This is a genomic window from Puniceibacterium sp. IMCC21224 (assembly GCF_001038505.1).
In the GTDB taxonomy this organism is placed as follows: domain Bacteria; phylum Pseudomonadota; class Alphaproteobacteria; order Rhodobacterales; family Rhodobacteraceae; genus Puniceibacterium.
The window spans coordinates 1-111,568 of sequence record NZ_LDPY01000005.1; the positions used below are offsets into that span (position 1 = coordinate 1).

The following is a 111,568-nucleotide window of genomic DNA, read 5'->3' on the forward strand; positions in this document are numbered from 1 at the left end:
ATCTCCGTGCGGCGCACCGGCATAGCCCTCGAACATCGCCACGGAGGCATGCTGTACTGGATCTTTCCGGCAATCACGCCGAAAAGGGCGGTTCGCGATGTACCATGCGATGGTGCGCCGGAACTGGCGGGTGCTGAAATGCCAGGGGCGTCCGTCGACATGTGGAATTGCGGGCGGGTTTGCGACCTTTGCATCCAGACCGTCGCGGAACATCTTGATGATCGGCGACGCCTGCGCGGCAAGGTAATCCGCCGTCCAGTCCCAAGGCTTCAACGAGACCCAAAGAGATCTCAGGTCGCGCTCGCCGCGTGCGCGCCGTGACAGGACTTCCAAAGCATCGACCGCTCGGGCGACCGGCGCGATAGTGATCCAATCGGCGGAAACACCCGCCGCTCGCGGTGCTTATAGACGTTGCTGCGTACCCGATAGCGCTCGATCAGGTTGTCAGCACTGCGTTCAACCGAAACGCAGCCCGGCTCCATGTCCTGCAACTCGCTGTCGCGCATCCCCGTCAGATACGCGCAGACGATGTAGCAGGCCGCTGCAGCATCTGCTCTTCATGTGGCAGGCTGTCCGTGTCGAAACGCTCCCGCCAGGGCAGGCCGGTATCGGGATCGAGGGTGATCGGGGTATCCATTCCGCCGACCTCGGTTCCCATCTCACCCGCCATCTGGTCCAGCATCCTCACGGTCGCGGTGGAACTACTGAGGTTCCCCGTTTGAGGACAGCCGATCTGAAGGCACATCAGCCTGAAATTATACGCGTTGCCTTCCCTAACATCGGGGACACCGCGGGTGGTGTTTGGACGGCGCTCCCAGAGTGCACGCCCCGCCCTTCCGCCCGACGGGCCTCGAGCCAGGTGCGAAGACGGTAGCGAAACCGTTCGTGGCGGGTCTGGCGCGCATCCTCGGCAATAATCTGGGCAGCGCGGGCTTTAAGGCGATCCAGCTCTTCGCGCGCCGCGAGGATATCCGGAGCGAAGACATCGACGTATCGCATCGACCAGTGGAGCAGTGCGCCGATGACCGGTTCGGGGATGCGCGGCGTGGTGTTCTCCGAGCTCGTCCGGCTCCGACCGCTGACATTGCTTGCCGTGCGCCCACCCCAGGGCAGGAAGGGAATGCCGCCCCCGGTCACCCATGGCCCAAAATGATGGAGGTCGATGGGGACATCGACATAGAGGCGGATCTGTTGCGATGAACGTGCGCCGTCTGCCCCCAGATGCGCCAGATACGCGTCCAGCACTTGCTGGTCGACGCGCGCCAGTTCGACGGAACCGATACGATCGTGCAGGAACTCTCCGAAATGGCGCAGGAACAGCAATGTGCCCTTGGCGGTCGAGGGGCCGCAAGGGCCCCGGTAGCTGCGCAGAGGCGCCTGAAGGCGGGCAAGCATATACTCCTTGGCGAGCCGTCGAAGCGCGGGGTCTTCGATGGCGCCGAAGTCCACGCGAAACGCTGCCGGACGCGCGTTGGCGCGAAACATCGCTGGACTGAGATCCCAGACATCGTCGCCGAAGCGGGACAGCATCGACCGCTCCGATCCCGGTCTGAGCGGTCTGCCTGCGAGGATGTCGGTGTCGTCGGGATGGATTGCCGATGGCAGCGATGGCCTTGCGGTCGTGCAGTCTGGATTTGCTCTCATGCGAGACCCGCCTCCGGGGGAAGGTAGATCTGTGCCGATTGACTGGCCGTGAGGGCACGCGCGGCGGCTAAATCGGGCTCAGAGAATTGCGGCAATATCTGCGCAGAGATCCTGTGGTGGACCCGCCCGAACTTCGCCTGCCAATCTGCTTCGGACAAAACCTTGCGCTGGTCCACCACGAAATCCAGAAACGCCATCAGCGCGGGAAGCTTGCGAGTGGTGATGACGCCGTTGCGGCATTCGAGGCAGCCCCAGAACGGCACCGGGCAGGCCTCTCCCGACGTGGCGAACGGGCTGCTGTAGAAGCCGGAACAGCTTGCCAGCCATACATCCTGTTCGCCTGCCAGCAATGCCGGAACATCGGTCGCCAAGCCCTCCGGAAAACCGGGCTGAGCCGAAGACGGAGCTGCCAAGACTTCGACCTCGGCCTCCGGGGTCAACACGGTAGGCTGCAACGCATCTTCGACAGCGTCCATCAGCGCCTCGGCGATGGTAGCTTCGTGTATCGGCCGCAAGGCGGGAATGTCCCCATAGTGGTTCGCAGCAACCTCGACGGTATGTCCAACCGCAAACCGGCGCAGCTGACCGCCGGTCTTGCGATACCACGCAGCCTTGTGGGTCTTGCGCAAACGCGAGAGGCAGAGCTTCAACGGCTTCCCGTAATCATCCTGCAACCCGTGATGTTTGACCCAGACCTTTCTAGCGGATTGCATCGGCAGAACGACATCGGTCAGGCGCCCGCGGCAGTAAAACGTGAAAAGCTGCTCGCTCTTGAGATGACCGCGCGCCGTTGCGGTCCACTGAATTGCGAGGCGCAGGAGGCCGCCCGGGGTGCCTGACCCTCCGTCCCGAACCCGCAGCCGCTTCCACTCGGCATGACGGGCGCGGCGCTTGCAATACTCGATCTCGACATATCCGCTGGACGGGTTCTTGAGGCAGTCGGCACGCAGGGTCTTGATCGCTTCGATCTCGAGACCGGTCTCCAGCGACAGCAAAACAAAAAGGGCAATCAGATCGCCAAGAAGCAGATGCCGCGTGCCATGCATCCTGTCGCTCAGCCCCTCATTCGAAATCCCTGCATAGTTCCGTGCCCCGTAGAGTTGACGAAAAAGGTCGTTCTTGACGGTAATGAAACCGACACGGTCGATCTCCGCGAAGGCGTCCATCTCCAGCCGGTCGATGCGTGTCTCGCACTCCTGTTCAAGCGCCGGACGGAATCGCTGCATGATCGCTGCAACATCGGCACGTGCGGCCACCTTCAAGGCCACCCGGACACTGTCGCTGTAGGCATCGCGCGGGCGCGGTGGAACACCCGGGCGCGTACTGACATAGAATAATCGGCGGGAAGCCTCTTCGGAAAGGCGGCCTGGTTCGCCCGCATCCGCCAACCGCAGCAGCATCACTACATCTCCCATCTGGTGGCGGCGATGGTTGGGATGCTGCCCGCGCTCATCCATCCAGGCGTCGAAGCCTTCGATGGTAGCAACATCAATCTCGGCAAGCGCCTGTACGGATGAGTCTGTCGCATCGAGATAGCGCCAGAACCGATGGATGGCTTCGGCCAATGACATGGCGGTGCGGACGGTGCCGGCAGGGCCACCGACCTGACATGCCTGCCAGAGTGCCAGCGTGAAGGCCCGTGCAAGCGAATTGCGACCCGGCAAACGCGTCAGGTCCATCGTCGCAGTCTGTCCGGCCAAGGCAATCTCGAAACGGCGGGCGGTGATGGCAATGGCGGCCGCGGGACCGGGATCGGAAAGATTGTCAGGAAAACTCGCGCGTCGCCCTGGGCGGGGCTGTGAGACGCGGGCTCTGCCGGTCATCGATCCTCCGCCATGAGTTCGTCGGTCCAGCGATCCGCCGCCGCATCGACGAGTTCCTGCGCCTCGGCAAGGCTGTCGAGATAGATGTAGGTGCTAGCGATGTTCGCGTGGCCGAGGAGGTGCTGGAGATGGCGGAGCGGATCGCCAAGCATCTGCCGATAGGCAGCACCGTGCGCATCGGTCGGGTTGAAGATCCTGCCCACCTGTTCGCGGATCAGCATCGACAACATGTTGACCGCAAAGGTGTGCCGCAACATGTGCGGTGTGACGATGATATTGAGGCCGAAGGCCTGGCACCGCTGGCTTGCCCTACGAAACGCTACCTCCCAAGTACCCGACGACACGGGCTGGCCGCGTTCCGTGAGCCAGAGCGATGCGTGTTCAGGCATCCCATCAGGCGATCGCAGCAGCCGTTGGCGGTCTTGCGCAAGGAGCCTGGTCAGCGCGATGCGCCGACCACTGTCATCAATGGCGTTGCGGCCATCGGGTGACAATACAAAGGGGACGGCCGGACGAGGCGGCGCCTTGGCGGCGGCAATCCGGCGCTCGATATCGACGTAATCCCCGATCTGCTTGAGCACCCGGCGCGGCAACCGGATGCGTCGCGGGCGTTCGCCCTTGGTGATCACGGCCGGCAGATCGAAAGGAAGTATCCGTGGGCTGTCGGAGATCAGCCGGGGCAGTTCGTCTATGATCAGGCTACCGGCCTCGCCGAGGCGCATGCCTGTCGTGACGAGCAGTTCCGCGAAAACGGCATTCCGCTCGCCATTGCGGCAGCGCCAGGCTGGGTCCTCGGACCCGTCCGGCAATTTACCCCTCAGGCCGATATCCCGGAATACGAGGTAGCGCCCGAGATCGACGAATTGCATGTCATGCGGGCGCGCGGCACGTTCCCGCGCCCTGTTCCCCTCAACCACCTTCGGCGTTCCTCGCCCATGACCATGGCGAAAGGACAGGTCATATCGAAACGGCGAGGATGCGATCAGTCCCTCTTCAAGCGCCCACCGATACAGTTTGTCGAGCGCCGCGATCGCCCTGTTCCAACTGGATGCCGAAATCCGGAACGGTGCATCCGACAAACGCCGTGCATGGTGAAACGCGATGACATCGTTGTAATCGGCACGCCAAAGCTGCTTTCCACCACGCCGTTCTTCCAGAAACCGCATCCAGACGAAGATGTCATGGGCGTAGGCGCGCAAACTGTGCCGCGAACGCACCCCCATGGTCGGACAGGCGCGAAAGAACCGGTTCACGTCATGCAAGTAGCTTCCGTCCCGATCCAGTAAGAAGGGCATGCCATCCATCAGGTCGATCTTGCCAGCGGCCTCCGTCAGGGACACGGAAAGATCGGCCGGAACGCCTTCGACCGAAACGGGCGCGCGCAGCGCCGATCCGTCGGTGAAATAAAGCTGCGTCATCCATCCTCCAAAGGCGTTCGCGTCCAGAAAACGACGCCCGCGACTCCAGTCGCGCTAAAACCGAAGCGCCGCCAGCCCCGTCCCTACGGCCCTTTTGATGGAGAGCGGGCCGGGGCTGGCTCATCTCTCAATCCTAAGGTTCCGCATAACCCGCACCATGCACAGGAATAAGACGCTTCCATAGAGTCAGGATAAGGCATGGTGGCGCAAAGCACGGTGCCGGAAATCCGCTGTGATCGATTTCGAGGCGTCAAACCAAGCGTGCACGGCCAGGGTATCGTCGACCGTACCGCCCCATTTCATCACCGAAGACAGGGCGTGGTGATAAGGATGTGCCATCGTTGCCCCCCTCAGAAGTCGTGGGTGAAGAGTTCGGACGAGGTGAACCGCTCGTTGAACTTCAGATGGATGCAGCGCGCACCCGCGTCGAAGCAAAATTCGCCATAGGCACCGTCGTTGTTTTCCCACCCACCATGGGTGTAACTGAGTAAATCGTAGGCCAATTGTTCGACGACATCTTCCAGAGAGAGGCTCCGCATTTCAACCTCGGGGGCGTCCCACGTGATCGCGGCATAGGAGATTTCGGTCGCGGGTAAGTCGACGGCCTTATCGCCGGACCAGGCACCGATGCTTTCGATCTGGCCGCTGTCACCGGCACCGTCGAAGGTCACGGTAACATGGGTGATGTCGGCTGCCATAAGGCCGTCGAACAGGCGATCCTTGTTGCCGGGCCGAAGAGCCTCGATCCGGGCGGCTTGCTCGGCATGCCCGGCGAGGATCGCCCCGAAATCGACCGTGGAAGGCCGCATAGGGGCTGTAAGAGTGGGTTCAGTATGGGTCATGGGAATCTCCGTTCAATGTGGACTGGTCAGACCCCTCGGGTGGCGCACTCTTCTGCACCCCCAAAGGCTCAAACCCTCCCTGGCCCTCCTCTGTCTCTCTAGTCTCACGCCGCGATCTGCAGCGCCCGAGCGGCAAACGCGCGCCACAGCGGATCGACAAGGCGTGCGTCCAGAAGATCGGCCCGGTGACGCAGCCGCTGCGCGAGATCGGATTCGTCCCATTCGGCAGCGCGGGCGGCTTGTGTGCGGGACTGGCAAGCTTCGGTTACGACAGCGCGGGCCTCGACTGCGTTCGCAACAGGATTGCACCATGCGACTGCGCCGTCGCTGGCGGCCCCGGCCAGAACAAGACGTTCGTCGCGATCAAGTATCGCAAGAATCTGCGGGGCGGCATCAGGGCCGATATCTTCGGCATGGTCGATCGCCCCTCGCATGGCTTCGGCCAGCGTATCGAAACGATCCAGGATCTTGGGGTGCGCCTGTCCAGACATCATGGCGGCTGGCGTTCGCGTCGCAGTCGTCAACGTAAAGGATAAACAGGGATCGGCAGGCGGGTTCGGGAGCGCCGTCGCGAAGCCCGTAGAGTGTGTTATCGGCTGGATTTGGAAAGGAAGATCGAACATGTGGGTATCTCCGACGGTGCGGGAAGCCTCTCTCCCCACTTCAACCGTCAAAGACCAAACAGCTGCCCTCTCACTCGAAGGAGCGACAACGATCCGTCATTTGGACGCTGGTAAATCGCTCCATCGAACCCGCAGGTAGCGACCTTCGCGTTTTGGCAATTCCTTACGGTCGATCATTCTGGCCGAAACCTGAAAGTCCTCGTTGATCTTCACGACCAATAGCTTGTTGAAATTTCCATTTGTGTCGACCACGACCACGTCTTTCGTTTTGAACGGCGTAATGGTTTTAACTTCCACGTGGTCGTTGCCAAGCCTTCCATCAGCCCCTTGGGCATAGGTTTTATTCAGCTTGATGCCGTATGTGATAGCACCAAAAAGTTCGCCGATATCGCCGTAGACAGAAAGGTGAAGGCCCGTTTCCAGATGATAGCTCTCAGCAAGCGAGATAAGATTTTCAAAATAGGGGATCATGGACCTGATCGCGTTCGGGTATTTTGCGCCCCATTCCTTGTAGCGAAGCTGCTCGTCGATCTCCGACCAGGTAACCCATTCGCCATCATCGTAAAATGCGCGATCCGACCAATCTATTTCTTCCATTTATGTTCGCCCAACTTGAATCACTTCAAGCAAGTAGCAATTCAATTTGGCAATAAAGTGGCCGGAGGCAACAGAGCCTCCGGCACTGTGTCAGCCGACCCGGTCGAGGAGCTTCTTAGCGCGCCCCTCCATGTCGAGGCGGGCATCCTGCTGGGTCTTGTCGCGCGCCAGCCGCGTGATCCCCTGCACGAAATCGAAGATGCTCTCAGGCGGGCGGCCCTCTTCCATCAACACCTTCTCGATGATCTTGCCGCTCTCCGCCTTCGAGAAGCCCCGTTTGCGCAGGAAATCTGCGCGATCCTCGTCGCTGCGCGCCACGATCTGCTGTCGCGCCGCCTTGATGCCATTCATGAAACTTTGCGGCGAGGAATTGGCAAACCGCGTCAGCGCGGGCGCGGCCTCGTGGGCGAAACGCGACGCGGCATATTTCGAGTGACGGATCTTGATCTCCTGAAAATCCTCGACGCCCCAGAGGTTGCGGTTCTGGCACACAGCCCGCAGGTAGAAGCTTGCCATGCCAAGGGTCTTGGCTCCGACCTCCGAGTTCCAGCAATAGAAGCCCCGGAAGTAGAGATCAGGGGAACCGTCGGGCAGCTTGCCCGCCTCAATCGGGTTGCGATCGTCGACCAGGAATAGGAAGATATCGCGGTCCGAGGCATAAAGCGTAGTCGTGTCGCGGCTGATCTCGACATCGGGGTTGTAGACCCCAGTCGACCAGTCGAGCACGCCCGGCACCTTCCAGCGCGTATCGCCCGTGCCATTGCCCGCGATACGCTGCACCGCCTCGACCAGCTCGTGGTCATGGATGCGGCCATAGTCAGGGCCGGTGACCGCGCGCAGTTCCGTGCAGCCGTCTTCGGTCTCGAAGGTTTTCACCTGCTCGGCGCGGTGATTGGTCAGACCGTATTGCAGGTTGATACCCGCCAACGGCGCAGGCAACTGCCGCAGGTAGGACGCCGGCGCGCCGACGATACTGGCAAGCTGGCCAAACGCCCAATGCGTGGGCGCGACAGGTTTATGCGCTTTCGGCAGGACCAAGTGCAGCAGTTCGGCGCTGTCGCGCGCGGCCTCGACGCGGATGTCCACCGTCTGCACCACGCGGCTGCGGCTGCGCTCGGACCGACCCTTCACATTGGCCCAGAGATCATCGAGCGAGAGATACCGCTCGTCATCAGGCCGATTGAACCATTCGGACGACACCCGCCCGTTCCGCTCACCCCGGCTCACGTCCACTTTCCAGCCGCCAGCCCGCGCCGGTTGCACCGGATCCAGAACTTCTACAACACTCATCGGATATCTCCTGCAACGGGCGCCGGGAGCCACTCTCCCAGCCTTCAACCCGTCACCGGGAACCCGGCACTCCTCGGACTCTAAAAATGCGGATACCCACCATCAGTCTGAGAGCAAGACCAATCAGGGGAGCTTTTTGTCGGGTACCAGTGCAGCCCAGCCACGCACAGCATCTTGGTGTGAGATTAACCATTCGCGTAAGGAACGGGTTGCGACAATCCCTGTGCGCACGGACTCAATCTGCTCATCAAAGGGCGTGAAATGATCCAACGCCGGAGTTGGCACCACCAGCATGAGACCGGCGCGCCCTGACTTACGCTTGTTTACCGTTGGGATAGCACGGATGCCCGTTCCGGCCAAATCTGCCGAGATTTGGGCAGCAAGTTCATTAAAATGATCGCCCCACGTGTAGAAGTTGATATTGGCATTTGCCTCGCGAAGCTGATGGACGATCCGCATCTGCGGCAAGAATGTCCATTTCGGTAGGGTTTCTGGAGCGAAGATCATGGTCACACTGTCGGCGGCGCTTTCGCGCAGCATCGAGGGTCCAGGGACGAGCTCAGGTGCGGTTTCGCGCAACAGCGCGACATAACGTTCGGTAAATTGCCGCTTGGCTGGATGGACAACCTGGGTATAGCCGCGCCGCTGTTTTTCGATAGCCTGCCGCATCATGCTAGCGCGATGCGCAAGCCGACCACCCAATTCGCCTGTCTCACGAGCGGCGCGGGTTTCAAAAAACTTGGCGAGACTTTCGTAGCTGATTGCGTGGTCGAAACCCGCGGCGAAGACCGCATTTGCAGCGCGATATTCCTGCGGACAAACAAGGATCGTGCGTACCAGATGATAACCAGCCGCCTGTTCGACAGCTTCAGCACGATAGGATTCGGCCTGACGTGGCTGTTCAGATGTGTCGAGTTTGTTCTCGATCAACAACAGGACATCCCCAGCATTCGTCTGCACCCGAACCGAAATATCGATCTCGCGTCGACTGTGGATGCGGCGCACGGAGTGCATGACCGACGCGTGCTCAACTACCAATTCACTTAGGCTGATAGATCTTAGTATGGCCGAAATGAACAAAGGTGAGGCAGCAAATTCCTCGACTAGCAGAAGATCGATATCACGCTCAGTGGCGTGGGTCAGGACAAGCATTTCGTTCACACACAGCACCTCAGTCAGCAAGTTGTGCAACAACGACATGCGAATGTGGCATTGCTCGGGCGGGACGGTGACCAGTCTACTATTCGGTCCACTTCGTGACTGAAATGAAGGCAGGTCGCTTAAGCCGAACCCGGCGGTTAACCCCGCCGGGCCCTAGGGGGAGACCCCGTTCCTCAGAACGGGATCTCGTCGTCGCGGTCGACCAGCTCGGGGTTTTCGTTCTCAGTCGACTTCGGGCGGCTCAGGAAGTCGACCTTCTCGGCGATGATCTCGCAGCCGTAGCGGTCGTTCCCCATGCTGTCGATCCATTTGGTGTAGTGGATTCGGCCGTGGACGAGGACCTTCATGCCCTTTTCGCAATGCTCCGCGACCGTCTTGCCGAGCCCGTTGAAGCAGGTGATGCGGTGCCATTCGGTGTCCATGACCCGGTAGCCGTTGTCGTCACGCAGCACGCGACCTTCCGAGAGGCGGGGGCGCGAGGTAGCGAGGCTGAAGTTGGTGATGTTGGTGCCGCCCTGAGTGGTGCGAGTTTCGGGTTTCTGACCGATGTTGCCGGCGAGGATGACGATGTTCTGCATGATAAGCTCCTGTGTTTCCTGTCTTCGGGACCGTCCCTTCGACAAGACCCTGAAAAAGCCCGTCGGGTGACGCGTGCACGGTGGACAGCATGGACATCGGAAACCCCCAGAGGCCCGGGGTGGAGCGGGCAGGACGCCACAGGCGGCCAACACGGCCCGGGCTGACGCGGGGTTGTGCGCAGGAGACCGAACGGGGTTAGGGGATTGTCAGTCGAAGGGATGGACCAGAAGCCAGAGAGGCGCGGATGGCTCATGCCAGACCCTGTCATCTTGCCAATCGAGGCTGCTTGACCCCAAGCCCAGCACACCAAAGGCGGCGAAAACAAGGATCATCTGCTCCCGCCACCCCTACCCCTGCCTGCCGGGAGTTGCGGGCCCATGCCACGACGGGCTATCGATACCGGAACATTCAGAAAACGAGGCACCAATGGCTGATTTCGATCTCTAGGCACCGTCGCTCATCGAGCTGAAGAAAATGCAAAATGACGTTACCAACGCGATTTCCACCTTCGAGGATCGGCAGAAACCGGAAGCCCGCGCCAGAGATGAGGCTTTGTCCACAGAGATGGGCAACTCCCTTGTCGAACTGATAGGCATCGACAGGAAAACAGCCCGCGTGCCTGCCGTTGCAAAATACCGGTAACCTGAGAGCCCGGCGATCACCTAGTCTGTCCTTGGGAGCAAGCCTCACCAGTTCATGGACGGGCTGACCGCTGGAAGAACAGCAAAGGGCTCTGCTATCGGTTGGGAACCGGAGAAAGAGTTAGCGGCGCTTACTTGACACTTGTGAAGCGTTGATGCCGCCGTGCAACTTCACGAAAAAGGACATTGGCCTGCAGTCCAATATCTATAAACGTCAAATAACTGCACATTTTCCTTAAAAATGAATGGCCTGTTAGTTGCTTCGATTAGTGTTCTCCATGGCATCTCGCGGATCGGTTATAGGTGCGGTTGTACGGCATCTAGGAAACGACGAACATCCGAGAAACGGCTGATTATTCTGCCCACTTCTAACCACCATCGTTCCCTGATTGCAGGTTGGACATGTAGCACCATCGGATATGGGCTTTTTCAGTCGAACCGTATGAGCTGACGTGGTTTCATTTGAGCTAAAAGACAAAAGTCTTTTGGTGTAACCACATCCTGGGTGCGCGCTACAGGCTTCGAATGGGCCATACCTACCAGTTTTCTGACTCAATGTGCCCGTTTCGCATTTTGGGCAAAACTTCATCGTGGCCCCGTCTATTTTAATCTCGGTATGGCCATCCTTTGCGAGCTCGATAACAAACCGTGAAGGCTTGTCTTGCAGTGTATAGATACGTGTTTGGCGACGGGCGCGCGTCAGCGAAACATAGAATAAGCGACGTTCCTCAGCTAATGGGAAATCATCAGGCTCTGGCATTGCCAACTGCAGCACCGGATCATCAACGATTTGACTGGGAAAACCCATCAGGCCTTCCGTCACATTGAGCAGCATAACGTAGTCAGCTTCCAGGCCTTTCGAGGCATGCGCCGTAGAGAAGCTGAGATCGAGTTGACTACCGAATGCACGCTTCCATGCGTTCAAGCTTGCAGGCTTGTCCTTGTGGTACCGTCCCAGCAGCATGACGGTGACCTTCTTGCCGTTTGCAATATCGAGATCACCAGCCTTTGCTGCACCAAATAGTTGCTCTAAATGCCTCTCCAGGCGATCTATCGCAGAGCTCATCGTCTCGGCTGCGAATACATGTAACGGCGGCGTCTCATAGGTGTTCGTGGTTTCGACGGTCTTCTTGATCTGTTTCGGGTTCTTCTGGATGAATTCGCTTGATGCGTCGCACAAGATCTTCGGGCATCGAAATGTCTTACTCAAAGTCAGCCGGGTCGAATTCGGAAATGTCTTTTCGAAACCCGTCATGACCGAGATGTCTGCCCCCGCAAAGCGGTTGATGCCCTGCCAGTCATCGCCGACAACACACAGGTTTGACGACGGTTCAGCACTTTCCTTCAGAGTCTTGAGAAGTCGCATTTTTGCTTGCGACACATCCTGAAATTCGTCCGCGAGAACCATTTTGTATGGGCTCTTGTATGTGCCGCACTCGATGTGGTGGATGGCGGCCAGCAGCATATCGTCAAAATCGACGCTTTCTTCTGATTGCAGAAGTCGCTGCCATTCATCGGCGACCCTCTCGTAAATCTTCACAAAACGGGTCAGCCGCTCACGGTGACCTCGTTCAAGCTTAGCGATTGCGTTGTGAAGATCCTGATGGCTTAGGCCATTGCTTTTGACGTGCTGTTGAAACGCGCGGATTGTGGAGGCCAGCTGTTTTGCTGGGATGGGTTCTTGTCCGGGCGACGGGCGGCTCTCATCAAATTCAAGGATCTCACCACGCTGTTCAAGCTCTACCCTTAGGCGATCAATGTCGTCGCCATTTCTTAGACCGTGCGATGTGGTTTCAAAGAGCTGCGTCTTCTTTTCTTTGTGCAGCGTTCTCTTCCAGCGGACTCCTGCGACATAGTCGCCGGAAAAATGCGCCGGTGCATTTCCTTTCACGTCGAGCGCAAAATGCTCGTGATAGAGATTGGTGCGAGGGTAGTAAAAATCTGGATGGTACTGCGAATGTTCCTCGGAGACGGTGTCATGCTCATAGGGAGATTCGTATTGATACGGGACGCCATAGTAGAACAGGAAGTCGCAAATCATCCGCTCTTCTTGGCTCTTCACGTACTTTCCGTCTGCAGTTTGAATGCTGCCTTGGCCGGTCGCGTCGGAGCGAGGTTGTTTGATGCTCTCCCATTCCCCAATGTCGCGACCGTAGACTGTCCTGAACATATCCCAGTCCAGTCTGAAACGAGGATCTCGCTGGCACAGATCATCCACAATCTCGGAGATTGCTTGAACATCTCCGCCAAGCTCAACCCAATCCGCCAATCTGGGTTTACGCCCAGTGCTTTTCCCGATCACTTCGAGACCAAAGGCGTTAAATGTCTTTACGCTGATAAGCCCGATATTTTCTATTCCGCTAAGGCGTTCTTTGATACGAGCTTCCAACTCGTCTTTCACAGACCGGTTGAACGCCAGTATCAAGATTTGCTCAGGCAGCGCGAGGCCTTCTCTCAATACATATCCAACACGTGCCACGATCGTAGAGGTTTTCCCGGAACCGGCAGCCGCAACGATTTGCACTGCGTCGTCCATGCAGATGCAACATTCCACCTGCTCATCAGTCAAAGGGTTGCGTTCGACCGAAGAGAAAAAATCAGATAGCTTTTCTCTCTGACTTATAAGAAATCTAGAATTGTGATGTGCGAACTCCAAACCGAGCGCTTCCTCGCACCGGGTCAAGCGAGATCTAGCTATTGAATCTGATATTATTGAAATACCCTGTTTAGCGACCGGCTCCTCCGGCGAGCCCCCATTTTCATAAGGTGGGAATTTCTGGGTGATCTCTGATGCTAAACTTTTCGGGATCCATTTGCTCCAGTTGACGGAGGGCTCCCACTTGTTTCGCCACTCAGAGAAATCTGAATCACTGCCAATAGAAGGAGGCTTTGGTTGCTCTATCTTGTTCTGTGTTTTTTGGTGTCTGGAGCCCATATGCGGGCGCTTTTCGTCATTGCCAAGCAATGAGCCCAGCCCACCCAGAACGGCAGCACCAATTAACCATTCAATCATTCGGTTTCTCTATGGGATAGAGTTGAAGATCACAGTTGAAAACCCGAAGAAACCAAGTAAGCATCTGACTCATAGCATTTGTTAAGGGGGGTGTACTCAAGATTGCGCGGTGAGACATCAGAACGGCGGATCATCGTCGAATGAATGTCTTGGCTGCCCATCGTTAGGCACAGATGTGCTTTCTGGCCCGCCACCTGGCTTTCCATCTGTGAAATAAATTTGGTAACCTTGATCACTACGGCTACGAACATGTGAGCGTGCGTTCGAACTATCCCAGGCAGAAAGTTCCTCGTATGTACTAAATCTAGGTCCAGGTGCATAACCCTTTGCCATCATAGCAGCTGACCAAGCGTCAATGCCACCCTGTTCTTTGGAACTAGCATGTGATGATTCGCCGTTCCAATTTGACTTTTCGCTTCGACTTGAGCGTACATATTCGCGCGAATAGCCGTCGATTATATCCACCGCGTCTGCACCAGCGCCGTATACATCTTCAAAATCGCCCATACTATCACCTCTTTTCAATTGACGAGAGTAGAAGCTTTTTCGCGCAAAAGAATGGCTTTTCTTAGTCGCGACCAACGTCCAATCAACTCATTGCCCAACTCCTGGCAAACGCCACCCCAAAGATACATAGGCTTGGCGTTGTTGCACAGCATTGACTGTGGGCGATTCACTTCGTGAAGCAATGCGTTTAGGTGCGGCGGTGCCATGCCCGAGCTCGTGGAAAGTGAGGCCAGAGGCCTCACCCGAAGGGATCGTATTCCGAAACGATTACGACCTCGTCGCCGTCGATTTCATCGGCGGGGACGGCGCCGAAGGTTCCATCTCCTGCCTGGAAGACGACGATCGAGACCATGAGCGTGGCGGCGAGGGAGGCTGCGAAGGCGTGTGCATCTTTGCGGGACATCTGTTTGGCTCCTGTCTTGGAGGCGAGGGACCATCCCCCGCGCGACAGGACCCCGCAGGCCCGAAGACTGGCTGACATCACCGGGTGCGTTCGGCTCGTCCGAATCCACCCGGCGGCACGGGCTTGCCCGTAGTCCGACCCCTCGCGGGTTGATCTCGAAGACAGAATTTGGGCCAAGGAAGGGAATGGCGAGCGGGGGATGGTTCCCTGACGACTGGAGCGCGTTGTCCCGCTGATGCTTTTGCCGCCAGCCTCCCGGCTAAGCTCTTGGTTGAAGACCTCCTTCCTTGGGGATGGCTCCTTTGGCGCCCCGCGACATCGCGGGACAAGGTTGTGATGGATGAGAGGCCCGCGCTTGGGCGGGCCCCTCGGTTTCAGTTGGGCTCAGGCGGCCAGGTCCGCGCCCCCTGCCCTATCGCTGTTTTCATCGCCGACGATCTCGAGACGTGCATTGCGATAGCCCTCCCGCGCGATCCAGAGCTCGGCCGCGGTGATGGATTCCGCCAGATGCAGCAGTTCCGTGTTGCCACCGAAGTCGAGAAGTACGCGCACTTGGCCGGGCTTCGGCTCCTCGGCCACCTCGAAGACAAGGCGGCTGTCCGCCGAGTGACTGCGCATGATGGTGACGAGAATGACCCCGTCAGAGGCGAAGTTGCCCTCATGCAGCGTGAAGGAGGCCGGTGCCGTCCAGGTCGGATAGGACCGGGGCGGTTCCTTCTTCACGAGACGGCCGACGCCGTTCGAACGCTCCCAGGCCGCCAGCTTCTTGGTGAAGCGTGCGGGCGGCTTGGGGCTGCCGTCGGTGTAGCGAATGAGCGCCCCGAGGGGTGCGGTGTCGATGATGGTTGTTGCAGACATGATTCCTCATTCAGAATGCGAGTAATCGCACTCATCCTATTGATATTGTTCAGTTATCAGGTGGTTTGGGGGCGGAATGCCCGCCCCCTGCTGGATTATGTTACTCGGCGGCCAGCATCGACGCGCCTTCAGCAGGCAGGTCATCCGTCAGGAACGCGGGAAGGTCAGCTTCACTGACGCTGTCAGCCGCTTCGGCATCCACCCCCTGCCTTTTGGCACAGTCCTTACCGTCCAGCGCCACGAGATCGACACGGCGCAGGACCTCGGGCAACCAGCCGCTGTCCTTCAGCAAGCGCTCGGCCTCACTGGCCATCTCGCCTTTCTTCAGGTGATCGAGGAGTTGGGCAGTCCCCTCCCCCTTGGCCTCACGTACGGCCTCAAGAATGCGGGCCTTGGGCACGCGGTTGAGATAGGTATCCACCGTCGGCTCCCAGCCCGCCTCGACCATGTCGAGATCAAGGGCTTGCCCCACGATATCCGCCTGCGCCATGCGCCGGGTGAGACCACCTGCAGAGATGCCTGCCCCGTAAGGGTTCACCTTCTCGTGCAGCGCGTTGACGCCGAAGCTGAGGCAATGCGCCAGCAAAGCCAGCCGACTGCCCTGGTCGAGGACCGTCAGATAGTCCCATAGTGCCGCATCATCGCCAGGCGGCAGATCGGCTTCCCATTCCGCGTGACGCTCGTCGACCAGCTTGGCCACCACGCTGTCCTTCAGATCGCTCGCTTGCGCTGACATATAGACCTGACGCACGGAGGCCTCGAGGCAGCTGCCAGACGCTCCGGAGGTGCGGAAGGTGTCAGTGACGAGCTTCAGGAGCAGAAGCGTCAGCGCGACATCCGGCGAGCGCCCGATCGCTTCACGCAGCGCCAGCGTCCGGTGGGCCGTCAACTCCATGACCAACCGCTCGGGCAGCGGCTTCAGCGATCCTTCATCCTCATCCTCCGGCAAGTCAGCTCCGATCGGCTGGCCACCTGACGTGATGACGGTTCCGACATGACCGGCACTGGCATGGCCATCGGTGAGATCACGATCATCCCCCTGCCCCGCCACCGCAGGATCACTACCATCCTGGACCGCGGTCTCCTCAACGGGCTCATCCTCTGGACGCACATATCCGCGATAGACTGCGAGCGCGCCGTAGCGATCGAGCGTGACGAACGCCCCTGCCCGTCCGATTTCCAACGGATCGAAGATCAACGGCCGGGTCTCGATCTTTTCCATCTCCGCTTCCAACACGCCGAGCCGCGTGTCGATCTCGTCAGGCAATTCATCCTGACCCGAGTATTCCTCTTCCAGCGCCCGATACTCGGCGAGCAGCTTGGCATGAGCCGCACCTTCGTCATCCGTCATCGGCGCCGGATCACCCGACAGGGACCGCAGCCCATGGCTGTAGCCGTAGGGCAGGTCAAGCGCGACCTCGATCCACTTCCAGCCCTCAACCGCAACCGTCTCAGCCTCGGCCTGGAGTTTTTCAGTCACCAGCCGATCGAGCAGGGCAGGGTCCTCGAGCCAACCGCCGTCATCACCCTGAAAGAGGTCATGCAGCATCGTGCCACCAGCCGCTTCATAGGTATCAATACCCACAAAGAACGCGCGCCGGTCGGAAACCCTGACCGAGGTCTCCGTCAGCATGCGCCGGATCTGGAATGGCTCCTTGTTCCAGGATGAATTGATCACATCCCAGACTTGAACCTGACGCGCGTGATCGAGGTTCACGGTGAAGGCCATGAGCTGCTCCAGCGTCATGCCATCCTCGGCGTAGACCTCAAGCAGGGCAGGGGCGACGGCTGCGAGCTTCAGGCGCTGCTTCACGATCTGCGGCGTCACGAAGAAGGCGGCAGCAATCTCTGCATCGCTCTGACCCTTGTCGCGCAGGGACACAAACGCGCGGAACTGGTCGAGCGGGTGCAGGGCAACACGCTGCATGTTTTCCGCAAGGGAATCGTCCTCGGCCAGGATCGTGGACCCCGCATCCCGCACGATGCAGGGAATGGGCGTCGTCTTCGCCAACCGCTTTTGCTTCACCAGCAATGCCAATGCTTGGAACCGACGGCCTCCGGCGGGGATCTCGAACGTGCCGGTCTCGGTGCCATCGTCAGCCAACACGGGCCGCACGCTCAAGCTCTGCAAGAGGCCACGGCGGGCGATGTCTTCGGCCAGTTCTTCGACCGACACGCCAGCTTTGATGCGCCGCACATTGGACTGGCTCAGCACCAGCTTGTCGAAAGGAATATCCCGGGACGAGGATAGGGTGATTTTCTGGACAGCTTTCGTCATCAGTTCTTCTCCATGACGGGCGCCGGAAGCCACTCTTCCGATCTCACTTCCCGTCACCCTCAAACCAACACTCCTTTCCCTCTCACGGTGGTTCTTGACCGCGGTCAAGAAGCTCATGTGGGAGCAAGCTGTGTGCGTAGGATCCTTTCAAAATAGGCATCAGGGTGTTTGATCGTGTCTGCTCTTGCTATCAGGTAGTCGAAGACGAGAAGCAGTTTTCCTGCGCCAGCTTTCTGGATGCCGCGCCGCAGTTCGTCTTGGCTTATTCTAAGCAATCGACCGAGGTCGTATAGAATGCGGGTAAGGGCTTCTCCTGTGCGCGGCGGTTCTGGGAAAAATCCCGCAACATGGGTGAAGTCTTCCCATGCCATGCGTGCTGGGTCTCGGTTCATCGTGGGTTTGGTTTGTGCGGTTTGTTCACCGCGATTAACCGTAGCGGGAGCAATCTTATTAATATCTTTTTTTATAGACTCTATGTGCCGGACATTTTGTCCGTTTGTGGCGGGCAGATCGATGGAATTTGGCCTATGATGCCGGTGTTCGACAGCTTGTAAATTATCTTCGTTATTAGCTCTCGCTGCGGCATGGTGTTCACCGTAGCTTGCGTCTGTATCGGCTCCGAGGGCTCTGAGTTCCGAGATAACGCTCAGGACTGCATCAACGGTTAATGTTGCTCGACGCAGGACATTTCTGATCACGTTGAGGGTAGAGAGCTTTGCTTCATCGAAGCGTGTCTGTTGGAGTAGCGAAGCACGTAGGGCCAACGCCTCAGCCTTCAGTGAGCGCAAGCGCTCGCTTTCTTCGGCGAGCTGTAAGGCTTGTGTCGCAAGCGAGCCGTACCTCTGGATCAAGGGCTTCAGGTCGATACCGAAGGCATCTCTGATAACGCCTCCATACCGCAGCGGAAAGCGTTTGCCATTTGCTGAGTTCTTGCGTTCGATCAGTTCAGCAGCTGAGAGGCGCCCCAGGCTGCGTCGAAGTGTTCTCTCATCGAGTCCATTGGCGCGCTCTGACAGAGAAGCGTTCGATGGGAACACGACAGTGAGCGTAAGTCGCTGGTCGTCCTGAATCTCAAGTTCTTTGCGGGGTAGGAAACTAATGAGCGCGGTCAGAACGGCGAGGTCATTGGTTGTGAGGCCGAGCTCCTTCCTCATTACGCGCACCGGGCCCAGAAGCTCATAGGGGTTAGGGCAGGGCAAAAATGTACGTTCCGCCAGGGCGGTTGTTCTTTTGTTTGCATGTCTCATGTTGTTTCGGAAGAAAAAGCTTCCCCGTTCACCGCGAGCGGTGTTGAAATCGATTCGTTTTAGGGGTATCAATCAGGTGTCGAGACTGATTGAGGCCCTTCGGAAGCACCGCTTTCGGGGGGTCTTTCTTTTTCTGGCCGGTCCTCCTTTCGTTTTCTGCTCGTTTCTCTTGATGTCTTGACCGTGGTCAAGACACGGGGTCGTCACTCTGGCCCATCTTGACCGCGGTCAAGAAGCTCGGTGACCAGCTTCCGGACTGCCTCCTCAACCCGCGGGGCAAGATCAGCGTCCACATCGATTGTGATGCGGTTGCCCTTGCGGCCGATCTTCACGCGCTCACTGGGATGTGTCTCCTGCGTCGACGGTTTGGTGGCCGTTAGCACGGTAACCGCCGCTTCGAGACGGTCGGGGCCCGGTATGTTGCGAGGGATTTCGCTGGCAACATACCGGGCTCTCGCGACGTCTTTCTCGCACAGTCTGAAAAGCTTTTCCCAAACCCTTCGACCAACGCCGTGTGCAGGTCCGATAGCCTGGATCAGTTCCATCGGGATGCCCGTAGCGATACGGTTCATCCGCGAGACGAGCGATTCATCGATCTGAAGTGCCCGATACGCGATCGTTTGAGCGTTCTTGCGCGTCTCGTCGGTTTTCCCAAGTTCTCGAATGATCCCAGCGACAAACAAAGCCCTTTCGATGAACGATGGGTCTTGGCGCGCATTGTTCTCTACGCCTTGGGCAATGAGAGCTTCCTCGTCGGTCATCTCCATGACCGTCGCGCGCACTTTCTGACCAAGTTGGCGACAAGCGAGAAGCCGACGGCGTCCATAGACGATCTCAAGCGCACCGTCTTGGGTTCGGCGAACCAGCACTGGAACCTTTTGACCGTGCTCGCGGATCGACGAGACAAGCTCATCCAGACCATCGCTTGGATCGATGCGGTCCATGATCGCGGACATCCGTATGGCGGTCGGGTCGATCAGCCGCGTGGCGTGTTTATCCTCTTCGAGCACGGATGCTTGTGCGCGAGCTACAGTCGGGCTCGTTCGCTTCACATCCAGATCCTCGTCCGAATGCGGCGTTTTGCCCATCGCGTTCTTGAGTGAGTCCCCGAAGACCTTACGCGCCATGGCTACGCCCCCATGCTTTCAGAATTTCGCGCTCGACTTCGTCGGTCACGCGCGAGACGGACTCGATCGCGCGCTCGTAAGTTCTGCGGTTCACGTCGCGAGGTTCGACCTCGAAGATGCTCTGCTGGGTGTTCGCAGCATCACCCACGGCTGTTGATTTCAGGAACTCGGCAGACAGCACGGCATCCCCGAGGACTGTCCGAAGTAGAGACGAAATCTGAACCTGCGGACCATCCGTATTTTCGTAGCGGGTGATCAGAACTCGCACGAAGTTCAGTCCATGTTCCGGGGCGTGTGCCTCGACGACGCCCATCAGGTTGCTCGCCATGCCCAGAAAGCTCGCCAGCGACATGACATCGAGCATTGACGCGTTGAGCGGGATCAGGACTCCGGTTGATGCAAAGAGGGCAGAGATCACCGAGAAGTTCAGCTGCGGCGGGGTGTCAAATATTACTACATCATATCGATTCAGGACGGGCTCAAGCGCTTCCCGTATGCGGCTATGGAACGTGGTGGCGCCGTGTCTGAAGCTCAGGGCTACCTCGAACTCATACTCCATTATGTCCATGGATGCCGGGATCAGATCTACCGTCGGGAAGTTCGTTTTGCGAATGATCTCTGCTGCAGGTAGTGGATCGTCGGATCGGATAAGATCGTATGAAGTCGGCATATCCGGGTCGAGCTCGGGAGTAACACCGAACAGGTTCGTCAGACTTGCCTGGCTATCAAGGTCGATCAGCAAGACCCGGTAGCCTCGTAGACCCAGTAGCTGCCCTACATGGGCAACAGATGACGTCTTGGCAGAGCCACCCTTCAGGTTGAAGATCGTCAACACCTGACAAGCCTCTCCCGGTCTTCTGTGCGGGTGTTCTTCTGGCTTGATCCTTCCAGTCTCGAGAAGCACGCGTTGTGCCTCGACCATCTCCTCTGCAGAGAAGCTACGGCGGTTGCCGCCCTCCAGGACACCTTCGGGGAAGCCTTCGAGGTTTGACACATGATGGCGGAAGGTGTTCTGATTAATGCGAAGAAGTTCAGCCGCTTCCCGCATGGCGAAGCGGCGGAGGCCCTTCTGAGCGTCCGGCGGAAAGGTTTCCTGCGCATGTTCACGCAACCGACTACCAAGCCGCTTGGACATGACTTCAAATCTCTGGGAGGCCCGTATCCCGTTCATTACTGCCCTCGAGTCTTTATTGTTTTTCATAGCTTAACAGATATTGTGGATAAATCCAGACCAAACCGTTGAGCGGCCTAGGGGCGTTGAAGACACCTATTTCTGTCGACGGTAAACTGTTAAAAATCAGCGTCTTGGGCGACTGCGCTGTCACTCTACTTTAACACCTCGTTGCCAGCTATGAAGTGACCACAATATGTATTGTGAGTGCGTACAGAAATCAGTCGGCAGAATCGGATGGGCGATACTCGGGGATCTCAGTCGAGCAACCCCAGCTTCTCGGCCCGCTCCAACAGCATCTTCACCGACGAAGGCTGCCAGCTTGTCCGCCCGCGGGGCGTGCGCTCGCGCATCGCCCCCAGGCGGGTGCAGATCGCCTGAAGCGTGATGTCGGGATCCGCGCCCTTGATGGCGGCGACGATGGCGGGCAGGCGGTCGTCGGTTTCGCGGCGGCCGGCGCGGCCCAGCAAGGTCTCGGGCAGGAAGCCGTCGCGGATATAGGCCTTAACAGCGCGCAAGAGACGGCTTTGGGTCCAGCGACGCGCCTCGGGCAAGGGACCGTTGATGATGCGCAGCACGTCCTCCCAGGCCAAGTCGGGGCGCAACCGGCGCACATGGGGCACCCAGTCCTGCGCCGTCTCGTTGTCGCGTTTAGTTCCCGATTTCAATTGAAGCAGTAAGCTGAAACTGAAGCGCTGGAATTTCACCTTAGCGCTTCACCAATGGGTCAAGAATCCTGAGCTTCACAGCCCTGCGGCTTTGGTCAGGTTCACCCGGAACCTGTCGCGCCTGCGCTGATAGCGCCGGGTCATCTCGGCCGACGCATGTCCGAGTTGCTTTTGAACATAGCGCTCATCAACCTCTGCCGACGAGGCGAGCCCGGCACGCAAGGAATGCCCCGAGAACATTGCCAACCGTTTGGCTTCCGGCAAATCGGATCTGATGCCACTCTTCATAACGGTTGCCTTGATCAGTCGCGCTATGTGCTTGTCGGAAAGGCGGGACTCGAGGGCACGCTTGCCGTCCCGCGAGGTGCGCACGAAGACCGGCCCAAAGTCGATCTTCGCAAAGTGTAGCCATTGCTCAAGCGCGTGGACGGGACAGGTCTGGCCGCTTGAGCCACGCCCGACCTCAACCTCGCGCCATCCGGTCTTGGCATTGAGGGTGAGCAGGGCGCCGCCGTCGAAGACTTCGACCCAGCCGCCGGAGTCCGGTGTATCGTCCTTATGCACATCGAGGCAGACCACCTCCGACCGGCGCAGGCCACCTGCATAGCCCAAAAGCAAGATCGCCCGGTCTCGGAGCCCGCGGAGATCGTAGGAAAGGGTGGCCACCATGGCCTGGATGTCCTCAGGCAGGATCGCTTCCTTCTGGACCGGCGGGCGCGCATGCTTGCGTTTGATCCCGGCCAGAACGGTGGCGATATGCCGGTCCTTGCGATCAAGAGTGAACCCGCGCTGTCTGTAGTTCCAGGCAAGCCCCGAGAGACGGCGCTCGATCGTGGAGACCGAAAGGGTAGGGGCCTTCCCGGTTGGTGCAGCCAGATCAGCCACATAAAGTCCAATCATCTCGGGCGCGGGGGGCAGAGGTTCCGTGCCTTTCAACCGGCACCAGCGGCTGAAGTGTTTCCAGTCGGCCGCATAGGCCTTGTTCGTGTTCCCGGCTGTCGAGGCCTCGGCGTAGCCACGGGCGGTATCGATCAGCCGGTCGAGTGCGCCGGAGCCGGCCACATTGGCGGGCAGGGCGATTGAGGCTCGGTCCCGAGAGGTTCTCTTGTCGTGTTCGTCACCGTTCAACGAGTCATAGGACGCTGAGCTCGAAATCTCTGCGCCAGACGCGTCGGAATCCTCGATTTTGGTGCTGTTATTCGTAGGACTGCTCATGTTTTCGAGCATATCATTTTTACGCCCGATAATGCAAGATTATCGGACATCATGGCAAAAGATAGAGCGAGGCGTTTTCTGTGCTATTTTCTGGAGCAAAGCGCCGCGATGGTTTAGGCTTCAGTCATGACATTTGCCCGACCGGAACACTCCATCGACACAGACACTCTACCCCGGATGCCCGCATGGGTCACCTCGGCACGTCCTGAAGCCTTTGAAGATGTGGCGTTTTTGTCAGGTGCAGCGCTTACTCACCTGTATCATGTGTTTGCACGAGACGATGTCCCCCAAGCATTGTTGCGGGACCGGCTGGCCCTGCACGCCGCAGAGGCATGCGTGGCGCTTTCCGGTCGGATGGAGAGGGCGGGGGAATTGCGCGACGCGGTGCACCTCCTGCGTCCCGGCGACCTTCCCGGTCCGGCAGGCGAAACCTACCTTGCCTGGCGTCGCGCGGTGGAACGGTCGGTGTCGGTCAAGGCTTTGAGCCGAGCTTTACCGACCATCGAGTCTTGCCAGATCGCCACGTGGCTGGATGCGGGAAATGGGGCACCGCTGACCCGTACCGCGGTGGTGCTGGATGCTGTCCTGACGGAGGCACCCCGTGCCGAAGTCCCGGCGTTGATCCTCGCGGACGCCGCCCTCGCCCAGGCGCTTGGTTGGGATCATGTCGTGCCGCTGCTGGCCGCGGGTTTGAAACGCACAGACCTGCGCAAGCGGGGTGACGATTTGCGCCTAGCCTGTCATCGCGCAGTGACCGCATCCGCGGTCGAGGCCGCGCGTCTGGCTGTCGATCTCGCGCGTCGGGCTTCGCTTTTGAAAGGAGTTGCACCAAAGCTTCGGGCCAAGGGGGCAGGGGCGGCGGTGAAAATATTCCTGACGCAGGACGCCGTGGCGCCCAGTGCCCTGCCTTTGCCGGACCGCGCGGCGCGGCGGCTCTGTGACCGGCTTGTCGATCTCGGCGCGGTCCGCGAGCTAACCGGGCGCGACACATTCCGGCTCTACGGGGTGTAGCCATGAGCATGGACAGCGAAAGTGGGAACCGGTTTCGCGGTTCGGACATGCGACCGGAAAGGAAGTCGAAGGATCGACCAGAAGCTGAGCTTGATCGCGAGTTGCTCGACCTGCCACCGGAGTTGCGCTGGCGGGAATGGATGCGCCGGATCGAGGCGGTGCTGTTTGCCTCTGCCTCGCCTGTACCGCGCGAGGATCTGGCGCGCATAGTGGGGCAGGGGACTTCGGTTGATCTGCTGTTGGAAGACCTTGCCGCTGATCTGGAAGGGCGGGCGTTCGAGATTGCCATGGTCGCAGGGGGGTGGATGTTCCGGACGCGGCCTGTTTACGCGCCTGCGATCCGCGCCGCAGCGGATGTCGGAGACCAGTTGCTGGACCTGAACGAGTTCGACGTCGCGATTTTGGCGGCCATCGCCTACCACCAGCCGATCACCCGCGATGGGCTCAAAGACATCTTTGGCAAAGAGATCAGCCGGGACCTGATCGGAAGGCTGCATGCGCAGGGTCTGATTGGAACTGGGCCGCGCGCGCCGCGTCGTGGTGCCCCCTATACCTTCGTGACCACAGACGCGTTCCTCTCAGCTTTCGGGATGGAGAGCTTGCGCGACCTGCCAGACGCTGAACAGCTGAATGACGCTGGGCTGGCCGCGCGCCCTTGAAACCTGCTTCAGACCATCAGGGCACCTGCCGCTGCTGATGGAGCCGCGCGGCCGCCTGAACGAGATCCGCCAAATGCGGGCCAGCGGTGGTAGAGCAAGGCCCAGCTTTGGGCCGAGGCAGGACGGCATCGCTGAAGGATGTGACCAGTCCGCTCCAAGCTGGCGCAGCCTGAGCGACGCGTTTCCAATAAGAGATCGCGGGACTTCTTCGCGTTCCGAAAGGCGTCGACCGCCCTTCCGTCAATTGCCGAAGCAGATGATAGCGATCTCGATGAGGGAGGCGCGCGATGGACATGCGCTGTTTACCAAATTGAAAGCAGGCTGATCCAAGAAGGTCCGGGAGAGATCGCCCCTCTGCCATTCGATGCCCTGCTGCATGCAAACGAAGCAGATCGTCGATCAGGCGCTCCAGACGCCGAACTCCGTTGGCGGCGGGACGGGTGCGTTTGCAGAGGGCCGCGCCGCACCAGGCGCAGATCTGATGCGGCACAAGACGCTTCTGGCTGAACGGAGCCAATCCTTGTCCGCAAGACGGGCACCTGTCTCGAAGCCGACAACCGTGACGAAAGCAAGAAACGCGTGTCGCCAGGCTCCAGCCTCGGCGAAAATAGGGCGTTTCGTCTTCCGCCAGACAGGCCGGGCAGAATTGCAGCCAGGTCGCCTGCGTCTTTGGTGCGCAACTCTGCTGAGGCGATGCCCGCAGGGGCAAACGCAACCGGGCCAAGGGGTCAGGAGCAATGGTCAGAGCCGCGATGTCTTCCAAGGGTATGTGGGTATGTTCTCCCAGAAACTGCAGAATGCGATCTGGCATCGCTCGATCAAGACGTGCCGACCAGTTCTGACCTGGCGCTCCGAGAAGCGCACCAAAATAGTGCGGAGGTATGCCGTTTGCGTAAGCGAGGCGGTGCAGCCAGCTCGACAGAAGTTCACCTGGTGCGGGCATAATGCTCATGGGCCAACGGTTTCCCGCCGCGCCTTCATACCGCTCTGCAGGCGTCACGGAGATCCCGGTCGGCCCAAACCTCATGTCATCTCGTGACGCAAAGCGGAATTGCGGCGCCTCGAGAGAGGCACATAGCCAAGGTCCGACAGGGTTGCGCCCGTGATCCGGTCCTCACCGCGCGAGATTGCCGCAACTGCCGCCCTGGTGACTATTTCGATAACCTCGCCGATCAGCCCCTCTGACAGATCGTGGATGATCTTTGCCAAGGGTTCGCGCGACAGATCGGAGGCATTGGCTAGCGGCAGACTTACCTCAAGGCTGTCCAGAAGTGTCGCGAAATCCTCGTCATACGCCCAGCGTGGAATGGGGATCGTATCGAAGCGTGAGCCCATTTCGTCCGTGTCATGCACCGCATCGTAGATCGCGATTTCGCCGACAAGGACGGGTGAGATGTCATGCACTCGTGCGATCCGCCGCAAGAACGAGAAGATGGCCTTCACATCCTCGCGCCGCCCGCGCAACGCGCTGTGGAACTCGTCGAAGATCAAAAGGCGCGGCTTCAGGCGCTCCAGAAGATGATCGACCTGATCGCCGGCGCGGGCCAGGCTGCGCCAGCCAGCGGCTTGTGGCGCGCGCAATCCGGACAGGATGCTGGCATAGAAATGCGACAGCCCTGCACCTTCCCGGGTCTGAATCACCCACACCTTTTGCTGCTCGGCAACACGCAGATGTTCGACGGCGAAGCGTTCGGCGATCATGGTCTTGCCGTTATGGTAGGGACCGGCAAGCAGCAAACCGCGTGGGCGCAGGGATGGCGGTCGCTCAAGCAGCAGTCGCATCGCGTCATGCGCCGCGCCGGCCGCCGGATGGCTGATCCAGCGCGGCGCGCGCACATGGGCGATCCGCACTGCGTCATCGGCCTGCAAGAGTGGGACGGTGGCGGACATGAGGTGGTCCGGCACCTTACCAATCCTCGATTGGGAAGACCCGCCGCGGACGATCCGGGTCGAGCTTTGCCTGGGCCGAGGCGGAAGGCGTAGCGAAGTCGGCATAAGGCTTCTTTGCCTCGGTGGCATGCCGGGCGCGGGTCATCTCCTTCAAACGGCTTTTGGGGGTTTTGGCGGCGGCAACAGTTGCGGCGATTTCGCGTCGGATCGCTGATGCCTCCTGCACAGGGCGCCGCTGGATTTCGCGCCGCCGCTGTCGATCCGCCTGGTGCTGCCAGAGCGTGATCGGCTCGGCCAGTCCGTCCCGTCGCCTGACCGGCCGCCAAGCCTGGGTATCCGGATCCTTGACGTAGATATGGCTGATGTCGCGAGGATCATAGCACAGATCGAGCGGGGCCAGCCGGTCACGACGCGCAACCAGCGGGCCAAGCCAGGGCTCGAAATAGTCGATGGCGAAGAGACTGAAGCCCTGAGGTGAAATCTTCCGCGTCTTGCGTGGCAGGAAATTCAGCAGCACATCGACAGGTGCATCGATCGGCCGGTCTTTCGGCTGGAACCGATCTTCCCACTCTTTCGCCGGAACGGTCAGCTTGCGCGCATTCTGGCTCAGGTTGTGGTCGATGATCGCGAGCGCGATGCAGCGTTCGAGATCCGCGAAGCTGAGCCGTGCCCGCGCTTCCGAGGCATAGTCGCCCCGATCCGCGATGGAACGCCCCGTCTTGCCCGGCAAGGCGCGTAGCGCGGTGTTCACTTTCCCCAGCAGGCGTTCGACGACTCCGCCCCGATGCACGGTGCCCTTGTTCCGCATGCGAATGGAAATACCATAGTCCGCGCATCCTCTGCTGAAGGTGCTGCTTTGGAATTCCTTGGCGGAATCGACGACGATCTGCTTTGGGCGACCGTGCATCGGCCAAGCATGATCGATACTGCGTTCTGCCAGCCAGTCAATCTTGCAGCACATCGCGTGCGCCAGACAAAGTGCCACAGACAGTCGCGACGGCCGCTCGAGGGTCAGGCAGAAGCCGATGATCGCGCTCGTGGCCACATCTGCAGCGATGGTCAGATAGGGGCGCCCAACGAAAACACCGTAGTCATCAATAACCTCGACAAACTGGATGTCTGCCGGCGTGTGATCGATCTGGACAACGTCGAGCGCGTGGTTAGCCCGGATGTAGCCCGGTCGCGGCTTTAGCCGGTGCAGGTGTTTACCATCTGACAGGCGGCGGCGGGCAATTTCTTCCGGGGCAAACAGAGTGGGGATCCGCCGGGCGACAGTGACATAGGCGGGCGGCCTGTGCCCTTCCTCTGCGCAACGGGCGCGGATCTCTTCAACGATTGGTGCAAGGTCCGGCTGCTCGGGGCGCAACCACATCTCCCGCAGGGTCATCGCAATGATGCTCTCGACCGCGGGACTGATCCTAGGTTTCCTTGTTCCACTCGTTTGCGGCAGCAGGGACGATACCCTGCGCTCTTCCCGATACCGCGCCAGATAGTTGTAGACTTGGCGTGTCGAGAGCCGCAGCTCGGATGCCGCGCGCACCACGGCCTCACGCACGGGCGCCACTCCGTCAAGAATCCGGTCCAGCTCACGCGCGGTACGCGTTGCCTTGGTCCACGCTTCATCCGAAACATGCCCTCCGCCGGACATCATCGGTATGACGCTTTCGAGACTGGCTGCGCCGTGCGCCAACAGAGCCGCCACTCTTTGAAATACGGAACCAAAATTGAAGCCTTAAGCTGAAAAATGATGTGTGCTTACCCCGTATCATCCAGAAATCACGTAATAATCATGTGCTGAAATGGTGAAGAAAATGCGACACTGGTTTCTGCCGGGACCACTCGAGGAAGAACCGGATGATTTGCCTCCTGGGCCACGTGCGGAACCGCCCGACACTGCTGTCATCGAAGACTGGGCAAAGGCAGAAAGCGTTCACGCTGCGCGACTGGCACGGGTCTCTGGACGTCTGGGTGCTCTGGATGACCGGCTGCTGCGCGGCCCGGAAGGCTGGCGGCATCGCCTCGCTTTGATCGAGGCAGCGAACCTCAGCTGGTTCGCAGGGGATCGGGTGAGTTCTGATCGTCTGGCGCTCTGGATATCGATGCGGCTCTCGGGCGCACAGGATGACCCAAATGCCCTTGCAAGAGTTGGATGGGCTGTTCGGCGCCTGACAGGCGGTCCCGGACCGAAGGCTGACTTGGCCGCCTTCCTGGATCGCCGCGATCCCGAGAACATTGAAGACAGCGCTGAGCGTTTCGAAGATCGTGCGGGCGGATGGCTGGAAGTAATGACAGCCGCAGCCGAGTTCCACCCAATCACCCGAGCTTGCATGGGCTTTCATCTCTGGAGTCTGGCGGGACTCGGACAGCACGGCGACCAGATCGAAGCCGCCGTCACCGCGTCCAGGATCGCGGCCTGCGACGGAAGCGGCGCCGTCTTCGCGCCGCTGGCTATGGGCGGGGCAGGGGGGCTGCGTGTCTCGGGTTTGCCAACCGAACGCTTGGCACGCTGGTTGGATGGGATGAACAGCGCAATTCTAACGGCGATGCGTCATCTAGATGGTACCCAAACATGGAGTGTTCGGGCGGAAGGAGCCATGTCTCAGCTTTCGGGCAGAACTCCGGCCGCTCTTCGGTCTGTGTTGACAGAGTGGCCTTTGGTGTCGGCCCCGATGGCGGAGGCCCTAACAGGCGCAAGTCGCGCGGCTGTTCAAAGGAACCTCGCATGGATGCAAGAGCGAGGCCTGATCCGAGAAGTGACGCAACAAGGACGATTCAGGATGTGGCGGATCAAGGACTAGACCGTTGTGATCAGATCCAGCGACGGGGACATTCTCGGTTCATTGAGGGAGGAGCGCCCACCGCCAATGCTTACGTTCATCGATGTCGCCAAAGGGTGGTTTGCATATCGACCTAGGTGTCTTGGTCAAAATCGCTCTGTGTGATCCGGCAACGAGCTATGGCAGCCTTTCGAAAAGATCCGGTGTTTCCTCGTCGCGCCGCCTGCTCAGACCCTCGCCAAGATGCAGACAAGGGTGCTTAATTCGTGTCAGGCCTTTGCCGCCCTCAAAATGGACCCACCCTCCTCTGGGCATGCCCACGCTTACGATCAGCGCCCCACATATCGGACAAGTCCGTCTGAACGATGCGCCCCTCTTGCTTTCACCATCGCCCCGAACTGCCCAACCGCCGCGGACGGATACCGTGCGCCCTGACGACAGACGGCGGGTGTGTGCCTTCCGGTAATACCAGCGGTCCGTCATCCCATACCCGTTCTTTCCTCGACCCGGCTGCCGCTTGGGGTCGAGCGCACGTAAAAGCCTTGTGGAATAGCCTCCTGCACCAGCCCGACGTGCGAGATCAGGCCGACGGCCCGGCTGCCCTCTGTCAGCGCAGCAAGAACTTGGGGTCTGATGCCGGAGGGGGCAGAATAGTACGCTAAGGGCTGATTTTGGCTCCTGTGCGGTGCAAAGTTCTGTAGATCGTTGGCCTTGAGACCGCAAAGACCTCTGCCAGGTCACTGATGGAATAGTCACCGGTGGCATGCATGCGTGCGAGTTCTTTTTGTTGCTTTTCAGAGAGTTTCGGCTGTTTCCCCCGGAGTTTGCCCTTTGCCCGTGCGATAGCCATGCCCTCCTTGGTCCGCAACCGGATGAGGTCGGCTTCAAACTCAGCAAATGTGGCCAGAATGTTGAAGAACATTTTACCCATTGGGTCCGTTGGGTCGTAGATGGAAATCCCCAACGCGAGCTTGACGCCTTTTTTCTCTAACTGATCTGCGATCGCACGTGCATCGGGGACGGACCGGGCAAGGCGATCCAATTTTGGCACGACCAGCACGTCACCTTCCCGGACGGCAGCTAGTGCTTGGTCGAGACCGGGGCGGGCGCGGTTGGTGCCCGTCAGCCCGTGGTCAGTATAAATGAGATCCTCTGATACGCCCAAGGCGCATAGGGCCTGCCGTTGTGCGGTCAGGTCCTGTTTGTCAGTCGAGCAGCGGGCATAGCCAATTTTGGTCACAGTCATAGCTTTAAAGTACGATTAAGGGGCGGCATATGCGAATCAAATCGTACCACCTATACGAGATATTCTGAGGTGTGGTTTCTCTGACCCTGCCAACCTTTGCAATACATGTCCGGTGAAGGAACCTCTTACGGACAGCCGCTTTGATCTTGGAAGGAACCACATGTCGTTTTTCACAAATAAGTTCAGCAGCCTGTCACAGACGGTTCAGTGAACGGCCGCAGCGTCGAAGCAGCCGTTCGCGCAGATCGCAGCGAACGGCTTGAGGGATGAAGATTTTCCGATGCGGGCCGGAGTGCGAGGTTGATGGCCGGACTGACGGCGGCCCGCGTTGGAAAATCTCTCAGGGAGGAAGCTGCGGGGGTCTGGCAGTGCCCTATGGGGAAAGCGGCACGGCGTTGCTGGCGGTGGTGGCTGAGCGCCGGGTTTCAATCCAGTTTCGGACAGCTTTCCTGTGTTCTATGAGCGGTGTTCGTAGTCGGCGGAGGGTGTGCGGCGACGCTGCGGTGTCACCGTTTCTGGTTTGAAGAACGACCGGCGCACGGCGCCCTTGCCTCCGGAACGAGGGAGTGATCCGGACCGGGGTCGGCGGGAAGGATGGCCCTGTCATCATGCAGCAGCCTTTCGGGGCGGAGCGCGGGTCACGGGGCGTTCGCCACGCCGGAAGGTCTCGACGATCCGCATTGCCCCGCCACACTCAGGGCAGGGCTCCCTGAGAGTGAGCGGTGGGGCCTGATCGGCAGTCGTCGCTTTGGCCGCAGCCGGCGCCTCGGCGCCGAGAAGACGGCGGATCGCCTCGACATTGCGCTTGCAGGCGCCACTGGCGAGCAGGCCGTAGTGGCGGATGCGGTGGAAGCCGGACGGGAGGACATGGATCAGGAAGCGGCGGATGAACTCGCCCGTGGCCAGCCGCATGACCTTCATCCGATCCCCCCGTTTGATCCTGTAATCCTTCCAGCGGAACGCGACGGTCTCGGTATCGGCGCTGACGAGACGGTGGTTCGAAATTGCCACGCGGTGGGTGTAGCGGCCGAGATAGGCGAGCACGGCCTCGGGTCCGCCGAACGGAGGCTTGGCGTAGACCACCCATTCGGTTTTGCGGAGCGGCGCGAGATATCCGGCGAAGACCTGCGTATCTGCCAGGTCCTTCAGTTCGCCGAAATAGGCAAGCTGCCCGGCGTGGTGCAGCGCCATCAGCCCCTCGAGGAACAGGCGCCGGAACAACCGCGACAGAACCCGCACGTGCAAGAAGAACCCCGGGCGGCAGGCGACCCACCTCTTGCCGTCGGGCGACAGGCCGCCGCCGGGCACGATCATGTGGATGTGGGGATGATGGGTCATCGCCGATCCCCATGTGTGGAGCACGCTTGTCATGCCGACACGCGCACCGAGCCGCTTGGGATCGGCGGCGAGGGTCATGACTGTCTTGGCCGAAGCGCGGAACAGCAGGCCGTAGACCGCCCGCTTGTTCCAGAAGGCGATCTGCGCGATCTCGGCCGGCAGGGTGAAGACGACGTGGAAGTACTCCACCGGCAGCAGGTCTTCGGCGCGCGCCGCCATCCAGTCACGCGCCGCGGGCCCCTGACACCTCGGGCAGTGCCGGTTCTTGCATGAGTTATAGGCGATGTGCTGGTGTCCGCACTTTGTGCAAGATGCGACATGCCCGCCGAGCGCTTCCGTCCGGCATGCTTCTATCGCCGACATCGTCTTGAGCTGGTTCAGGCTGACATGCCCGGCATTGGCCTGCCGCCATTCGGGGCCATGGGCACGGAAGATGTCAGCGATCTCCAGCTCTGCGCGGGGCAAGGCCCGCGCCTTACCCCGTTCGGTCCTCGCGGGTCGGCAACTTCAATTGCTTCAAGGCCTCGAACGGGCTGGTGGTGTCCCGGATCATCTTGGTGGCGACCTGCGTGTATCTGGCTGTCGTCGTCAGCTTGGCGTGGCCGAGCAGCACCTGGATCACCCGCACATCCGTTCCCCCTTCCAGCAGATGGGTCGCAAAGCTGTGCCGCAGCGTGTGCAGCGTCGCGGGTCTGTTGATCCCGGCCATGCGCTTGGCCGAGGTGAAAGCTCGGTTCAACTGGCGTGGGGAAATCGGGTTGATCTTCGGCTTGCCGGGGAAGAGCCATCCCTCGGGGCGTGCTTCGCGCCAATACGCGCGCAAAAGATCGAGCAGCCCGGGCGACAGCATCACCTTGCGGTCCTTCCGCCCCTTGCCCTGCACGACGTGGATCAGCATCCGGTCGCTGTCGATATCGCCGACCGTGAGATTACAGACCTCGGAGGCCCGAAGACCCGCGCCATAGGATATGCTGAGGGCGGCGCGATACTTGAGGCCCGGACCAGGTGCGACGGCCAGAAGTTCGGAGACTTCCTCGGCGCTCAGCACCGCGGGCAATTTGCGCGGCTCGGTGCGGAACTGCATGTACCGCTTCATCTCCTCGCGACCGCAGGTCATCCCGAAGAAGAAGCGCAAGGCGGTGATGCGCGTGTTGTAGACCGAGGGCGTGACCTCGGTGTCCGTCATGTGAAGCTGGTAGGCGCGAAGCTCCTCCGGCGTCGCCGTGTCCGGCGAGCGCCCCAGAAACCCGGCGAAATCCTTGATTGCCCGGATGTGGGCTTGCTGGGATTTGTCGCCCATCCCGCGGATGCGCATGTCCTCGATCATCCGCGCACGCAGCGGGCTCATCTTCTCCTGTGTCATGGAAACCTCCGATCTGGCGCTTGAGAAGGTCCCAATCGTCAGGCCGGAGAGCCCATTCGGTGAAGCGCCGCGTTCAGATCAGTGTCAAACGCGCGCACCTGGCGCCCTGCCGCGAGAGCGGCTTAGTCCTTGAGCCCTTTTTGACGAATGCTGCCGAGCGACTGGACGGCCGCTTCGGCGGACCCGCAGCTTAGCGAGGTGTTCTCCGTTCGGGTCTAGACATACTCCGTAATGCGTTTCAACAAGGCGACACCGGCACCTGATAGAACGCCGCAAGAAGACGTAAGCTCTTGACGACGCCCGGTGTCGAGCGGGTGGGGTCCTGTTATGTGACCGTAAACTGCCCCATCATGCCCGCATCCTCGTGTTCGAGGATGTGGCAGTGATACATGAATGGTGTCTCTTCCGAAGCCAGCTTGTCGAACCTCAGCAGGATTCCGGTCGGACCCTGCACACGGACAACATCTTTCCAACCGATCTGCGCCGAGTCGACCGGCCGTCCGTTCTGACTCACGCCTCACGATAATTGTCACACGCCTCAACGCCCTCTGCGACCACGTCGAGAAGTGCGTCCACATCGCTCAGAAGAACCGTGATGCGCGGGCTGCTGATACGGTAGCGGATGAAACGCCCATGGCGATCGCTGGCGACAAGCCCGCACTCCAGCAGGCACCTCAGATGGTTGGAGACGTTGGGTTGCGATAGTTTCGTCCGCTCGACGAGCTCGTGAACGGCCAATGGCTCGTTACAAAGTGCACCGAGGATGGCCAGGCGGCTCGGGTCCGCGAAGCCGCGAAACAGCTTCGCCCGTCGCTCGATGGTTGCGCTCTTGCGGTCATCGACGAATTGCGCCATATCACTCCTCGCTGATATGTTGTTCTTTGATTCATCCTAGCAGGAATAGCGCGACCATGGCCAACACCGAAAGTGCCGGATTGACGGCAGATGCCCCGCCCGTCCGTTACCGGGTTTCCGGTATGGACTGCGCCAAGGATGCCGCACAGATCGAGCGGGCGGCACAGTCGGCCGGAGTCGCGCCCGGCGATGTGAAGGTGTCGGCCGCAACTCACATCATGACACTGAATGCCCCCGAAGCGCGCCTGCCGGACATCGAAAAGGCAGTCGCGGTGACAGGCTATGGCTTCGACCGGATCGATGGCGATGAAGACATTCCGCCGAATCCTGCCCATCAGGACCCGGCCTACCGCCGCGCCCTCTGGATCGTCGTGATCCTGAACGTGGGATACGGGGTCCTCGAAATGATCGGCGGTTTCATTTCCGGATCGCAGGCCGTGAAGGCCGATGCGCTCGATTTCATCGGCGATGGCGCGATCACCTTCCTTGGCCTGCTGGCCATCGGCTGGAGCCTCGCTTGGCGGGCACGGTCGGCTCTGATCCAAGGCATCTTCCTCGGGCTCCTCGGTCTTGGCGTCCTCGGCACGACCATCGTCCGGGTCTTCGAACAGACGACGCCGGATGCAGGTCTCATGGGCCTGCTTGGCATGATCGCCCTTGTCGTCAACGCCATCTCCGTTCTGCCACTGCTGCGGTTCCGCAAGGGCGACGCGAACATGCGGGCCGTCTGGCTCTTCTCGCGCAACGACGCCATCGGTAATGCGGCGGTCGTCGTTGCCGCCGGTCTTGTGGCGTGGCTGGGCAGCGCATGGCCAGACCTCATCGTCGCTTTCGGTATCGCCGGGCTGTTCCTGCACTCGTCATGGGCGATCATCCGCGACGCGCGGGCCGATCTGAAGGCAGCGGCATGAACAGCCGCGTTCTGGGCGGGCTCTGCGCGATCGCGGCGTTCGGCCTCGATCAGGGTACCAAGGCGCTTGCGCTGAACACACCGGCGCTTGAGCGCGGCGTCGAGGTTCTACCCTTTCTCAATCTCGTGCGGGTTCTGAACGATGGAGTCAGCTTCGGTATGCTGGGCGGGATCGTGCCTTGGTGGGGTCTCATCGCGCTTGCTGGCGTGATCGTGGCATGGCTGCTGATCTGGTTGTGGCGCGCGCCGGACAGGCTGACGGCTGCCGCTCTCGGTCTGATCATCGGCGGCGCGCTCGGCAATGTCCTCGACCGGCTGCGTTATCAGGCCGTCCCGGATTTTCTGGATTTCCATTACGGAACATACCACTGGCCGTCCTTCAATCTTGCGGATGTGGCGATTTTCTGCGGTGCGGCCCTGCTGTTCTGGGACAGCTTCCGCTCGGCGCAGAACAAGCCCGAACGTAACCACCGAGAAGAAAACGTTACGGGGAAATAATCGATGTCCAGCATTCCATCCGCAAAGGGCATCGACAGCACGCTTGCCCTGCTGCGCAACCCATATGAGTTCATTCCGGACACATGCCGCGATCTTGAGGGCGACCTGTTCGAGACCCGCATCCTCTTTCAAAAGACGATCTGCATGACTGGTGCCGCAGCTGCGGAGGTCTTCTATTCCGAGGATGGGCTCGTGCGCGCAGGCTCGATGCCGAAGCGTATCCAGAGAACCCTGCTCGGCGAAAAGGGCATCCAGGGGCTCGATGGCGAGGCCCACCGTCATCGGAAGCGGATGTTTATGTCACTCATGGCGTCGGAGCGGATCGAAGCTCTCGAAAACACGACGCGGGACCTGTTGGACCGCTACGCACGGGACTGGCAAGCGGCGGAGAAGGTCGTTCTCTACGACGAAGTGCGCGAAATCCTCACCAGAGCTGCCTGCGCCTGGTCGGGCGTGCCGCTTCCCGAAGCGGAGGTCGAGACGCGGACGGCGCAGATGACGGCGCTCTTCCAAGACGCCGGGGCGGTCGGCTGGAAGCACTGGGGTGCGCGTCTGGCGCGGCATCGCGCAGAGCGTTGGACAGCCGGGATTATTGAACGGCTGCGCGACGGAAGCCTTCAGACAGGACAGGAAAGCGCCGCCCATGTCGTCGCGACGTGGCGCGATCTGAATGGGGAGCTGCTGACCTCCAAGGTTGCCGCCGTGGAGCTTCTGAACGTAGTACGCCCGATCGTCGCCGTCTCTGCGTTCATCGCCCAGGCGGCGCATGCCCTGCATCGGCATCCCGAGTGGCGGCAAAAGCTGAAGGACGACGAGGGACAGCTCGAACCTTTCGTGCAAGAGGTCCGCCGTCTGTATCCGTTCTTTCCCGCGGTCGCGGCACGGGTGAAGAGTGATTTCGAGTGGCGCGGATATCGCTTTTCCAAAGGGTACAGGGTTCTGCTCGACCTCTACGGCACAAATACCGACGCTCGCTCGTGGGACGCGCCGCAAGAGTTCCGGCCCGAGCGGTTTCACGATCGGGAGGTCACCCCCTACGACTTCATTCCGCAGGGCGGTGGTGATCACCACAGGAACCACCGTTGTCCGGGCGAGTGGATCGCGATCAGCCAGATGAAGGCGTTTTGCAGTTTCTTCGTGAACGCCATCGACTACGAAGTGCCAGATCAGGATCTGGATCTGGAAACCGAAGAACTGCCGCCCATGCCTAAATCCCGGTTCATCATGCGCAACGTCAGGCGTCGGCAGTAGCGTCGGCCTCCTCCGGCTCGACCGACCGCGCATCCTTGGTGGCCTCAAACGCTTCCCACGCAACGTAGGGCACGATCAGAAGCGCCGCGACCGGGTCGGCCCACCACCAGCCCATCCATTGCGTCAGACCGATCCCGGCCAACACCACGATTGTCTGATACTGGCAGATCATGGTGTCCTTGGCATCGTACTTCAGGGCGGGCGCATCGAGCCGTTTGCCATAGCGATACTTGCCCCAGGCGAGGAACGGGTTGACCACGAGCGAAGCACCCAGAATCGCGATACCCCACCAGTTGAAGCCCGGCGCCTTCTGCGAAATGAAGGCGGAGACCGCCTCGTAGAGGATCGCCGCGACGACGATCCAGAAGGCACAGGCAACCACGTAGAGCGCGACCTTCTTGCGGTGCAGGACCGTGCGCTTGCCGGCACCGTCCTTCTCCCCCTTCAAGCGCCAGATCAGCGTCGCGGCTGAGGTGGCTTCGACCGTGCTGTCGAGACCCCAGCTTACCAGTGCCGCGCTGCCGGTCAGAAGTCCCACGGTGACGGATACGACGACCTCGATGATGTTGTAGACGAGGCTGGCGATCTCGACGCGGATGCCGCGCGTCAGATTGGCCTGCCGGTTATCTTTCTGACTACTCATAATACCTCATAATGCGGAGCCTGCAGCAAAAGTTCGAGGCGGGAATTGATTGCCTTGCCATTAGTGTTGCGCCACGAATCGAAAGCCGATGTTGTTCTTTTTCCAAGCTTCCTTAGTAGAGGCGAGCTTGCCCCTCATACATGAATACGAATGGCCTCGGAAGCCGGTGTCGAGCCGCTCGATCCGAAACCCGCTCTTCTCGACAAGGGCGTTCGTCGGGCGGTCAAGGTGACAGTTCCCGGCGCAACGCTTCCAGGCAGGCGTGAGCCAGCGCTGCCAGCGCCGGACACGGGCTTCCGGCGCCAAACCATGCTCGACGAAGCGGAAGATGCCGTCCGGCTTGAGAACGCGCCGGATCTCGGCGAGCGCCTTCTCCGGCTCCGACACGCTGCAGAGCGCCCAGGTGGCGACGACGCAGTCGACGCTGCGATCCTCCAGCGGCAATGCTTCGGCCACGCCCTCGATCATCTCGGCCGCGGGCATCAGGCCATGGGAGGTTTGCGCGGCCCGAGAGAGGAGTTCGGGCGACGGGTCAACACCGATGATCTGACGCACGGCCTCGGGGTAGAGCGCAAGGTTCAGGCCCGAGCCGATCCCGATCTCCAGCACACGTCCATGCAGCCCGGAGGCGGCGCGGCGCCGGTAGGGAAGAAGTTGATCCTGGCCCATCGCCAGATGCGTCAGCCGAGGGAGGATATGTTTCTCGTACAGTCGCATCTGTTCACCCGATCCGCGCAAGGACAGGGAAGGTGTCCAGCAGCCAGTAGGCCAGTGCGCTCAACCGCCCGGTCATCATCGCCAAACCCATCAGGATCATGACGCCGCCCGCAGCCTGATGCAGGCGGCGACCCCAACGACCGATGCCGCGCAGCCTCCCGGCAATACTGTCGGTGAACCCCGCGACGACCAGAAACGGGATCCCAAGGCCGGCCGAGTAGAAGGCAAGCAATGCGACGCCCTCGCCAATCGTCGCGCTTGTCGCGCTGGCGGTTAGGATGGCGCCGAGGATCGGCCCGATGCACGGTGTCCAGCCGAAACCGAAGGCGAGTCCGAGCACGTAGGAGGCGACCGGTTGCCCGCCCGGCAGGTCGAGATGAAAACGCAGGTCGCGCTCCATGGCCGACAGGCGCGCTGCCCCGATCATGAACAGACCGAACAGGATCACGATCGCGCCGCCGACGAGGTTGAGTTCGTAGCGCCACTGCAGCAGCGCCTGACCGAGCGCGGTGGCAGAGGCCCCAAGCGCGATAAATATCGTGGAGAAGCCAAGGACGAAACAGAAGCTGAGCCAGACGGCCCGCCCCTTCGAAGGCGCTGCACTGCCGGTGACCGTACGTCCGGCAACGTAGGATACGTAGCCGGGCACGAGCGGCAGCACGCAGGGCGACAGAAAGGAAACGGCACCGGCCAGCAATGCCGCCATTAGTCCAAGAGCGGAAAGTTCAATCAAATCCACATCTCCAAACTGATCGGTAGACCGCCACCACGTGTGCGCACGGAGCGGAACGGCTGGCGCGGTCGTCGTGCTTTTCCATGTCCTATTGCTTACGTTCGTCAATAAGAGCGCTTATCTGCGCAACGGCTTCGGGGCTGTTCCATTCGGCCGGGCCTGCGAGGCGCCCGCGCTCGCGCCCAATGCGGTCGATCAGAATCGTTGTCGGCAGGCCCACCACGGCCAAGGCCAGCATCGCGCGCGTATCCTCCGCGATATAGAGATCGAGGTTGCGAATGCCGGTCTCTCGGTAGAAGCGGCGCACAGGTTCGAGACCGGCCCGATCGATCGACAGCGGCAGAACATGAAAATCCGATCCGCCGAGGCGCGCTTGCAGCGCGTCGAGCGTCGGCATCTCCTCGCGACAAGGCGGGCACCAGGTCGCCCAAATGTTCAGAAGCACGACACGTCCCTCGAAGTCCGCCAGCGTCAGATTCCGTCCATCTCCATCCACGAAAGGCGGCGACAGGAGATCACGCGGAGTCCCGTGATTAGGGATCGGTGGTCGGGCGGAGGCAGGGCTTGCCGCAAGCGCCAAGACTCCGGCAAGGACGTCACGTCGCCTCACGGGTCGCTCTCAGCCTGCAACCGGCGCACGACCGGCAGAATGTCCTCCTCAAGCGAGGCCTGATCAAAGGGGCCGACATGCTTGTATGCAATGCGCCCCTCGGCGTCGATTATGTATGTTTCCGGCACTCCATAGACGCCCCAGTCTATCGCAACGCGGCCTGATCGGTCCGCGCCGATGCGGGTGAAGGGATCGCCGAGCTCTTCGAGGAAACCCAGCGCCTCCTCGGCATCGTCCTTGTAGTTGATACCGTAGATCGGAACGGTGCCCGCTTCGGCAAGATCGACGAGAAGCGGGTTCTCCGTGCGGCAGGGGACGCACCACGACGCCCAGACGTTGACGAGAGAAACCTGGTCTAGCAGGTTCGCCGAGGCTAGGCCGTCCTGCCGCCCTTCGATGGGCGGGAGCGCGAATTCCGGGATTGGTCTTCCGATCAGCGTCGAGGGCAACCGGTCGTCGTTGTTCCAGAGGCCCCAGTAGAAGACTACGCCCAGCAACCCAAACAGAAGAATAGGCAAAATCATGAGCGGCCGTCCGCTCCGGCGCCGCTGTTCTTGGTTATCCTTCGAACTCATAGCCTGCCATCAATGCTTGGAAGGAATAAGGTATCAGCAACCGCTGATATGAAGCAAACCGTCGCCGATCACAATGCCGAACGATGGGGGAGGCTTGGCCGCGGCTTCGCAGACCCGAGCCATACTTACTGTCTAGATTCTTAAGAAATCAGCGAAAGGTCGGTATCTGAAGAGGCCGTTGAATTCAGACCTCTGAACGGCCCCTTCGTCTAAGGTTTGTGGCTGCTGGATGCTTGCCATCCAGCGGCGATAAATCTGACAAGGAGGAAAGCGCGGGCAGATTTCGGTGCTATGGGGATTGTGGCTCAGGTCCGGGCCGTGGATGCCCTGAACTGCGGCCCCATTGACGTTGAGGAGCGCGGGCCTGTCGATTTTCACGCTTCGAGGTCGGGGATTGATGTCTGGCTTTGCGGTCATCGGCCTGTCGTGATGCAGATTTTCGGCGATTGGGCATGCTGACGAGGCCGACGTCTCTGGATTGCAGGGCCGGTTGTGACGGTTGGATCATGCGGCATCCTCCCACGGCGGCGCGCGGGACTTCGGGGGCTGGCCGCGGGCGAAGGTTTCGATGATGCGCATCACGCCACCGCATCTGGGGCATGCCCGGCACAGGTCGTGCTCATCCGGGTCGGTACGGCCGTCCTCCCCGGTCGTCTGATCTGGCTCTCGACCCGTATCGATCAGACGCCTGATCTTCTCGATCCTGTCGCGGCGTATGCCGTTGGCGAGGAAGCCTGAGTGGCGGATACGGTGGAAGCCGGATGGCAGGACATGGTTGAGGAACCGGCGAATGAACTCTGCCACGGGCAGGCGCATGAGCTTCATTCTGTCACCGCGCTTGATGCGGTAGTCTTTCCACCGGAAGGCCACGGTGCCGGCGTCCGCGCTGACAAGGCGATGATTTGAGATCGCGACGCGGTGGGTGTATCGGCTCAGATAAGCCAGTACCGCCGCCGGGCCGCCGAAGGGGGGCTTTGCGTAGACGACCCAGTTGGCCTTGCGCAGCGGCACGAGATGAGCCGCGAATGTGTCGGGGTCGGCCAGTTCCGACAGATTGCCAAAGAACGCCAGCTTGCCAGCTTGGTGCAGCACCAATAGCCCTTCGAGGAACAGGCGTCGGAACAGCCTCGACAGGACCTTCACCGGCAGGAAGAACCCGGGACGACAGGCGGCCCACCGGGTGCCGTCTGGCGACAGCCCGCCACCCGCGACGATGACGTGGACATGGGGATGATGGGTCATCGCCGAGCCCCATGTGTGCAGCACGCTGGTCATACCGATCCGCGCTCCCAGATGCCTGGGATCGGCGGCGATGGTCAGCAGGGTCTGAGCCGACGCCTTGAACAGAAGGCCATAGACCGCTGACTTGTTCTGATAGGCGATGTCCGCGATCGGAGCTGGCAGGGTGAAGACCACGTGGAAATACTCGACGGGCAGTAGGTCTTCCATCCGGGCGGCCATCCAATCCCGCGCCGCGACGCCCTGGCATTTCGGGCAATGCCGATTGCGGCACGAGTTGTACGCAACGTGCTCGTGGCCGCATTTGGTACACGCCGCGACATGCCCGCCAAGGGCGGCGGTCCGGCAGTTCTCGATCGCCGACATCACCTTCAACTGCGGCAGGTTCAGGTGGCCAGCATTGTCACGACGGTAAGCAGCACCATGAGCGCGGAAGATATCCGCGACCTCCAGTCTGGGGCGGGCCATCGGGGTCGGGGTTTATCCGGCTCCGGCCTCCCGTCGCACCAGCAGATCAAGCGGACTGGTCACATCCCGGATCGTCTTGGTCGCCACCTTGGTGTAGATCGTCGTGGTCTCCAGCTTGGCGTGGCCGAGCAGCACCTGGATCACCCGAATGTCGGTCCCACTCTCCAGCAGATGCGTCGCGAAGCTGTGCCGCAGGGTATGGGGCGAGACCTTCTTCTTGATCTCCGCGAAATCGCAGGCCACCCCGAACGCCCGATTGAACTGCCGTGTCGAGATCGGATCGATCCGATTGCGGCCGGGGAATAGCCAGCCCGCGGGCCGCGCTTCGCGGTAATAAGCACGCAAAAGCTCAAGCAGGCTGGGCGAAAGCATCACATGGCGATCCTTGCGGCCTTTGCCCTGGTCGACACGGATCAGCATCCGGCCGCTATCGATATCGCCGACCTTCAGATGAGTGACTTCGTTCGCCCGCAGGCCACCACCATAGGCCACACTGAAGGCGGCTCGATATCTGAGCCCGGGCCCCGGGGCGGCTTCGAGAATGCGCGTAACCTCCCCGGCGCTGAGCACCACGGGGATCTTCTTCGCCGCCCGCTGATAGCGCATGTGCCTCTTCATCTCCGCACGCGGACAGGTCGTCGCGAAGAAGAAGCTCAGCACCGTCAGCCGGTTGTTGAAGGTCGGCGCACCGATGCCGCGCTCTTTCATGTCCAGCTGGAAAGCCCGTAGCTCCTCCGGCGTCGCCGTATCGGGCGAATGCCCCAGGAACCGGGTGAACTCGCGCATCGCCCGCAGGTACATCGTCTGCGTCTTGGGCATCAGCCCTTTGATCCGCATATCCTCAAGAAAGCGCCGCCGCAGGGCGGGAACATGCTGGTCCGTCATTGGAACCTCCTGTCATCAGATTGAGAAGGTCCCAATTGTCCGACAGGCGCAGCCATCCACCAAATCACGGCGCCCCAATCAGCTCGCTACACTCGCCGCAGGCGCCCCTACCGCGAGAGCGGTTTCGTCCTCGTCCGCATAGCAGCCAGCGGACCTAATCCGGGTCTGCGTCCGCTTTGGCACTTCCTGTATCCAGCGCTCTATATACGGTCATGCGCGAAACCCCCAGGTCTCGGGCAATCTGGGCTTTGGATGTGCCCGCTGCAGCCAGTCTCTGAATTTCAGCGTCATCGACCTTCTTCTGCCGCCCCTTGTAGATCCCCTTGCCCTTTGCGGCGTTGATCCCTGCGCGTTGGCGGTCGCGAATGAACTTCAGCTCCATGTCAGCGACCATGCCGAGGACAGTGATCACCATGCGCCCCATGTCGCCGGCCGTCGTCACCTCGGGTTCAAGGATACGCAACGACGCGCCCTTCGCATCCAACTCATGCACCAGATTCAGAACGTCTCGGGTTGACCGCCCAAGGCGGTCGAGGCGATGCACGACCAGCTCGTCACCTGCACGCAAAAACTCCAGGACGGTTGCCAGTTCGGTGCGACCGTCACGGGATGCTCCAGAGCCGGTTTCGGCGCGGACAATTTCACAGCCTGCCGCCTTCAGTTTGGCTTTCTGGATTTCGAGATCCTGACTTGTTGAGCTGACGCGGGCGTAACCGATCTTGGGCATGTAGAAATGTCACTTTAGGGTGGCTATATTCCTGATACTGTCACAATGCCTGTTGCGCCACTCATTTGTGACATTTTCTGCTGTCACATTCATGCGTCCCTCACGGGTATACCCATTATGACGCCTCTAGCCCTCCATAACCCAACGTGATGTCCGCCGTGGGTGATGTCACGTTAACTGCCCTATTGTTGTTCGCGTCGCGATTTCTTCTTATCTGACTGCAATGCAGACATCGGCTATCAGCTACAAGCGCCATCGCTTTCCATCCCAGATTATCGCTCACGCGGTCTGGCTCTACATGCGCTTCAACCTAAGCCTGCGTGAGGTTGAGGAGATGTTGCTCGAGCGCGGAATTGATGTGTCCTACGAAACCATCAGGCGCTGGACGGTCAAATTCGGGCCTCAGATCGCCCAGAATCTGCGACGGAGGCAAGCCCGTCCGGGTGATGTTTGGCATCTGGACGAAGTCGTCGTGAAGATTGCCGACAGGCCATTCTGGCTCTGGCGCGCGGTCGATCAACATGGGGTTGTGCTGGATGAAATCCTCCAGTCCAGTCGGAATAAGCCGGCTGCGAAACGTCTGATGCTCAGACTTCTCAAGCGTCATGGCTTCGTGCCAAAACGGATTATAACGGACAAGCTGCGATCCTATGGCGCTGCCAAGCGCGACGTAGCGCCCGGTTTGGATCATTGGTCGCACAAGGGCCTGAATAATCGCGCAGAGAACAGCCACCTGCCGTTTCGAAAGCGGGAACGGGTGATGCAAGGACACCGATCACCCGGCGGCTTGCAGCGCTTCGTGTCTGTTCACTCAGCAACCCGAAACTGCTTCTTTGTCCCATCCTGCCGCCGCACAGCCTTAACCATCCGCTTCCATCGGTTGCAGGCACTTGATGTCTGGAAAACGGCTGCGAACATCGCCTGATCCCACTAACGCGATGCCTTCGCCGATTGCCGACAGGTTAACGTGACAACACCGTTCATAGCGTTTCTCGATCCGCTTCATCAGCGGCATTACCAGATCGCGATCCGCTTCGGGGATGATCTGATCCATCAGTTCAACAATGGTGATTTTCGATCCAAGAGCATCATAGACCTGCGCCATTTCGAGCCCGATGATCCCGCCGCCCACCACCAGCATCCGTTCAGGGATATCGGCAAGCGCCAGCGCGCCGGTGCTGTCGATCACGCGCGAATCGTCGGGCAGGAACGGCAGGCGCACGGGTTCCGACCCGCAGGCGATGACCGCATGATCAAAGCTGACGGTCTGCGTGCCCTCGGCAGTCTCTACACGAATGACATTGGGGCCCGCGAACCGCCCGGTGCCCCTGACGACGGTGACCTTACGCTTGCGCGCCAGACCATTCAGTCCGCCGGTGAGCTTGCCGACCACCCCATCCTTGAAGCTGCGAACGCCGTCCAGGTCGACCGTCGGGGCGGCGAAACTGACCCCGTGGGCGGATAACGCCTGCGCTTCGTCCATGGCCTTGGCCACATGCAGCAGTGCCTTGGACGGGATACACCCCACGTTCAGGCAGACGCCCCCCAGCCTGTCCCAGCGTTCGATCAGCGTGACCTTGAGTCCGAGATCGGCGGCGCGGAAGGCGGCTGTATAGCCACCCGGTCCAGCGCCAAGCACCAGGAATTCCGCGTGGCTGTCTGCGCCGCTGGCAGAGGCGGCGGTCTGCAGGGCCGGCACGGGCTGCCGTGCGGGCGCAGCCTCGGGGGGCGCTTCTGCGGTCGCTTCGCCTTCGGCCTCAAGCGTCATCACCAGACTGCCCTTGCTGACCGTGTCGCCTTCGGACACATGGATAGCGGTGACCTTGCCTGCCGCAGGCGCGGGAATATCCAGCGTCGCCTTGTCGCTTTCCAGCATCAGGATCGGATCATCCTCGGCGACGATATCGCCCAATGCCACGGTGACTTCGATCACTGGCACATTGGAAAAATCGCCGATATCGGGGATTTGCACATCAATCTTCATCGCGTTTCCCCTTACAGGCTGATGCGCCGGAAATCCGACAGGATTGTTTTCATCGTCACCAGGAAATGCGCCGCCGCCACACCGTCGACCACGCGGTGATCCCAGCTTAGGCTCATCGGCTGAACCAGACGGGGCTGGAACGCCGCGCCATCCCAGACCGGCCGAATCGCGGACCGGGTCATGCCAAAGATCGCAACCTCCGGCGCGTTGATGATCGGCGTGAAGTTGGTGCCGCCGATCCCGCCGAGCGACGAGATGGTAAAGGTCGCCCCCTGCATGTCACCGACCTTGAGTTTGCCCGCACGCGCAGCGCCCGCAAGTTTGGTCATTTCGGCTGCGATGTCGTAGATGCCCTTCTTGTCGGCATCCTTGATCACCGGCACGACAAGCCCTTCGGGCGTGTCCGCCGCGACACCGATGTTATAGTATTTCTTCAGGATCAGGCCATCGCCATCGAGCGATGCGTTGAACTTAGGGAACTGCTTGAGGGCAGCGACAGCCGCCTTCACCACGAAAGGAAGAATCGAGAGTTTCGTGCCATCCTTCGCCTCGCTGTTCACCATCTTGCGGAATGCTTCGAGATCGGTGACATCGGCGTCTTCGAAATTGGTGACATGGGGAATGATCGTGGCGTTGCGCGCCAGGCTTGGCCCCGAGATTCTGGCGATCCGCGACAGAGGCACGCGCTCGATCTCGCCGAATTTGGCGAAATCGACCTTGGGCCAGGGCAGCAGGTCAAGCCCCCTGTCGGCGCCGCTCGCCGCAGGGGCAGAGGGCGCGGCCAGCGCCGTCTTGACGAAATCCTGCACGTCCTCGCGGGTGATGCGGCCTTTGGGGCCGGTGCCGGAAACAGCGTTGATATCAACGCCAAGCTCGCGGGCGAATTTGCGGATGGCGGGCGAGGCATGCGCCAGCCTGGCCGGCTGAGCCGGTGCGCTGGGTGTCGGGGTCGGCCTGGCCACGGTCGCCGCAGCCGCAGCCGCCGGAACAGCTGTCGGCGTGGGCGCCGGGGCCGCGCTTTCGGGTGCGACCACCGCCAGCAGGCTACCGCGACTCACCTTGTCGCCTTCGGCGACGAGCAACTCGACAACCCGGCCCGCGACGGCCGAGGGCACATCGAGCGTGGCCTTGTCCGATTCAAGAATCACCACCGTGTCGTCAACGTCAATAATGTCGCCTACCGCGATCACGATCTCGATCACCGGCACATCGGTGAAATCACCGATATCGGGCACGAGAAGCTCGATTTTTCCAGTAAGGCCCGCACCTTCGGCGGGTGCGGCGGCAGAGGCGCTCAGCTCTGGAACCGCATCGGCGGCCTCGCGCACATCAGGCCGGGTGGTGTCAGCTTCGGGGACTTCGCCCGCGGCCTCCAGTGTCATCACGAGGCTGCCCTCGCTGAGCTTGTCACCCTCGACCACATGGATGGCGGCGATCTTACCGCCGGTCGGTGCGGGAATATCCAGGGTTGCCTTGTCGCTTTCCAGCATCAAGATCGGGTCGTCCTTTGCGACGATATCGCCTACAGAGACGTTGATCTCGATCACGAGCACATTGGAAAAATCGCCAATATCAGGCACTTTCACGTCAATGGTGTTGGTCATGTCGCCTCCCCCTCTCATACGGTCCAGGGCGCCGGTGCCGAAGCATCCAGGCTGAATGCGTCCAGAGCCTTCGCCAGCGTGGCCGGTTCTTCGTCGCCTGCGCGCACCAGAGCCTCGATTACCGCCAGCGCGATGTTCTTGCGGTCCACCTCGAAGAAGGCGCGCAGGTCGGCCCGGTTGGCCGAACGGCCGAAGCCATCGGTGCCGAGCGCGATGAACCTTGCATCGACGTAGGGCGCAATCATCTGCGGTACGGCGCGGACATAATCCGTGGCCGCCACGATGGGGGCAGAACCGGCCAGTGTCTGGGACACATAGGCTTCAGTCGGGGTCGTGGTGCCGCCCAGACGGTTTTCCCGCTCCACCGCGCGCGCGTCGCGCGCCAGTTCGGAAAAACTGGTGGCGCTGAAAAGATCGGTGGCGATCCCATAATCCGTCGCCAGCATATCGGCGGCGGCGATCACCTCGGTCAGAATCGTGCCCGAGCCGATCAGGCGCGCTTTGGCGCCGCCCTCGCCGCGCGATCCAATCTGATAGAGCCCCTTCAGGATGCCTTGTTCGGCACCGTCAGGCATGCTGGGCTGGGCATAGTTTTCATTCATCACCGTCAGGTAATAGAACTCGTCGGCCTGATCTTCCATCATCCGCTTCATGCCGTCGTCCATGATCACCGCCAGTTCATAGGCATAGGCCGGATCATAGGCGCGGCAGTTCGGAACGGTCGCGGCGATGACGTGGCTGGTGCCATCCTGATGCTGAAGCCCTTCGCCCGACAGGGTGGTGCGCCCTGCGGTGGCGCCAAGCAGAAAGCCCCGCGCCCGCTGATCGGCCGCGGCCCAGATCAGGTCGCCCACCCGCTGAAACCCGAACATCGAATAGTAGATGTAGAACGGCAACGTCGGTGTATCGTGAACGGAATAAGAGGTCGCAGCGGCCGACCATGACGAAATCGCCCCGGCCTCGGTTATACCCTCTTCCAGCAACTGGCCGTTCTTGGCTTCTTTGTAGAACATCATCGACCCCGCATCCTCGGGTTCGTAAAGCTGCCCCTGCGGCGCATAGATGCCGATCTGGCGGAACAGGTTGTCCATGCCGAATGTGCGGGCCTCGTCGGCCACGATGGGCACGATGCGTGGGCCGAATGTCTTGTCTTTCAGCAGCCCGCCCAACATCCGCACCGCGGCCATTGTGGTGGACATCACCTTGCCGTCTGCCTCGGTCGCGAATCTGGCGTATTTGCTGCGGTCGGGCACGATCAGACGCTTGGGTTCCGGGGTTTTGGCGCGCCGTCTTGGCATGTAGCCGCCAAGGGTTTCGCGCTGCGCGTGCAGATATTTCATCTCGGGGCTGTCGGCGGCGGGCTTGTAGAACTTGAGTTCTTCCAGATCCTTCTCCGTCAGCGGCAGGCCGAACCGGTCCCGGAAGGCGACCAACGCCTCCATGTCCAGTTTTTTCGACTGGTGAGCTGTCATCCGGCTTTCGCCCGCGTCCCCCATGCCAAATCCTTTCTTGGTCTTGGCAAGGATCACAGTCGGGCGGCCTTTGTGTGCCTTGGCGGCTGCGAAGGCAGCATACAGCTTGCGAAAATCGTGGCCGCCGCGTTTCAGCGCGTTGATTTCACCATCGGTCATATGCATGACGAGATCGCGGGTGGCGGGGTCGCGATCAAAAAACTTGGCACGGTTGTAGTCGCCGTCCTTGGAGCCCAGATCCTGATATTCGCCATCCACGGTTTCGGCAAAACGGCGCAGCAACACGAGGTCTTTGTCGCGGGCAAAGAGATTGTCCCATTCCGAGCCCCAAAGCACCTTGATAACGTTCCAGCCGGCGCCGATGAACAGGCTCTCAAGCTCCTGAATAATCTGGCCGTTGCCGCGTACCGGCCCGTCCAGGCGCTGCAGGTTGCAGTTCACGATGAAGGTGAGGTTATCGAGGTTCTCGCGCGCCGCCAGCGTCAGCGCGCCAATGGATTCCGGCTCGTCCATCTCGCCGTCGCCGAACACGCCCCAGACGTGCCGCCCGGCGGTGTTGGCCAATCCGCGCCCTTCGAGGTAACGCATATAGCGCGCCTGATAGATCGCGCTCATCGGGCCGATGCCCATGGAACCTGTCGGGAACTGCCAGAAATCCGGCATCAGCCACGGATGCGGATAGGAACACAGCCCGTTTCCACCCACTTCCTGGCGGTAATTCGCCAGCCTTTCCTCGCTCAGGCGGCCTTCCAGAAAGGCGCGGGCGTATACGCCTGGCGCCGAGTGGGGCTGAAAATAGACCAGATCACCCCCGAAATCGTCTGATTGAGCGCGGAAGAAGTGGTTGAACCCGGTCTCGAAAATCTCGGCCGCCGAGGCATAACTGGCGATATGGCCACCCAGTTCGCCATAGGCCTTGTTGGCGCGCACCACCATCGCAAGCGCATTCCAGCGAATGATCGAGGTGAGCCGCTCTTCGACGTCAAGGTCGCCCGGATAATGCCCTTGCTGGGCCACCGGAATGGTGTTGCGATAGGACGAGAACGGCTGCCCCCCGGTGAAGACGCCGTTGCGGCGCGCCACGTCTTCAAGTCGGCGCAGCAGGTATTGCGCGCGCTCACTGCCGTTGGCCGCGGTGACAGCCGTAAGCGCATCGATCCATTCCTGTGTCTCGACTGCGTCAATATCTTGGGTCGGTACTTGGATGCTCATCGGGGCTGTCCTCGGCTTCACGTTACTGGTTGCTCTGCATAGCGCAACTTGACCGGCAGGTGGCGCTAAAATGATGGCGTAGCTCCCCAGTCTGCGGCATGAACTGCCTCAACATGCATGAATTGGAGAGAATTATGCCGGTGAGTGATCTTGACGCGACAGACCGAAGAATCCTGAAGCAGCTGCAGAATGAAGGCAAACTAACCAACATCGAGCTTTCAAACCGGATCGGGCTGTCTCCGTCCCCCTGTCTTTCAAGAGTGCGCGCGCTGGAGCAGTCTGGCGTGATTTCCGGCTATGTTGCGTTGGTAAACCCCGAAGCCATCGGATTGGGCGTCAACGTCTTTATCCAGATCACCCTGGAGCGTCAGATCGAGCAGGCGTTGGAAACGTTCGAAAACCGGATGGAGGCTTACCCGGAAGTTATGGAGTGCTTTCTGATGACCGGAGACAGCGATTATCTGATCCGCCTGGTTGTCCGCGATATCGCTGAACTCCAGCGCTTCATCCTGCAGAAATTGTCAAATATTCCGGGTGTGGCCAACATTCGTTCAAGCTTTGCGCTCAAACAGGTGAAATATAGAACCGCCCTGCCGGTGGACGATCTCTAGCCCGAAGTCTCCTCCCGCGCGACCGTATCTGATCTGCCACGGGATTGTTCCTCCCCCGTTGATTAAAGTTCGACCTGACTTGAGGACGGACAATGAAGCCATAGGAGACTTACATTCCTGCCAATTTGGCGGCCGCGCAACGGTGCGGGTGGCGTTCGCTGTTCAGGCCACGCGAACGATGTCGGCTGTGCCGAACCGCCCTCATGAACCGCGTCAGTGCCGGTGAAATTCCCGAAAGCGTCCGCGTGGGATGGCGTCGGTGGGCAAAGGCGAAGTCACGCCTTTGGCGCCAGTTTTGCAACATATGTAACCGCCCCAAGCGCAAGAGGTATCTTCAGATCTGATTTTGGCGCGTTGTCGGATGCTGACATAAGACCGGTCTCATGATGCGGCCATCAACATGCCGCGGGCCCGTATGGTGTGCGAAGGTCGGGTCCAGATCAACACCGCGTGCTCACAGGCACTCTGTTGCAGGCTGGTTCTCCCGATGCCGCCGCGCTGTCGCTGAGACCTGCCGATGTCCCCCACGGCTTTCTCGACCACCCTGATCTTGTCGGCATCGCTCCAGTGCCGACGACGCGGCGCATCCTCGGTGGACAGGATCTCGATCCGGGGTGTGAACGTAAGGTCGACCATAACGTCGGACTTATCATCGCCTCCAACGCCCCGTCAGACGGCCCCCGCCGGAGGGATACGCTTAAACGAGCACTTGGGGCGGCACGAAACTGCGACAGGTCCATGTAGCCTCGCAGCTGCCTGTGCTTTCGCTTCACACTGACGTGGTTCTTCTCGCCGTAGTGGCGCTTGCCGTGCTTCTTCTTCCGGCGATCGTCAGGGTCCGTCCGCCCGGCCCTCGGGTTCCCTGCCGTTCTCGTCTCGCATGTTGAGGTTGTACGACGGCCGCGCCGAGGATCTGTCCTGCCCGCGTGCGAAAGCGTATAGCGGTAAATTATTACCGCTATATCATTCGGCACCGGCCCACGAGATCGAGGCCAAAGAAGCGTATGAACAACAGCCGCTCGCGCAGTTGATACTTGATCTGGTTGCCGGACAGGGTGTAGACCGTGTTCAGCACGAGCGTCTTGAACATCAGCAACCGCATCCATCGACGCGCGACTCGCTTTCCGCACCCGGTTTGCGGTGGCCCTGCTCAAGCGCCAGGCGAAACTCCTCTGACCGCACGAGCGCGTCGATCAGCGGATCTGTCGTGGCATCGAGAGTCGCGCAGCGTTTTCAAAGATCGAAGAACCCCATCTGCGCCATCGCTTCATGCGCTGTACCGGTTTACCGCTTTATTGATGTCGCAGCGTCAAGAACAAGGTAATTTTTCGAGGTGACCTGTAGTAACACCCAGATCGTTGCGCTATTCTTCCCATCAAGTCACGTTTTCTGAAGTCGCCGAACATGTGTATTGCAGAATTGACCGCGACTTCAGGACGCTTGTGATTCAATAACGTCACCTTGGAATCTTATATGGCACCGTTAGCATGAACGAAGCAACACACAGCGAAATTGATATACACACTTTGCGAAGCCACCCCGGGCACTTGATCCGTCGTAGCTATCAGATATTCCTTTCAATGTTTGAGGCAGTCGGAAAGGACGTCGACCTTTCTCCGGTGCGCTGGATTCTCATCGCGACAATTCGCTTGCGTCCCGGCCTCTCGATGGCCGAGGTCTCCTTTATGACGGGCGTGGACAAAGCTTCAACGGGTCGCACTATACGCAATCTTGAAGGCTCTGGCCTGATCCGCGTTGTGCGCAGTGCGCACGACAAACGCGAGCGGCGGGTGTATACCACCACCAAAGGCGATAAACTGGTTCATGCGTTCTATCCGCGCATAAAGATTCTGCATGATGATATTATGGCAGCATTCGAACCGGAAGAGGCCAAGGAATTTGTTCGATTGCTCGGAAAATTCATCGAAGTTAACGATCACAGAAGCCGTGCCGCCCTTTCTGACAACCTGAGCGTTGGCCCTCTGTGAACGGCAGTGGCTCTGTTGCACAAATCCTGTGAGGGATTCATGTCGTGAATCCAGCGTGGTAGCTGTAGGACATGAGCATACCCACACCCCCGACCTACAAGACCAGGAACTGGCCGGCCTATAACGAAGCGCTCAAGCGCCGTGGCTCGCTGACGATCTGGTTCGATCCCGAGATGATCTGGGGTGCTGCGCCGACCGGCAAACGCGGCCGACAGCAGACCTACAGCGACACTGCCATCCAGACATGCCTGACGATGAAGGTGCTGTTCGGCATGGCGCTACGGCAGACGACCGGGTTCGTCGAGAGCCTGTTGCGTCTGATCGGTTTGAACTGGGCGGTGCCGGACTTCAGCACGCTATCGCGTCGCCAGAAGACGCTGGCCGTGAACATCCCTTATCGCGGCTCCAAGGGTCCGTTGCACCTGCTGATCGACAGCACCGGCATCAAGGTCGAGGGTGAAGGCGAGTGGAACGCGCGCAAGCATGGTGGGCCCAAGCGGCGGGTCTGGCGCAAGATCCATCTTGGGATTGACGAGAAAACCCTCGAGGTCCGCGCCGTCGAGATCACCGGGAGCCACATTGGTGATGCGCCGGTGCTGCCCGATCTGCTCAACCAGATCCCGGCGAACGAGGCGATCGGCAGCGTCACCGCAGACGGTGCCTATGATACCCGCAAATGCCACGACGTCATCGCTGACCGCGGTGCCCATGCCGTCATCCCGCCCCGCAAGAACGCGAAGCCGTGGCAGGCCATCACCGCGGGTGCGGTGGCGCGAAACGAGGCCCTGCGAGCTTCGAAATACCTCGGCCGCGCAATCTGGCGAAACTGGAGCGGATACCACCGCCGAAGCCGCGTCGAGACAAAGATGCACTGTGTCAAACTGCTGGGTCAGCGGCTCATGGCAAGGGACTTCGACCGACAGGTCGCGGAAGTACAGGTGCGCATCGCCGTCATGAATGGCTACACCGCCCTTGGCATCCCTGTCACAGAGGCCGTGGGATAAATCCGTCCGGGGAAAGGGGAAGTCCGCTCAGCGACGGCTTTGTGCAACAGAGTCCGTCGTTCAGCGGAATTTATTTCACGTCTTGCGGCCAAGGGGGCGATGTCCTTTCCTCGGGCCGCAGGGCGTTGGCTGACAAACGGTGGCGATAACCAATGACAAAGAGCAGCATGTTTTTCGCAGAGCCGGAACCTCCCCGTGCGCAATGCGTGCAGGTGGCCGAGGGCATCCAGAGGATTGTCGCGAACAATCCTGGAAAGATGACCTACCATGGGACGAACACCTACCTCGTCGACACATCCGAGGGTCGGTATGTTATCGACCCCGGTCCGGTGGAAGACAGCGGTCACCTCGACGCGATTATCCGGAATCTGGGAACCAGCCCAACCGGGATTCTCGTCACGCATCACCATTCCGATCACTTTGGCGCGGCCCCGGTCTTGCGCGAAAAGACAGGTCTGCCGGTGTATGTCTCGCGGGTTTTTCCGGACGACGCGTTTCAACCTGACGGAGTCCTGGAGGACGCAGAGATGATCGCTGATCTCACTGTCCTGCACACACCGGGCCATGCGAGCGATCACCTCTGCTTCGCGCGCCGGGACGGGGTTCTGTTCAGCGGCGACCATATAATGAGTTGGAACAGTTCGATCGTGAGCCCGCCCGACGGCAACATGCACGACTACTGTGCCCAGCTTCAGCGATTGATCGCGCGTGACGACAAGATTTACCTGCCGGGTCACGGTCCGGTTCTGCGGAATCCGCAACCCTATGCCAAACGGCTGCTCGCCAATCGGGAGCGTCGGGAAGCGGAGATTCTCGCGCACCTTGCGAACACCTCGGATACGGTGAAAAACATTGCCGCTTCTGTCTACAGGAAATCCGATCCGCATATTGCAATGGCCGCAGAACGAAATGTTGCAGCGCATCTTGAGAAGCTTCTCTCGGAATCGCAGGTGGTGCAGGATGGAACGTACTGGAGACGAAATTAACATAAAACGGATTATCCGTGTATTCTCTGTAAGCGCAAAGTTAAAATGCCCCGCATCTGCAAAGTAGAAGTGTCACTCTTCCCTTTCGGCGAGGAAGGATTGGAGCGTGACCGTGGGATGGGTTTTGATGAGCGAGCGCGAGCTGGATCGGGTTGAGGTTCTTAGTCAGGTGTCCCAGGGCCGCATGACGGCAGTGACGGCAGTGACGGCGGCCAATGTGCTCGGGCTGAGCCGCCGCCAGGTGCACAGGCTGCTGAAACGGTTCGAGTCTGAGGGCGCCGCTTCGATCCGGCACAAGGCACGCGGCCGACCGTCGACCCGCCGGATCGATCCCGGGCTGCGGGAATATGGCGTTTCTCTGGTTCGGGAGCAGTTTGCGGATTTTGGCCCGACGCTGGCAGCCGAGATGCTGGAGGACATCACGGGCTGAAGGTATCGCGCGAGACGCTGCGCAAATGGATGGCCGAGGACGGTCTGTGGCTGTCGCGCAAACAGCGCCGGGCATGCCATCAGCCGCGCCTTCGCCGGGAATGCTATGGCGAGCTGGTTCAGATCGACGGATCGGATCACCGTGTGCTTGTCGGAATAAAAAGCAACCGGGCGACCGTGTGCGACCAGGTCGCCTTCCAGAGCCTCGAAATAGCTGAAGGTGCTTTCCGATGTCACGAAGCGCAGCTGCATCAACGTGCTGGTGGCATCGTCGATGAAGACGAGCAGGGTGCAGGGTCGCGCAACAAGGCGCGAAGTCGGGCCATGGCATGACCCAGTTCGGTCGGGCGATGAACGATCTCAACATCGAGATCCTTTGTGCCAACAGCTCGCAGGCCAAGGGCCGCGTCGAACGCGCCAACCGCAGGCTGCAGGACCGTCTGGTGAAGGAACTGCGGCTTGCCGGTATCTCGACATGGAGGCAGGCAATGCCTTCCTGCCCGGCTTTGTCGAGCGCTACAACGCGAAGTTCGCCAAGGCGCCGCGCCGCCCGGACACCCTGCACCGTGCGCTCAATAACGAGCCGGATCGCCTGCGGGGCATCCTGTGTTTGCGCGGCGAACGCTATGTCAGCCAGCAGCTGGCGTTCTCCTGCGAACGACGGCGCATCCTCCTTGAGGAGAACGACATCACACGCGGCCTGCCCGGCAAATACGTGGACAGTTACGAGTTTCCCGATGGCCGGCTGGAGTTTCGATGGAAGGGTGTCTCTCTCCCCTATCCCTATCCCTATCCCTATTCCGCCTTCGACAAGGATCAGCGCGTGACCCACGCCGCGATCACCGAGAACAAGCATCTGAGCGCGGTGCTCGAGTTCCTCAAGGAGGAGCAGGACAAGGCGCCGCCCAGGAAACCGCGTGCGGGAAAGCAGCGGACGCGCTACGAACCGACCGGCCACAAACCGCCGGGAAGACCATCAAAACTCGACGCCTATTACGCCCGAAAACGCGCCGAGCGAGAGGCCCGCGCAGCCAGCCAGGGCTGCGACATGTGAGGCCTCCGCCCTGCCAGGCTGCGCTCCCGTCAGCGCCCCAGCGGGACATTTCTACTTTGCGCAACCAGTGACATTTCTACTTGGTTGCAACATTCTCACCAAACCGGCCCATTGCAGGTGGTCAGTCCACGCATATCGTGGATCGGGTGTAGGATGAATCTTTCCGGCGCTGAGGGACCTTGTTGCGCACAGAAGGTGAAGGTCGGTGTTCCCCTTTCCCCGGACGCACTTATCCAACGGGCTCGGTGACAGGGATGCCGAGCGCGGTGTCGCCGTTCAGCACGGCGACGTGGACCCGGAGTTCGGCGACTTGGCGATCAAAGTCGCGTGCCATTCGCCATTCTCCTTCGCCCGCGGCCTTGATGCCGGTGCTGTCGACCAGAAGGTTCAACGGGCCTTTTGAGCCGCGACAGGGGGTGGTCACTGCCAAAGACCTTTGGCGCTGGCTCAGCGTGCTGAAGTCCGGCACGGCCCCGGTCGAGGCCGATCGGCCGCAGCAGGCTCTCGACGAACCCGGTCGTCTGCCGGAGGGCCATGCCGTACAGGGCTTTCAACGTCAGGCACGTCTGGATCGCGGCATCGCTATATTGAGGCGGTCGGCTTCGCTTGCCGGTTGGCGGCGGCACCCACACCATGTCCGGATCGAACCAGATCGTAAGGGAGCCACGGTGCTTCAGCGCGTTGTTGTAGGCTGGCCAGTTTCTGGTCTTGCAGGTCGGCGGGATGGGCCTGCTCATGCAGACCAGCTGCCATGCCGGATTCACGAGATAAAACCCCCCTCGGCTCTGCACAACAAAGCCCTATAGTATGCGCAAGATCAGCAGCCCCGCGCGATCCTGTCTCGCGCAAGGCGGATGTTCTCTGGTCAGCCCATCCAGATGTTCAACGCCTGGTTGCGGGGGGTCGGCGCGGCGCCAAGCGCGACCTCTTTGCGGCGCGAGGGCCTGCCGATCTCAATATCCAGAAGCGGCTTGACAGGTACCATTTGCAGTTAGTAAGCATGCGTAGGTCATCCAGGGGGAGGGATGTTCGCCTAGTTTCGCGACGCATCGTATGCGCGCTTTACATTCTTTATGCTCTCCGAAAATTTACTGAGCTGCGTGAAGATGTCGCGCACAATCAAACGAGGTGGCGAAATGTCCGCGAAGAGAACTCTGCTTACTGTAGACGATGTAACTGGCTGTTGGGCAATTATGCCGACCCCGGCCAAGGACGACGCAAGCGACTGGCGCACCGAGTTTTCCGTGGATCTGGACGAAACGGCGCGTGTCGCAAATGCTCTGGTGGAATCCGGGGTGGACGGTATTCTTGCCTTGGGTACATTTGGCGAAGGCGCCACGCTGACCTGGGAAGAAAAAGAAGCGTATGTGCGCACGGTGGTGGATGCAGTGGCCGGGCGGGTTCCCTTTTTCGCCGGCACTACCAGCCTGAACACCCGTGAGACCATTCGCCAGATGCGCATCGTGCGTGACATCGGCGTTGATGGCGTGATGCTGGGCATTCCGATGTGGGTGGAAGCCGACACCGCAACCGCGGTTCAGTTTTACCGCGATGTAACCGAAGCATGTCCCGATGTGGCAATCTGTGCCTACGCCAATCCCGAGGCGTTCAAGTACGAGTTCGGTCGTGCCTTCTGGGCCCAGGTTTCCGATCTGCCGCAGATCGTCTCGGCGAAATATCTCAACATGGGTGGGCTGTACCCAGATCTTAACCTGTCGAAGCGTCGCATTCGCCTGATGCCCCTCGATGTGGATTACTATGCCGCAGCGCGTATCGACCCCGATCACTGCACCGCCTTCTGGACAAGCGGCGCAGTGTGCGGCCCTGAGCCTGCGATCCTGCTGCGCGATCTTATGGAGAAGGCGCGCAAGTCCGGAGACTGGGCCGAGGCGAAAGCACTGACCGACCGGATCGGCATGACCTACAAGACGCTGTTCCCGAACGGGTCGTTCAAGGAATTCTCGCGTTACAATATCTCGATTGAGAAGATCCGGATGGACGCTGCGGGTTGGATGAAGGCGGGTCCTTGCCGTCCCCCCTATCATGTCACGCCGGAGCCGATCCTTGAGGGTGGGCGCATTGCGGGTCAGAAGTGGGCTGAACTCGCTGAAAGCCTGCGGGCGGGCAATTGATGCGAAAGCTGGACTTCTACTTCGATTTCATGAGTCCATTCGCTTATCTGGCCTTTCAGAAGTTGCCTGAGATCGTGCAGGATCATGGGATTTCCATCGTCCTGCACCCGGTCGATCTGCCTCGTCTGAAAGTCCTCGCCGGCAACACCGGCCCGGCGAATGTCAGCATACCGATCAAGATCGCCTATCTGCGCGAAGATCTCGACCGCTGGGCGCTTCGCTATGGTGTGCCTTTGGCATTTCCGGCCTCGCTCAAGTCCGCGCAGGCGAATGCCGCGGCAGTGCGCGTGATCGAGACGGTCTCGGCAGAGCAGTCTCAGCGCTTTGTGAAACTCGTCTGGGATGAAATCTGGGGGCGTGGGGGCGATCCGGAGGATCCGGGGATCATTGAACGCGCCAGCGCTGAAATCGGAGCGGACCCCGCTCCGCTACTGAACTTCGCCCGCTCCGGCGACGCTGCGACAAGGTTGGAGAGCTTGACGCAGCAGGCCAGCGAGGCTGGCGTATTCGGTGCGCCAACCATGGTTCTTGGTGACAAGATGTGGTGGGGGAATGATCGCCTCGATTTTTTAGCGGAAGCTCTGAAATCGGGCGTATAAGACAAACAAGGGAGATATCGATTTGGCTTTACAGAAACTTTCGCACGCGACTCTGCGGGTCCCGGATCTTGAAAAATCGGTTGAGTACCACAAGTCGGTGCTGTGCCTCGAAGAGGTCACGCGCGCCGATGGCACGGTCTATCTTACTTGCGGCATCGACGGGATGTTCGATGTTGCGCTGACCGCGGGCGGCACGGGCTGTGAGAGCCTGGCAATCGCGGCGGACGATGAGGAAGATCTGACCCGGATCCGCAAGGCGGTCGAGGCCGCGGGTGTCGCAGTCCGCGACATGAGCGATTGCGAACCCGGTGTCGCTCGCGCCATCGAGTTCGATCTTCCGCCCCAGGGGCAGAAGATGCAGATCGTCTTGATCGACGAGTCCCATCGTCAACATTACTACTCTCCGGGCGCGCGTCAGAAGAACCTGCGCGGCGGACTGGCACCGCAAGATCTGGACCACATTACCCTGCGCGCCGGATCGGACGTCACGACGACGATGAACTTCCTGTGCGACGTCATCGGCTTCCGCGCTTCGGATGTCGTCGAATTCCCCGGTGGACAAGGTCGTATGGCCGCTTGGCTCCATGTGGGCGACTATCATCACGACGTGGCTATGTTTGCCGGTGCGCCGCATGAAACGCTGGATCACCTGGCCTGGACGTTCCCGAATATCGAGCACATGAAGATGATGCTTGACCAGATGGCGAACTCGGACGTTGAGACCGAAGCCGGGCCTGGGCGTCATGGTGTCGGCAACAACCTTTACTCCTATTTCATCACGCCGGATGGAAATCGCTACGAACTTTCCGGAGAGATGCCGCGCTGCGTTGATCGCAAAGCTGGCCCGAAGCTCTGGCGGGCCGACGAGCCCGGCATTTTCAGTGCATGGGGCGCCCCGTTCCCCGAAAGCTTCAAAACCGGCTCCTGATCCCTGGTATCAGGAAAGCGGCGGCCCAGCTGCGCCTAGGTTCAAAATTGCCGAGAGGTACTGCTACCTCTCGGCTCTAGACGGAAAAACGGAAAAGACATGAGTACGGACTCCGCCATCAATCACATCGTCATTCTCGGCGCAGGACAGTCAGCCGCATCCGCAGCGAAGACGCTGCGAAATGGGGGATATACAGGTGATCTGACGCTAATAGGTGAAGAAAATCATTTACCTTACGAGCGGCCGCCGCTGTCCAAGGCGCTTTTGACGGGGACAGCAACAGAAGAAAGTGTCTGCCTGCTTACGCAAAGTTTTGTCGAGCAGCATGATATCGACTTCCGAAGAAATGTCAGTGCCAGAAGTATTGATAGGGAAGCGCAGCACGTCATTCTCTCGGATGGCGCTCAAGTGCCTTATGATCGGCTTCTGATTGCAACGGGAAGTCATCCGCGTCATTTGGGCAATGACCTGGACTCCAAATCGAACGTTTTTTATCTGCGAACGATTGAGGATGCCAGGGCGATCCGTTCCGCGCTTGTGCCTGGCGGCACGCTTCTGGCACTCGGTGCCGGTTGGATCGGCCTGGAAGTGGCGGCTACCGCCCGCCGACTTGGCATGGATGTCGTCGTCGTCGAAATGGCGGATCGGGCCTGCGGTCGAAGCTTGCCGAACGAGGTCGGTGAAGCCTTGATCAAGTTGCACGAGGGGCACGGGACGCGTGTACTTCTGGCGACGCAGGTCTCGACGATCGAAGGGACCGACAAAGTCGAACGCGTCACGCTGAACAACGGAGAAGTTCTCGATATCTCGGCAGTGATCGTGGGCATCGGTGCAGTGGCAAATGATGATCTTGCACGCGCGGCCGAGCTTGAGGTGGTGGACACCGGCGGTATCGTCGTGGATCGGTTCACCCGCACATCCGATCCGCACATCTACGCAAGCGGCGATGTCGCTGTCGTCAAGGTAGGTGCGAATCTTGTCCGTTTTGAATCTTGGGCGAATGCACAGGATCAAGGCGTTGCAGCAGCCAAAAACATGCTGGGTCAGGACATTTCCTATGAACCGAATACATGGTTCTGGTCGGATCAATACGACATCAACATTCAGATGATCGGCCGTATTACCGACCCCGGAGCGACCGTTCACACGCGTCCCGGTGAGAATGGCAGGTTCACGAACTTTTACGTCACGAATGGTCGGATCGACGGAGTCATCACATTCGGGCAGCCGCGCGACATGTCCTTTGCGCGCAAGTTGATCCAAAAAGGCTATGAAGTCACGGGCGACGAGTTGGTGACAACAGAGAACTTGAGGAAACTCATCTGAAGTATTCAGGTTGCCGGAATTGGGAGATTCGGCAACCTGTCTCGCGCGCTTTCTAGACTGAAATCTCATTGATGCTGACCGGGAGGATAAAGCATGGGCAATAACGTATATACAAAGTCGGCCTTAGCGGCCGTACTTATCGCAACTCAGGGTGGATGGGCGGCCGCAGAGGAACAAGCCTTTGAAGGGTGGTATCTTCGGACAGGCCCCGCAGGGGTGTTTTTCAGGCCAAGTGCCGACCTTTCCATCGGCGGGGCATCTGTGCCCGGAGCGGATGTCAAGGTAGACGAAAACTATGCCATTTCGGTGGATATCGGCTATCGCTTTAGTAAACAGTGGTCGGCTACCTTGACGATTGGAACCCCGCCGGAAGCGGAGTTGCGCGGGGCTGGCAGCCTGCCCCCGGTCGAGCTCGGCAAATTGCGCTATGGTCCTTCGGTCCTGGCCGGTCAGTACCATTTCAAGTCAAACAATCCGCGCTTTCAGCCATATATCGGGGCCGGCCTGAACTATGTGGTCAATCTTGGCGAAAGCGATGGGGCGGCATCGGACCTGGAAGTCAAAACCAAGGTTGGTCCGATGGTGCAGATCGGCTTTGAATCGATGGTCACTGAAGACGTCGGTCTTTACTTTGATGTGAAGAAACTCTGGGCCGAAGCCGATGTCTCCGGATCTATCGGTGGCGCACCATTCGATGCGGAGGTCACGCTCGATCCGCTCATCGTTGGTACTGGAATAATCTGGCGGTTTTAGGATTGCGCACGAAGTGCATTCCGACCGCAATTAGACCCTAAAGGAGCCGCGTATGAAACTCTACTATATCCCTGGTGCTTGCTCGATGGCGGCGCATATTGTCGCACTCGAGACAGGCATTCCGCTCTCGTTCCACAAAGTTGACATGTCCGAGAAAGGCAAGTTCGTTGATGGGGAGGACTATGCCAACATCAGCCCGACATCGCTGGTGCCGACCCTTATTCTCGATGACGGCAACAAGCTGACCGAAGCGGCCGTCATCATGCAATATCTGGCAGCGCAGGTTCCCGAAAAGAACCTTGCGCCGGATGAAGGGATGTTGCACTGGCGACTTCTGGAAGTTCTCAATTTCCTGTCGACGGAAGTTCACAAAAATTTCACGCCGTTGTTCAATCCTTCTCTTCAGGCCGACGCCCGGCAGCTGTTTGAAGATCTGTTGAAAAAGCGTCTGAGCTATCTTGCGGAAAACATGATCGGTCAATCGGGGTATCTCGTCGGCGACGATTATACGATCGCGGATGCTTACCTCTTCACGCTTCTGGGCTGGGCGCAATTCCAGAAAATTGACCTGGGTTTTGCTCCGGCGCTGGGAGAATATGCCGGTCGTATCGGTTCTCGTCCCGCAGTGATCCAGGCATTGAAAGACGAAGGCTTAGCGTAAAACAACCAAAGAGCGCGGCCCTCGCCACGCCGGACTTTGACCATGGTTCGCAGGGAGAAACCAAATGAAACGCATACGACATACCCTATTTGCAGCGCTCGTCGCGCTATCGTCGCCGGTGGCAGCACAAACTGTCTCGTTCGCGACGTCACCGCAAGGTTCTGTGTGGAATACCATGGCAGGGGCCATCTCGAACGCCGCGCGCGGCGAGGGCCAAAACATCATCGTGCAGCCTTTCGGCGGGAATGCCATCACCATGGAGGCGCTCGACAGCGGTATTGCCGAATTCACGCTCAATGACGCCAACGATGTCTATACAGCGGTCACCGGCACTGGCGACTATACCAGGGAAATGCCGAAACTTCGGATCGTCGCGCAGATCAATACCTTCCCGGTTGGGCTTTTTGTGCGCGACGACTCCCACATCAAATCGCTTGAGGATCTGCGGGGCAAGCGCTTTCCGGTTGGCTGGAATGCCTTCCCCCTCAGCATTCCGTTGACGCAAGCGATCATCGCGACCGCCGGGCTATCGCTCGACGATGTCACGCCTGTTCTGGTTCCCGAATTGATCAGGGGCGCCGATGAGTTCATTGCCGGAAGGGTAGATACCGCGTTCTTCGCGGTCGGCGCACCAAAGGTTGCCGAAGCCAACGCCGCATTGGGGGGCATCCGATATCTGGGTATTGATGCCAACGAAGAAACCCTTGCTGTGGTGCGCAAATACCGCCCCTACTACTACTTCACCGAAGTTTCACCCAGTCCGGTGCGGGTTGGTATCACCGAGCCGATCCAGATGATTGCCTGGGACAATGTGCTCGTCGCAGGGGAACATGTCTCCGATGAAAGCGTGACGGCGATGCTGACCACAATCTTTGATCGCAAGGAAGATATCGTCGCAAGCTATCCCCCGCTCGCGTCCATATCGCTTGAAACCGCCTACCGTGAGTATTCCGGACTCGAATACCATCCCGCGGCGGTTGCCTTCTTCGAAAGCCGCGGCGTCGAGCAGGTGCCTCAGAAATAGGTCCGGCCATTTAGGCTCGCTTTTATAGGACACCGACAAGATGTCTTCCATGGACCAGACTATCATGACTCCCGCAGAACGGGTTCGGCGCCTTGTCGTGCCCGTTCTCGCCGCGCTTCTGACATTGGCGGCGTTAGTGCAAGTTGCGAATGTACCGTCAATGTTGGGATACCTGTTCTATACCGAACAGTTCCTTGCTGTGGTCCTTGCCCTTGGACTGCCCGTGGTATTTCTTGGCAAGAGCCGCGATGGCAATCGGACGATACCGCGCATACTGCTCATAGCCTCTGACTGGATCTTTGCGGCGCTGAGTTTCGGCGCGGCGCTTTACCTCGCGCTGCGCTATCCCGAACTCGGCAGCGCTTGGCTCGCGAAACCGGTTGATGCGATGGTGGTGGCCGCGCTTCTGTTGCCGCTGGTCCTGGAAGCGTTACGTCGCACTACGGGCTGGACGCTTGTAATCCTCGTGATGCTGATGCTCGCGATCGGGCTGTTTGGGCATAATCTGCAAGGCACCCTGCAAACCCGTCAAGTCGATGCGGATCGGCTGTTTCTCTATCTCATCTTTGACGCAAACGGCCTCCTTGGCCTTACGTTGAATGTCGCGGCGACAATCGTGATCGCTTTTGTGTTCTTTGGCGCGCTGCTGATGCGTTCGGGTGGGGGAGAGTTTTTCAACGATCTTGCCAGTTCTTCCATGGGCAGCCGTCGGGGCGGTGCGGCAAAAGTGTCTATCATCGGTTCCATGTTGTTTGGAACAATTTCGGGCGTGGTGGTTTCAAACATCGTCGCCACCGGGGTCGTAACGATCAAATTGATGATCAATTCCGGGTTTTCGCGCGCCCGTGCCGCAGCGATTGAGGCCGTCGCTTCGACGGGCGGGCAGATAGTTCCTCCCGTGATGGGCGCGGTTGCATTCCTTATGGCTGACATCCTTCAGCGGCCTTATTCCGAGATCGTCATTGCCGCCATTGTTCCCGCCTTTCTCTATTATCTCGCATTGTTCATTCAGGTGGACATTTCGGCGGCGCGCGACGGAATCAAACCTCTTGACCGCAGTCAATTGAAATCCCTGGGCGAGGTTATGCGCAAGGGCTGGCCCTTTACCCTTCCATTTGCCGCCATCATACTTGCGATATTCCAGTTTAATCAGCGAGCGGAATTTGCGGCATTGATCGGTTCGGGACTGGCCTTGCTGGTCGGTATTTATCCCGGCTATGGAGGGCATCGGATCAGGTTGCGCCAATTTGCCAGTGCGCTAAGTGAAACCGGACGCTCATTGACTGACATTCTGATGATTTCCGCCGCAGCGGGTCTGATAATCGGCATGCTCAACGTCAGTGGGTTTGGATTTGCGATGACGGCATCTCTGGTCACCCTGGGCGGCGAAAGTTTGTTTGCGCTGTTGCTTATAGCTGCCGTCGCCAGTCTAATTCTCGGAATGGGTATGCCGACGATCGGTGTTTATCTGCTGCTTGCTGTGCTGATCGCTCCGGCATTGGTGGGAACGGGTATTGATCCTATCGCCGCGCATCTCTTCATATTCTATCTCGGTATGATGTCGATGGTAACACCGCCAATCGGTATCGGCGCGTTCTTTGCCGCCGTCATCGCCAAGGCGCCGCCAATGAAAACCTCACTGGAAGCGGTACGGCTGGGATGGACAGCGTACATTGTACCCTTCATTTTCGTTTTCTCACCGGCACTGCTGCTCAATGGTGATCCGGTCGAGGTCGTCATTGCGGTCGTAACGGCCAGTCTGGGCGTCTATGCAGTGTCTGCCGCCTTTGTAGGCTGGATGGCGGGGCGGCTGAGCATCGGCATCCGCCTGCTTCTCGGATGTGCGGGGGCGGCGCTACTCATCCCCGCTGCGCCGGGTGACAACATGACGGTCGCACTCAACGCAAGCGGCTTCCTGCTGCTTAGTGGGCTGTTCCTGACATTTCGGGCGCGATCGCGTCATTCAGTGAACATCCCTGCCAATGTAACTTCGCATGAGGAATAATATGGCTTTCGTCTTTGATCCAATCCCCCAACCTTCAGTTGCCGTGGCGGGGAGCGATGATCGGCTGCCAGTGCGCCGCGTCTTCTGCGTCGGCCGCAACTACGCCGCGCATGCAAGAGAAATGGGCAAGGATCCTGACCGTGATCCGCCGTTCTTTTTCACCAAACCCGCTGACGCTGTCGTGGATTCCGGTGTCGCGGTGGCTTATCCTGCCGAGACCTCGAATTTTCACTACGAGGCCGAGCTGGTGGTTGCCATCGGGAAAGCTGGCCGGGACATTCCGACCCAGCACGCCCTGGACCATGTCTGGGGCTACGCTGTCGGAAATGATTTGACGCGCCGCGACCTTCAGCTTGCCGCACGCGAGCAGGGTCGGCCGTGGGATTGGGGCAAGGCCTTCGACTTTTCGGCAGTGATTGGTCCCGTTCATCCTGTCGCACAGGTTGGCCATCTCGGGCGTGGGCGTATCTCGCTGTCCGTCAACGATGTGCTGAAACAGGACTCGGATCTGGCAAATCTGATCTGGTCCGTTCCAGAGATCATCTCGATCCTGTCGCAGTCGATGGAGATGAAGCCAGGCGATATCATCATGACCGGAACACCGGAGGGGGTTGGGCCGCTGGTTCCCGGCGATCATTGCGTGATCGAGATCGAGGGACTTGGCAAGATCGAAACGCCCATCACCGAACGCGTGAAAGGACAGGCATGACACTTCGTCTGCACAATTTCTTTCGTTCGTCCACGTCGACCCGTCTCAGGGCAGCTCTGAACCTGAAGGGACTGGCATACGATTACGTTCCCTATGCGTTGCGGAAGGGAGAGACTCGCACGCCCGAGTTCTTGCGCCGTAATCCGCAGGGTCTGGTACCCGTCCTCGAACTCGAGGACGGTCAACACCTGACCCAGTCCCTCGCCATCATCGAATGGCTTGATGAAACCCATCCGCAGCCGGCGCTACTGCCCCGTGATCCAGAGGCCCGCGCCCGCGTTCGCGCGCTGAGCTACATGATTGCCATGGAAATCCATCCCCTGAACAACTTGCGGGTGCTGATGCGCGTTGGTGAGCAGTTCGGGGCTGACGAAAACGCGCAGAAGGCATGGTTCACCCATTGGGTGAATCTGGGCTTTGACGCACTGGAGGCCGAGCTTTCACAAAACCTTGAAACCGGCCGTTTCTGCTGTGGTGATGAACCGGGAATGGCGGATATCTGTCTGTATGCGCAGGTCTGGAACAACCGGCGTTTCGACATTCCACTGGACGCCTGGCCGACCATCGCACGTATCTATGCTGCGTGCGACGCCCTGCCCGCCTTCAGCGACGCCGCGCCATCAAGGCAACCCGACGCCCAGTGACTGGACCAGACATGACCTCCGGATAACTCCGGAGGTCATGCACAGCCGGCGAGAGCTTTGCGAACGCGACCGCCGGCAGACGCGCCGGGGATGCACGCGCCGTCTTTTGCAATCTCGATCAACGCGGACAAATCCACATTCGTCTGGATTCCACGCCGCTCGAACATCCAAACAACATCTTCGGTTGCAACATTGCCGCTTGCGCCAGGGGCAAAGGGACAGCCGCCAAGTCCGGCAAAGGCCGCATCCACGACGCGCACGCCAGCCTCCCAAGCAGCGTGGACATTGGCCAGGCCAAGTCCGTAAGTGTCATGGGTGTGCACAGCCCAAGAGCCCACTTCCGGAAATCGAGAGATCACGGCGTCGAATACCTCCCCGACTTGATCGGGAACCGCTTTGCCGGTCGTATCACACAGCGCGATCTCCGCCGTCGGAGCGAGCGGAATCAGTTGATCGAGCAACGTCAACACCTGTTCTGTTCCGATCCTCCCCTCAAACGGGCAGTCGAACGCTGTCGCTATATTAAGGCGCAGTGAAATGCCCGGAGGCAGGTCAGCGATCATCGCTGCATAATCGGACACCGACTCTTCCGGCGTACGACGCACATTGTTCCGATTATGGCTTTCAGATACCGACAGCACATAGGCAAGCGATCGAGCTCCAAAGGCCAGTGCCTGCCGCGCCCGAGACGCCGTGGGAATGAGAACCTGCCCGTGCACACCCGGCACGCCTTGGCTTGCGGCAATAACATCTTTGGCATCGGCCAGTTGTGGCACTGCCTTGTCGCTGACGCAGGACGTGATTTCGAACCGTTCCAGTCCGGTCGCAGCAAGCCGCTCTATGAACTGGATCTTGCGCTCTGTCGGGATAAAAGGAACAATTCCCTGAAACCCATCTCGGGGGCCAACTTCGACGATGGTGACCGGTCGCGCCGTCATGTGATGACCTTTTCCGACCGTAGCCGACCGATTTCCTGCGCCGTCATGTGGGCAAACTCGCGGAGGACATCATCAGTGTCTTGCCCAAGGTTTTGGCCGGCAAAACGAATGGCTCCGGGGCAATCCGGTAGGTGCGGCACGATTCCGGGGTGGAGGACCGTGCCCTGTTCGGCATCCGTGACCTTGCGGATCATACCGCGCGCCTGGAATTGCGGGTCCGCGACAATTTCGGCGGCGGTGTAAATCAGGGTCGAAGGAATGTCCGCTTCGGCGACTATGCGCGCCGCGTCGTTTGCGTCGTGCTGTCGGGTCCATTCCGCTATGGCTGCGTCCAGCCGGTCAGCCTGCGCCACGCGGCCGGAATTGGTGGACAGTTCTGGATCGGAGGCGAAGTCATCGCGACCGATCAAAGCCATCAGGCGACCAAAGAGAAGGTCGGAATTGGCAGCGATCAAGAGCCAGCGACCATCCCGCGTCGGATAGGCGCTGGTGGGTGCGGCGGTCGAAATGCGCGCGCCCGTCGGTTTCTTGATCTGGCCAAGCGCACCGTAAGCAGGCAGCATATCCTCCATCAGGCTCAGCACACTCTCGGTGAGAGCCACATCGACCACATGACAGGACGCGGATTTGTTCTCTGCGCGGCCCAGCAACTGGGCCAGCACGCCGATTGCAGCATAAAGCCCGGCAACCGAATCCCCCAACGAGACCCCCACCCTGACCGGCGGCAAATCGCTTGTCCCCTGAGGATGGTCTGTCAGGTAGCGAAGACCGCCGATTGCCTCGCCAATAACGCCAAATGCGGCGCGATCCCGTTCGGGACCGTTTTGCCCGTAACCCGAGATATGGGCGACCACAAGACCCGGGCGCAGCGTTTCGAGAACCTCGTAAGAAAGGCCAAGTCGTGCAAGCGCTCCGGGGCGGAGGTTTTCGACCAATGCATCGCAAGACGCGATGACTTTTTGGACGGCCTCCAGCCCCTCAGGGGACTTGATGTCGATCGCGACGGAACGCTTGTTGCGAGCGTGTACGCTCCACCATAGCGAGCGATCGTTCTGTTTCGCTCCCCAGTCTCGCGCGGGGTCTCCAGCGGGCGGCTCGATTTTTATGATCTCCGCGCCAAGGTCGCCTAGGATGCGCGTGCAAAATGGCGCCGCGATGTAATGCCCGATTTCCAGAATTCGAATACCGGAAAGCGGGCCGAAAGAATTGGGTTTCGGAGTCAACTTACGTCCTCGGGAAACTGTATCAGGAAACTTGTATCGACATTGAGCCGATGCCCTCGATCCACGCGTCGATGGAGTTGCCAGGAGTGACTGGCCCAACGCCTTCGGGTGTGCCCGTATAGATCACGTCGCCCGGATGAAGGGTGTAGAAACTCGAAGCCATTTCGATTAGTTCGGGAATACTCAGAACGAGATCACGCGTATTGGCCTTTTGCCGTACCACGCCATCTACAGACAATTCCATGTCGAGATTTCCCGAATCGTTGATCTCATCCGCAGTCACAAGCCACGGGCCGAGCACCGAGTATGTATCAATCGACTTGCGCATACTGCGTTCTTCGGACCCGCGAACCGTCATGTCGAGACCGATCGCGTAGGCGGCGACATGATCAAGCGCCTGTTCTGCTTTGACGCGGTCCGCGGTGCGCCCGATGATCACGGCAAGTTCAAGCTCGTGGTCCGTGCGTCTTTCGGGGAAGCGCACAGCAACCGCGTCCGAAGCGCCAATCAGGCTGCTGGTCGCCTTCAGAAAAAGCCCGACCTCCTGAATGACACGCACCTGCGCTGCATTGTTTTGATGGATTTCTTCCTGCTCGCGCGCTTCTTGCAGATGTTTGGTGTAGTTTACCGGCGCAGCTACCAGCTTGCCGGGATTGGCGACCGGCGGGTGCAAACGAACATCGGAAAGCGGCTTGCGCGCGCCGGACTGGCTTGCTGTTTCAATCGGCGTTTTCAGTTCGGACAAATGCGAAATGAGCCGGTCCTGCCGTGGCAGCGGATACCGCAGCGGGGCAAGTTCGTCGAGTGCCGACGTGACATCGATGACAGTTTCACCGTCGATAAGGCCGATCCGGTCCTCATCAAAAATGCAGAGTTTCATGTAGTTATCTTTCAGCCAGCGGCTTTCGATGGCGCTTCGGTGTTCGCGTCACGCGAGGCGCAGCGGCAGGTCGGCGAGACCACGGAACCGCGTGTTGTGATTGAAATGCGCAGGTCCCGTCCGCTCTATGGTCTTGAACCGCCGCAGAACTGCCGGCACAGCAACAGATGCCTCAAGCCGCGCGAGGGGACGGCCAATGCAAACATGAATGCCTGCACCGAAACCCATATGATTGTTGGGCTTGCGCGCAAGGTTGAGCTTTTCAGGATTGTCGAACACCCGGTCATCCCGATTTGCAGAGGCCTGGCAAATTATCACCTCGGTGCCTTTCGGGATTGTGCCGTTTCCACTGTCGAGTTCGATGTCGCGCGTCACGCGGCGGCCTTGAAGCTGGAGAGGCGTGATAAACCGGACCAGTTCTTCAATCGCAACGTTGACGGGGACGTCGCCGTTGCGCATTTGCGCCATGGCTTCGGGGTCATCCAGAAGATAGTGGATCGATTGCGAAATCAGGTTGGTGGTGGTTTCGTGACCGCCGTTCAGTGTGACGATGCACATATGCAGAATTTCATCGTCGCTAACCGTGACGCCATTCCGCTGAGCAGCGACCATCGCGCTTAGCACATCGCTCATCGGGTCGATGTCACTGCTGCGCTGGCGTTTTTCGAGGAAGGGACGCAGGTACGACTTGAATTCCGCAGTGGCATCGTGCCCTTCCGCGATCACCTCGGCCGGGACAGCGGGGTTCAGCGGGAAAAGAACCTTGCGTCCGACGCCCTGGATATAGTCCGCATCTTCGACAGGGACGCCAATCAACTTGCAGATAACAGCAACCGGCAGCCGAAAGGCGAAGTCCGACACGAAGTCGATATCGCGTTTTTCGGCGACGACATCGAGATATTTCTCAACCGTTTCTTCGATAAAGCCCCTCACGGATTGAATGGACGCCTGCGAAAAAAACGGGTTGACGATGTTGCGCAGCCGGTCGTGATCCGGTGGATCGCGGAAAAGCATCGTGGATGTGTGATGCTCAAGAAGCGGACCTTCGCCAAACCGCTGGCCGAATTGTTCCCCTTTGAACACCTCTCCGCTGATGTCGCGCCAGACCTGCCGAACATCTGCATACCGGGTCAGCAGCACGCTGCCGTCGGAATTCCAGTGAGCGGGATCGGCGTCGCGTAACAGCCGAAAATAGGGATATGGATTTTCGAAATACTCGTCCGGTACGTTGAGCAAGTCGAAGGATTTTGCAGCGTCTGTGTCCGCTGTTTCTGTTTTCAGGGTCATATCTCAACTTTCTTGCCGTTACCCCGGCAATCTAAGGAGGCGTGGAGCGCCCGAAAAGGCGCTCCAGATCAGTGTCAGCTGAACGGATACTGTTGTTTGGGCGATTCAATTGTCAGCCACTTCAGTTCCGTGAATTCTTCGATCATCGCGCGGCCATCGAAACGGCCCCAGCCGCTATTGCGCGTTCCGCCGTAAGGTGCCTGCGGTTCGTTTGCGACGGTCGCGCCGTTGACGTGCACCGAACCGGTTTGGATCCGCATAGCAACGTCGAGGGTTGCGGTGATATCGGTCCCGTGGACCGCCGCCGAAAGACCGTAGTTGGGATCGTTGGCCACCTTCACGGCTTCATCATTGTCTTTCACGCGAATGACCTGAAGGACCGGGCCAAAGGATTCCTCGCTGTAGATCTCCATGTCCGGTGTGACATGGTCCAGGATTGTCGCGGGAATGAGTGTGGTCGCAGCCCGGTCACCGGCTTTGATCTTGGCACCCTTTGCGATGGCATCGTCAAGCAGGGCGTTGATGCGATCCGAGGCGCCCTGACTAATCACGGGGCCGAGTGCGCAGGAAGATTGCGCGCGCTGGTCGCCAGTCTCAAGTTGCGACGCGCGGGCGGCAAGCTTGGCGACAAAATCATCCGCGATCGCCTCGTGCACGATGGCGCGTTCGGTGCTCATGCAGATCTGTCCCTGATACAGGAAGCCACCGAAAACCGCTGCGGTTACCGCTGCGTCGACATCGGCATCGGCCAGAACGATCAGTGGAGACTTGTCGCCGAGTTCCAGAATGCTGCGCTTGAGATGCTTGCCGCAACTGGCGGCGATGATCCTTCCGACGCGTGTCGATCCGGTGAAATTCACCCGACGCACGCGCGGGTCGGCGATCATCGCCTCGACCAGTTCAGGCGCTTCCTCGGGCCGGTTGACGATCATGTTGACCGAGCCTGCCGGGAAACCGGCGGCATGCACCGCTTCGGCAATCAGCGAATGGACCCGCGGCGATGTCTCCGAGGCGCGGAAAACCACTGTGTTGCCGCAGACGAGCGGATATGCGATCGCGCGGGCCGCCAGAACGATCGGTCCGTTCCAAGGCACAATCGACAGGATCACGCCAACCGGCTGCCGGACGGTCATGGACATCGTGCCGGGTTTGTCGGACGGAATGGTCTCCCCCTGAAGCTGTGTTGCCATCGAAGCGGCTTCGCGGAAGACGTTGGCGGCGGACATGACATTGAAACGTGCCCAGAGTTCGCCGGAACCGACTTCGTCCTTCATTGCTGCCACAAAGTCGTCGCCGCGTTTCTCAATCTCGTCGGCCGCCCGCAACAGGAGCCCGCGGCGCTCGCTGGGCCCGGATTTTGACCACGTTTGGAACGTACGATCCGCCGAGGCGATTGCGGCGTCCACATCCTCAAGCGTCGCGGCAGCGTACCGTGTTACCATTACCCCGTCTGCGGGAGACGCCCGCTCAAACGTGCGGTCTCCGCTAGCCGGTGTTTCTTTGCCGTCGATCTGCAGCAACACATCTTTCATAGTAACCTCCCTTTTGTTTTGTTTTTGCGCGAACACCTAATCCCCGTCCCAGGTGTCCGGCATTTATCAGCGGGCAGCGCCCCGGAGCTCAGATTGCTCCAAATTTTTCCACCAGTTCCGCGCCCATATTGGGCGACATGAAGCCCCGCATCCCAATCCCGCCGTCGAAGTTCAGGACCGCGCCTGTGGCTGGGCCATTGTCGTTGCGGTCCGCAAAGAAGACATAGGCGCCGGCGTATTCATCTGCATAAAACGCTTTTTCCAGGGGCAGGATCTGTTTCATCAAATCATCGAGAGGCAAGTCGGAAAAGCTGTTGTTCTCCTGGGACAGGCTGGCAAGTCCTGCCAGATTCGATCCGCCAATGCCGCCGGGTGCGACACCGTTTACCCGAATATGTGGGGCCCATTCATGTGCCATTTGCTTGATCATGCCGATGACGCCGTGCTTGGCAGCGGTGTAGATAACCCCGCCCCCGCCAGGATATAATCCGGCGTTCGAAACGGTGAAAATCGCGTTGCCTTTGCTCTTGTAGAGTTCGGGCAATGCAGCTTTGGCGGCGAGAATATAACCATTGAGGTTAATTCCGATCAGCTCATTGATCGCGTCCGAAATCCGGTCGTCGTCGGCGCTTGCAAGCGTCGCGTTATAATCCCAGACGCCAGCGTTGCCGATAAGCGTATCGAGTTTTCCAAACGCTTTCACACATTCGGCAACAGCATTCTTGTTGTCGTCCATGCTGCGAACATCGCCTGCGACGCCGACCACGGCTCCTTGATGGGCCGAAACCACCTCTTCGATACGCTCGGGCGAGCGATCAAGTATCGCGACACGCGCTCCCTCTTTCACGAACCGTTCGACGATCGCCTTGCCAAGTCCCGAACCCCCGCCGGTCACAAGTGCGACCTGATCCTTCATACGCATGGTTTATCCCCTCCCCATCATTTCTTCTTCTTGATATTCTACATAGACGTGGCCATCTTCTACTTTGACGGGAAAAACCTTCAGCGCCTCGCAAGCGGGGAGTGCCGTGACCTCACCGTTGCGAACGTCGAATTTCGCCATGTGCAAAGAGCACTCGACGATATGACCGTCGAGATAGCCGTCGCATAAAGACCAGGTGTCGTGCGTACAGGTGTCTTGAACGGCGTACACCGTCCCGGACACCTGACATACCAAGATCGGCTCCGAGCAGCCGGTGTATTGGACCATTTCTCCCTCTGGCACTTCTGCCAGAGGGAACGTTTTGTGCCATGCCATTTATTTACCTTTCAGCTCAGAAAAAGAAGCTGATGTTATTCGACAGCACGGTGCTTTGATCCAGCAGAATCTTGCGCTTCACAACTTCGAACCCGCGCTCGTCGTCCACCCGGCGGATCTTGTCCTGACGCTCTGCCGAGAAAATATCAGCCTGGCGCTCCTGACGGTTGCGGTAGGTGATTACCGACGTGCTCACGTCGTATTCGCCTTCTTCCGCACCTTTCCAGATCAGGACGTTGCTGACGATATGCCGCAACCGGGACGCGGGGTTCTCAGACCAACCCACATCCGACATGATTTTGCGGATACGTCCCTCAAGCATGTTCCAGTCGTCGAAGAAATGGGCGTAACCGTGTTCGTCGGTGTATTCCTTTTCCGCTTCACGCATGATTCTGGTCGTGCGAAGCGGCGCCCAATATTCGATCTCCTTCGACATCAGGGTGAACCAGGTTTCCCAACGCCGGTCTCCCATCAGCTTTGCTTCCCAGAAGTAAAACTGTTCGATTTCTTGTTGAAGTTCGACCGGCACCGGCGCGGGCTTCACCGAGAAGTTGCTCTTGGTAACGATATCAAGCATGGTTTCCTCCCTATAGCTTGCCGACAGGCCCATCTTTGGGCCTGCCGTTCGCTTTTAATGTCACTCAGCTGCTTTCAAAGTGGCCACAGAATCGAGAGCCGACCAATCCGAGGTCGTCAACATCCGCGCCCAATGAGCGTAGATATTCCGCGCGGCTTCCTCGCCATATGTGTTGGCGAAGCTCTTTCCGGGGTAGCCGGGTTCCGCATCGCGTACCGTATGATCCGACATCTGGATGTTGAACTTTTGCTGTTTGGCGACATGACCGCGCAGGACGTGCTGGATGTCATTCCAGTTCTCGCCGTCATCCTGTTCGAACACACCGCCGGCCGAGAAGGTCCGAACGTTGTGACGGGCCCATTCCTGCTTGATGGCGTCGGGCGCCTTTTTGTCAACAATCGTAAAGGACCAGATCTCCATCTCGTGGGGGCCCCTCGGCTGCCACATGCGCACCGTGTTGATCCCGGTCAGGAACGACAGGTTCGGGAAGACATTCATGTGACACAGATTGATGTCGGCTCGCTCTTTGCCAACACGCTCCACGGCTTCCGGGTAGCTCGTCTGTGTGAGATACTCGGTGACGGCGGGTCCGACGATGACCTGATAGAACATCGGGTTGCGCAGGAAAAGCCCGCACGCATGGCCATTGCCGATATACACATTCAAGCCGTCAGTCGGCGGCTGCATCTTGGTCAAGTCGGTGCCGGCCGGCGCCCCTGCCATGATGCCCGAAATGTGCGCCGTGGTGCCGGCGTGATAGGCATCGCTGCCGAACTGCTCTGCCGCGAATTTCCAGTTGGCAGGGATGACCCACTTCTGGATACCCTCGATCACCTCCGTTCCGCCTTCAACACGATCCAGCATGGTGTCCATGTAGAACTTGGCGTCGCCGAGATAGGTATCGAGATCGGGTGCGCTCTCATCCCAGTTGGCAAAGATAAGGCCCTTGTAGGTCTCGACCCGTGCCTGTTTCGGACCCCATTCATCCTTTTTCAGGGCGTCGTTGAAGGCCGCTGTCTCCATCGGCACACTGACGAGATTTCCCGCCGAGTCATACGCCCACCCGTGATAAGGGCAAGTGAACGCACGCGCGTTACCGGCGTCGACACGGCAGATGCGCATGCCACGATGCCGGCACTGGTTGAGGAAAACGCGGATCGAATTGTCTTTTTGCCTCACGACAACGACAGGGTCTTCACCAATGTATGCCGATTGAAAATCGCCGTAATTCGGAAGCTGCGACTCGTGTCCGACGCAAATCCAGGTACGAGCAAAAATCTTCTCAAGCTCAAGCTGATACAGCTCTTCGCTGGTGTAGATCTCGGGGCTGTATTTTCCGGTTTTGGTGTCGACGAGGTTTTTGATGTCCTCGTCGGTATACGTCTTGCTCGAAGCCGTATGGGGCGCGTTTGTCATGTCTTTCCTCCCTTGGTGATAACTTTGTGATCCGCCCCTCCAACAAGACGGATATGTGACCTACGATCTAGTATACATGTGGATGCGTCCCGCATCTCGATGAAGCGATCATTTCTGATTTCCGCGATCCTCTCTCCACAGACCAAGCTTTTCTTGTGCCACACGATCGGAGTAGGTGAAGAACACCGCTTCTCCGTCGGGCATGTGTTTGATCCATTTCCAGCTCGGCGCGACAAAGACGTCCTTGGGACCCCATTCCAGCACTTCGTCGCCGATCTGCGACTTGCCCTGACCTTCCATCACGACAAACACGGTTGCGTCCGTCGAGCGGTAGGGCGCGGTTTCGAACCCCTTCGGCAGAAGCTGGAGACCGGGGGCGATTGTCGGCATGGCCCATCCGCCGTCCAGCGGGTTCACATAGCGCATGCGAAATCCGTGGCAGCGGTCGGCATCTTCGGCCGACTTCAGCTTTTCTAGGGCCTCGCGCGAGCGATCATAGGGGTAGTTGAAGATCGGGGATGCCAAGCCCTTACGCTCATAGTCATAAGGCAGCATGTTCGCGGCGAAACGCGCGGTGCTGTCGCCGAGTGGGCGCGTGATGGGCTGCTCGTCTTCGCCATGCTCTTCGGCGAACGACGCGTCGAACAGTGACACCACCGCTATATCGAGACCATCAAGCCAGATCATCGGCTCATCGGAACTGTTGCCATGGTCATGCCAGCCCCAAGGCGGCGTGATGACGAAGTCACCGAAAGACATCATGGTGCGCTCGCCGTTCACGGCGGTGTGCGCCCCCTCACCGTCAAGCACCAGGCGAAGTGCCGACTGGCTGTGCCGGTGGGCCGGGGCGACTTCTCCGGGCATGACGATCTGAAGGCCGGCGTAGAGTGACGTGGTGATCCGTGATTGACCACGCAGGCCGGGGTTTTCCAGGACAAGCACGCGCCTCTCAGCTTCTTTCGCCGTGATCAGCCCGCCCGCTTCCAGCAGATAGTCCTTTGCAACCTGGAACCGCCAGACATGGGGAACGCAGTCGCTCTTCGGCTCGGGTGTAATGATGCTATTCAACACAGCCCAGAGCGGGGTGTAGGAATTGCTGTCGATCTTCTCGTAGAACGCTTTGCGTTCCGCCGTTTCTTCGGGTGCCTCTGTCAGCGACATTGGAGCCTCCTTCTTAGCTTAAAAGCGCAAGCCGCCTCAGAACTGAAATTCCGGTGTCGTCAACTCAATCCCCGAGATTTTGGGGCTCAGCTTTATCTGACATGACAGACGACTGTTCTCCTGCCTGTTGGCGGCGAATTCGAGCATCGAAAGCTCGTTATCCGACGGCGGATCAAGCTCGTTGATCCACTCTTCGCCCACATAAACGTGACAGGTTGCACAGGCGCATGCCCCGCCGCACTCGGCATCGATTCCGGGCACGCCGTTGTTCGAGGCGACCTCCATTGCCGAAGAGCCTTCCTGGCCATCAATCTCCCGACGTGTCCCGTCGTATTCGATGAATGCTACAGATACAGTCATATCCACCTCCCTTTCCTCTCAGCCATGAGTGATGCCCAAGCTTGGGCAGAACCCTCACGGCACCAATTCACTGCATATTTCCTTCAGGTATCGGAGTACCTGAAGCCCCCTGGTTCGAATTAGTATGCATAGTCACTAAAGTCCGTTGAAACTCTTGTCAAGGCACTTGAACCGGCCCTGTTTTCGCCCGGGCACGCGGCCCGAACCATGACGGCGCGGGGCTCTCCTCAGACGGGAGATTTCAGCAGAACGGTGGTCGATCTTTCCCAAAAAGTGATGGTGACTGGCAGCTCCAGCCACGTCGGAATGGATCGTATGAACATCCACGAAATGCCGGAATGACGCTGCTCGGCTGCCACCCGGTCTTGCGGGCCTTACAGATCGGTAATGGTCCCCTCAGACACCTCTGCGGCCAGCCCCAGGGTTTCCGAAAGGGTCGGATGCGGATGGATCGTCAGCGCCAGATCTTCGGCATCGGCACCCATTTCGATCGCAAGCACAGCCTCGGCCAGAAGGTCTCCGGCATTTGGCCCGGTGATCCCGGCGCCGATGATTCGTTTGGTATCGGGGTCGAACAACAGCTTGGTGACCCCCTCATCGCGGCCCAGCGACAAAGACCGTCCCGAGGCCGCCCAAGGGAATGCGCCTTTCCGGACCTTCACACCCTTTGACTTCGCTTCGGCCTCGGTCATGCCGACCCAGGCAATTTCCGGATCGGTATAGGCCACGGACGGGATAACCCGCGCATCGAACACAGATTTTTCGCCGCAGGCCACTTCGGCCGCAACCTTGGCTTCATGCACGGCCTTATGCGCAAGCATCGGCTGGCCAACCACATCGCCGATGGCAAAGATATGCGGCTGATTGGTGCGCATCTGCGTGTCCACCGGGATAAACCCGCGCTCATCCACGGTTACGCCTGCCGCGTCGGCAGCCACCAGCGCTCCGTTGGGCTTGCGGCCAACGGCGACAAGAACTTTGTCAAATTCAGCTTCAAAGATGCCGTTCGGTCCGTCGAATGTGGCCACAAGGCCTGCATCAGTGGCCTCGACCTTGGTGACCTTGGTCTTCAGAAGGACGCGTTCATAGGGTGATGTCACGTTAACTGCCCTATTGTTGTTCGCGTCGCGATTTCTTCTTATCTGACTGCAATGCAGACATCGGCTATCAGCTACAAGCGCCATCGCTTTCCATCCCAGATTATCGCTCACGCGGTCTGGCTCTACATGCGCTTCAACCTAAGCCTGCGTGAGGTTGAGGAGATGTTGCTCGAGCGCGGAATTGATGTGTCCTACGAAACCATCAGGCGCTGGACGGTCAAATTCGGGCCTCAGATCGCCCAGAATCTGCGACGGAGGCAAGCCCGTCCGGGTGATGTTTGGCATCTGGACGAAGTCGTCGTGAAGATTGCCGACAGGCCATTCTGGCTCTGGCGCGCGGTCGATCAACATGGGGTTGTGCTGGATGAAATCCTCCAGTCCAGTCGGAATAAGCCGGCTGCGAAACGTCTGATGCTCAGACTTCTCAAGCGTCATGGCTTCGTGCCAAAACGGATTATAACGGACAAGCTGCGATCCTATGGCGCTGCCAAGCGCGACGTAGCGCCCGGTTTGGATCATTGGTCGCACAAGGGCCTGAATAATCGCGCAGAGAACAGCCACCTGCCGTTTCGAAAGCGGGAACGGGTGATGCAAGGACACCGATCACCCGGCGGCTTGCAGCGCTTCGTGTCTGTTCACTCAGCAACCCGAAACTGCTTCTTTGTCCCATCCTGCCGCCGCACAGCCTTAACCATCCGCTTCCATCGGTTGCAGGCACTTGATGTCTGGAAAACGGCTGCGAACATCGCCTGATCCCACTAACGCGATGCCTTCGCCGATTGCCGACAGGTTAACGTGACAACACCCCCGATGCAGATCGCCAAGCAGCGCTTCAAGTTGCGGGGCTGGATCACCTCCAGGCTTTGGGCACAGGTGATGGCCGGGATGATCCTGGGGTTTGGGCTCGGTCTGCTCCTGAGCGAGGCAACGGGACTGGTACAGCCGGACACCGCGGAAGTGATCGGGATCTGGCTGGCGCTGCCCGGCAAGATATTTCTGGCGTTGATCGCCATGGTGCTGATCCCGCTGATCTTCTCGTCTATCGTGGGGGGACTCTCGGGTGCCGGATCGGGCGAGGAGTTGCGCTCGGTCGGGTTGCGGCTGGCGGCCTTCATCCTTTCGACGACGACTGTCGCGGCGACCATCGGCGTGATGCTGGCTCAGTGGCTCAAGCCCGGCGAGGGGCTTGCCGGTTTTTCGGCGGGGCCTGCCGATCCGGCCCTAGTGGATCTGAACGGCGCGATACCGGACGTGCCGGATCAGGAGGCGCCAGCCGCCCTGCCGGACATGATCGTCAATATCCTGCCGACCAACCCCACCGCGTCGATCGTGCAGGGGGACATGCTGGCCGTCGTCGTGCTTGCGCTGCTGGTCGGCATTTCGGTAACCCAGGTTCAGGACAAGCGCGCCGCGCCGTTCCTGGCCTTGATGGATGCGGTGCTATCGATCTCGATGAACATCGTCAAATGGGCGATGTTTCTGGCGCCTTTCGCGGTCTTCGGGCTGATGGCACAGCTGGTGATGCGCATGGGGTTCGAGACGATGCTCGGCATTTCTGGATATGTTGGCAGCGTTCTGCTGGGGCTGGCCGCCCTGCTGAGCCTCTATTTCCTGATCGCGCTGCTCTTTGCGCAGGTCACGCCGGTGCGCTTAGTGAAGGCGGCGGGCAGCAACCTGTTGTTGGCCTTCTCGACCTCCAGTTCCTCAGCGGTGATGCCGGTGACAATCCAGACGGCGCGCAAGCTTGGCGTGCCGGAAAACATCGCCAACCTGGTCGTGCCGCTCGGGGCGACGATGAACATGGCCGGCACCGCGCTCTATCAGGCCGTCGCCATCCTGTTCCTCGCACAGCTTGCCGGGGTGGACCTGACCGCCGTCCAGATTTCCGTCGTCGTCGGGACGCTGGTGGCGTCCAGCATCGGCGCGCCCGGCACGCCGGGCGTCAGCATCGCGATCCTGGTCAACGTAGCGACGAACATTGGCATCCCGGTCGAGGGTATGGTGATCATTCTCGGCGTCGACCGACTGCTCGACATGTGCCGTACAGCAGTCAATGTCACCGGTGATTTGGTAGCTGCGGTGCTGCTGCGCGCCGTCGGGAGAAATCCCGTCGAAACCGCATAAGGCTAGCAATACAGTTTTAGGCAGCGGGCTCATAAAATTCGATCCACAGCCTGACCGACGCCAGTTTGATCATCGACAAGAAATTGCGTGACGTCTTCATGCCCTCGTTTTGGAGGGAAAGACTGTCGGGCGCCTGTCCGAGGCAGCAGAGCTGAAGGTGCAGGATCTGTCGCTTGCCGCCCGAAGGGGTGGCCATGATCTTGCGACCCTTCATGGAAAGGGCGGCAAGATCCGCCAGTGCCCGTTATGGCCAGAAACCGAGCGGGCTCTTGCGCACGAAATCCGGGATCGCGAAGGGGATACACCTGTCTTTGTCAGCAGGCTTGGGGCAGGGTTCACGCGGTTCGGCGTCTATCGCCTGATCGAGCGCTGCGCTGCGCATGTTCCTGCGCTCGCCGGCCGCACGATCACGCCACATGTGATCCGACATACGACCGTCTGCCATCTTGTCCTTGCCAGGGTGGACATCAACACCATCCGCGCATGGCTTGGGTATGTGTCGATCAGCACGACCAACATTTATGCCGAGATCGACCTGACGATGAAGGCCAACGCCGTTGCACTCTGCGAAGTCGGCCAACAGAGATCAGGGCGCTCGTGGAAGGTGGACAAAGACCTGATGGCGTTACTGAAATCCTTGTGAGACGAAATCCCCGATGTGGGTTGCCACATCGGTGAGGGCAATGCACTGATACATATCCAAGGCACCTACATTGATACTTGAAATATCAAATATAATAGTTTAGATCGGCATTATCCCATTCACAGGATACCTCATGATCACTGGCCCCCAGATGCGCGCTGCACGTGCTTTACTCGGTATCGACCAGAAGACCCTGGCCGAGCTGGCAGGGCTTTCTGTGCCGACGATCCAGCGCATGGAGGCAAGCACCGGCAATGTGCGCGGCGTGGTCGACAGCCTGACCAAGGTCATCGCAGCGCTTGAGCTTGCCGGGGCAGAACTCATTGGAGAAGGCTCCGTCAGCACGGCGGGCGGACGCGGTGTGCGCCTCAAGGTGCCTCCACCCAGACATTGAAAAACTCAACACGCGACGGCGACCGCCGACAAAAAGCCGACGATCCCGCCGCTACCCTAAAAGGTGCGGCCGAAGATGAAAGACCAGACCACCAGACAGAGAACGGCACCCAGCTTCGTCGAACTCTTCACTCCGAAACTCGTCACCGTCCTGCGTGAGGGCTATGGACTGCCCCAGTTGCGGGCGGATGCCATTGCCGGTCTGACCGTTGCCATCGTCGCACTGCCCCTCTCGATGGCGATCGCTATTGCCTCGGGGGCGACCCCGGCACAGGGGCTCTACACCGCGATCGTTGGCGGCTTCCTTGTCTCGCTTCTGGGCGGTTCGCGCTTCCAGATCGGTGGCCCAGCTGGTGCCTTCATCGTGCTGGTGGCCAGTACCGTCGCACTGCACGGAATGGACGGGCTGATCCTCGCGACCTTCCTGTCGGGCTTGATGCTGACTGCAGTCGGGTTCCTGCGGCTTGGCACCTTCATCAAGTTCATCCCCTTCCCTGTGACCGTCGGGTTCACAGCCGGGATTGCGGTGATCATCTTCGCCAGCCAGATCAAGGAGCTCTTCGGCCTGACGCTCGATCATGAGCCCGGTGAGCTCCTTGAAAAACTGCCCGTACTGTGGGCGGCCCGGGACAGTATCACGCCCGCGGCCGTTCTGCTGTCTGCCACGACGGTCGGTATCATCCTCGGCCTGCGCCGGTGGCGTCCCCATTGGCCGGGCATGCTGATCGCGGTCGCGGTCGCGGCGGCAGTCGTCGCGCTTCTGGGGCTGCCGGTTCAGACCATCGGCACCAAGTTCGGTGGGATCCCATCCTCACTTCCTGCCCCGCGCCTGCCGGAACTCTCGCTGGAGAAGATCTTGGCGGTGCTTCCGGCGGCGATCTCCTTCACCCTGCTCGGCGCCATCGAGTCGCTTTTGTCGGCGGTCGTGGCCGACGGCATGACAGGGCGGCGCCACCGCTCGAACTGCGAGCTTGTCGCGCAGGGGGCGGCGAATATCGGGTCTTCCCTCTTCGGCGGCTTCTGCGTCACGGGCACGATTGCGCGGACGGCAACCAACGTGCGGGCGGGCGCGCATGGGCCGGTCGCAGGGATGCTGCATGCGGTGTTCATCCTGCTCTTCATGCTCGTTGCCGCGCCCCTTGCCGCCTATATCCCGCTGGCGGCATTGGCGGGTGTTCTGGCCGTCGTTGCCTGGAACATGATCGAGAAACCCGCCATCGCAATCCTGGTGCGCTCGGGCCGGGGCGAGGCGACAGTGCTTGGCGCGACCTTCTTCCTGACCATCTTCCGCGATCTGACCGAGGCCATTGTCATCGGTTTCGCACTCGGCTCGGTCCTGTTCATCCACCGCATGAGCCAGACAACCGGGGTTGCTGCAAACACCGCCTTCGTCGGGCGTGACGAGGCGGACAGCACTCACCCGCGCGAGGCCTATGACGAGGAGGCCGCAGCCAACCCTGAGGTCGTGGTCTACCGTATCACCGGCGCGCTCTTCTTCGGTGCAACGGCCTCGATCGGATCGGTGCTCGACCGCATTCAGGACAGCCATAAGGCGCTGGTCGTCGACTTCTCGGCTGTGCCGTTCCTCGACTCGACCGGGGCCAACATGATCGAAGGCCTTGCACACAAGGCACACAAGCGTGGCGTGGCCCTTTGGCTGACGGGCGCGAGCCTTGACATCCAGCGTGTGTTCGTGATGCACGGCCTGAAACGGCCACTCGTCCACTATGCCGCTTCCGTCGAGGACGCCCTCAAGAGCGTTGAGGACGATATCGACGCCCATCAGGACGCCGCGTGATGCAGAGAGCCGCGTTGGAGCGCCGGCGGCGCCGAGAGTCCTTCGATCCACAGGAGCGACGCCGCTACGTTCTTTCCGCGCTTGAGCGTCCACGCACGCAGGCAGAACTTCGTGACGCCCTTGGCATGAGCAACAGCGGAATCCTGCACCTCCTGCGGCGCCTCGAGCGGGACGGGCTGGTCCGCCCAGCCGAACGTGTGGTCTGGACGCGTGTCTGGGAAAAGACGCGAAACGGTGACTGACGTCATGCACGGAGACAGCTCGAACGCCACGCCGAATGGGAATGCGCCGTCCGCCACGTGGACCGCTTTGCTTGAGTGCGCCGAGGCGGCAGAGAACGGAGATCTCGATCTCGACGGAGGCGCTCCACAGGTCGTGGCTCTGGCTGAGCACCTTGTCGATCTTGGGCTCTTGCGCGTGCCGTGCGCGGGTCATTATGCTCTGACGTCGGCCGGAAGGGAGCTTCTCGGGCAGTCCAGGACGGGCGCTGCTTCGATCAAGCCTCGGCGGCGCGGCTCATTCCTCTTGCCATTGTCACTTGCAGCATTTGCAGTGGCCGTTCTCTGGTTTTGGCTGTGTTCATAATGACTTGGCGGTATCCAACGGGCAAGGTCACGGAATGGCGGTCGAAGGCGCTGCCCCGATACCAGCGCTTGACCAAGAAGGCTGAGGCCCTGATCGCCGCGGTCTACCTCGCCTGCACCAACACCCGGTGCGTCAAGCGGGCGCTATTCGGGCTTTTCGAGAGCGCCGTTAGCAAGGACGTGGTCAGCCGTGCCTGGCGCAAGGTGAAGGTTGACTGGGACGCTTGGTGCTTCCGCAGTCGCGCCGATGAGGACATCGTCCGGCTCATTCTCGACGGCACCGTGATCAAGACCCGCATCGATAAGAAGGCCACGAACATCTCGGTTCTGGCTGCCATCGGCGTGCGCCGCGACGGCCCGAAGGTTCTGCTTTCCATCAGAAATATGGGCGGGGAGAGCACCGCCGCGTGGCGCCAGTTCCTCGATGATCTTGATGCCCGCGGGCTGAAACGCCCCGAATTTGTGGTCGTCGATGGTGCACCGGGGCTGGAGGCCGCGCTCTTGGGGTTGTGGGGCGGGGATCTGCCGATCCAACGCGTGGGGCACAGACACCGGTTACTGCGATATTCATAGCGCCCAAACTCTTCTGTCAGTTATGAGTGCTGGACGTAATCTCCCCAAAACGCTGGATGAATTTTCCCCAGTTTGGCGCCGGTGCCGATGGTCAGGGGGGCATGACCCCCTGACCATCGGTGGCGCAGAATTTCCCCTGCTGATGCCAATGGAAGGGCGCGCAGGTGGTTGGATTGAGGGAGATTGTCATGATCCTGGAATTGAAGCGGCAGGGCCTCGGCGTCAGCGCGATCGCGCGGCAGACCGGGCTCGACCGCAAGGCGGTAAAGAAATATCTGGAGCGGGGCCTCGAGGCTCCGGTTTACGGGCCGAGGGAGCCGGGGGAACGGCTGGCGGATGGGTTCCGGTCCTATCTGGCTGAACGGCTTGAGGCGTTCCCCGGCTTGTCTGCGCGCAGGCTGCATCGTGAGGTTCGGGCGATGGGTGTCGCGTTGCCCTTTAATCGGCTCTGCCTCAATCTGTGTGGCGGAACGGTAGCATTCTCGCCCGCAACAATTCTGGACCGGCTCGGCCGTACATGGCGCGCTTGAGGGTCTTCAGGCGGTTGATCTGACCTTCCGCCTGGCCGTTGCTCCATGGCATCTCGATGGCGTTTTTGACCGCATCGAAGTCCCGATTCAATGTGCGGGCAAAGCGCACGAGTGGCGCCAGGTCAGTTTCGATTGCCTCGTCGATCCATGCCGGGAGCGGGTCTGCTTCGCGGCCGCGCAGGATACCGTTGAACCGCATGGCGAGGCTGCTTGATTCGTGTCAGGCCTTTGCCGCCCTCAAAATGGACCCACCCTCCTCTGGGCATGCCCACGCTTACGATCAGCGCCCCACATATTGGACAACTCCGCCTGAACGATGCGCCCCTCTTGCTTTCACGATCACCCCGAACTGCCCAATCGCCGCGGACGGATACCGTGCGCCCTGACGACAGACGGCGGGTGTGTGCCTTCCGGCAATACCAGCGGTCCGTCATCCCATACCCCTTCTTGCCTCGACCCGGCTGCCGCTTGGGGTCGAGCGCACGTAAAAGCCTTGTGGAATAGCCTCCTGCACCAGCCTGACGTGCGAGATCAGGCCGACGGCCCGGCTGCCCTCTGTCAGCGCAGCAAGAACTTGGATCACTTGATCCAGCGTGCCCGCCCCATTCTCGGTGTCGAGGCTTCCGAAACCTTCATCGATAAAAAAGTGTCCATCCGGATCTTGCCCGAAAGGCTCTCGACCACATCAGCTAGCCCAAGCGCGAGGGCCAATGCCGCGATAAAGGTTTCGCCGCCTGACAGCGTTGCTGTCGGGCGCGCCTTGCCGGTGTTGATGTCGAAGACCTCGATTTCGAGCCCACGCTTGCCGCGACCGCCAGATGCTTCGAGCCCACGCGTTAGCCGGTAGCGACCACGTGTCATAGGGTCGAGCCTCATATTCGCCGCCTCGAGAACCTGGTCGAACATTGCTCCGATCGCGAAGGTTTCGAGTGTCGTCTTGAAATCGTCCGCGCCCTATACGATAGCGTGCGCCTGGCAAGGATGGGTGGGCCGGACCCGCTCGATCCGGCCCGGCGCGCCGTTGCGCATCTTTCGCGTCGAACATGACGGCTGGACATTCCCGTAAGTGGCGCGAGACCTATGGAGAGGATTATGAACACCAAACTTCTTTCGGTCCTTGTGACCGGTCTGATGATGGTTTCCCAGACGGCGACAGCCCAGATCGAGACGGTCCCGGTCGGCACGGTAACCGCCACCATCGGCGAGGCGGCCTACGATGGTGAAACCCTCGACGTTCCTTCCGAAGGAACCTCAACCGCGGAATGGCGCACCTTCGGTCCGGTGTCCTCCCTGAGCATCCAGGCACATGACCCGGATGCTGAGAGCATCATGCAGGGCATCCTGACGATCGAGATATCCCTTATGGGCACAGACGCCTCGGGCGCGATGATGGATGCCTCTGTGTCGTGGTGGCCAGAGGGGATGAATGCCCCATTCTACATGAACGAGGAGATCGGGGAGGACCTGAATATCTCAATCTACACCCTCTCCCTCGAAGAAGAGGGTTCGACGATCAAAGGCAGCTTTTCTGCGCATTTGTGCCGCAAGGACAGCTTCTTTGCCGAAGCGGACACTGACGACTGCCTTCCGGTCGAGGGGCATTTTGACACGGCCCTGATGAGGGCGGAATAAGTACGTCTCCGGCCGGCCGGCTCACGCCATTCGGCGTGGTTTAAACATTGGGGGTATCCACAAATCGTGTTGGTAGGCTTTGCGAACAAAGCGCTAATTCGCTGCAGTTACTCGAACGACCGCTTCACGGTGAATCTAAATTCGTTCGGCAAAGCGCCTGATGCGTTGCACCAGGCGCCTCTTGTTCCTGTCACATCGCGTTACTTGATGGCGAGGATGTCGAAGTTGTGGACGTTAGCGACCACACCGTCGTCCCACCCGCCAGCGACCAACTCCGCTGCCCGTTCGTTCAGCAGCCCGGCGACTTGACCGGCAAAGTGTGCTTCACGGCCAGCATTGTTGGTGAAGATGTCGAAGATTGCGAAGGATGTTTCGTCAATCTGCAGCGCCGCCCAGAACAATGTGCCAGGTTCGGTTTCTCCGACGATGGGACCAGCTGCGGTCAGCAAGGCTGCCAGTTCCGGCCCTTTGCCGGGTGCTGCTTCGAGCGTGATATACGTGGCTGTCGTCGCCGAGTAGAGATCAACCGGTTCCCTCACCGACAGGACATCGGAATTGTTGATATTCGCGACAACACCATCGTCCCAGCCCCCGGCGACCAGCGCGTCGGCATTTTGGTTCAAAGCCGCGGCCACAGCGCCGGAGAAATGCGCATTGCGCGCTTCTTCATCCACGAAGATATCAAAGATCGCGAGCGTATCGTCGTCTTGCAAGGCAAACCAAAGCACGGTGCCTGGTTCGGTGTCCGCGACAATCGGGGCGGCTCCGGCCAGAAATTCGGCGAATGCTTCGGTCTGGCCTTCAGCGGCGGGCATGGCGATGTAGCTGGCAGTGTGATTTTCCATTGGGGTTTCCTGTGCGGCTGCAGATGTCGTGATCAAGGCCAAAGCGGCGAGTGTCTTGAGAATTTGGGCTTTCATGGTCGCCTCCTGATTGAGAATTTGTTTTGTTTGGATTCGATGCACCCTTTTCTCATGCCGAATGCCTCAGGCACCAATCCCGAACTTCTATTCTTTGATAGACATGTGCTATGGTGAACCTCATGGCGGAAAGTGACGGAGACTGTGGCAGTGGAGATGAACCAGATCAGGTATTTTTTGGCTGTCTGCCAGCATCGCAACTTCACCCATTCCGCTAGCGCCTCAAATGTTTCCCAACCGTCCTTGACGACCGCGATCAAGAAACTTGAACACGAGCTCGGGGGTGATCTGTTTGTCAGGGACCGCGCGGGATGCAGGTTGACGGCACTCGGAAAACTCATGCAGCCAAGGCTACAGAAAGCGCATGACGAAACGCAGGCAGCTAAGGCAGAAGCCGTCCGCCACACGCGACTAGAGCGGGTTCCTATTTCTGTAGGTGTTGGCGAAACGATTGGTCACAACCGGATTTCAGCCGCCGTGGAACGCTTCCGTACACGATTGCCGCAAGCCGAAATAGAGTTGATCGTGGCGTCTGCCTCCAAGCTTCTGTCCGGATTGCGAGAGGGTGAATTTGACGTCGTTGTCACAGCGGCGACGGTCAGTGAAGACCTCTATCGAATAGACCAGCTCTATGACGAGTCCTACAAAGTTGTGGTGTCCAAGTCGCACCCGTTGTCTGGACGAAACGCTATTTCTCTTTCGACACTCGCTGAAACTGACATGCTCGATCGACCCAATTGCGAAATGCGCGATGCGTTGCATCGGGCATGTGCAGACCAAGGTCACGAACTCTACGCGGCCTATCGGTCAAATCGCGTGGATTGGTTAGTCGAACTCGCGCGGCAGGGATTAGGCGCGGTGATTTTGCCAACCACGGCAATTCCAGCAGATAGGGGCCTCGTTTCGATACTCATCGACGGCCTTGAAATTTCGCGAACTGTTTCTGCTCTTCGTTATCGGCACCAAACGACGAGACCAGAGACAAATGATCTGATCCGTGAGATTGCGCGTGTGTAGGCGTAGTCTCATTGATGGCCGACATTCGCGCATAGTGCAGTAACTGGTACTTTGGGCTCGATGCGGACATCTGCCGGCCGTGCTGACCCGTTACGAGGCTCGTAACACGTCCGTTGGGCCGATCCATGCCCACCGCGCTTCCAGCCACCTGATGTAAAGGTTCAGGTTCTTGGTGGCCGGTCCGCAGAGGGGCTTGATGAATTTGTCGTAGCGGGCGTGAAGCGAGTTCACGTTCTGGATGTGATAGCTGCCCGCCGTGACGCGCGTGCCGGGCTTGGTGCCGACCAAGACGTGTTCGATGCCGCAGTGGCGTAACCCTTAGCGCCGTCCGAGCACAGCACGGCATCCTTCGGCATGAGGGGCACTATCGCACGCTCCAGCGTTGCGCTCTAGCGGTTCAGAAGTCGCTGACGTAGCCGCGCACCGCCCCGATCAGCGACGGTGAGAATGGGTAGCTGCCACTTCGAGAGGCCCCGCAACATCCCAACACGATTTGCAGACACCCCCCTAAACATTTGAAAAACCAGCCTCCCATACCTGCTGGGACCTGACCACCCGTATAGCAGAGCGAGATAGGCACTAATCCATTGCGGGAGCGAGTACGCTGGCTCTTACTCCCTACAGGTGCTGCCGCCAGCGGATCATCTGGATATTTCCCCTGCCAACACCGCTCTTCCGTGCACCGCCAAAGTTGCTGAAAACCTCTGGCACCCAAACCTGCGGATCACATCGAGTACCCGCGCTTCGTAGGCAGCGTGTCCGATCAAGCGACACAAGTCGGACGCGTGGAACTGGCGGTTCGCAGTAGGTGCGGCTTGCATCTGTCTCAGCAATTCGCGCTCTTTGGGGTCCGTTATTGGTCTCGCGGGCGGCTTGACCGCGGGACGAGATTGAGTTCCCGACGAATTTCGCCACCGGCGCATGAAGCCAAGCAGGAAGCCGGCCGGCACCCTGCCGTTGCCTCGGGATCGGTTGAAGGCGAGGAAGCGATCCCAGATGACCTGGGTGTCGATGTTCCAGCAGGGCAACGTGGCCTTCGCCGCTTTGATGAGCTCTGCCCAACTGGTCTGGAAAACGTTCGAACTCGCGGTGATATCGATCAGCCCTGAGAAGATAGTTTTGTTATTAATATTTCTAGATAGTGATGTGTCGCCTTCACCTGACACGAGATCATGGGTTTCACTCTCTTCGTCGAAGGCGGAAAACCGAAAGATCCAGGGCGCGAACTTGCCATTCGGCTTCGCCCGCTCGAGCTGCAACTCCGACGTCTCAAGTTCGCTCAAAAGAACCGAAAGATATTGTCTTGAGACACCCATCTTCTCCGCTAGGGCAGAGAGGGTGAAGGCTGCCGTTCCGCGCGACAAACCGTTGTAGCCATCCTTCCAGGCGATGGCATCGAGGATGAGGGTGGCAAGCTTGTGCGCAGCAACAGAGAGATTTGTCTGCGTGATCCGTCTCAGGATCAGGCCGGTCGTAGGTTCCATGGTCGAGGTCTCCTTGGAGATCCGACGCCATGTCGTGAGACAACAACATTCTTGCCAGCAAAACAACTTTGCTGGTTGCAGGTGTTTTGGCGGTGCGCTAGGAAACTCTTGTTCACGGAGTTTTCTAGCACGGCGTCAGGCTTCACGGTCTGGCGTCGTCTCCTTTTTGGGGGCTTTGCACAGCCTTTCGTGCGGGGTTGTGATGACGCGCGCGGCAAGACCGCGTGCAGATTTTGTCAGTAGCGAACTTCTTCAGAACCATAGTTCCCGGCGTGATCACGCCAGTCGACGAAGACGGAGCGGTAGAAGTAGCTGCCGCATCCATTCGGGATGCTCAGGCCAGATGCAGCCGGCACTTGGCCCACGTTGGATCTTGTCCATCGGTAGTCGCCCTGCACTCCGTAGGACCCCAATCGCGTGGAATCGGTGCGATTGCAGTCGCCATCTCGGTTTTCATGCTGGCGGTACTGAATGTGATAGACGCGAATGCTGCGCACGAAATCAAAGGCGTCGCCTGAGATGTCGATGTCGGCTTGTTCATCCGCCTGGACGCGAACAAGGGGTGTCGGAGTCGATACCTGCGGTTCGGGCGGATCGCGAAACGTGATGTCATAAAGGCGTTCCATAGGCGACAACGGACTTGGTTCGTTGAACGACACACCCATCGGACACCGCCAGATTTGTAGGGGCGGCTCGATCGGCCATGGCGTGATCCGCCGAATGAAGACCGCTCTGGCATGGGCGCAGGGCGCGGAGGCAGGCCAGCCGCCCGCAAGGCAGAGGAGGATCGCACAGTCCACTTGATAGGCCTGAGCCGGACCTGACGAGGCCATTAGTCCGGATATGCTTATTGCCGTGGCTGTTGCCACGCCGTGGATCACGTGCTTCATGATGCCGACTCCATCTATAATGGTGCAGCGATACGAAACAACATTACCGATAGCAAGGCGATTTGATTGATGGCGACTTGCGATTGTTCGCTTGTGTCGCGTGACGGCTTCCAAGATCTGATGACGGTTTGAGCTCTTGAGGCGTCCTGGAAGCGGCCAAAATTGCGGCCTCCTTTCACGTCCATTGCCAAACAAACAACTGTTACAAAAAGAAAATATGGCGTTCCAATACGGCCACGAAACCGGTCACGGAAGAACAGACCGCATGAGCCCGTCAAACGGCGTGTCGCAGCGCCCATGGTCCCGGGAAGGGCAGTGTCGGAAAACTGTCGAGCCCGGTTCTCCGGCTGGAATCCGGGAACGGAAGGGCGGGTGGAGCAACGATCCTGTGTTGTGGCCTATGTTGGGATCGAACATGCGCTTGAAGATTTATGGCAGTATCTGATACGATTGAGCATGGATAGGAGAGTCTGATGCCAAACGTCCACCTGACCGAACCGATGCAGAAATATGTGCAGGCGCAGATCGAGTCCGGCGCCTACGCCAATCTGAGCGAAGTCGTGCGCGCCGGCGTAAGGATGCTGATGGAGAAGGATGGCGCGCGGCAGTTCTATGCCCTCAAGGCCGATCTCGAGATGGCAGCCACCCTGGCCGAGAATGGGGATTTCGCCGAGTTCGATGCCCAAGCCTTCGAACCGGATGCGTTTGATCGCTGACCCGAATGACGATTCGGCTTTCCGGACAGGCCAAGTCCGACCTTGAAGAGATACGCACCTACACCGTCGAAACATGGGGCAGGGACCAATGGCTCGTCTATTACCGCCAGTTGGTCACCGCCTTCGAGCGGATCACTGGGGATCCCGACGCGGGCCGGGACAGGAGTCTCTTTGTCCCGGGGATGCGGTCCGTCAATTGCCAGCGACACGTGATCTTCTACAAGCGGCTCGATGCGGCGGATGGCGCGGCAGTCATCCTGCGCATCGTGCATCAGCGCCGCAACATGCCCGCACTCGTCTACTACGAGGATCTCGACGGCGGTTAAGCCCATGCGGTTGCTCAGTCCAATAGCTCGATCAGTCTTCCATAGTCTTCACTGACCTCGCGCGCCTCCTGAAACGCCCGTTGGCGCTCGGCATCAAGACAGCGGAAGTATTCCTGAATGTCGGCAATGTAGCCCTCGAAATCAGAACGCAGCAGATCGGCATAGGCACGAATGTCTTCTCGCGACTGAGGCAAGAACGGTCGTTCGGGAGGTACGCAATCTGCTGCCGCGGCTATCGGCATGCTTCCAAGCAGGAACGCGAACAGCAACGGTGCGTTGCGCGCAATAAACAACCGCAGGGCAAAACTCCTTTGCCGCCTTTAAGATTATCATTCTGTCGGCTATCACCGTTATCGGAGCAAGGCGAACTTCGTCAACACGTTATTATTGTCTTGCTATCATTAATGTTGTTTTGTATCGCTCACGGTGTTGCGACCCCGTGGGCCTGATACTGCACCCAGGCAGAACAAGGACCCAAGGGAAGGCCATGATAGAAGAAGCCCCGAATGTGGTTACAGAAGACGGACTGCGCGGCTTGCTCGCCGAGGGCTACCTCATTGAGGTGGTCTGCAAGGATGGAGCTGAGAAGCGCCATAACAGTTGGTACGGCACATGGGTCATCCGTGCCGTTGCTGAAGACGGGCGTGACGACAAGATGCTCGTCACGAGCCGTAGCTATCTCAAGGTTCGCGAGTTCAAGACGATTGTCGGACTTGTCAGCTTCCTTGCCGACATGGGCTGCACGACTGCCAGCATCCCGCTCATCGAAGGCGCCCGCGAGCGCCATGCAGCACCCGGGCGCACGCCCGAACCACGAACCGGCCCGGTTCTGGTCAAGGACAACTGACCGCGCATTTGCGCTCGTTGTTGCATTGGGTACAGGTGTTTGTTCAGCACCCCCGGCCCTTGCCGACGGTTTCATCTTCCAGGTCAGCCCCGATGGCCGACTGATCGACACAACTGATACCACGAGCACCTTGCGCTCGTTCACCGGCGACGACGATGCCCGGAATGGGCCCCTCCCAGATCGCCTCTTTCTTTTTGCAGCACCGCAGTCCCGCGGGGATGATGATCCCCTGAGCGATGTGACGGCTGCAGCAGCGGTCGCCCCACGCGCGGTCCGCGCCTCCCCCGAAATCCTCCACGCCATCGAGACCACCGCGCTGCGCTACGGCAGCCATGACGCTCTGCGTCAGGCGGGCCTGTCGGTCATCGATTGGGCGCTGTTCTACCGCGCCAATATCGAGGTCGAGAGCGCCTATAACCCGCATGCGCTGAGCCCGGTTGGAGCCATCGGGCTCGGCCAGCTGATGCCCGACACCGCGCGCGATCTTGGCGTCGATCCCCATGACGTCGCCCAGAACCTCGACGGCTCGGCCCGTTACCTGCTGATGATGCTCGAGCAGTTCGGCGATCCCGCGCTGGCGCTTGCGGCCTACAATGCCGGTCCCCATGCGGTCACCCGCCATGGCGGCATTCCCCCATTTCAAGAAACCCAAGGCCATGTGGCCCGTGTGACAGCCGTGTTCCAGCGGCTGAGAGGAGACCTGTCGTGACGTCCAAATCTTCCCTTGTCGCGCTCGGCGCGATGGCCCTGATCGTGCTGGCCAGCCCCGCACTGGCACAAAGCATCGACCTATCGCCCGTACAGACGCTTCTGCAGGGCATCGTCGATGCGATCACCGGCCCGTTGGGCATCGTGATCGGCACGCTCGCGCTGATCGGCGTGTTCCTCTCCTGGCTCTTCGGCATCCTCGATTTCCGTCAGGCACTTTGGGTCGTGGTCGCGATCGCGGGCATCGCCGCGGCACCCACCATCGTCGCCGCCATCTGGACGACCTGAGAATCACCCATGTCCGACCAGTCCCGCGTGTTCATCGGCCTTCTCAGGCCGCCCAAGCTGATGGGCTTGCCGATCATGTACGCCATGGTCTGGCTCTTCGGCTCGACGCTCCTGTTCCTCTGGGTCCAGAGCTGGGTGGTGGCCGTCTTCGCGGGGCTGGCCTGGCCGGCGCTTTGGAAAGCCGCGGACTGGGATCCGAACTTCCTCGACGTCCTGGTCATCACCTTGCAGGAAACCCCGCCCACGGCGAACCGCAAGCTTCACGGGGGCGACAGCTATGCCCCGTGATGGAGTTGCCGATGACGTCGCAGACGCCCTCGATCCGCTGACCGCGCTGCCCGCTTGGTTCAAGGGCGAGAAGCGGCTCTCGTCGATGCTGCCTTACGTCAGCCTCGTGACCGACCGGACGATTCGGACCCGCGGGAACGAGCTGATGCAATGCATCCGGCTCGAAGGAGTGAACAGCACCACGAGCGAGGATGCGCATCTCGACCGGATCGGCGGGCTTCTCGCCGGGATCGTCGCGCAGGTCGGGACCGAGTTCTCCTTCTACCTGCACAAAGTCTCGAAAGCGGTCGACGTGTCACTGCCGCCCATTCCGGGCGAAGGGTTCGCTGCCGCCGTCGATCAACGCTGGCGCGCGCATCTGGCTCAATCTGGCCTCCGCGACAAGACGCTGACCCTGACGGTCCTGAAGCGCCCCGAGACAGGCAGCCGTCTGCCCTTCGGTCTGGGGGCGTCCCGTGCCTGGAATGCTGCCGACACGACACGGCGTCTGCGCAAGCTCGACGAGGTCGTGGGGTTTCTGCTGTCGTCCTTCGATGAACTGAAACCCCGGCTGCTTGCCGCCAGCAGCGGCGAGCTTCTGGGCTTTCTCGGATCTCTGAACACCGGCGAGGAGCATCCGCTCTTCCCGCGATCGCGCCTCGGGGTGATCGCCGAGGATGTCGCCAATACCCGCGTCACCTTCCGCGGCACGACCATCGCGCTCTCCGACGGCGCTGTGGGCGACAAGCTCGGCGCGATCTTCGCGGTGAAGAACTATCCCGCCAAGACGGACAGCCTGATGCTCGACGAGCTGAACCTGCCCGTCGATATGGTGGTCACGCATTCTTTCGTGCCGATCAACGCAAACATCATGGCAGGCCGGATCAAGCGGCAGTTGCGCCTGATGCAGGCGGCCAATGACGGGGCCGTCAGCCTCGCGCAGGAGCTGGAACTCGCGCAGGACGATCTGGAATCCAAACGCCTGATCTTCGGCGAGCACCACATGACGGTGGCTGTCTATGCGCGATCCCAGACGGCACTCGACGACATCGCGGCCGAAATCCGCAACATCTCTGCCACCTCCGGCATCAACCTGATCTCGGAAGCCTTCGGGGCACGGGCGCATTTCATGGCGCAGCATCCGGGGAACACTGGCGCGCGCAGCCGCAAGGCTGCGATCACCAACCACAACTTCGCCGATCTCGCCACCTTTCACCGCACGCCGCTCGGCAAGACGGCCGCGCAAGTGCCCTGGGGCGTGCCGATCACGCTTTTTCCGACGCCAGAGCGCAGCGGGTTCCGCTTCAATTTCCACGAACAGGGCGCGCCGGACCGCGAGCCCACGGGTGGCCACACGCTGATCCTCGGCCGCCCCGGCTCGGGCAAATCCGTGCTGGCGGCTTTCTTGATGACCATGGCCCGGCGCGCAGGCGCGCGGCTCTTCGTCTTCGATTATCGCGCCGGCATGGAAATGGCCGTCCGCGCGCTTGGCGGCAGCTATTCGACCGTGCGGGCCGGGCGACCCACGGGCCTCAATCCCCTGCAGACCGAAATTGACGCCCGCGGGCAGGCTTGGCTGGCCGACTGGCTGGCAAGCCTTCTCGAGCGCCGCGACCAACCCCTGACCCCGGTGCAAACCAACCGCCTGCAGGAGGTCGTGCGCCAGAACGCCAGCGCCGGGAACGCAGGGCTGCGAAACTGGTCGGACTTTGCCTCGCTCCTCGTCTCGACCGATGACGAGGGCGATCTTTTCGAGCGGATGCAGGAATGGACGGCGGACGGCCGCTATGGCTGGATCTTCGGGGCCAATGCCGAGGACAGTTTCAGCATCGACGGTGACGTCGCAGGCTTTGACCTTACCGGCATCCTCGATTCCGAGAGTGAGCGGGAACGTATGGCGGTCCTCTCCTACCTCTTCCGCCGGGTCGAGCGCGTGATCGAAGATCGCAAGCCCACGATCATCGTGATTGATGAGGCCTGGAAGGCGCTGGACAACGCGTATTTCGCGGAGCGGCTCTCGAACTGGCTGGTCACCGCGCGCAAGCAGAACGCCGTCGTCGTGATGATGACGCAGTATGCGAGCCAGCTCGAGCGGACCCGGACCGGCAAGACCATTGTGGAAGCCGTGCCGACGCAAGTTCTCTTGCCCAACATCCGCGCCTCAGCCGCCGACTACGCGATGCTCGGCCTCAGCGAGAAGGAACTCGACGTGCTTCTGGGTGTCGGCTCCGCCTCGCGGCTGGCCCTCGTGCGCGATGACCGGGGTTCGGTGGTGATCGACGCCGATCTGAGCGCCCTTGGCCCCCTCGTGACCATCCTTGGCGGCATGGAAAAGGGCGAGGCCCTCGTCGGCCCCGACTACCGTGACCGCCCTGATTTCTGGAGAGTGACATGACCCGTACCATCACCCGCAGCGTCGTGCTGCTTGGCCTCGGCCTGACCCTGACAGCCTGTGCGCAGCACAATCCCGCGCAGGCCAACTGCTTCAACTTCCGCGATGCGCCCACGCAGGCGGCAACCGCGACGACCACGATCTCGACCATGGGGGCGGAAGTCACGCGGCGCGACACGGCCTGCGATTTCGTGATGCTGGGGGCGGGCGGCTAAGCCGATGCGGACCTGGCTCCCCCTCTCGATGATCGGCCTTGCGCTGGCTGGTCCCAGCGTCGGGCCAGCGGTTGCCCAGGGCGTGCCGACTTTTGATCTACGCCTTTTCGCAGAGCGGCAGGCAATCCTCGAGCAGACCGATCGCGACCTGGCGCTGCAGCAGGACCGGCTGACACGCGAGGAGGAGCTGGCCGAGATCGAACGCCAGCAACTCGCCTCGCTAGAGGGGCTGATGGATGCGATGTCGCTCGGCTCGGGCGATGTGGCTGGCACCGTGGCTGGGCTGGAATCGGGGCAGGGGGTAGTGCAGGGATCTGTGGGCGACGTCGAAAGCGCGGCGGCCAGCCTCTATGCACCCGAGGACAACAACCCGGCCGCAGCCCGGATGTTCGGCGATGCCCGGGAAGGGATCGAGGAGCTGATCATCCGCGCCGCGCGTCATACCCACGGCCTGCCCGGAGTGAGCCGCGCAGGACTGTCGCTGGTCCAGTGGCGCTGCCTTCTGCAGGCGCTGATCTGGCAGGAGAGCCGCTTCCAGATCGGGGCACGCTCTCCCGTTGGGGCATTTGGCCTCACGCAGATCATGCCCGGCACGGCGGGCGATCTCGGGATCTACCCGGCCTATTATGACGACCCCTGGCTGCAGGTCACCGGCGGCGCGCGGTACCTCGCGCAGATGCTGAACATGTTCGATGGCAACATCATCCACGCACTTGCGGCTTATAACGCGGGCCCAGGCAACGTGCAGGACTACGGCGGCGTCCCACCTTTCGCAGAAACCCAGCACTACGTCGTGGTGATCCCGCAGCAATACAACAGCTACCTTGCCGCCGTGGGCGGAATCGACGCGCTCGGCACCATCGACCCAGTGCTCCTCGCCAACGCGAGCTTCAGCCTCTCGGCCCATGGCGCAGGCGTCTATGGCGACTACTCATTGGTCTCGGTCCGCGCAGCTGCCTTGCGGGTGCAGGACATCATCACCCGCATCGGTGAGACCGAAGACCTGCACGAGGCCATCGCACTCAACACTTACGCCCGGGCCGAGCTTGCCCGGCTGGTCGCGATCCGGACCCGGATCAAGGCCGCCCACACCCAGCCCCTCAGCGAGGAACAACTCGCCATGGCCGCCGCCCAAGCCGCCGAGCGGCAGTTCATGGATTTCACCTTGGAGAGTTTGCGATGATCCGGCGCTTGCGCATTTCCCTCACCACCACCGCCGCGACCGTCGTGCTAGCCACCGCTCTTGCGGGTCCTGGCGCAGCACAGGGCGTGCCCACGGTCGACACCCAGAACATCGCCCAGGAAATCCGCCAGCTTCAGCAGATGCTGCAGGATTTCGGGATCCAGACCGATCTTCTGGACAATGCGCTGGCACAGCTCGACCTCCTGCAGCAGCAGTTCGATCAGCTCGAGGAGATGTATGCCTCGCTGACCGGGCCGCGCAGCATCCTCGGTCTCGCCATGGGCGGTGACCTCGACAATCTCCTGCAGGCCAATTTCGAAGACATCCCCGATCTGATCCGAGGCATCCAGGCGGGCGACTGGTCGAGCCTGATCGGCCCCAACGCGGGGCCCCTGCGCACGCAGATGGAACAGGCGCTTGCCAGTGCTGGCTTCGACGAGGACTCGCTGCGCGAAATCGCCACCAGCGGCAATCCCGGCGCGGAAGGTGTCGCGACGCGGGCCACGACCGGTGCCGTGATGTCGGCGGCGGCCCAGAACAGCCACGCCGAGGCAGCGCAATCCCTCGAACGTGTCGAACAGCTTGTCGCGATGATCCCCGACATGGAGGACCTGAAGGCATCGATGGACCACAACACCCGCGTCACGGCGGAACTGGCCATCGCCATGACGCGGATGTGGGAACTTGAAGCCATCCAGACCCTCGGCGCAGGCAATGCGGGCGTGGTGGATGCCGCCACCGTCGCCGAAGAGCGCCGTTACATGGACTTCACCCTGCCGAGCCTCGCGCCATGAGCAAGGCCCCAGACATGACAGCAGGTATGAGCACGCGAGAACTCGTCGAGGAGGAACTGATCCATGGCGCACTGCGCCGGGAACAGCTCTGGCGGATGATCGGCCTCGGCGGTGCAGGTTTCGGCGTTTTTGGCTGCCTGGCGGCCGCGGCCGTCGCTCTGATGGTCGAGACGCCCCCGCCCGTCGTCGTGCCCTATGACCCCGCGACCGGTCTCGCTCTGCCGAACGCCACGGTGGAAACGGTCTCGCTGGCGGAGCGTCCCGCCATTATCGAGGCGCAGATCTACCGCTACATCCTTGATCGCGAGGCCTACAACCAACTCGATAACGACCTGCGCGTGCGCCGCGTGCTGGCGCAATCCACAGGGGCTGCCGAGGCCACCATGCGCGCCATGTGGACCTCCGGGCAGGACAGCTATCCGCCGACGCGATATGGCCCCGCGGCAGAGATGGCTGTCGAGATCGCCTCGATCACGCTCATCGGGGACAACCGCGCGCAGGTGCGCCTCAGAAAGCGCCTGACCAGCCCGCAAGGTGCGCAGGACGGTTCCTTCACCGCCACGCTCATGTTTGCCTTCCAACCCGAACGGACCCGCACGATCGACGACGTCTGGCAAAACCCCTTCGGCTTCACCGTCACCCAGTATGCCATCCGATCGGACCGTTCCGAATGACCTCTGTTCCCGTTCTTGCCCCTGTTCACGCCCTGCTGGTCGTCTGTGCCCTGGCGCTCACTTCACTCTCAGCTTCGGCTGAGACCACGCCGCGCCCCGGCGCCCATGACAACCGCGTCCGGATCGCGACCTGGACCGAGGGGCAGGTCTACCGGATCGTCACCACCCTGACCCGGGTCACCACCGTCGAATTCGGCGAGGGCGAGACCATCCGTTCGATCATCGCGGGCGACACCGTGGGCTTCCAATTCGATGGCGTTCCGGGCGGGCGCGCCTTTGCGATCAAGCCTGCGGCCTCGGGCGTCGCCACCAACATCACGGTCTACACGAACCGACGCTCCTACTATTTCCACGTCGTCGAGGCGCGGGAGACCCCACATTATGTCGTGCAGTTCCGCTATCCCGAAAGCCGCATACAGCCAACCCGGGCGGTTGCCGCTGATGCGCCGAATGCGAACTACGCGGTTAGCGCAAGCGAGGAGTTCACACCGACGGCCGTCTGGGATGATGGCACCTTCACCTACTTCCGCTTTGCTCGGAACGCTCCTGTCCCCGCGATCTTCCGCTATGCGAACGGCGGCGAGCGGGCGGTGAACAGCACGGCGCTCGAGGACGGTGTCATCCGTGTCTCGGGCGTGGACCGCCAATGGGTCCTGCGCCTCGGCGAAGACGAGGTCTGTGTTCAGGATATGGGTGGGCCCACATCATGAGCCAGGACACCGAAGACCTGGCCGCGCGCCTGGCGGCGCTTGAAGCAACGGGCGACAAGAAGCGCGGTGCAGCACGTCCCTCCCCGATAGCCGCCATTCTCGGCGTGGCCGGGATCGTGGCTGTTGGCGGTTTGGCTTGGGCCGTCTTGCAACCGTCGCCGGAAGCCCCACTGCCGACCGCTGCCCCGGAAGAATTCCAGACCACGGGATCAGGCTTCGGCGATCTCGCCCCCATGCCGATGGCCGATCCTGCACCGCCGCCGACGGCCGAGACCAGCCCCACCGCGTCGGAACTTGCGTTGATGGAAAGCCTCGCGACGCTACGCGCGGAACTCGAAGACCTGCGCGCGCGGCCCGTCGAGGCATCGGATAGCGGGGCAGAACAGGCCATCGCTGATCTGACAGCGCAAATCGCGGCACTGCAGACCGCCTCGACCGAGGCGCAGCGCGCGCTCGAACGGCAGTTGACCGAACGCGATCGCGAGCTCGACCAGCTGCGCATGGACCTCGAGGTCGCGCGGCTGACCCCGCCTGAGCCGACTGACCTCGGCCCGAACGAGGAGGAGTTGCGGCTCGCGGAACTCGAACGCCGCCGCATCGCCGAAGCGGAGGCCCGGGCCGAACGAATCGCGTCGCCCATGATCGCGTTTTCCGGGATGGGGGCAGGGACCGACCGGGAGAACAGCCTCGAGGCCGCGCGCTTGAATGAAGACGAAGCCTTCGTGCGCGCGGGTGCCAGACCCGCCCCGGTGACGCGGGCCGAGGTGATCGTGAACCCCGGCAACACCGTCGTGCAAGGCACGATGATTCAGGCCGTGACCGAGACGGCGCTCGACAGCACGCTGCCTGGAGCGATCCGCGCCATCGTCTCAGAGGACGTCCATTCTTTCGATGGCACGCGTGTCCTGATCCCGCGCGGCGCGCGTCTCGTAGGGCGCTATCGCTCCGATGTGGCGCTCGCGCAGTCGCGGGTCATGGTGGCCTGGGACCGCATCATCCTACCCGACAACCAGACAGTCGAGATCAGCGCCTTTGGTGGCGACGAGCTCGGCCGCACCGGCACCACCGGCTTTGTCGACACCCGCTTTGCGCAGCGCTTCGGTTCGGCCGCGCTGATCTCGCTGATCGGGGCCTTGCCCGCAGCCGCCGCTGGACAGATCGATGATGAGGCTGCGGCCGACATCCCGAGCGACGTCGGCACGGACCTGCGCGACAGCACCCAAAGCGTCATGCAGGACTATCTGGCGATCCGCCCCGTGATCCATGTCGATCAGGGCACGCGGATCACGGTCATGGTCGACCGCGATCTGGAGATCTTCTGACATGGCCGCAAGCTATCTCGAAGCCTCGCTCGACCGGCTGGGCGCGCACGTGCAACGCGACGACACGATCGAGATCTGCATCAACCCCGACGGGAAGGTCTGGGGCGAATTCGAGGGCGATCATTTCATGCGAGGTCTCGGCAACCCGCTTACCCAGACCGAGATCAAGGACCTCGGCAACCAGATCGCCTCGGCCGCCTCAACCACGCTCAGCACCAAGAAGCCCATCGTCTCGGTCTCGATCCTCTATCGGGATCGTCCGATCCGGGCGCAGGTGATCCAGCCCCCGGCCGTCGAGGGTGGGTTTTCCATATCGCTGCGGTTCTTCTCTTCCCTGCCTCTGGAGGCCATCAAGCTCGGGTTCCTCTATGGCAAGGAGCGTAGCCTTGAAGGCCTGCGCCGCGAACGGAACGCCGCCTTGCGCGATGTGGTGGCCTCCGGCGACATCGACGCCGCCTTGCGGTTCTGCGTCGAGAACAAGCTCAACATGATCGTCTCGGGGGGCACGTCGACCGGCAAGACCGTCGCGGCGCGCAAGATCCTCTCGCTGATCCCGCCCGAAGAGCGGATCATCACCATCGAGGAGGCGGCGGAGCTGCGCCCCGAACAGCCAAACGCCGTAACCCTGATTGCCGACCGCGACACCGAGGCCCGCAGCGCCGACGTGCTTCTGGCCTCGACCCTGCGGATGCGGCCTGATCGGATCGTGCTGGGCGAGGTCCGTGGTCGCGAGGCCATGACCTTCCTTGAGGCGATCAACACCGGCCATGGCGGCTCGCTCACCACGCTGCATGCCGAGACCCCACAGCTGGCCGTCCGCCGACTCGCCATCGCAGCCCTCAAGACTGACGTGCCCATGACCTATGCCGACATGGTCGACTACATCGAGGGCTCCATCGACGTGGTCATCCAGGCCGGTCGCCATGACGGCGCCCGCGGCATCACCGAGTTCTTCCTGCCGGGGCAGGCAAGACATCCAGACCAGAACACCGGTCCAGCCGGGGGTGCCGAGCGCCCCACGGTCGCGGCCGAATGAACCGAAAGGAAACCCCCATGCGCAAGACCACCCTCGCCGCCGCTGTCACCCTGCTGGCCGCGCCCCTCGCGGCCCAGACCGCGCCTCAGGTGACGAACGATCTCACCGTGACCATGTCGCCCCAGCAATACCGGATCTGCAACGACCGGCTTGCTCGCCCGACCTGGATGGACGAGATTCACCCGCGTGAGGCCTACAAGGCACTGACGTTGATGCGGCTCTACGAGCTGCGGTCATGGGAGGCGATCAAGGAAACTGGCGACTGCGGCTGTGATGTCCGCTTCCCGTCATGGGATGCAGCCTCGGCCGAATACGAGGAACGGTTCGCGACAAGCACGCAGGCAGAGCACACTCAGACCCAATTGGCCCTCCGCAACGAACAGAACCAGATCGCCCGCGACGTCCAGGATTTCTGCGAAGCTCAGGGCAACTGGTAATGAGCATCGTCAGCTGGATGGTCGGAACCGCCGACGGCTTCCTTGCCGATGCCGCCGAGTCCCAGTTCGGGGCTGTGGCGAGCAATACCGGCACGATCGTCCTGCTGATGGTCACGCTTTCGCTGATCGGCGTTTGCATCAACATGGCCTTCCAGTTCCGAAGCATGGATGGGGCCAGCTTCTTCTGGTACTTGATAAAGCTGATGTTGATAGGGCTCTTTGCCTTCAACTGGGCCAACTTCAACGCGGTCGCCAATGCTGTTATCGGTGGGCTCGACTACGTTGCCGGGGCTCTGATCTCCTCGGTTGGCGGCGGCGGGGCAGGGGCCACCTACTTCGCGGGCGAATTCGACCGGCTGATCACCGAGTTCAGCCAATACCTGAACGCGATCGGCAACAACCTGAACTGGATGACCGGCGCGATCCTGGGCGGGATCGGCCTTGTCATGTTGAGCCTGCTCGGCTTCATGACGGGCATCGTCCTCATCTTCGCCAAGATGATGCTGACCCTGATGCTCGGCCTCGCTCCGATCATGATCGCTTTGTCGCTGTTCGATGCGACCAAGGATTTCTTTCACAGGTGGGTCTCGACGACGATCAGCTACGCCTTCTACCCCATCGTCATCGCCGCCATGTTCTCGACCGTCGTCGGCATGGCGAATTCGCTGCTGGCCCAGCTCGGTGATCCGAACTCCGCGACCAACATCGGTTCGCTCGTGCCATTCTTCGTGATGGTATTCCTGGCGAAGGGTTTTGTCGCGGCGACTCCCCTGATCGTGCGGGGGATTTCGGGGAACCTTATGGTGGCCGCGGCACCCGCTATCGTCAGCGGCTCCGCAGGGGTCCTGCGGGGCTTGGTGAACACCTCAGGTGTGCAAGGAAGAGCTAGGATCGGTGCGCTCACGACGGGCGAAGCGATCGGCCGAGGGGCGGTGCAAGCTCCCGCCGCCGTGCGAAGCGCTGCGGCCACCGCAAGCGCGCAGGTGGTCAGGATGGCGGAGAGGGCGAAGCGGTTGGGTGGGTGAAGCCGGAAGCGATCGGCGGCGCGCCGAAGACGCGCCGCCGATCGTGGAAGAGTTCAGTTTGCGTTGCGAAACTCGGCGTATTCGCCACGGAGCTGAACGGTCACGGTGGCGGCCTCGCTGTCGCGGTTGCGCCAGAACCAGCCGTGCTCGCCGTCGAATGCGGCTACGATCTCGCCTTCGTCCCCCGTCGAGCCACGGCCTCGTTCGTAGGTAACCGATTGGCCACCACCATGGCCGTGCAAGTCGAAGTTGATCCGTCCGCCTTCGACCAGCACGCGGTATTGCGCGGTCTGTCCCTCGGTCATTACGAGTTTCCATTCCGCAGTGTCGCCGGGCGCCAGCGTGAAGCTTGTCTCGTCGCGCCACACCTCCGCATCCTGAGCGTGGGCCGCCCCCACGAACAGGCCGAAGATATCGTCGAGCAGGCTCGAGGACTGGTCGCCTCCGGCAGCCTCGAGGTCCAGCAACCGGTCCGCCTCCGCTTCTTCCGCAAGCTGGGTTTTGATCTCGCCCATTTCGGTCAAGCCCAGAATGCTGCCCACGCCTGTCGGGTCCGTGCCATATTCAGCGGGCAGATACACCATCAGGCCAATGACCACCGCCCCGATGCCAGCGATGATCGTCGAGCGGCGCAGTTGAGCCGGTGTTGGCAGGTCTTCGATGTTGGGTTTCGGTGCGTTGTGCATTGTTCTTTCCTTTATGTGCTGGCGATGAATCCGGCGATCTGCTGATAGGTCAGCAAGACGCCAAGAAGAACCATGATGATGTTTGCATAGGTTGCCTGGGTCATGAACTTCGGGCTCCTGCGCCAGTAGCCCATGACAATCAGGATCACGAACAGCGCGAGAAGTTGCCCGACTTCGACGCCCACGTTGAAAGCCAGAAGGTTGGCCAAGAGCCCGTCTTCCGCGATCTCGTATTCGAGGATCTTGGTTGCGAGCCCGGTGCCGTGAAACAGCCCGAAAATCAGCGTCGCGGCCTTGGTGTTGGGCTGGAACCCGAACCAGCGCTGGTAAACCCCGAGGTTATCGAGCGCCTTGTAGACTACCGACAGGCCGATGATGGCGTCGATGATGTAGGCATTGATGCCCCAGCCGAACCAGACGCCCGCCAGCATCGTGACCGAGTGGCCAATGGCGAAAATGCTGACGTAGATGGCCACGTCCTTCATCCGGTAGAGGAAGAAGACGACGCCAAGCAGGAACAGGATGTGGTCGTATCCCGTCACCATGTGCTTGGCGCCGAGATATATGAAGGGGATGATGTGCACCCCCCAGATTTCCTGGATGTAGCCCGCGTCACCTTCGGTGACGTTGTGGGCGAGCACCTGCGCCACGCTGGATGCGTAGAGCGCGAGCACTGCAATGGTCAGGGCGACCGCGCGGCGCGATGCCAGCGCGCGCAAGCCCCAATAGCCTGAAGTCATGAATAGATCTCCGTTGTGCTGTTAAAGGATCGGTATGCCGCGCGATGCGCGATGCCGATCAGGCACGTGGAGGGCGTTCGATCCGGAAGGTGCGGTGGGGGCCGTCCGGCGAGGTCCGGAGCCGCCACGCATCCCTTTGCGCAAAGACCAGTTGGCCCCCGTGACCCAGCGACAGGAATGCCTGGCTGTGATCGTGGTCGGCGGCCTCGTGGCTGTGACCGTGCATGGCCCAGTAGAGATCTTCCTCGAACCCATGCGAATGGCCGTGGTCGGCGATCATCTCCAGATGATCCTGGATCGTCTCGAAGACAGTCGGCGCATGGGTTGCGGCCGGCATGACGGACCAGACCACCAGCGACAGGCACAGAAGCGTCGCAAACGCATTTCGTCCGTATGTCCGCAGAAGTGCCATCGATCTTGCCTGTCCGCCCGCTCGTCGTCGCGGCCCATTCATGGAGCCATCTTGTTCTATCCCCCTGGGGAGGATAGCGTCTTTCTATGACAAAGCCCCATGTGCACGCAACCCATCCCGCCCTCGTCGCCCGGCTGAAGCGCGCCGATGGGCATCTTCGTGCCGTGATCGACATGATCGAGGCGGGCAAACCCTGCCTCGAGATCGCGCAGCAACTTCAGGCGGTCGAGAAGGCGGTGGTCAACGCCAAGCGTGCGCTGATCCACGATCACCTGGACCATTGCCTCGATGCTGATCACTCGCCCGCGGACCGCGATGAACTGAAAACCATCTCCCGTTACCTCTGAGGTCACTGCAGTGCTCGAAGTCCTTGCCGACCGTACCTATCGCCATCTCTTCGCTGCACAGGTCGTGGCGCTTCTGGGTACGGGGCTTGCCACCGTGGCACTGGGGCTTCTGGCCTACGATCTTGCGGGCGACAACGCAGGCCTGGTGTTGGGCACGGTCTTCACCATCAAGATGGTGGCCTATGTCGGCATTGCCCCCATCGCCGGGGCTTTTGCGAACCGGGTGAACCGCCGGGCGTTTCTGGTAGCACTTGATCTGGTGCGGGCGGGCGCGGCGCTCTGCCTGCCTTTCGTCACCGAGGTCTGGCAGGTCTATCTCCTGATCTTGCTGCTGCAATCGGCGTCCGCCGCCTTCACGCCGACCTTCCAGGCGACCATCCCGGACGTGCTGCCGGACGAGGCGCGCTACACGCGGGCGCTGTCGCTGTCGCGGCTGGCCTATGACCTTGAGAACATCGCCAGCCCGATGCTGGCCGGGCTCCTACTTGTGGTGGTGAGCTACAACTCGCTTTTCCTTGGAACGGTGGTGGGGTTCGCGGCCTCCGCGGCGCTGGTCGTCTCGGTCCTGCTGCCCAGCCCGAAACCGTCCGAGCCGCGTGGCATCTACGACCGCACGACGCGCGGCATCCGCATCTACCTTGCGACACCGCGCCTGCGCGGCCTGCTGGCGCTGAACCTCGCCGCAGCCGCTGCGGGCGCGATGGTGCTGGTCAACTCGGTGGTGCTGGTGCGCAGCACGCTGGGGCTGGACGCATCCGCGCTGGCCTGGACGCTGTTCGCCTTCGGCGCGGGCTCGATGCTGGCCGCACTTGCGCTGCCGAAGCTGCTCGACCGCCTGCCGGACCGACCGGTGATGGTCGCCGGCGCTGCGCTCATGGTGCTGACGCTCCTCGGTCTGGCCGGAGAGGTCGCCGCCCTTGGGCTCACCTGGCCCGTCCTCCTTGGTGCATGGCTGCTGGTGGGACTGGGGTATTCGGCGGTGCTCACCCCCTCCGGCCGCCTGCTGCGGCGCTCCGCCCATGCGGAGGATCGCCCCGCGCTCTTCGCCGCCCAGTTCGCGCTCAGCCATGCGTGCTGGCTCGTCACTTATCCGCTGTCCGGCTGGCTGATGACGCAGTTCGGGCCGGTCGCGGCCCTCGGGACGCTGGCGGCGCTGGCGGGCGTCGGCGCGTTGTCGGCCCTTCGCCTCTGGCCGCAGGAGGATCCAGAGATCCTCGAGCACAGCCATGACAATCTGCCGCTCGACCACCCCCATCTGAAGGGCGCCCGGCGCCACGCGCATCCGTTTGTCGTGGACGACCAGCACCCCCGCTGGGCGTCACAGCTTTGAGCGAGCCTCAACGTATGCCCCTGAATGTCATGCGAATCTCAGGCTGCCTGATAGCTTGAGAATGTCTCTGTCGTGCCGTCACGACGGATCAGGTAGACGACATAAGCCTCTCGCTGCGACTCCGGGCCCATGCCGGGCGATCCGTAGGGCATGCCGGGAACTGCAAGGCCGACCGCGTCGGGGCGTTCCACCAGAAGACGGCGAATGTCCGCAGCGGGCACGTGGCCCTCGATCGTGTAGCCGTCCACACGGCCCGTATGGCAGGAGACCATCTCCTGCGGGATGCCGTTGTCCAGCTTGTAGCGCATCAGAAGCGTTCCGGCGCTCGCCTCGGTCGTGACGACAAAGCCGCCGTTTTCGAGGATATCGATCCAGGCCGAGCAGCAGCCGCAGTTCGGGTCCTTCATCACGTGGATCGCCGGTCCGGTGCCTTGTGCCAGAGTCCTCAAGGACGACGCAGCCACCAGCGCAACTGCGCCGAGCAGAAGCGTGCGGCGGGAAAAAGTGTCTTGGTTCATCTGATCTTCCTTTCGAGTTTGCATGTGTAGACGGACAGGTCAGAGATCGACCCGCCTAAGTCGCAGGGCGTTGGTGATCACCGAGACCGACGACAGGCTCATGGCCGCCGCCGCGATCATCGGCGAGAGGAGAAGGCCGGTGACAGGGTAAAGCAGTCCTGCCGCGATAGGGACGCCAAGCGCGTTGTAGGCGAAGGCGAAGAACAGGTTTTGCTTGATATTGCGCAGGGTGGCGCGCGCGAGTTTTCGCGCGCGTACGATGCCCATCAGGTCGCCGCCCAACAGGGTGATGCCGGCGCTTTCCATCGCCACATCCGCGCCAGTTCCCATGGCGATGCCGACGTCCGCAGCGGCCAGCGCGGGGGCGTCATTCACACCGTCGCCCGCCATCGCGATCTTGTGGCCATCGCGGCGCAACTGCTCGATCAGGTCCTTTTTCGCCTCGGGCAGGATGCCCGCGCGCACTTCGTCGATGCCAAGCTGGCCGGCCACTGCCTGCGCCGTGCGCTCGTTGTCGCCGGTGGCCATGATGACGCGCAGTCCCTGCGCATGCAGTTCGCGGATGGCCTGCGCGGTGCTGTCCTTGATCGGGTCGGCGACCGCCACGATACCGGCGAGCACGCCATCGACGGCGACGAACATCGCCGTCTTGCCCTCGGCGCGCAGGGTATCTGCCTTCGCCTCGGCTGCGCCCGTGTCCAGACCCATATCCCGCATCATGGCGGCGTTGCCGAGCGCTACCGCGCGCCCGCTGACCTTGCCGTTCACGCCCTTGCCGGTGATGGCGTCGAAGTCCGTTGCCTCCTGACGCGGTGCCCCCCGGGCCTCGGCGCCCTCGACGATGGCTTCGGCCAGAGGGTGTTCGGAACCGCGCTCCAGGGCTGCGGCGAGCGACAACAAATCCATTTCCGCCAGATCATCGAGTGCGACCGTATCCGTCAGTTTCGGCTTGCCCATGGTCAGTGTGCCGGTCTTGTCGACGATCAGCGTATCGACGCCCGCCATGCGCTCCAGCGCCTCGGCGTCTTTGATGAGCACGCCCGCCTGCGCGCCGCGGCCCGCCGCCGTGGTGATCGAGATCGGCGTGGCGAGACCAAGCGCACAGGGGCAGGCGATGATCAGCACCGACACGGCAGAGGCGATGGCGAAGACCAGCGCAGGTTCGGGGCCGAAGATCAGCCAGACTACGAAGGCGATGATCGCTATTGCGACGACGGTCGGCACGAACACCGCCGACACGCGGTCGGCCAGCCCCTGGATCGGCGCGCGGGACCGGCGCGCGTTCGACACCATGGCGACGATCTGCGCCAGCACGGTGTCGGCGCCGACCTTGCCCGCCTCGATCACGAGGCTGCCGTTCTTGTTGATCGTGGCGCCGGTCACGTCATCGCCCGGACCCTTTTCCACCGGCATGGACTCGCCGGTCAGCATGCTTTCATCGAGAGACGAGCGGCCCTCGATCACCGTTCCGTCGACCGGGACCGCGTCGCCCGGGCGCACGCGCAGCCTGTCACCCTCCATGATGTTCCCGAGCGGCGCGTCGTATTCGGTGCCGTCAGGCAGGATCCGCCGCGCTGTCTTGGGCGCGAGGTCGAGGAGTGCGCGGATCGCGTCGCCTGTGCGTTCGCGCGCGCGCAGTTCGAGAACCTGCCCCACAAAGACCAACGTGACGATCACCACGGCTGCCTCGAAATAGGTGCCGACGCCGTGGCCCATCCGGTATTGTTCGGGGAAAACGCCCGGGAGGAACGTGGCGAACAGCGAATAGAGATAGGCCGCCGCCACGCCGAGGCTGATCAGCGTCCACATGTTGGGGCTGCGGTTCACGATCGAATCCCAGCCGCGCCGGAAGAACGGCAGCGCCGCCCAGAGGATGATCGGTGTGGCCAGCACGAACTCGAGATAGCTTGTTGTCTGATGCCCGATCCAGTCGCGCACCGGCAGGGCGACCAATTCGCCCATGGTCAGGATGACAAGCGGTACCGCCGCCGCGGCGGAAATCCACATCCGGCGGGTGAAGTCGGTCAATTCCTCGCTGGGCTCGTCCGACGGTACGATCGGTTCCAGCGCCATGCCGCAGATCGGGCAGGACCCCGGCGCATCCCGGACGATCTCGGGATGCATCGGACAGGTGTACTGGACGTTGGCGGGAGCTGCCTTCTTCTGCCCGGACGCGCGGCCGGAGGCATAGAACCACGGATCCGCCTGGAACTTCGTCTGGCACTTATCCGAGCAGAAATGGAAGGTCTCGCCCTGGAACGCGGCGTGACGCCCGTCCGCCTTGACCGCGACCGTCATCCCGCAGACCGGGTCCTTTGCCGTCTCGGTCCCAGCCGGGATGTCGGGCGTTGCGTGATGGTGATCGTGCTCCATGGTCTGCCAGCCTTTCGATGTTTCTTGCTTGCCGCCTCCAAGGACTGGAAGCTCAAGCCCTTTAGTGATGGTCGTGAGCGCCTTCCCCGACAGGATTGCGCGCTAAGAACAGCCGGACGAACAGGAACACCAGCGCCATGCCAAGAATGCCGACCACGACGATGAGCGGGTCGGACTGCCACTTCATCGCAGCGAAGGCGGCCAGCACCACGGCGTCGAGGGCGATGGCCGTCAGCAACACCCAGCCTTGCGCACCAATTTCCTCGCGCAGATGCCGGAACACGCCGAAGTGGATGATCATGTCCATCACCAGATAGAAGAAGGCCCCGAGCGAGGCGATGCGGCTGAGATCGAAGAAGACCGTCAGGAAGCCCGCTATCACGACGGTGTAGACGAGCGTGTGGTCCTTGATCGTGCCTTGCATCCCGAAATGGCTGTGCGGGATCATTTTCATGTCGGTCAGCATCGCCAGCATCCGCGAGACCGCGAACACGCTGGCGATCAGACCCGACGCGGTGGCCACCAGCGCCAGCGCCACCGTCAGGTAGAAGCCTGTTTGCCCGAGCGCGGGCTCGGCGGCCTCGGCCAGCGCGTAGTCCTTCGCCGCCACGATGCGGTCGAGCGGCAGGCTGGAGCCGACCGCGAAGGCCACCAACAGATAGACGACGACGCAGAGCGCGATGGACCAGATGATGGCCCGGCCCACGTTGCGGTGCGGGTCGGTGACCTCTGCGCCGCTGTTGGTGATGGTCGTGAAGCCCTTGAAGGCCAGGATCGACAGCGCAACCGACGCCACGAACCCTGTGGCTGCAAAATCATCACCCGTCGCCTCGAACGAGATGCCGCTTGCCCAAAGACCCGCTGCGCCGAACAGCGCGATGCCGCCCACCTTGAGCACGGCCATGATGATGGAGAACAGCCCGACCGACCGGGTGCCCGATGCGTTCACGAGATAGGCGAAGACGATCAGCCCGACACCGAGAATAGGCACGAGGATGCTGTCCGGATCGCCGCCGAACGCCCGCAGCGTGTAGGTGCCGAAGGTGCGCGCGACGAGGCTTTCGTTGATCACCATCGACAGCGCCATCAGGAGGGCCGCGCCCGCCGCGACCGTCGTCGGGCCGTAGGCCTTCTTCAGGATCATCCCGATGCCGCCCGCTGACGGATACGCGTTCGACATCTTGATGTAGGTGTAGGCGCTGAACGCGGTCACGATGGCGCCCACGATGAACGAGAGCGGGAAGAGAGGCCCGGCGAGTTCGGCGATCTGCCCGGTC

Annotated in this window: 115 protein-coding genes and 8 pseudogenes (1 of these 123 cut by a window edge); 52 read left to right on the forward strand and 71 right to left on the reverse strand. The window is 60.6% G+C overall.

Features of this window, described 5'->3' with window-relative positions:
- The 13 genes and pseudogenes from IMCC21224_RS26795 to IMCC21224_RS24190 all read right to left on the reverse strand — a co-directional run.
- Positions 1-273 (reverse strand): annotated as a pseudogene (locus tag IMCC21224_RS26795) (hypothetical protein); the annotation flags it as partial.
- Positions 274-290: 17 nt separating this feature from the next.
- Positions 291-506 (reverse strand): hypothetical protein, encoded by a 216-nt coding sequence (locus IMCC21224_RS26800; protein WP_053079197.1) that lies wholly within the window; start codon positions 504-506, stop codon positions 291-293.
- Between the two features lie 5 nt (positions 507-511).
- Complete coding sequence (locus tag IMCC21224_RS28065) at positions 512-682, reverse strand: hypothetical protein (protein WP_156178423.1); 171 nt, start codon at positions 680-682, stop codon at positions 512-514.
- 62 nt (positions 683-744) lie between these two features.
- Complete coding sequence (locus tag IMCC21224_RS26805; protein ID WP_156178424.1) at positions 745-1,644, reverse strand: hypothetical protein; 900 nt, start codon at positions 1,642-1,644, stop codon at positions 745-747.
- Positions 1,641-3,467: a hypothetical protein gene (locus IMCC21224_RS24155; RefSeq protein ID WP_047998106.1), complete on the reverse strand. Its 1,827-nt coding sequence runs from the start codon at positions 3,465-3,467 to the stop codon at positions 1,641-1,643. Before IMCC21224_RS24155 ends, IMCC21224_RS26805 begins: the two co-directional genes overlap by 4 nt.
- On the reverse strand, positions 3,464-4,885 hold the full coding sequence (locus IMCC21224_RS24160) for a tyrosine-type recombinase/integrase (protein WP_047998105.1): 1,422 nt from the start codon (positions 4,883-4,885) through the stop codon (positions 3,464-3,466). Before IMCC21224_RS24160 ends, IMCC21224_RS24155 begins: the two co-directional genes overlap by 4 nt.
- Before the next feature lie 186 nt (positions 4,886-5,071).
- Entirely contained in the window at positions 5,072-5,224 is a 153-nt protein-coding gene (locus tag IMCC21224_RS28070) for a hypothetical protein (protein WP_156178425.1), read from the reverse strand.
- Positions 5,225-5,235: 11 nt separating this feature from the next.
- Positions 5,236-5,727 carry a DUF6878 family protein gene (locus IMCC21224_RS24165; RefSeq protein ID WP_047998151.1) on the reverse strand — a complete coding sequence of 164 codons (492 nt, stop codon included), beginning with the start codon at positions 5,725-5,727 and terminating at the stop codon, positions 5,236-5,238.
- Positions 5,728-5,831: 104 nt separating this feature from the next.
- Complete coding sequence (locus IMCC21224_RS24170) at positions 5,832-6,221, reverse strand: DNA repair protein RadC (protein WP_369796064.1); 390 nt, start codon at positions 6,219-6,221, stop codon at positions 5,832-5,834.
- A gap of 225 nt (positions 6,222-6,446) precedes the next feature.
- Positions 6,447-6,947 carry a hypothetical protein gene (locus tag IMCC21224_RS24175; RefSeq protein ID WP_047998153.1) on the reverse strand — a complete coding sequence of 167 codons (501 nt, stop codon included), beginning with the start codon at positions 6,945-6,947 and terminating at the stop codon, positions 6,447-6,449.
- A 90-nt stretch (positions 6,948-7,037) separates the two neighbouring features.
- The gene (locus tag IMCC21224_RS24180; RefSeq protein ID WP_047998154.1) at positions 7,038-8,237 is read right to left on the reverse strand and encodes a hypothetical protein; all 1,200 of its coding nucleotides are present in this window, start codon (positions 8,235-8,237) and stop codon (positions 7,038-7,040) included.
- A 123-nt stretch (positions 8,238-8,360) separates the two neighbouring features.
- Positions 8,361-9,389: a PD-(D/E)XK nuclease family protein gene (locus IMCC21224_RS24185; protein WP_369796073.1), complete on the reverse strand. Its 1,029-nt coding sequence runs from the start codon at positions 9,387-9,389 to the stop codon at positions 8,361-8,363.
- Positions 9,390-9,571: 182 nt separating this feature from the next.
- Complete coding sequence (locus tag IMCC21224_RS24190; protein WP_047998156.1) at positions 9,572-9,976, reverse strand: single-stranded DNA-binding protein; 405 nt, start codon at positions 9,974-9,976, stop codon at positions 9,572-9,574.
- 475 nt (positions 9,977-10,451) lie between these two features.
- On the opposite strand from IMCC21224_RS24190, the gene IMCC21224_RS28695 reads away from it, so the two are divergent.
- Positions 10,452-10,619: a hypothetical protein gene (locus tag IMCC21224_RS28695; protein ID WP_231582221.1), complete on the forward strand. Its 168-nt coding sequence runs from the start codon at positions 10,452-10,454 to the stop codon at positions 10,617-10,619.
- Positions 10,620-10,871: 252 nt separating this feature from the next.
- Here IMCC21224_RS28695 and IMCC21224_RS24200 read toward each other — a convergent pair whose 3' ends face one another.
- The 10 genes and pseudogenes from IMCC21224_RS24200 to IMCC21224_RS24240 all read right to left on the reverse strand — a co-directional run bounded on the left by IMCC21224_RS24200 (position 10,872) and on the right by IMCC21224_RS24240 (position 23,105).
- Positions 10,872-13,631 (reverse strand): UvrD-helicase domain-containing protein, encoded by a 2,760-nt coding sequence (locus IMCC21224_RS24200; RefSeq protein ID WP_047998157.1) that lies wholly within the window; start codon positions 13,629-13,631, stop codon positions 10,872-10,874.
- 117 nt (positions 13,632-13,748) lie between these two features.
- Positions 13,749-14,138, reverse strand: a complete 390-nt coding sequence (locus tag IMCC21224_RS28075; RefSeq protein ID WP_156178426.1) for a hypothetical protein — start codon at positions 14,136-14,138, stop codon at positions 13,749-13,751.
- Positions 14,139-14,376: 238 nt separating this feature from the next.
- The gene (locus IMCC21224_RS28330) at positions 14,377-14,541 is read right to left on the reverse strand and encodes a hypothetical protein (protein WP_007803240.1); all 165 of its coding nucleotides are present in this window, start codon (positions 14,539-14,541) and stop codon (positions 14,377-14,379) included.
- A 384-nt stretch (positions 14,542-14,925) separates the two neighbouring features.
- The gene (locus IMCC21224_RS24210; RefSeq protein ID WP_047998159.1) at positions 14,926-15,399 is read right to left on the reverse strand and encodes a hypothetical protein; all 474 of its coding nucleotides are present in this window, start codon (positions 15,397-15,399) and stop codon (positions 14,926-14,928) included.
- 100 nt (positions 15,400-15,499) lie between these two features.
- Entirely contained in the window at positions 15,500-17,677 is a 2,178-nt protein-coding gene (locus IMCC21224_RS24215) for a ParB/RepB/Spo0J family partition protein (RefSeq protein ID WP_047998160.1), read from the reverse strand.
- A gap of 113 nt (positions 17,678-17,790) precedes the next feature.
- Entirely contained in the window at positions 17,791-18,924 is a 1,134-nt protein-coding gene (locus IMCC21224_RS24220) for a helix-turn-helix domain-containing protein (RefSeq protein ID WP_047998161.1), read from the reverse strand.
- 203 nt (positions 18,925-19,127) lie between these two features.
- On the reverse strand, positions 19,128-20,051 hold the full coding sequence (locus IMCC21224_RS24225) for a ParB/RepB/Spo0J family partition protein (protein ID WP_053079200.1): 924 nt from the start codon (positions 20,049-20,051) through the stop codon (positions 19,128-19,130).
- A complete protein-coding gene (gene repA, locus IMCC21224_RS24230) occupies positions 20,041-21,186 on the reverse strand; it encodes a plasmid partitioning protein RepA (protein ID WP_161489483.1) in 1,146 nt (381 codons plus the stop codon). The genes IMCC21224_RS24225 and repA overlap by 11 nt, the downstream gene beginning before the upstream one ends.
- A gap of 293 nt (positions 21,187-21,479) precedes the next feature.
- A pseudogene (locus IMCC21224_RS24235) lies at positions 21,480-21,875 on the reverse strand (recombinase family protein); the annotation flags it as partial.
- Between the two features lie 90 nt (positions 21,876-21,965).
- Complete coding sequence (locus tag IMCC21224_RS24240; RefSeq protein WP_231582182.1) at positions 21,966-23,105, reverse strand: tyrosine-type recombinase/integrase; 1,140 nt, start codon at positions 23,103-23,105, stop codon at positions 21,966-21,968.
- Positions 23,106-23,231: 126 nt separating this feature from the next.
- Between IMCC21224_RS24240 and IMCC21224_RS24245 the strand changes: the two genes are divergently transcribed.
- Both IMCC21224_RS24245 and IMCC21224_RS24250 read left to right on the forward strand, forming a co-directional pair.
- A complete protein-coding gene (locus IMCC21224_RS24245) occupies positions 23,232-24,116 on the forward strand; it encodes a DUF1403 family protein (RefSeq protein ID WP_047997797.1) in 885 nt (294 codons plus the stop codon).
- A gap of 47 nt (positions 24,117-24,163) precedes the next feature.
- Positions 24,164-24,775 carry an SMC-Scp complex subunit ScpB gene (locus IMCC21224_RS24250; protein WP_047997926.1) on the forward strand — a complete coding sequence of 204 codons (612 nt, stop codon included), beginning with the start codon at positions 24,164-24,166 and terminating at the stop codon, positions 24,773-24,775.
- A gap of 16 nt (positions 24,776-24,791) precedes the next feature.
- Here IMCC21224_RS24250 and IMCC21224_RS29065 read toward each other — a convergent pair whose 3' ends face one another.
- From IMCC21224_RS29065 to IMCC21224_RS24260, 3 genes are read right to left on the reverse strand one after another with little or no spacing between them, the layout of a single operon-like run.
- Entirely contained in the window at positions 24,792-25,802 is a 1,011-nt protein-coding gene (locus IMCC21224_RS29065; RefSeq protein WP_082135417.1) for a TniQ family protein, read from the reverse strand.
- The gene (locus tag IMCC21224_RS24255; RefSeq protein WP_009573528.1) at positions 25,799-26,665 is read right to left on the reverse strand and encodes a TniB family NTP-binding protein; all 867 of its coding nucleotides are present in this window, start codon (positions 26,663-26,665) and stop codon (positions 25,799-25,801) included. The genes IMCC21224_RS29065 and IMCC21224_RS24255 overlap by 4 nt, the downstream gene beginning before the upstream one ends.
- 16 nt (positions 26,666-26,681) lie before the next feature.
- Entirely contained in the window at positions 26,682-28,355 is a 1,674-nt protein-coding gene (locus IMCC21224_RS24260) for a Mu transposase C-terminal domain-containing protein (protein WP_231582183.1), read from the reverse strand.
- A gap of 121 nt (positions 28,356-28,476) precedes the next feature.
- Between IMCC21224_RS24260 and IMCC21224_RS24265 the strand changes: the two genes are divergently transcribed.
- Entirely contained in the window at positions 28,477-29,463 is a 987-nt protein-coding gene (locus tag IMCC21224_RS24265; RefSeq protein WP_231582222.1) for a hypothetical protein, read from the forward strand.
- Between the two features lie 637 nt (positions 29,464-30,100).
- Here the strand turns inward: IMCC21224_RS24265 and IMCC21224_RS24270 are convergent.
- The 5 genes from IMCC21224_RS24270 to IMCC21224_RS24290 all read right to left on the reverse strand — a co-directional run bounded on the left by IMCC21224_RS24270 (position 30,101) and on the right by IMCC21224_RS24290 (position 34,244).
- Positions 30,101-30,688: a recombinase family protein gene (locus tag IMCC21224_RS24270; protein ID WP_038070177.1), complete on the reverse strand. Its 588-nt coding sequence runs from the start codon at positions 30,686-30,688 to the stop codon at positions 30,101-30,103.
- Positions 30,689-31,294: 606 nt separating this feature from the next.
- The gene (locus tag IMCC21224_RS24275; protein WP_047998164.1) at positions 31,295-32,491 is read right to left on the reverse strand and encodes an IS91 family transposase; all 1,197 of its coding nucleotides are present in this window, start codon (positions 32,489-32,491) and stop codon (positions 31,295-31,297) included.
- 10 nt (positions 32,492-32,501) lie between these two features.
- Entirely contained in the window at positions 32,502-33,389 is an 888-nt protein-coding gene (locus IMCC21224_RS24280; protein WP_047998165.1) for a site-specific integrase, read from the reverse strand.
- A gap of 325 nt (positions 33,390-33,714) precedes the next feature.
- A complete protein-coding gene (locus IMCC21224_RS24285; protein WP_035746442.1) occupies positions 33,715-33,903 on the reverse strand; it encodes a multicopper oxidase domain-containing protein in 189 nt (62 codons plus the stop codon).
- Positions 33,900-34,244, reverse strand: a complete 345-nt coding sequence (locus IMCC21224_RS24290) for a helix-turn-helix transcriptional regulator (protein ID WP_009807501.1) — start codon at positions 34,242-34,244, stop codon at positions 33,900-33,902. Before IMCC21224_RS24290 ends, IMCC21224_RS24285 begins: the two co-directional genes overlap by 4 nt.
- Before the next feature lie 56 nt (positions 34,245-34,300).
- On the opposite strand from IMCC21224_RS24290, the gene IMCC21224_RS24295 reads away from it, so the two are divergent.
- From IMCC21224_RS24295 to IMCC21224_RS24305, 3 genes are read left to right on the forward strand one after another with little or no spacing between them, the layout of a single operon-like run.
- Positions 34,301-35,155 carry a cation transporter gene (locus tag IMCC21224_RS24295; RefSeq protein WP_009807500.1) on the forward strand — a complete coding sequence of 285 codons (855 nt, stop codon included), beginning with the start codon at positions 34,301-34,303 and terminating at the stop codon, positions 35,153-35,155.
- Positions 35,152-35,652: a signal peptidase II gene (lspA, locus tag IMCC21224_RS24300; protein ID WP_009807499.1), complete on the forward strand. Its 501-nt coding sequence runs from the start codon at positions 35,152-35,154 to the stop codon at positions 35,650-35,652. Before IMCC21224_RS24295 ends, lspA begins: the two co-directional genes overlap by 4 nt.
- 3 nt (positions 35,653-35,655) lie before the next feature.
- Positions 35,656-36,903 carry a cytochrome P450 gene (locus tag IMCC21224_RS24305; protein WP_047998166.1) on the forward strand — a complete coding sequence of 416 codons (1,248 nt, stop codon included), beginning with the start codon at positions 35,656-35,658 and terminating at the stop codon, positions 36,901-36,903.
- On the opposite strand, the gene IMCC21224_RS24310 is transcribed toward IMCC21224_RS24305, so the two are convergent.
- From IMCC21224_RS24310 to IMCC21224_RS24345, 8 genes are all read right to left on the reverse strand, one after another.
- On the reverse strand, positions 36,887-37,546 hold the full coding sequence (locus tag IMCC21224_RS24310) for a cation diffusion facilitator family transporter (protein WP_082379096.1): 660 nt from the start codon (positions 37,544-37,546) through the stop codon (positions 36,887-36,889). The genes IMCC21224_RS24305 and IMCC21224_RS24310 overlap by 17 nt on opposite strands.
- 60 nt (positions 37,547-37,606) lie before the next feature.
- Positions 37,607-38,263 carry a class I SAM-dependent methyltransferase gene (locus tag IMCC21224_RS24315; protein WP_231582223.1) on the reverse strand — a complete coding sequence of 219 codons (657 nt, stop codon included), beginning with the start codon at positions 38,261-38,263 and terminating at the stop codon, positions 37,607-37,609.
- A gap of 4 nt (positions 38,264-38,267) precedes the next feature.
- On the reverse strand, positions 38,268-38,969 hold the full coding sequence (locus IMCC21224_RS24320; protein WP_369796074.1) for a cytochrome c biogenesis CcdA family protein: 702 nt from the start codon (positions 38,967-38,969) through the stop codon (positions 38,268-38,270).
- Between the two features lie 115 nt (positions 38,970-39,084).
- Positions 39,085-39,606 carry a TlpA disulfide reductase family protein gene (locus IMCC21224_RS24325; RefSeq protein ID WP_035746432.1) on the reverse strand — a complete coding sequence of 174 codons (522 nt, stop codon included), beginning with the start codon at positions 39,604-39,606 and terminating at the stop codon, positions 39,085-39,087.
- Entirely contained in the window at positions 39,603-40,130 is a 528-nt protein-coding gene (locus IMCC21224_RS24330; RefSeq protein WP_035746431.1) for a DsbE family thiol:disulfide interchange protein, read from the reverse strand. The genes IMCC21224_RS24325 and IMCC21224_RS24330 overlap by 4 nt, the downstream gene beginning before the upstream one ends.
- A gap of 555 nt (positions 40,131-40,685) precedes the next feature.
- Positions 40,686-41,888, reverse strand: coding sequence for an IS91 family transposase (locus tag IMCC21224_RS24335; RefSeq protein ID WP_047998167.1), 1,203 nt, complete (start codon positions 41,886-41,888; stop codon positions 40,686-40,688).
- A 12-nt stretch (positions 41,889-41,900) separates the two neighbouring features.
- Positions 41,901-42,773, reverse strand: coding sequence for a tyrosine-type recombinase/integrase (locus IMCC21224_RS24340; RefSeq protein WP_047998168.1), 873 nt, complete (start codon positions 42,771-42,773; stop codon positions 41,901-41,903).
- 154 nt (positions 42,774-42,927) lie between these two features.
- Positions 42,928-43,500, reverse strand: coding sequence for a recombinase family protein (locus IMCC21224_RS24345; RefSeq protein ID WP_047998169.1), 573 nt, complete (start codon positions 43,498-43,500; stop codon positions 42,928-42,930).
- A 223-nt stretch (positions 43,501-43,723) separates the two neighbouring features.
- Here IMCC21224_RS24345 and IMCC21224_RS27520 point away from each other — a divergent pair, with 223 nt between their 5' ends.
- A complete protein-coding gene (locus tag IMCC21224_RS27520) occupies positions 43,724-44,425 on the forward strand; it encodes an IS6 family transposase (protein ID WP_047998185.1) in 702 nt (233 codons plus the stop codon).
- Positions 44,426-44,479: 54 nt separating this feature from the next.
- On the opposite strand, the pseudogene IMCC21224_RS24355 reads toward IMCC21224_RS27520, so the two are convergent.
- The 3 genes and pseudogenes from IMCC21224_RS24355 to mdeB form a co-directional block, all read right to left on the reverse strand.
- A pseudogene (locus tag IMCC21224_RS24355) lies at positions 44,480-45,484 on the reverse strand (FAD-dependent oxidoreductase); the annotation flags it as partial.
- Positions 45,485-45,495: 11 nt separating this feature from the next.
- Positions 45,496-47,088 (reverse strand): dihydrolipoyllysine-residue acetyltransferase, encoded by a 1,593-nt coding sequence (locus IMCC21224_RS24360; RefSeq protein WP_047998171.1) that lies wholly within the window; start codon positions 47,086-47,088, stop codon positions 45,496-45,498.
- Between the two features lie 14 nt (positions 47,089-47,102).
- Positions 47,103-49,772 carry an alpha-ketoglutarate dehydrogenase gene (gene mdeB / locus IMCC21224_RS24365; RefSeq protein WP_047998172.1) on the reverse strand — a complete coding sequence of 890 codons (2,670 nt, stop codon included), beginning with the start codon at positions 49,770-49,772 and terminating at the stop codon, positions 47,103-47,105.
- A gap of 140 nt (positions 49,773-49,912) precedes the next feature.
- On the opposite strand from mdeB, the gene IMCC21224_RS24370 reads away from it, so the two are divergent.
- Entirely contained in the window at positions 49,913-50,383 is a 471-nt protein-coding gene (locus IMCC21224_RS24370; protein WP_190323915.1) for an Lrp/AsnC family transcriptional regulator, read from the forward strand.
- Between the two features lie 381 nt (positions 50,384-50,764).
- On the opposite strand, the gene IMCC21224_RS28335 is transcribed toward IMCC21224_RS24370, so the two are convergent.
- The gene (locus tag IMCC21224_RS28335) at positions 50,765-51,019 is read right to left on the reverse strand and encodes a hypothetical protein (protein WP_053079201.1); all 255 of its coding nucleotides are present in this window, start codon (positions 51,017-51,019) and stop codon (positions 50,765-50,767) included.
- A gap of 322 nt (positions 51,020-51,341) precedes the next feature.
- Positions 51,342-51,473 (reverse strand): transposase, encoded by a 132-nt coding sequence (locus IMCC21224_RS28080; RefSeq protein ID WP_165617170.1) that lies wholly within the window; start codon positions 51,471-51,473, stop codon positions 51,342-51,344.
- A 397-nt stretch (positions 51,474-51,870) separates the two neighbouring features.
- Here IMCC21224_RS28080 and IMCC21224_RS24380 point away from each other — a divergent pair, with 397 nt between their 5' ends.
- The 4 genes from IMCC21224_RS24380 to IMCC21224_RS28340 all read left to right on the forward strand — a co-directional run bounded on the left by IMCC21224_RS24380 (position 51,871) and on the right by IMCC21224_RS28340 (position 54,791).
- A complete protein-coding gene (locus IMCC21224_RS24380) occupies positions 51,871-52,371 on the forward strand; it encodes a MarR family winged helix-turn-helix transcriptional regulator (protein ID WP_082135451.1) in 501 nt (166 codons plus the stop codon).
- A gap of 71 nt (positions 52,372-52,442) precedes the next feature.
- Complete coding sequence (locus IMCC21224_RS24385) at positions 52,443-53,375, forward strand: IS5 family transposase (RefSeq protein ID WP_047998173.1); 933 nt, start codon at positions 52,443-52,445, stop codon at positions 53,373-53,375.
- 152 nt (positions 53,376-53,527) lie between these two features.
- Positions 53,528-54,361, forward strand: a complete 834-nt coding sequence (locus IMCC21224_RS24390; protein WP_223866017.1) for an MBL fold metallo-hydrolase — start codon at positions 53,528-53,530, stop codon at positions 54,359-54,361.
- Positions 54,362-54,488: 127 nt separating this feature from the next.
- On the forward strand, positions 54,489-54,791 hold the full coding sequence (locus tag IMCC21224_RS28340; protein ID WP_369796068.1) for a helix-turn-helix domain-containing protein: 303 nt from the start codon (positions 54,489-54,491) through the stop codon (positions 54,789-54,791).
- Positions 54,792-54,922: 131 nt separating this feature from the next.
- On the opposite strand, the pseudogene IMCC21224_RS28345 reads toward IMCC21224_RS28340, so the two are convergent.
- Positions 54,923-55,084 (reverse strand): annotated as a pseudogene (locus tag IMCC21224_RS28345) (ISNCY family transposase); the annotation flags it as partial.
- 181 nt (positions 55,085-55,265) lie between these two features.
- Here IMCC21224_RS28345 and IMCC21224_RS28350 point away from each other — a divergent pair.
- Positions 55,266-55,844: a hypothetical protein gene (locus IMCC21224_RS28350; protein WP_369796069.1), complete on the forward strand. Its 579-nt coding sequence runs from the start codon at positions 55,266-55,268 to the stop codon at positions 55,842-55,844.
- Positions 55,845-56,181: 337 nt separating this feature from the next.
- On the opposite strand, the pseudogene IMCC21224_RS27530 reads toward IMCC21224_RS28350, so the two are convergent.
- Positions 56,182-56,581 (reverse strand): annotated as a pseudogene (locus IMCC21224_RS27530) (transposase); the annotation flags it as partial.
- A gap of 399 nt (positions 56,582-56,980) precedes the next feature.
- Here IMCC21224_RS27530 and IMCC21224_RS24410 point away from each other — a divergent pair.
- From IMCC21224_RS24410 to maiA, 10 genes are all read left to right on the forward strand, one after another.
- Positions 56,981-57,976 carry a dihydrodipicolinate synthase family protein gene (locus tag IMCC21224_RS24410; RefSeq protein ID WP_034453093.1) on the forward strand — a complete coding sequence of 332 codons (996 nt, stop codon included), beginning with the start codon at positions 56,981-56,983 and terminating at the stop codon, positions 57,974-57,976.
- Positions 57,976-58,575 carry a 2-hydroxychromene-2-carboxylate isomerase gene (locus IMCC21224_RS24415; protein WP_047998174.1) on the forward strand — a complete coding sequence of 200 codons (600 nt, stop codon included), beginning with the start codon at positions 57,976-57,978 and terminating at the stop codon, positions 58,573-58,575. Before IMCC21224_RS24410 ends, IMCC21224_RS24415 begins: the two co-directional genes overlap by 1 nt.
- Positions 58,576-58,597: 22 nt before the next feature.
- Positions 58,598-59,503, forward strand: coding sequence for a VOC family protein (locus IMCC21224_RS24420; RefSeq protein ID WP_009505771.1), 906 nt, complete (start codon positions 58,598-58,600; stop codon positions 59,501-59,503).
- Positions 59,504-59,602: 99 nt separating this feature from the next.
- On the forward strand, positions 59,603-60,829 hold the full coding sequence (locus IMCC21224_RS24425; RefSeq protein WP_047998175.1) for an NAD(P)/FAD-dependent oxidoreductase: 1,227 nt from the start codon (positions 59,603-59,605) through the stop codon (positions 60,827-60,829).
- Between the two features lie 93 nt (positions 60,830-60,922).
- The gene (locus tag IMCC21224_RS24430; RefSeq protein WP_047998176.1) at positions 60,923-61,582 is read left to right on the forward strand and encodes an OmpW family protein; all 660 of its coding nucleotides are present in this window, start codon (positions 60,923-60,925) and stop codon (positions 61,580-61,582) included.
- Positions 61,583-61,634: 52 nt separating this feature from the next.
- Complete coding sequence (locus tag IMCC21224_RS24435) at positions 61,635-62,243, forward strand: glutathione S-transferase N-terminal domain-containing protein (protein ID WP_047998177.1); 609 nt, start codon at positions 61,635-61,637, stop codon at positions 62,241-62,243.
- Between the two features lie 64 nt (positions 62,244-62,307).
- Positions 62,308-63,267 carry a TAXI family TRAP transporter solute-binding subunit gene (locus IMCC21224_RS24440; protein WP_047998178.1) on the forward strand — a complete coding sequence of 320 codons (960 nt, stop codon included), beginning with the start codon at positions 62,308-62,310 and terminating at the stop codon, positions 63,265-63,267.
- Between the two features lie 64 nt (positions 63,268-63,331).
- Positions 63,332-65,272, forward strand: coding sequence for a TRAP transporter fused permease subunit (locus IMCC21224_RS24445; protein WP_255348007.1), 1,941 nt, complete (start codon positions 63,332-63,334; stop codon positions 65,270-65,272).
- 1 nt (position 65,273) lies between these two features.
- Positions 65,274-65,981: a fumarylacetoacetate hydrolase family protein gene (locus tag IMCC21224_RS24450; RefSeq protein WP_047998180.1), complete on the forward strand. Its 708-nt coding sequence runs from the start codon at positions 65,274-65,276 to the stop codon at positions 65,979-65,981.
- Positions 65,978-66,625: a maleylacetoacetate isomerase gene (maiA, locus tag IMCC21224_RS24455; protein ID WP_047998181.1), complete on the forward strand. Its 648-nt coding sequence runs from the start codon at positions 65,978-65,980 to the stop codon at positions 66,623-66,625. The genes IMCC21224_RS24450 and maiA overlap by 4 nt, the downstream gene beginning before the upstream one ends.
- A 35-nt stretch (positions 66,626-66,660) precedes the next feature.
- Here maiA and IMCC21224_RS24460 read toward each other — a convergent pair whose 3' ends face one another.
- The 12 genes and pseudogenes from IMCC21224_RS24460 to IMCC21224_RS24515 all read right to left on the reverse strand — a co-directional run.
- Entirely contained in the window at positions 66,661-67,563 is a 903-nt protein-coding gene (locus tag IMCC21224_RS24460; RefSeq protein WP_009505780.1) for a hydroxymethylglutaryl-CoA lyase, read from the reverse strand.
- Complete coding sequence (locus IMCC21224_RS24465; protein ID WP_047998182.1) at positions 67,560-68,786, reverse strand: CaiB/BaiF CoA-transferase family protein; 1,227 nt, start codon at positions 68,784-68,786, stop codon at positions 67,560-67,562. The genes IMCC21224_RS24460 and IMCC21224_RS24465 overlap by 4 nt, the downstream gene beginning before the upstream one ends.
- A gap of 22 nt (positions 68,787-68,808) precedes the next feature.
- Entirely contained in the window at positions 68,809-69,666 is an 858-nt protein-coding gene (locus IMCC21224_RS24470) for a fumarylacetoacetate hydrolase family protein (protein ID WP_009505782.1), read from the reverse strand.
- Between the two features lie 48 nt (positions 69,667-69,714).
- Positions 69,715-70,953, reverse strand: coding sequence for a cytochrome P450 (locus IMCC21224_RS24475; RefSeq protein ID WP_009505783.1), 1,239 nt, complete (start codon positions 70,951-70,953; stop codon positions 69,715-69,717).
- A 74-nt stretch (positions 70,954-71,027) separates the two neighbouring features.
- Positions 71,028-72,485, reverse strand: a complete 1,458-nt coding sequence (locus tag IMCC21224_RS24480) for an aldehyde dehydrogenase (protein WP_009505784.1) — start codon at positions 72,483-72,485, stop codon at positions 71,028-71,030.
- A gap of 88 nt (positions 72,486-72,573) precedes the next feature.
- Positions 72,574-73,401, reverse strand: coding sequence for a 3-(cis-5,6-dihydroxycyclohexa-1,3-dien-1-yl)propanoate dehydrogenase (gene hcaB, locus IMCC21224_RS24485; RefSeq protein ID WP_197089325.1), 828 nt, complete (start codon positions 73,399-73,401; stop codon positions 72,574-72,576).
- Positions 73,402-73,410: 9 nt separating this feature from the next.
- Positions 73,411-73,743, reverse strand: a complete 333-nt coding sequence (locus IMCC21224_RS24490; protein ID WP_009505786.1) for a non-heme iron oxygenase ferredoxin subunit — start codon at positions 73,741-73,743, stop codon at positions 73,411-73,413.
- 16 nt (positions 73,744-73,759) lie between these two features.
- Entirely contained in the window at positions 73,760-74,320 is a 561-nt protein-coding gene (locus tag IMCC21224_RS24495; protein ID WP_034453106.1) for an aromatic-ring-hydroxylating dioxygenase subunit beta, read from the reverse strand.
- A 60-nt stretch (positions 74,321-74,380) separates the two neighbouring features.
- Positions 74,381-75,736, reverse strand: a complete 1,356-nt coding sequence (locus IMCC21224_RS24500) for an aromatic ring-hydroxylating dioxygenase subunit alpha (protein ID WP_047998183.1) — start codon at positions 75,734-75,736, stop codon at positions 74,381-74,383.
- 108 nt (positions 75,737-75,844) lie between these two features.
- On the reverse strand, positions 75,845-76,897 hold the full coding sequence (gene gtdA, locus IMCC21224_RS24505; protein ID WP_009505789.1) for a gentisate 1,2-dioxygenase: 1,053 nt from the start codon (positions 76,895-76,897) through the stop codon (positions 75,845-75,847).
- 36 nt (positions 76,898-76,933) lie between these two features.
- Positions 76,934-77,257, reverse strand: a complete 324-nt coding sequence (locus IMCC21224_RS24510) for a 2Fe-2S iron-sulfur cluster-binding protein (RefSeq protein WP_009505790.1) — start codon at positions 77,255-77,257, stop codon at positions 76,934-76,936.
- Between the two features lie 374 nt (positions 77,258-77,631).
- Positions 77,632-78,345: pseudogene (locus tag IMCC21224_RS24515) on the reverse strand (NAD(P)/FAD-dependent oxidoreductase); the annotation flags it as partial.
- 63 nt (positions 78,346-78,408) lie between these two features.
- On the opposite strand from IMCC21224_RS24515, the gene IMCC21224_RS24520 reads away from it, so the two are divergent.
- The 8 genes and pseudogenes from IMCC21224_RS24520 (at position 78,409) to IMCC21224_RS28355 (ending at position 85,002) form a co-directional block, all read left to right on the forward strand.
- Complete coding sequence (locus IMCC21224_RS24520; protein WP_047998185.1) at positions 78,409-79,110, forward strand: IS6 family transposase; 702 nt, start codon at positions 78,409-78,411, stop codon at positions 79,108-79,110.
- 57 nt (positions 79,111-79,167) lie between these two features.
- A complete protein-coding gene (locus IMCC21224_RS24525) occupies positions 79,168-80,481 on the forward strand; it encodes a dicarboxylate/amino acid:cation symporter (protein ID WP_047998186.1) in 1,314 nt (437 codons plus the stop codon).
- A gap of 109 nt (positions 80,482-80,590) precedes the next feature.
- Positions 80,591-81,124 (forward strand): tyrosine-type recombinase/integrase, encoded by a 534-nt coding sequence (locus tag IMCC21224_RS24530; protein WP_047998187.1) that lies wholly within the window; start codon positions 80,591-80,593, stop codon positions 81,122-81,124.
- A gap of 133 nt (positions 81,125-81,257) precedes the next feature.
- Positions 81,258-81,518 carry a helix-turn-helix domain-containing protein gene (locus IMCC21224_RS24535; protein WP_047998188.1) on the forward strand — a complete coding sequence of 87 codons (261 nt, stop codon included), beginning with the start codon at positions 81,258-81,260 and terminating at the stop codon, positions 81,516-81,518.
- Positions 81,519-81,593: 75 nt separating this feature from the next.
- A complete protein-coding gene (locus IMCC21224_RS24540) occupies positions 81,594-83,315 on the forward strand; it encodes a SulP family inorganic anion transporter (protein ID WP_047998189.1) in 1,722 nt (573 codons plus the stop codon).
- Positions 83,315-83,557 carry a winged helix-turn-helix transcriptional regulator gene (locus tag IMCC21224_RS29070; protein ID WP_047998190.1) on the forward strand — a complete coding sequence of 81 codons (243 nt, stop codon included), beginning with the start codon at positions 83,315-83,317 and terminating at the stop codon, positions 83,555-83,557. Before IMCC21224_RS24540 ends, IMCC21224_RS29070 begins: the two co-directional genes overlap by 1 nt.
- Positions 83,558-83,920: 363 nt before the next feature.
- Positions 83,921-84,460, forward strand: a pseudogene (locus tag IMCC21224_RS24555) (transposase); the annotation flags it as partial.
- Positions 84,461-84,660: 200 nt separating this feature from the next.
- On the forward strand, positions 84,661-85,002 hold the full coding sequence (locus IMCC21224_RS28355; RefSeq protein ID WP_197089333.1) for a hypothetical protein: 342 nt from the start codon (positions 84,661-84,663) through the stop codon (positions 85,000-85,002).
- Here the strand turns inward: IMCC21224_RS28355 and IMCC21224_RS29075 are convergent.
- A pseudogene (locus tag IMCC21224_RS29075) lies at positions 84,926-85,219 on the reverse strand (transposase); the annotation flags it as partial. The gene IMCC21224_RS28355 and the pseudogene IMCC21224_RS29075 sit on opposite strands and share 77 nt — an antisense overlap.
- 362 nt (positions 85,220-85,581) lie before the next feature.
- Positions 85,582-85,878 carry a hypothetical protein gene (locus tag IMCC21224_RS24570; protein WP_156178427.1) on the reverse strand — a complete coding sequence of 99 codons (297 nt, stop codon included), beginning with the start codon at positions 85,876-85,878 and terminating at the stop codon, positions 85,582-85,584.
- A 216-nt stretch (positions 85,879-86,094) separates the two neighbouring features.
- Between IMCC21224_RS24570 and IMCC21224_RS24575 the strand changes: the two genes are divergently transcribed.
- Positions 86,095-86,634: a hypothetical protein gene (locus tag IMCC21224_RS24575; RefSeq protein WP_047998195.1), complete on the forward strand. Its 540-nt coding sequence runs from the start codon at positions 86,095-86,097 to the stop codon at positions 86,632-86,634.
- A 200-nt stretch (positions 86,635-86,834) separates the two neighbouring features.
- Here IMCC21224_RS24575 and IMCC21224_RS24580 read toward each other — a convergent pair whose 3' ends face one another.
- Complete coding sequence (locus IMCC21224_RS24580) at positions 86,835-87,554, reverse strand: putative quinol monooxygenase (RefSeq protein WP_047998196.1); 720 nt, start codon at positions 87,552-87,554, stop codon at positions 86,835-86,837.
- A 156-nt stretch (positions 87,555-87,710) separates the two neighbouring features.
- On the opposite strand from IMCC21224_RS24580, the gene IMCC21224_RS24585 reads away from it, so the two are divergent.
- Entirely contained in the window at positions 87,711-88,571 is an 861-nt protein-coding gene (locus IMCC21224_RS24585; RefSeq protein WP_197089330.1) for a LysR family transcriptional regulator, read from the forward strand.
- A gap of 90 nt (positions 88,572-88,661) precedes the next feature.
- Here the strand turns inward: IMCC21224_RS24585 and IMCC21224_RS24590 are convergent, their stop codons facing one another.
- The 3 genes from IMCC21224_RS24590 to IMCC21224_RS24600 form a co-directional block, all read right to left on the reverse strand.
- Positions 88,662-88,859 (reverse strand): hypothetical protein, encoded by a 198-nt coding sequence (locus tag IMCC21224_RS24590; protein ID WP_047998198.1) that lies wholly within the window; start codon positions 88,857-88,859, stop codon positions 88,662-88,664.
- A 353-nt stretch (positions 88,860-89,212) separates the two neighbouring features.
- Positions 89,213-90,055 carry a hypothetical protein gene (locus IMCC21224_RS24595; protein ID WP_047998199.1) on the reverse strand — a complete coding sequence of 281 codons (843 nt, stop codon included), beginning with the start codon at positions 90,053-90,055 and terminating at the stop codon, positions 89,213-89,215.
- Between the two features lie 236 nt (positions 90,056-90,291).
- Positions 90,292-90,945, reverse strand: coding sequence for a hypothetical protein (locus tag IMCC21224_RS24600; RefSeq protein WP_047998200.1), 654 nt, complete (start codon positions 90,943-90,945; stop codon positions 90,292-90,294).
- A 473-nt stretch (positions 90,946-91,418) separates the two neighbouring features.
- Here IMCC21224_RS24600 and IMCC21224_RS24605 point away from each other — a divergent pair, with 473 nt between their 5' ends.
- Both IMCC21224_RS24605 and IMCC21224_RS24610 read left to right on the forward strand, forming a co-directional pair.
- A complete protein-coding gene (locus tag IMCC21224_RS24605; RefSeq protein ID WP_008336111.1) occupies positions 91,419-91,661 on the forward strand; it encodes a type II toxin-antitoxin system ParD family antitoxin in 243 nt (80 codons plus the stop codon).
- 5 nt (positions 91,662-91,666) lie between these two features.
- Positions 91,667-91,987 (forward strand): type II toxin-antitoxin system RelE/ParE family toxin, encoded by a 321-nt coding sequence (locus IMCC21224_RS24610; protein ID WP_017468227.1) that lies wholly within the window; start codon positions 91,667-91,669, stop codon positions 91,985-91,987.
- A 14-nt stretch (positions 91,988-92,001) separates the two neighbouring features.
- Here IMCC21224_RS24610 and IMCC21224_RS24615 read toward each other — a convergent pair whose 3' ends face one another.
- Complete coding sequence (locus IMCC21224_RS24615) at positions 92,002-92,229, reverse strand: hypothetical protein (RefSeq protein WP_047998281.1); 228 nt, start codon at positions 92,227-92,229, stop codon at positions 92,002-92,004.
- Positions 92,230-92,474: 245 nt separating this feature from the next.
- Here IMCC21224_RS24615 and IMCC21224_RS24620 point away from each other — a divergent pair, with 245 nt between their 5' ends.
- From IMCC21224_RS24620 to IMCC21224_RS24685, 14 genes are all read left to right on the forward strand, one after another.
- The gene (locus IMCC21224_RS24620) at positions 92,475-92,834 is read left to right on the forward strand and encodes a hypothetical protein (RefSeq protein ID WP_047998201.1); all 360 of its coding nucleotides are present in this window, start codon (positions 92,475-92,477) and stop codon (positions 92,832-92,834) included.
- 130 nt (positions 92,835-92,964) lie between these two features.
- Positions 92,965-93,543, forward strand: a complete 579-nt coding sequence (locus IMCC21224_RS24625; protein WP_082135461.1) for a lytic transglycosylase domain-containing protein — start codon at positions 92,965-92,967, stop codon at positions 93,541-93,543.
- On the forward strand, positions 93,540-93,830 hold the full coding sequence (locus tag IMCC21224_RS24630; protein ID WP_082135453.1) for a TrbC/VirB2 family protein: 291 nt from the start codon (positions 93,540-93,542) through the stop codon (positions 93,828-93,830). Before IMCC21224_RS24625 ends, IMCC21224_RS24630 begins: the two co-directional genes overlap by 4 nt.
- Positions 93,831-93,839: 9 nt before the next feature.
- Positions 93,840-94,118, forward strand: a complete 279-nt coding sequence (locus IMCC21224_RS24635; protein WP_045682577.1) for a type IV secretion system protein VirB3 — start codon at positions 93,840-93,842, stop codon at positions 94,116-94,118.
- Positions 94,108-96,492: a type IV secretion system protein B4 gene (locus IMCC21224_RS24640; RefSeq protein ID WP_047998203.1), complete on the forward strand. Its 2,385-nt coding sequence runs from the start codon at positions 94,108-94,110 to the stop codon at positions 96,490-96,492. Before IMCC21224_RS24635 ends, IMCC21224_RS24640 begins: the two co-directional genes overlap by 11 nt.
- Complete coding sequence (locus IMCC21224_RS24645) at positions 96,489-96,704, forward strand: hypothetical protein (RefSeq protein WP_047998204.1); 216 nt, start codon at positions 96,489-96,491, stop codon at positions 96,702-96,704. Before IMCC21224_RS24640 ends, IMCC21224_RS24645 begins: the two co-directional genes overlap by 4 nt.
- A gap of 4 nt (positions 96,705-96,708) precedes the next feature.
- Entirely contained in the window at positions 96,709-97,887 is a 1,179-nt protein-coding gene (locus IMCC21224_RS24650) for a lytic transglycosylase domain-containing protein (RefSeq protein ID WP_047998205.1), read from the forward strand.
- Complete coding sequence (locus IMCC21224_RS24655) at positions 97,884-98,681, forward strand: type IV secretion system protein (protein WP_047998206.1); 798 nt, start codon at positions 97,884-97,886, stop codon at positions 98,679-98,681. Before IMCC21224_RS24650 ends, IMCC21224_RS24655 begins: the two co-directional genes overlap by 4 nt.
- Before the next feature lie 26 nt (positions 98,682-98,707).
- Positions 98,708-99,355 (forward strand): virB8 family protein, encoded by a 648-nt coding sequence (locus IMCC21224_RS24660; RefSeq protein ID WP_047998207.1) that lies wholly within the window; start codon positions 98,708-98,710, stop codon positions 99,353-99,355.
- Positions 99,352-100,065, forward strand: a complete 714-nt coding sequence (locus IMCC21224_RS24665) for a TrbG/VirB9 family P-type conjugative transfer protein (protein ID WP_047998208.1) — start codon at positions 99,352-99,354, stop codon at positions 100,063-100,065. The genes IMCC21224_RS24660 and IMCC21224_RS24665 overlap by 4 nt, the downstream gene beginning before the upstream one ends.
- Positions 100,062-101,387: a TrbI/VirB10 family protein gene (locus IMCC21224_RS24670; protein ID WP_047998209.1), complete on the forward strand. Its 1,326-nt coding sequence runs from the start codon at positions 100,062-100,064 to the stop codon at positions 101,385-101,387. Before IMCC21224_RS24665 ends, IMCC21224_RS24670 begins: the two co-directional genes overlap by 4 nt.
- 1 nt (position 101,388) lies before the next feature.
- Entirely contained in the window at positions 101,389-102,423 is a 1,035-nt protein-coding gene (locus tag IMCC21224_RS24675) for an ATPase, T2SS/T4P/T4SS family (RefSeq protein ID WP_047998210.1), read from the forward strand.
- 17 nt (positions 102,424-102,440) lie between these two features.
- Positions 102,441-102,860: a hypothetical protein gene (locus IMCC21224_RS24680; protein WP_047998211.1), complete on the forward strand. Its 420-nt coding sequence runs from the start codon at positions 102,441-102,443 to the stop codon at positions 102,858-102,860.
- Entirely contained in the window at positions 102,860-103,885 is a 1,026-nt protein-coding gene (locus IMCC21224_RS24685) for a type IV secretion system protein (protein ID WP_047998212.1), read from the forward strand. The genes IMCC21224_RS24680 and IMCC21224_RS24685 overlap by 1 nt, the downstream gene beginning before the upstream one ends.
- A 53-nt stretch (positions 103,886-103,938) precedes the next feature.
- On the opposite strand, the gene IMCC21224_RS24690 is transcribed toward IMCC21224_RS24685, so the two are convergent.
- Genes IMCC21224_RS24690 through IMCC21224_RS24700 form a run of 3 tightly spaced genes read right to left on the reverse strand, consistent with a single transcriptional unit; the run spans position 103,939 to position 105,723 of the window.
- Positions 103,939-104,571 (reverse strand): hypothetical protein, encoded by a 633-nt coding sequence (locus IMCC21224_RS24690; RefSeq protein ID WP_047998213.1) that lies wholly within the window; start codon positions 104,569-104,571, stop codon positions 103,939-103,941.
- 11 nt (positions 104,572-104,582) lie between these two features.
- A complete protein-coding gene (locus IMCC21224_RS24695; protein WP_082135454.1) occupies positions 104,583-105,311 on the reverse strand; it encodes a HupE/UreJ family protein in 729 nt (242 codons plus the stop codon).
- 58 nt (positions 105,312-105,369) lie between these two features.
- On the reverse strand, positions 105,370-105,723 hold the full coding sequence (locus IMCC21224_RS24700) for a hypothetical protein (RefSeq protein WP_047998214.1): 354 nt from the start codon (positions 105,721-105,723) through the stop codon (positions 105,370-105,372).
- Positions 105,724-105,809: 86 nt separating this feature from the next.
- Here IMCC21224_RS24700 and IMCC21224_RS24705 point away from each other — a divergent pair, with 86 nt between their 5' ends.
- Positions 105,810-106,070 (forward strand): metal-sensing transcriptional repressor, encoded by a 261-nt coding sequence (locus tag IMCC21224_RS24705; protein WP_047998215.1) that lies wholly within the window; start codon positions 105,810-105,812, stop codon positions 106,068-106,070.
- Between the two features lie 10 nt (positions 106,071-106,080).
- The gene (locus IMCC21224_RS24710) at positions 106,081-107,400 is read left to right on the forward strand and encodes an MFS transporter (RefSeq protein ID WP_047998216.1); all 1,320 of its coding nucleotides are present in this window, start codon (positions 106,081-106,083) and stop codon (positions 107,398-107,400) included.
- 38 nt (positions 107,401-107,438) lie between these two features.
- Here the strand turns inward: IMCC21224_RS24710 and IMCC21224_RS24715 are convergent, their stop codons facing one another.
- The 3 genes from IMCC21224_RS24715 to IMCC21224_RS24725 form a co-directional block, all read right to left on the reverse strand.
- Complete coding sequence (locus IMCC21224_RS24715) at positions 107,439-107,918, reverse strand: DUF411 domain-containing protein (protein ID WP_047998217.1); 480 nt, start codon at positions 107,916-107,918, stop codon at positions 107,439-107,441.
- A 39-nt stretch (positions 107,919-107,957) separates the two neighbouring features.
- Entirely contained in the window at positions 107,958-110,291 is a 2,334-nt protein-coding gene (locus tag IMCC21224_RS24720; RefSeq protein ID WP_047998218.1) for a heavy metal translocating P-type ATPase, read from the reverse strand.
- A 61-nt stretch (positions 110,292-110,352) separates the two neighbouring features.
- Positions 110,353-111,568: the 3' portion of an APC family permease gene (locus tag IMCC21224_RS24725; RefSeq protein ID WP_047998219.1), read on the reverse strand. Its footprint extends 95 nt past the window's final position; only the last 1,216 of its 1,311 coding nucleotides appear in the window; the start codon falls outside the window, past its right edge; it ends in the stop codon at positions 110,353-110,355.

Coding starts and splice junctions, on each gene's coding strand:
- IMCC21224_RS26800 (WP_053079197.1), bottom strand. CDS start 506: ATGCGCGACAGCGAGTTGCAGGACATGGAGCCGGGCTGCGTTTCGGTT.
- IMCC21224_RS28065 (WP_156178423.1), bottom strand. CDS start 682: ATGCTGGACCAGATGGCGGGTGAGATGGGAACCGAGGTCGGCGGAATG.
- IMCC21224_RS26805 (WP_156178424.1), bottom strand. CDS start 1,644: ATGAGAGCAAATCCAGACTGCACGACCGCAAGGCCATCGCTGCCATCG.
- IMCC21224_RS24155 (WP_047998106.1), bottom strand. CDS start 3,467: ATGACCGGCAGAGCCCGCGTCTCACAGCCCCGCCCAGGGCGACGCGCG.
- IMCC21224_RS24160 (WP_047998105.1), bottom strand. CDS start 4,885: ATGACGCAGCTTTATTTCACCGACGGATCGGCGCTGCGCGCGCCCGTT.
- IMCC21224_RS28070 (WP_156178425.1), bottom strand. CDS start 5,224: ATGGCACATCCTTATCACCACGCCCTGTCTTCGGTGATGAAATGGGGC.
- IMCC21224_RS24165 (WP_047998151.1), bottom strand. CDS start 5,727: ATGACCCATACTGAACCCACTCTTACAGCCCCTATGCGGCCTTCCACG.
- IMCC21224_RS24170 (WP_369796064.1), bottom strand. CDS start 6,221: ATGATGTCTGGACAGGCGCACCCCAAGATCCTGGATCGTTTCGATACG.
- IMCC21224_RS24175 (WP_047998153.1), bottom strand. CDS start 6,947: ATGGAAGAAATAGATTGGTCGGATCGCGCATTTTACGATGATGGCGAA.
- IMCC21224_RS24180 (WP_047998154.1), bottom strand. CDS start 8,237: ATGAGTGTTGTAGAAGTTCTGGATCCGGTGCAACCGGCGCGGGCTGGC.
- IMCC21224_RS24185 (WP_369796073.1), bottom strand. CDS start 9,389: ATGCTTGTCCTGACCCACGCCACTGAGCGTGATATCGATCTTCTGCTA.
- IMCC21224_RS24190 (WP_047998156.1), bottom strand. CDS start 9,976: ATGCAGAACATCGTCATCCTCGCCGGCAACATCGGTCAGAAACCCGAA.
- IMCC21224_RS28695 (WP_231582221.1), top strand. CDS start 10,452: ATGCAAAATGACGTTACCAACGCGATTTCCACCTTCGAGGATCGGCAG.
- IMCC21224_RS24200 (WP_047998157.1), bottom strand. CDS start 13,631: ATGATTGAATGGTTAATTGGTGCTGCCGTTCTGGGTGGGCTGGGCTCA.
- IMCC21224_RS28075 (WP_156178426.1), bottom strand. CDS start 14,138: ATGGGCGATTTTGAAGATGTATACGGCGCTGGTGCAGACGCGGTGGAT.
- IMCC21224_RS28330 (WP_007803240.1), bottom strand. CDS start 14,541: ATGTCCCGCAAAGATGCACACGCCTTCGCAGCCTCCCTCGCCGCCACG.
- IMCC21224_RS24210 (WP_047998159.1), bottom strand. CDS start 15,399: ATGTCTGCAACAACCATCATCGACACCGCACCCCTCGGGGCGCTCATT.
- IMCC21224_RS24215 (WP_047998160.1), bottom strand. CDS start 17,677: ATGACGAAAGCTGTCCAGAAAATCACCCTATCCTCGTCCCGGGATATT.
- IMCC21224_RS24220 (WP_047998161.1), bottom strand. CDS start 18,924: ATGAGACATGCAAACAAAAGAACAACCGCCCTGGCGGAACGTACATTT.
- IMCC21224_RS24225 (WP_053079200.1), bottom strand. CDS start 20,051: ATGGCGCGTAAGGTCTTCGGGGACTCACTCAAGAACGCGATGGGCAAA.
- repA (WP_161489483.1), bottom strand. CDS start 21,186: ATGTCCAAGCGGCTTGGTAGTCGGTTGCGTGAACATGCGCAGGAAACC.
- IMCC21224_RS24240 (WP_231582182.1), bottom strand. CDS start 23,105: ATGAGCAGTCCTACGAATAACAGCACCAAAATCGAGGATTCCGACGCG.
- IMCC21224_RS24245 (WP_047997797.1), top strand. CDS start 23,232: ATGACATTTGCCCGACCGGAACACTCCATCGACACAGACACTCTACCC.
- IMCC21224_RS24250 (WP_047997926.1), top strand. CDS start 24,164: ATGCGACCGGAAAGGAAGTCGAAGGATCGACCAGAAGCTGAGCTTGAT.
- IMCC21224_RS29065 (WP_082135417.1), bottom strand. CDS start 25,802: ATGAGGTTTGGGCCGACCGGGATCTCCGTGACGCCTGCAGAGCGGTAT.
- IMCC21224_RS24255 (WP_009573528.1), bottom strand. CDS start 26,665: ATGTCCGCCACCGTCCCACTCTTGCAGGCCGATGACGCAGTGCGGATC.
- IMCC21224_RS24265 (WP_231582222.1), top strand. CDS start 28,477: ATGCGACACTGGTTTCTGCCGGGACCACTCGAGGAAGAACCGGATGAT.
- IMCC21224_RS24270 (WP_038070177.1), bottom strand. CDS start 30,688: ATGACTGTGACCAAAATTGGCTATGCCCGCTGCTCGACTGACAAACAG.
- IMCC21224_RS24280 (WP_047998165.1), bottom strand. CDS start 33,389: ATGACACAGGAGAAGATGAGCCCGCTGCGTGCGCGGATGATCGAGGAC.
- IMCC21224_RS24290 (WP_009807501.1), bottom strand. CDS start 34,244: ATGGCGCAATTCGTCGATGACCGCAAGAGCGCAACCATCGAGCGACGG.
- IMCC21224_RS24295 (WP_009807500.1), top strand. CDS start 34,301: ATGGCCAACACCGAAAGTGCCGGATTGACGGCAGATGCCCCGCCCGTC.
- lspA (WP_009807499.1), top strand. CDS start 35,152: ATGAACAGCCGCGTTCTGGGCGGGCTCTGCGCGATCGCGGCGTTCGGC.
- IMCC21224_RS24305 (WP_047998166.1), top strand. CDS start 35,656: ATGTCCAGCATTCCATCCGCAAAGGGCATCGACAGCACGCTTGCCCTG.
- IMCC21224_RS24310 (WP_082379096.1), bottom strand. CDS start 37,546: ATGAGTAGTCAGAAAGATAACCGGCAGGCCAATCTGACGCGCGGCATC.
- IMCC21224_RS24315 (WP_231582223.1), bottom strand. CDS start 38,263: ATGCGACTGTACGAGAAACATATCCTCCCTCGGCTGACGCATCTGGCG.
- IMCC21224_RS24320 (WP_369796074.1), bottom strand. CDS start 38,969: ATGGCGGCATTGCTGGCCGGTGCCGTTTCCTTTCTGTCGCCCTGCGTG.
- IMCC21224_RS24330 (WP_035746431.1), bottom strand. CDS start 40,130: ATGATTTTGCCTATTCTTCTGTTTGGGTTGCTGGGCGTAGTCTTCTAC.
- IMCC21224_RS24335 (WP_047998167.1), bottom strand. CDS start 41,888: ATGGCCCGCCCCAGACTGGAGGTCGCGGATATCTTCCGCGCTCATGGT.
- IMCC21224_RS24340 (WP_047998168.1), bottom strand. CDS start 42,773: ATGACGGACCAGCATGTTCCCGCCCTGCGGCGGCGCTTTCTTGAGGAT.
- IMCC21224_RS24345 (WP_047998169.1), bottom strand. CDS start 43,500: ATGCCCAAGATCGGTTACGCCCGCGTCAGCTCAACAAGTCAGGATCTC.
- IMCC21224_RS27520 (WP_047998185.1), top strand. CDS start 43,724: ATGCAGACATCGGCTATCAGCTACAAGCGCCATCGCTTTCCATCCCAG.
- IMCC21224_RS24360 (WP_047998171.1), bottom strand. CDS start 47,088: ATGACCAACACCATTGACGTGAAAGTGCCTGATATTGGCGATTTTTCC.
- mdeB (WP_047998172.1), bottom strand. CDS start 49,772: ATGAGCATCCAAGTACCGACCCAAGATATTGACGCAGTCGAGACACAG.
- IMCC21224_RS28335 (WP_053079201.1), bottom strand. CDS start 51,019: ATGGTCGACCTTACGTTCACACCCCGGATCGAGATCCTGTCCACCGAG.
- IMCC21224_RS28080 (WP_165617170.1), bottom strand. CDS start 51,473: ATGTTCAAGACGCTCGTGCTGAACACGGTCTACACCCTGTCCGGCAAC.
- IMCC21224_RS24380 (WP_082135451.1), top strand. CDS start 51,871: ATGAACGAAGCAACACACAGCGAAATTGATATACACACTTTGCGAAGC.
- IMCC21224_RS24385 (WP_047998173.1), top strand. CDS start 52,443: ATGAGCATACCCACACCCCCGACCTACAAGACCAGGAACTGGCCGGCC.
- IMCC21224_RS24390 (WP_223866017.1), top strand. CDS start 53,528: ATGACAAAGAGCAGCATGTTTTTCGCAGAGCCGGAACCTCCCCGTGCG.
- IMCC21224_RS28340 (WP_369796068.1), top strand. CDS start 54,489: ATGAGCGAGCGCGAGCTGGATCGGGTTGAGGTTCTTAGTCAGGTGTCC.
- IMCC21224_RS28350 (WP_369796069.1), top strand. CDS start 55,266: ATGGAGGCAGGCAATGCCTTCCTGCCCGGCTTTGTCGAGCGCTACAAC.
- IMCC21224_RS24410 (WP_034453093.1), top strand. CDS start 56,981: ATGTCCGCGAAGAGAACTCTGCTTACTGTAGACGATGTAACTGGCTGT.
- IMCC21224_RS24415 (WP_047998174.1), top strand. CDS start 57,976: ATGCGAAAGCTGGACTTCTACTTCGATTTCATGAGTCCATTCGCTTAT.
- IMCC21224_RS24425 (WP_047998175.1), top strand. CDS start 59,603: ATGAGTACGGACTCCGCCATCAATCACATCGTCATTCTCGGCGCAGGA.
- IMCC21224_RS24430 (WP_047998176.1), top strand. CDS start 60,923: ATGGGCAATAACGTATATACAAAGTCGGCCTTAGCGGCCGTACTTATC.
- IMCC21224_RS24435 (WP_047998177.1), top strand. CDS start 61,635: ATGAAACTCTACTATATCCCTGGTGCTTGCTCGATGGCGGCGCATATT.
- IMCC21224_RS24440 (WP_047998178.1), top strand. CDS start 62,308: ATGAAACGCATACGACATACCCTATTTGCAGCGCTCGTCGCGCTATCG.
- IMCC21224_RS24445 (WP_255348007.1), top strand. CDS start 63,332: ATGACTCCCGCAGAACGGGTTCGGCGCCTTGTCGTGCCCGTTCTCGCC.
- IMCC21224_RS24450 (WP_047998180.1), top strand. CDS start 65,274: ATGGCTTTCGTCTTTGATCCAATCCCCCAACCTTCAGTTGCCGTGGCG.
- maiA (WP_047998181.1), top strand. CDS start 65,978: ATGACACTTCGTCTGCACAATTTCTTTCGTTCGTCCACGTCGACCCGT.
- IMCC21224_RS24460 (WP_009505780.1), bottom strand. CDS start 67,563: ATGACGGCGCGACCGGTCACCATCGTCGAAGTTGGCCCCCGAGATGGG.
- IMCC21224_RS24470 (WP_009505782.1), bottom strand. CDS start 69,666: ATGAAACTCTGCATTTTTGATGAGGACCGGATCGGCCTTATCGACGGT.
- IMCC21224_RS24475 (WP_009505783.1), bottom strand. CDS start 70,953: ATGACCCTGAAAACAGAAACAGCGGACACAGACGCTGCAAAATCCTTC.
- IMCC21224_RS24480 (WP_009505784.1), bottom strand. CDS start 72,485: ATGAAAGATGTGTTGCTGCAGATCGACGGCAAAGAAACACCGGCTAGC.
- hcaB (WP_197089325.1), bottom strand. CDS start 73,401: ATGAAGGATCAGGTCGCACTTGTGACCGGCGGGGGTTCGGGACTTGGC.
- IMCC21224_RS24490 (WP_009505786.1), bottom strand. CDS start 73,743: ATGGCATGGCACAAAACGTTCCCTCTGGCAGAAGTGCCAGAGGGAGAA.
- IMCC21224_RS24495 (WP_034453106.1), bottom strand. CDS start 74,320: ATGCTTGATATCGTTACCAAGAGCAACTTCTCGGTGAAGCCCGCGCCG.
- IMCC21224_RS24500 (WP_047998183.1), bottom strand. CDS start 75,736: ATGACAAACGCGCCCCATACGGCTTCGAGCAAGACGTATACCGACGAG.
- gtdA (WP_009505789.1), bottom strand. CDS start 76,897: ATGTCGCTGACAGAGGCACCCGAAGAAACGGCGGAACGCAAAGCGTTC.
- IMCC21224_RS24510 (WP_009505790.1), bottom strand. CDS start 77,257: ATGACTGTATCTGTAGCATTCATCGAATACGACGGGACACGTCGGGAG.
- IMCC21224_RS24520 (WP_047998185.1), top strand. CDS start 78,409: ATGCAGACATCGGCTATCAGCTACAAGCGCCATCGCTTTCCATCCCAG.
- IMCC21224_RS24525 (WP_047998186.1), top strand. CDS start 79,168: ATGCAGATCGCCAAGCAGCGCTTCAAGTTGCGGGGCTGGATCACCTCC.
- IMCC21224_RS24535 (WP_047998188.1), top strand. CDS start 81,258: ATGATCACTGGCCCCCAGATGCGCGCTGCACGTGCTTTACTCGGTATC.
- IMCC21224_RS24540 (WP_047998189.1), top strand. CDS start 81,594: ATGAAAGACCAGACCACCAGACAGAGAACGGCACCCAGCTTCGTCGAA.
- IMCC21224_RS29070 (WP_047998190.1), top strand. CDS start 83,315: ATGCAGAGAGCCGCGTTGGAGCGCCGGCGGCGCCGAGAGTCCTTCGAT.
- IMCC21224_RS28355 (WP_197089333.1), top strand. CDS start 84,661: ATGATCCTGGAATTGAAGCGGCAGGGCCTCGGCGTCAGCGCGATCGCG.
- IMCC21224_RS24570 (WP_156178427.1), bottom strand. CDS start 85,878: ATGAGGCTCGACCCTATGACACGTGGTCGCTACCGGCTAACGCGTGGG.
- IMCC21224_RS24575 (WP_047998195.1), top strand. CDS start 86,095: ATGAACACCAAACTTCTTTCGGTCCTTGTGACCGGTCTGATGATGGTT.
- IMCC21224_RS24580 (WP_047998196.1), bottom strand. CDS start 87,554: ATGAAAGCCCAAATTCTCAAGACACTCGCCGCTTTGGCCTTGATCACG.
- IMCC21224_RS24585 (WP_197089330.1), top strand. CDS start 87,711: ATGAACCAGATCAGGTATTTTTTGGCTGTCTGCCAGCATCGCAACTTC.
- IMCC21224_RS24595 (WP_047998199.1), bottom strand. CDS start 90,055: ATGGAACCTACGACCGGCCTGATCCTGAGACGGATCACGCAGACAAAT.
- IMCC21224_RS24600 (WP_047998200.1), bottom strand. CDS start 90,945: ATGAAGCACGTGATCCACGGCGTGGCAACAGCCACGGCAATAAGCATA.
- IMCC21224_RS24605 (WP_008336111.1), top strand. CDS start 91,419: ATGCCAAACGTCCACCTGACCGAACCGATGCAGAAATATGTGCAGGCG.
- IMCC21224_RS24610 (WP_017468227.1), top strand. CDS start 91,667: ATGACGATTCGGCTTTCCGGACAGGCCAAGTCCGACCTTGAAGAGATA.
- IMCC21224_RS24615 (WP_047998281.1), bottom strand. CDS start 92,229: ATGCCGATAGCCGCGGCAGCAGATTGCGTACCTCCCGAACGACCGTTC.
- IMCC21224_RS24620 (WP_047998201.1), top strand. CDS start 92,475: ATGATAGAAGAAGCCCCGAATGTGGTTACAGAAGACGGACTGCGCGGC.
- IMCC21224_RS24635 (WP_045682577.1), top strand. CDS start 93,840: ATGTCCGACCAGTCCCGCGTGTTCATCGGCCTTCTCAGGCCGCCCAAG.
- IMCC21224_RS24640 (WP_047998203.1), top strand. CDS start 94,108: ATGCCCCGTGATGGAGTTGCCGATGACGTCGCAGACGCCCTCGATCCG.
- IMCC21224_RS24645 (WP_047998204.1), top strand. CDS start 96,489: ATGACCCGTACCATCACCCGCAGCGTCGTGCTGCTTGGCCTCGGCCTG.
- IMCC21224_RS24650 (WP_047998205.1), top strand. CDS start 96,709: ATGCGGACCTGGCTCCCCCTCTCGATGATCGGCCTTGCGCTGGCTGGT.
- IMCC21224_RS24655 (WP_047998206.1), top strand. CDS start 97,884: ATGATCCGGCGCTTGCGCATTTCCCTCACCACCACCGCCGCGACCGTC.
- IMCC21224_RS24660 (WP_047998207.1), top strand. CDS start 98,708: ATGAGCACGCGAGAACTCGTCGAGGAGGAACTGATCCATGGCGCACTG.
- IMCC21224_RS24665 (WP_047998208.1), top strand. CDS start 99,352: ATGACCTCTGTTCCCGTTCTTGCCCCTGTTCACGCCCTGCTGGTCGTC.
- IMCC21224_RS24670 (WP_047998209.1), top strand. CDS start 100,062: ATGAGCCAGGACACCGAAGACCTGGCCGCGCGCCTGGCGGCGCTTGAA.
- IMCC21224_RS24675 (WP_047998210.1), top strand. CDS start 101,389: ATGGCCGCAAGCTATCTCGAAGCCTCGCTCGACCGGCTGGGCGCGCAC.
- IMCC21224_RS24680 (WP_047998211.1), top strand. CDS start 102,441: ATGCGCAAGACCACCCTCGCCGCCGCTGTCACCCTGCTGGCCGCGCCC.
- IMCC21224_RS24685 (WP_047998212.1), top strand. CDS start 102,860: ATGAGCATCGTCAGCTGGATGGTCGGAACCGCCGACGGCTTCCTTGCC.
- IMCC21224_RS24690 (WP_047998213.1), bottom strand. CDS start 104,571: ATGCACAACGCACCGAAACCCAACATCGAAGACCTGCCAACACCGGCT.
- IMCC21224_RS24695 (WP_082135454.1), bottom strand. CDS start 105,311: ATGACTTCAGGCTATTGGGGCTTGCGCGCGCTGGCATCGCGCCGCGCG.
- IMCC21224_RS24700 (WP_047998214.1), bottom strand. CDS start 105,723: ATGGCACTTCTGCGGACATACGGACGAAATGCGTTTGCGACGCTTCTG.
- IMCC21224_RS24705 (WP_047998215.1), top strand. CDS start 105,810: ATGACAAAGCCCCATGTGCACGCAACCCATCCCGCCCTCGTCGCCCGG.
- IMCC21224_RS24715 (WP_047998217.1), bottom strand. CDS start 107,918: ATGAACCAAGACACTTTTTCCCGCCGCACGCTTCTGCTCGGCGCAGTT.
- IMCC21224_RS24720 (WP_047998218.1), bottom strand. CDS start 110,291: ATGGAGCACGATCACCATCACGCAACGCCCGACATCCCGGCTGGGACC.